We start from the raw sequence: 94,430 nt of genomic DNA, 5'->3' as shown, positions 1-94,430 counted from the left end.
TATTAACGGCGCTCAACCTGATTTCTTTAGGGAATTTTTTGGATTTTTTTGAAAAAAGTTCGTTTGGAAAGGGAATCGTGATGAAGCAGATAAAAAAGTAAAAAAACTTCAATTTTTCGCTAAAGCTTCTTTTCGAGCTGTCGATACAACCTGATTTTGCGTTGAAATTAAGAATCCAAATCGCCTAACCAAGCAAGGTAAGTGCGAGGTTTGGCGCCTGTTTAGCTTGGGCTAAAATAGTGGTACTGACTTGTTGCAAAATCTGCTGCTTCACCATTTGCGTGGTTTCTTTGGCGTAATCAGTATCTTGAATACGACTGTTCGATGCTGCTAAATTTTCGTGGATGTTATCTAGATTATTGATCGCATGATTGAAGCGATTTTGATATGCACCTAACTCGGCACGTTGGCTATCGACAAATTTCATCGCCGTGTCTAGTACAGCGACAGCTTGCTGCGCCCCACCAACGGTTGTGATGTTCAGGTTATTGACCGCATCATAACCTTTCAACGACATCCCAAGCTCACTCGCAAGATCTCCTGAGAATGAAATCGTTCCGGCGGTTTCTTCTCCTGCCATAAAGATCTGTAACTGGCCTTTTTCATTAACAGAAGCCGTCACTTTGTCGGTTTGACCATTAATGTAGGTCGCGAGTTCTTCAATATCATCACCGGCTTTGGCATTGATTTGGATTTTTTCCGTCTCGCCAGAACGGTTGGTGAAAGACATCGTCAGATCATTGGCGTTCTCTTTTACCTGCCAATCATAATCAGCACGCCCTTGAGCGACATAACTAAAGCCCCCCATTTCCAACCCGTCAGTGCGCATCGATTTCAACTCAATCTGTACGGCTTCACCAGAAGCAGCACCGATTTGAAAAGACGATTTGCCGAATGTGCCATTCAACAGTTTGCGTCCACCAAAAGATGTGGTTTCCGCAATGCGGTTCAACTCATCGTTTAACGCAGTGACTTCTTCTTGCAACGCGGTACGCTCGGCTTGACTGTTTGAGCCATTAGCCGACTGAAGCGACAAATCACGCATACGTTGCATGATGTTCGTCACCTCATTCATCGCGCCTTCTGCGGTTTGCATGATGGAGATGCCATCATTAGCGTTACGAACCGCCACATCCAAACCACGCATTTGTGATTGCAGACGATTGGAGATTTGCAGGCCTGCCGCGTCATCTTTTGCGCTGTTAATACGCTTCCCTGAAGACAAACGCTCCATGGATTGATTCAGCATATCCGTTGCACTGGTCAAATGACGTTGTGCGACAAGTGCTGCAACATTGGTATTAACGGTGATAGCCAAGAGACACAGACTCCAAATAAATTAAGGCTTTGGATACTTATCGACCAAGAAACAGAAAGATTTAGTGTTTTTTGAAAAGAGATTGGAATGAGAGAATAGAAAACAAAAAACCCTCCGAATGGAGGGCTTTGGAAACTTTTAACTATTCATTACTTAATGGCCAGTTCTGCTAGCATTTCTTGTGAAGGAGCGAAGAAGTACGCACCTGTTACCGCTTTAGTGAAGCGAAGCAGTTGGTCTGTTTTACCGTCGGTTACGCCGTACATGCTCTCTAGCATCACTTTGATATTGTGAAGGGTATTGCAGTAAGAGATGAACAACAGACCGTGCGCGCCAGTCACTGTGCCGTATGGCAAGCTATGACGAACAATCTTCAAACCTTTGCCTTCTTCTTTAATATCAACTCGACCAACGTGAGATGCTGCCGGTACGTCTTCTAGCTCGACTGAATCTGGTTTGGTGCGACCAATAACTTTCTCTTGAGCTTTGATATTTAGGCGATTCCAAGCTGGCAAGTTGTGCTCAAAACGTTGAACCATAACATAGCTACCACCAGCATATGGGCCATCTTTTACCAATGCTACGTCAGCGCGAGCGTCCCCTTTCGGGTTTTCTGTACCGTCGATAAAGTCCGTCATGTCACGTGCATCTAGGTAGCGGTAGCCGTACGTTTCATCCACGACCGTCACATCTTCTGCAATATCGGTTAGGAATTTGCGCAATACGTAAAAGTGCAAATCGTGGCGAGTAGAATGGCAGTGAATAAGCACATCAACATCTGTTGTTGGCGCAATAATGTCGCCTTCACCAAGTTGCGGGAAATCAATCAGCTCTTCTGGTGCGTCAATATTTAGGTGCTGCCAGAATGATTTGGTGAATGCGATGGAAATCGTCAGATTAGCGCCCGGTTGACTGTTGTTTAAGTCTTTAACCAGCTCAGGAAGTGCTTTCAGTTTCGCCAATACGTTTTCACGGTTTTGGTTCACTTTTAGTTGAGTGTACAGTGCAAATGGCCCTGCTTCTGGCACGATCGCCGTTTGAGCTTGTGACATTGAGGTATCCTCTATACTTTGCCCCATTGCGGGAAATTATTGTTTTTAATTTTTTGAAGGCTGTTTCGCATCGTGCTCAATCTGTGGCACGTTAAAACAGTCTTTTACCCATCTTCCGTTGAGAAGATAGATCATAAACCAAGTTAATAAGGTGATGGTTAGAGCATTTGCCCAATTGAATACACCATGTTCTAGGTACACATGATACATGGTCTGAGCGAGTTGAATACCGCACAAGATCAAAGTCATCTCACGGCCATATCGCGTTATTTGATTTACCCAACCACGATCTGGGTGACGCAATCCCATCAGCCACATCAATAACAGGCTTGGAATACCAATCGACAAACCTAAATACAACGTGCTGGAATCAGGATAGACAATGGACAAAAGCTTGCTGCCGCTTTCTCGGCTGACACCCGCCATTGCAAAAACCACCCAAGAGCGAGCCAGAAACATCCATCCTAGCCAAACAAGAATAGGCGCTTTCAAAAATCCATGAGCGTCATATTGGTCAAATGAGTAGCGCACAATATCGTCTTCTTAGTTTCATAAAAACGCCACTTTAACCGATCGATTCAGAGTTGCAAGCAAGCAAAGATGAGAACTAAAGTTCATTTCATCATCTTACGCAGGTAAACTAAACGCAGATTTACAGTGACGTCGATGAGAAACATGAAAAAAAGAACCCCTGCAACCCCAGTTCCTTCTCTAGAAACTCAAACCGAAGCCATGAAGATCGCAAAAGCGACACAGAAACCGGGTCAAACGAAAGAACAAACCAAACTGATTGCTCAAGGTATCGAAAAAGGCATCGCTCAATACAAAAAACAGCAAAAAGAGCGAAATCGTCAAGCAGATAAAGCAAAGAAAAAACAGCAGCGTGAAAAACTGCGCCAGCATGAAGAAGATGTTATCGAGTCAGACAACATCACAGATGATACGCCAAACCACTTCTCAAGTAAGCTGCCTTGGGCGCTACTTGCGTTAAGTTGGATTGGCTTTGCGGCCTACATTATGTTGGGTAGATAACGGATGAAACAGGTATTACTTGGATTTTTTGCCGTACTTCTCTCTGGTTGTACGATGCCTTCTCACGTGACTCATGCTCAAAGCCAAGATGTTCATATTCGCATTGACGGTCAGTTCAACCCTGAGCGATGCGAATACAAAGGTGAAGTCACTGGAAGTGAGGGCCATTGGTATAACTACATTTTCATGACCAATGACGCGATGATGCAAGGGGCGATGAACGATTTAAAAAACAATACTGCGGCCATTGGCGCGGACACAGTGTTCATGGTTTCTCCGCAAGATTTCATCACCTCATTTAGCGTGCTGGGTTCTGCTTACCTCTGCAATGAGTGACGCCTAGATATGAAAAAAGCCAGCGATTGCTGGCTTATGCACGAAATCCAAGACTGCTAGCGATATCTCTCTCCCGATCTAAAACCCATTGGCTATCAAAAGGTCCCCAATCCGAAAGTTGGTAATAGCCGTCATTATGACGTCGGCCATCTTGAACGAATATGAGTTCAATGCCGATCCCCGGTAATGCCTTTAGTACATCTTGAATTGTACGACGAGGCCACCCCGTTTTTTCGATCAACTTTGGCACATTCGGCCTTTCTAGGTTTTCCACCAACAAGGCCAAATATAGCCGCCTTGCAAAAACAGGACTCAATTCCATTGACACCTCCTAAAATTGTGCTGAATCATTATTTCGTTTTTGCCAAGTAAGATGTTGCGTTTGATCAATAACTCGACTTTTCCACTTGATTTAGGCGTTTTTTTATCCGCTTTATGCCAAATTAAGTTCTGTTTTGGCATGTGAGACCAGTTATCCACTTCTATATGAAAATTATTCTCCACAGCGTTTTGTCAGTTTGATTGCTTCTTGATAGGATGCTGAATCAGCCAAGAAATACCTCCCCAAAGCGCGTTGCGCTCTAGAGAGTAAAAACAGAATAAAAAAGGGAAACATTATGACAATTACCATGTTCGGCATTCCAAACTGCGACACCATCAAAAAAGCAAAGAAATGGTTGGAAGCTGAAAACATTGCGTTTGATTTTCACGACTACCGCAAACAAGGTATTGATGCTCAAATGGTGACTGAATTTTGTCAGGCGCTAGGCTGGGAACAAGTTCTCAACAAACGTGGCACCACGTTCCGCCAACTGACTCAAGAACAAAAAGACACGCTTAACGAAGAAAATGCTATTGCGCTGTTGGTTGACAACCCAGCGATGATTAAGCGCCCAATTCTGAACGTAGACGGCCAACTCCATATCGGTTTCAAAGCAGACCAATACGCTACGATTTTTAATTCATAAATGTAAGGAAGACTCAAGGATGACAGACAGTCCAGTACTGGCACTTGCAAAAGACCTGATCAGCCGCCAGTCCGTAACACCTGAAGATGCAGGTTGTCAGGACCTAATGATCGAGCGTTTAAAAGCGCTCGGTTTTGAAATTGAAGTCATGGTGTTTGAAGACACCACCAACTTTTGGGCGCGTCGCGGTAACGAAGCGCCATTGTTTGCTTTTGCAGGTCACACAGACGTTGTACCCGCAGGCAAGCTAGAACAATGGGATACACCACCGTTCGAGCCAACCATCATTGATGGTTACCTTCATGGTCGTGGTGCAGCCGATATGAAAGGCTCTTTGGCGGCGATGGTCGTGGCCGTTGAACGCTTCATTGCCGAGCACCCAAATCACAAAGGCTCTATTGGCTTTTTGATCACTTCTGATGAAGAAGGCCCTTTCATTAACGGTACCGTTCGCGTCGTAGAAGCGCTGATGGAGCGTGGTGAGAACATCGACATGTGCATCGTTGGCGAGCCTTCTAGCACAGAAATTGTGGGCGATGTTGTGAAAAATGGCCGCCGTGGTTCAATTACCGGCGACCTAACCGTAAAAGGCACACAAGGCCATGTAGCCTACCCTCACCTAGCCAATAACCCTGTTCACGCATCGCTACTTGCCATCCACGAACTGGCAACAACAGAGTGGGATAAAGGCAATGATTACTTCCCACCAACAAGCTTCCAGATTCCCAATGTTTCTGCGGGTACAGGGGCTTCCAACGTGATTCCTGGCGAGTTCAACGTTCAATTCAACCTACGTTTTAGCACCGAACTGAACAATGACACTATCGTCCAGCGCGTAACAGAAACACTGGATAAGCATGATCTCAACTACGATCTACATTGGACATTCAACGGCGACCCATTCTTAACGGACACGGGTGCCCTACTTGATGCTGTGGTCGCTGCCGTAGCGGAAGTGAACAACACTAAACCAGCTCTGCTCACAACGGGGGGTACATCAGACGGACGTTTCATTGCTCGCATGGGCGGTCAAGTTGTTGAGCTTGGACCTGTCAATGCCACGATTCACAAAGTGAACGAGTGCGTAAAAGTGGACGATCTTGAGAAGTTGACTGACATGTACGAAAACACCTTAAAACACCTACTCGCGAAGTAGTCGCACGTAGTTAACCCATTGATGAGCATACCATGACTCCTGCGCAACTCACCGGAACAACCGATTCTCACCTTCAATCAACCATGGTTGGTCAGAAGGCTTTTTTAATGCATCCCGATGTCGCGAACGATCTGCTCAATATGATCGAAGCAGCGAAAAAAGCGGGATTTAAAATGGAAATTGCCAGTGGCTTTCGAGACTTTTCTCGCCAGCGAGCAATTTGGAATGGGAAGTTCGAAGGTGAGTTGCCGATTTTAGATTCTAACTCGCAGCCTTTAAATAAGGCTGCGTTAAGTGACGAAGAAAAACTAAAGGCCATTCTTCGCTGGTCGGCATTACCAGGAGGAAGTCGTCATCATTGGGGGTGTGATTTCGATGTGTATGCTCGCAACTTACTTCCACCAGACACCAAGTTGCAATTGGAACCTTGGGAATATCTAGAAGGTCATCAGCTGGCGTTTTATTGTTGGTTAAAAGATCACATTGATGAGTTCGGCTTTTTCTTCCCTTATCTGCAAGATTTAGGTGGCGTCGCCATTGAACCTTGGCACATCAGCCACAAAACCATCGGTCAACAATGTGCTGCTCAACTGAACGCCGAAATGCTAAAAGATGAGCTGGTTCGACAAAATCAACAACACAACATTGCAGGGCTAGAATCGATACTGAATAATTTAGATAGCATCTTATCTACCTATATTCGCAATATCACCCCACCACCGGAGGCGTTATGATCGAATTTCTTACCAACCCTTGGGTGATCATCATTGTGGTCTTGAGTGTGATCATCGGGAACATTGCCGCTCTGAAGTACACCGCCAAAATGAAGTTCAACCAGATGGATAAAGGTCGCAAGAACGATTTGGATCGTCTAAATGAGCTAGATAAAGAACGTTACGGCGACGATGAAAGTAACAAGCACGAACAAAAATAAGCGGCTTTTTAGTCGCTCTTGCTAATTGAGTTAAGCATCAGAATGCTGTGATTTGGACTGTGCTCCGAGCAACGAAAAACGATCAAAAAAGGGACCGAATGGTCCCTTTTTAATTCAACTATCTAACTTACTCTTTCACCACCGCACCAAGGACTGGCACCAGTGATTTCAAGAACTCTTCTTCAACAGGTTTGCCTGATGAATCGGTAATGTTGATAGAAGTGCGGTTGCCCAAGTCCCCTAGCAAGAAGGTGTATTTACCTGCTTTTAGGTCGACTGGCTTCACGCCAATTTCATTCCAGAATTCATCATCTGGAGATGCATACTTCGCTGTTACCGTACCTTGTGACTGGCTGCGCTCTTCAATCGTGAAGCCCATCTTAGGCAGAATGTTCGGTAAACGCTGCCACAATACATTGTATTGCGCACGAGCGATGATAACTGGCAGACCACTGCGGTCTTTGCCCATCGTGACAGGAATCTGTTTCACCAACTCTTGAGCTTTACGCTGCGCTTCTTCACGAACTTCTTGATCGTAACGAGCCGTTACTAAGTTAGTCATGAACACGTTGTAACGCTCGCGGTTAGTCGCAGTCACTTCCTTAACTTGATCGCCTTCACGCCAGTCAATTAAGCTCACTTTGAAACCGTGTCGGCCATTTGCTTCTGCACGAGAGATCTCGTATCGGCTACCAATTTCTAGCTCTTCGTCAGGAGAGTTCCACGTTACCCAACCTGTCTCGATTCGAGAATCAGTTTGACTTTCCACTGGAATTTTTCTTGCTTCAACCATGCCTTGCACAGTTTGCCAAACTTTATCTAGCTCATCTTTGCGCAATAGCCAAAGTGTCACTTCACCGTTACTACTGCGATCTAGGCGCGCACCAGGAATCAACTCAAGTACTTGCTGAGGTGGACGGATATCAACCGACTTCCCTAAGCCACCCGCATAATTGCCCTGAGGGATGTCATAGTTTGGGTAGAACTGAGGTTGAGCTCCTTGCGGAACGTTCCATGCCTCTAGAGCTGGTGTGTTCAAATACTCGAAATCGTCTTTTGCTTGACGACGTTGGTTGGCACCACCTGAACAGGCAGTCAATACGAATACAGCTAATGAACTTAACACTAACTGGCTTGAAAGCTTCATCTATACTCCTAAAACACTGAGGGCTTAATCGCCCCCAGTATGAACTTCAATCCTAGTAAATACCTGCGTCTGTCAACGCCTGTTCCACGATCGGCTGCGATTTTTCAGAAAGTGCGGTTAAAGGAAGACGCAAGCCACCTTCTTCAATCAAACCCAGCTTATGCGCTGCCCATTTTACTGGGATCGGGCTTGATTCAACGAATAGGTTTTTATGCAGAGTCATCAAACGTTGGTTAATGATTTCTGCCTCTTCGAATTTACCTTCACTTGCCAAATGGAACATGTCTGCCATGTCTTTCGCTGCAATATTGTTCGTTACCGAGATAACACCATTGCCGCCCAGTTTCACGAATTCCAAGCCCGTCGCATCATCACCACTTAGTAAGATAAAATCTTCGCCACAAAGTTCACGGTGAAGTGCAATTCGGCTCAAATCGCCCGTCGCGTCTTTTAGAGCAACGATATTATCAAGCTTTGACAAGCGTGCCACTGTCTCAGGTTGCAGATCTACGGCAGTACGACCCGGTACATTGTACAAAATTAGAGGTACGTCACTCGCTTCTGCGATCGCTTTGTAATGCTGGAACAAACCTTCTTGTGTTGGTTTGTTGTAATAAGGCGTCACACTCAAGAAACCTGCGATACCAGAATCCGCGAGTAATTTGCTAAATGTCACGGCTTCGTGGGTTGCATTTGCACCCGTGCCGGCAATCACAGGGATGCGACCGTTGGCAAACTCAACAGTTTTATTAACGACCTTTACATGCTCTTCAATGGTCAGTGTCGCTGACTCACCTGTCGTGCCTACTGCCACAATACCGTCTGTACCCGCTTCGATGTGGTACTCTACTAGCTTTTGTAGACCGTCGAAATCTACTTCACCATCTGCTTTGAATGGTGTAATCAGCGCTACGATACTTCCTGAAAACATGTTTATCTCCCTCATTTAACTCTTTCTGCATGGTACTGTAATGCGATTGAAAAACACAAGAGCGTAAACTCGCTTACAAAGTACAAATGAATGAATAATTATCAGTTGTTAGAGGTCTAGCAACTTAATTGCGCAATTTGGTCTTATTCCCAGCAATTTTGATAATCGTCTTGGTTATCTGGTTCTGTGCCTTAGCAGCCTGAAAAGGCTTGTTTTAGCGAGAATGACTTGGATATGTGCCCTTTAATTATCTAGGCGACAGGCCACGGGTAACTTCACCAAAGAATTTTTGCGGCCTATTGTTACGCTCAGAAATATACGCTTTAGCGACATTTATCAAGTCAGGTTTTAGTGAATAAAAAGGCTAGTTTAGCGCCAAATAAACCACTGATAGCGGCTCGCCAAGTTTTCACTGCTCATATTGTGCTTATTTTCAGCATTTTCCCTGCTCGATGGCCTTCTGTGTCCCAGTCTACCCCATACTCACTGCTTAGCACTTCACCTTTTTTAATCTCAATTATCCTGCGAACTAAAAAAAGAACTCGCTCGATATTTCTCTTCGATATCTGTGCTAACATCTCTCTATTGAAGAAAGGACAAGAAGCTTATTTATGAAGCAACATCTGGTACTTACAGCAGTTGGAACGGATCGTCCGGGCATTTGTAACCAAGTGGTTAAGCTCGTGACTCAAGCTGGTTGTAACATCGTTGATAGCCGCATCGCTATCTTTGGCAATGAATTTACTCTGATCATGCTACTGACTGGAAATGCCAGTCACATCACTCGTGTTGAAACACAACTGCCACTATTAGGGCAAGAGCATGACCTAATCACCATCATGAAGCGAACGTCTGCGCACGAACTGCTCGACAACAGTTACACGATGGAAGTCTTCATCGAATCTGAAGATCGTCCAGGACTGACAGAGAAATTTACTCAGTTCTTCGCAGACCAACACATTGGCTTAGATTCGCTCAGTGCACAAACCATTAGCAAATCCAAACTGCAGCTTGATGCTGACCAATTTCATATTGCGATCACTGCATCGGTCAGTGCCGATTGCAACCTGATGCAATTACAAGAAGATTTTGATGAACTTTGTAAGTCGCTCAACGTACAAGGTTCTCTGAATTTCATTAAAAACACACTATAAAGTAAAGGAAATTATAATGAATACGCTGACAGCAGGCTCGCCAGCGCCAGCCTTCTCTTTGCTCGACCAAGACGGCAATACTGTTACTCTTGATGACTTTAAAGGCAAGAAAGTCCTTTTCTATTTCTACCCAAAAGCCATGACTCCAGGCTGTACCACGCAAGCAAAGGGCCTGCGTGATGTAAAAGCAGAACTAGATGCGCACAACGTGGTTGTTCTGGGTGTCAGTATCGACCCAGTTAAGCGCCTAGGTAAGTTCATTGAACGTGATGAGCTAAACTTCACGCTACTGTCTGACGAAGACCACGCTGTTGCTGAACAATTCGGTGTGTGGGGCGAAAAGAAATTTATGGGCAAAGTTTACGATGGCCTTCACCGCATCAGCTTCTTAATTAATGAAGAAGGCGTGATTGAGCACGTATTCAACAAGTTCAAAACGAAAGATCACCACGAAGTGGTTCTGAACTACCTAAACGAAAACGCCTAATGCGAGCTCGTTTAGAGTCATACGTTAAGAGTTAACGTTCTAAGAATCGAAAAAGCCCAGCATTGATTGCTGGGCTTTTTATTCAATCGAATAATTACTAAGCTTTGCTCAATGTCGAACGCGTTACTCTTGGACGGGTTCGCTCTCTTCGGTGCTTGGTAGCGCATTCCAAACGGCTTTCACTAACGTCGCTAATGGGATCGCAAAGAAGACTCCCCAGAATCCCCATAAACCGCCAAACACCAATACCGCAACAATAATCGCAACCGGGTGAAGGTTAACCGCTTCTGAAAATAGAACTGGCACAAGCACATTACCATCTAGCGCTTGGATGATGCCGTAAGCCAGCAACAACCAGTAGAATTGTGGCGTCATGCCCCATTGGAACAAACCAACAATCGCAACCGGTACGGTTACCGCAGCTGCACCAATATATGGAATCAATACCGACAAGCCTACAGCAACGGCCAATAGCGCGGAGTAACGTAGGTCTAGAATCGCGAATGTTACGTAGCTCACGCCACCAACAATCAAGATTTCCAGCACTTTCCCGCGAATGTAGTTCGAGATTTGCTCGTTCATCTCGTGCCAAACTTTGTTCGCCAGCTTACGGTTTTTCGGCAAAATGCCGCTCGCCATTCTAAGCATTTCTTCTTTGTCTTTAAGTAGGAAGAAAATCAGCAGCGGCACCAAAATCAAGTACACCGCCAATGTGGCAATACTGACTAACGATGCAAGTGAGCCTTTTACCACGCTTTCACCCAAACCTAGTGCTTGGTTTTTCGCGTTGGTCACGACGGTTTCTACAATTTGTAGGTTCGCCAGTTCCGGATGGCGCTCAGGCAACGTCATGATGAACTTTTGCAGCCCGTTATACATGTTCGGAATATCGTTGATTAAGTTGCCAACCTGAGTCCAGATCGTCGGAACCAAGCCAAATAAGGCGATCAACATGATGCTGATAAAAATCAAGAGAACAATAATCACTGATAAGGTGCGAGGCACACCCATACGAGACAATTTAACCACTGGCCATTCTAGGAGATATGCCAATACGATCGCCACCAGCAATGGCGCAATCAAATGCCCAAAGAAGTAAATGGTGATAAAACCAAACAGCAAAATGGCGACAAGGCTTACTGCGTGGGGATCTGAGAAGCGGCGTTGATACCAACGACTTACCATTTCGAACATCTTATGCGGATTCCTTATTGAAAACAGTCAATGTGTAGTGCTCTGGTGTAGATTGGCAATCAACCACGTACCCTTGAGTACGAAGGTAATTCACAATGTCTCGTTTAGAGCTGTTATCCACCACTTGAATGACAAGGTGATGATACTGCGATTCTTCATCCTGAAAGACCTCAGCAGCGTGACGCTTGGCAAGTAACAGCGCCATTGGGCAGCGTTGCTCGCGCAAATCAAGTAACATGGATTCCATTGTATTGCTCTGCACTTATGATAGGGTTGTATTGTAACGGCTTTTTGAGCTGGTGCTAGCACTTCTGACATGATTTAACCGCATGCTGAAATGACTCGGATATAAAACAATTTACGAAACCAATTCATTTATTTTTGGTCTTAGTGCTAGCCTATTCATCCTAGGGGATGACCATAAAGTATAGTGGTGATGTTGTGAGGTACTCGACCTCCAACCACGTACTTAGGTATTTTGGAGAATCTTTAAACCGTATGTTAAAACGCACTCGCTCGCTCGTTTGTTTGTGCCTTGCTGCTGCAATCAGTTCACCAACGACTTACGCCAATAGCATCGACTTGCCTGATATTGGTACAGCAGCTGGCGGCACGCTTTCTATAGACCAAGAGTTGATTTATGGCGACGCGTACATGCGCATGCTCAGAGCCAGTAAGCCTATCGTCAACGATCCGGTCATCAACGAATATATCGATTCCCTCGGACACCGCCTCGTGGCCAACGCGAACGATGTAAAAACGCCGTTCCACTTCTTCATGATTCGTGATCGTAATATCAACGCCTTTGCCTTTTTTGGCGGTTACGTTGCATTGCACTCAGGGCTATTTCTTCATGCTCGTAGCGAAAGTGAACTCGCATCCGTTGTCGCGCACGAAATTGCACACGTAACACAGCGCCACCTAGCACGCAGTATGGAAGACCAAGCAAGACGCTCTCCAGCGACTTTAGCTGCGCTTGCTGGTGCATTATTACTTTCGATTGCTTCACCAGAAGCAGGCATGGCAGCGATTACCGCCGCAACAGCAGGCAACATGCAAAGCCAAATCAACTACACTCGCTCAAACGAGAAAGAAGCCGACCGCTTCGGTATCGCAACCTTGGCGAAAGCAGGATTTGATGTGCAAGCAATGCCGCGTTTTTTTGGCCGTTTAGCCGATGAGTACCGCTACGCGAGTAAGCCACCACCAATGCTACTGACTCACCCTTTACCAGAAGACCGTGTAGCAGATAGCCGTCAACGAGCACAAGCTTATCCCCCAATGCGCATTGCACCCTCTATCGATTACCATTTGGCGCGCGCACGCATTGTCGCGCGATATGCCGGTATCGACGGACAAGCCGCACTAGGTTGGTTTGAGCGTACTCAAAAGAAAGCTTCAGCGGACATCATGCCGTCATTTGATTACGGCCGAGCGCTGGTTCATCTGGACAACAAACGCTTATCACAAGCAGAACCGATTTTGAAAAAACTGTTAGCGCAAGATCCGGGCAACCCATTCTATTTAGATGCAATGACCGATCTATACATCGAGAAAAAACAGCCACAAAAAGCTGTTGAGTTGCTAAATAGCGCGCTAAAGCGTAATCCTCAAAACAAAGTATTAACCATTAACTACGCCAACGCGTTGCTTGAAGCAAACCAAAATGATCAAGCGGTGCGTACGCTTCAGCGTTATACACACGATAACCCAGAAGATAGCAATGGCTGGCAGCTATTATCGAAAGGCTATCATGCCCTTGGACGTAGTGATGAAGAGCTTGCAGCTCGCGCGGAAATTCTGGCACTAAGAGCAAACTGGAATAAAGCGATTCAATATTACAGTGAAGCAAGTAAAATGGCCGAATTGGGTAGCTTAGAACAAGCGCGATACGATGCTCGTATCGACCAACTCATGATCCAACGAGATCGATTCATGGCATTACAATAACGAAATGGAGAAAACCATGTCAGTCGTGATTTATCACAACCCACGTTGCTCAAAGAGCCGTCAAACTCTTGAGTTACTTGAGCAAAATGGTGTTACACCGGAAGTCGTAAAATACCTAGACACACCACTAAATGTGGATGAACTAAAAGCGCTATACGCTCAACTCGGTTTCTCATCAGTACGTGAAATGATGCGTACAAAAGAAGACGTTTACAAAGAACTTGGTTTAGGCGAAGCATCAGTAAGTGACGAACAATTGTTCGAAGCGATGGCGCAAAACCCAAAATTGTTCGAACGTCCAGTTGTTGTAGCAAACGGCAAAGCTAAAATTGGTCGCCCACCAGAGCAAGTATTGGATATTCTATAAATGGATTGCCAGATCCTTATTTTATACTTCAGCCGTCATGGCTCAACAAAACAACTGGCAAGACAGATAGCAAGAGGAGTCGAATCGACTCCTCAATGCCAAGCAATTTTGCGTACAGTTGAAGAATTGTCACCTCACTCACATACCCCTTCCGATCCAATTGTTACTCTAGAGGAACTGAAAAAGTGCGACGGTCTAGCGTTCGGTAGTCCCGTTTGGTTTGGCAATATGGCAGCGCCTTTAAAGCACTTTTGGGATCAAACCACCCCTTTGTGGGTCAGCGGTGACTTAATCGATAAGCCAGCTTGTGTATTTACCTCATCATCTTCGATGCATGGCGGTCAGGAGACCACACTTCAAAGCATGATGACGCCACTACTGCATCACGGGATGATGGTACTTGGTATTCCTTACGCTGAACCAGAGCTGCATTCGACCCAATCTGGTGGCACGCCCTACGGTGCCAGCAGTGTAGGACACGAACCAAGTCTCACAGCGGAGGAGACTCGCCTGGCACAACAATTAGGTAAACGACTAGCAACAGCAGCGTTAAAGCTCAAAGCTTGTCACTAATACCAGTATTAATAATTAGTAGAATTGGTATCAATTCAAGGATAGAGAATCGATGTCTGACTCTTTCGAAGAACAACCACCTCTTGGTGCTCAAGCAAAAACGTATCGCTACCTCGCTTTGTTCGGCAACTTAGCTTTATTAGCATGGGTCGCGATTTGGCAACTCGCTTTATCTCCTCACCCTCATCTGAGTAGCACAACACTCGCGATTGCATGGTGTATTCCGTTATTGCTACCGTTACCTGGCATCTTAGCGGGCAAACCTTACACGCATGCATGGGCGAACTTTGTCTTGATGCTGTATTTCTTGCACGCACTCACTATCTTGTACGTGGACGGTGGTGAACGGTGGTTGGCAGCGGTTGAGCTGGTGCTTACCTCTCTTGGTTTTGCTGGCAATATTTTATTTGCTCGTGCTCGAGGAAAAGAGCTAGGCCTTAAACTCAAACGCTTGTCACAAGTAGAAAAAGAAGAAAAAGCGAAGTTCAATAAATAACTTCTCTGATTCAAAAACAAAAAGAGTCGCAATTGCGACTCTTTCTTTATTCTATGCTCAAACGCAGATTAACTTTGCGAAGTAGAATTCCACTCATAAATCAGATCGTATTGATCTTGCACTTGAGGAATCACAACAGGCTGTTGTACTTGCACTGCTGGCACAGTTTCCTCAACGGCTTGAACCACCGTTTTTGGTTGCCCTTCTATAGCTTGAGCCTCTGAAGGTAGAGTTTCTACCGATTGCTCTTCCGATGGCGTCACTTCTTCAACGTCACCGAGTGGATCTTCAAATTCCATCAATTGTGAGATAGACGAAGCCTCTTGCTCAAATGCTTGTTGTGAAGCAAGCAAATGAATAGTCAGCGTTAACTCACTGCCTTGTACACGCTTGATTTCTGTGCCCGCCACTGAATTCAATTTGGTAAGTGCATTTTCTAAACGGAAGAAATCAGCAGCAGACGTTACATTTAACACTTTCACGTTCACAGCTTTAGAAGACTTGCCTGAGACAACAACGGCGTTTTTACTTGCGTAGTAATCAGCAATACCATCCACCATTGCGGAAATAGCGTCTGCACCTGTTGCCGACCCGCTGCGTGGAGAAGTTTGCGCATCAATAATCTTTGCAGGCGCTTGGTCATACAAAGTCCAACGAATCTGCTCGCCTTGCGCACGAATAATTAATACCGCGTCCGCTGGGTAACGCTGGCTGGCTTGGCTAATCGGTTCAATGAAACCGCCCCAAAGATCAGACGTGTTTACGCCCGTGACATCGTCAAAATCCCCAACAGGAATCGTAATTGGAAGGCCACGAGCTTCCGTTGCTTTTTTCAACGCAGCAACGTTGACAGAATCAGAATGTTCCCATGCAATTGCGCGGTCGTAATCTTGCTCTTCCACCAGCCAAACCAAAATATTGGCACGATTCGGTGACCATGAAGGCAACTGAGCTTGAGTCAAAAGCGATTGAATTTGCCCACTGTTAAACAACATTTTAAGACTTGCTTTGCCATCAACTTGGCTTTTCCCAAGCTGAGAAATATAGTGAGAGCTAGAACTCAGCGCCTTTTGGATAACAGGGTTGCTTAGAGAAGATTGAGAACCAGTCGCTCGAACAATCACATCTTTCATACCTTGTTCACGAGCCGCAGACTCACCGTCGTTCTGCTCACTGTCGATAACCACTTCGGCACGATAGATATCTACCTGAGTTAATGCATACACCGGCAGGGACAACCAACCGATCAGTAAGAGAGCTAAATAGCGCATAGTTTTCATAATCCTCTAAACAAGAACCCGCATAATAAGCAACTATCAAATCTTGAGCAAGGCGCGTACTGAGTGAATTGTTTGTAGTTTGACCAAGTTAATGCCGTTTTTTGCATCACTAGGTGATTAATTAACGTTACCCCATCAACATGAACTCATATCGATGCATATTGAAAGACATAAAACCTGATATTCATTGCTCTTGAAGCTTCATTTTCAAGAGCGCTTATTAGATCACAGCACATCGATATTCTTTGAATGGCTTAATTTGGACTCGTAAAATCGTCCATTTTGCAAGCAACCAACTCTCAAAACATTCGTTTGGATGATAAATTCATTCGAAAGTTTGATCTAAGCAACGTTGCAAACGATTGCAGGATGATAGAATTCGTCGGATTTGTCTGCGTATCTTTGAAATAGGGAATTATTATGAAAAATGCGTTACAAGGCGCTCAAATGCTCTTTGTCGCTTTTGGTGCTCTCGTGCTCGTGCCGCTTCTGACTGGTCTCGATCCAAACGTAGCCCTCTTTGGTGCCGGTGTCGGTACTCTCCTCTTCCAATTAATCACTAAACGTTCTGTCCCAATCTTCCTTGCCTCTTCTTTTGCGTTTATTGCTCCTATTATGTTCGGTATCCAAACTTGGGGTATTGGTGCAACTATGGGCGGCTTGATGGCGGCAGGTTTGGTTTACGTTGCGCTTGGCGCGATGATCAAAGTGCGTGGTGTAGGGTTTATCCATAAGATTTTGCCACCGGTTGTAGTTGGCCCAGTGATCATGGTTATCGGCCTTGGCCTTGCGCCAACGGCAGTCAACATGGCGGTAGGTAAAACGGGCGACGGTGCGGTTCAGTTAGTAAATGGCGATGCTGCGGTCATTATCTCTGCTGTTTCACTACTAACGACAATTGCACTTAGCGTGTTCGCAAAAGGGTTCCTAAAACTGGTTCCTATCGTGGGTGGTATTTTGGCGGGCTATTCAGTATCCCTATTCTACGGTGTGGTTGACTTTACACCTGTGGCTCAAGCAGCTTGGCTTGCAATGCCCAACTTCACCATGCCTGAGTTCAACATCAACGCGATTCTATTCATGATCCCAGTTGCAATCGCTCCTGCGGTGGAGCACGTGGGTGACATGTTGGCTATCTCAAATGTAACGGGTAAAAACTACCTGAAGAAACCAGGCCTACACCGCACTATCGCGGGTGACGGAATCGCGACAATTGCAGCATCAATGGTTGGTGCGCCGCCAAACACTACTTACAGTGAAGTAACAGGCGCGGTAATGCTGACCAAAGCTTTCAACCCTGTAATCATGACTTGGGCTGCCATTACCGCTATTGTTCTTGCGCTGGTAGGTAAGCTAGGTGCGATTCTGCAAACCATTCCTGTGCCAGTAATGGGCGGCATCATGATTCTTCTGTTCGGTTCTATCGCAACCGTCGGTTTGAATACGCTGATTAAGAACAACGTTGATCTACACAAATCTCGTAACCTGGTGATCGTTGCAGTAACACTGGTATTTGGTATCGGTGGTATGGCTTTCGGTATCGGCGAGTTCAGCCTACAAGGTGTAAGCCTATGTGGTATCGTGGCAATCCTTCTTAACCTAGTGCTGCCACACGACCTTGGTGAAAACCACGTGGTTGATAACGCTCAAATGGAAGAAGAAAGCGCGAAGTAATTCGACTGCGCGACTTTTAAGTGGCGCACTTTAACCTTTCTAAATAAATAAACAGCAACAAAAAAGGCTTGGTGAAAACCAAGCCTTTGTTTTATTCGGAGTAACTAATTACTTAGTACCGAAAATCTTATCACCTGCATCACCAAGACCAGGAACGATGTAGCCTTTGTCGTTTAGCTTCTCATCGATTGCCGCAGTGTAAAGCTCAACGTCTGGGTGCGCTTTTTCTAGTGCTTCAATACCTTCTGGAGCAGCAACTAGAACAAGAACTTTAATTGACTGACAGCCTTTCTCTTTTAGTAGGTCGATAGTTGCGATCATAGAACCGCCAGTTGCTAGCATTGGGTCAACAACTAGAGCAATACGCTCATCAATGTTAGACGCAAGCTTGTTGAAGTAAGGTACTGGCTCAAGTGTTTCTTCATCACGGTAAATACCAACAACACTGATACGAGCGCTTGGCATGTGCTCAAGAACGCCATCCATCATGCCTAGACCTGCACGTAGGATTGGCACTACTGTTACTTTTTTACCTTTGATTTGGTCAACTTCTACCGGACCGTTCCAACCTTCAATGGTTACTTTCTCTGTTTCAAAGTCTGCTGTCGCTTCGTAAGTAAGTAGGCTACCGACTTCTGTCGCTAACTCACGAAAACGCTTTGTGCTGATGTCACCTTCTCTCATTAGACCAATTTTGTGTTTTACAAGAGGGTGCTTTACTTCAACAACTTTCATGTCCATCTCCGGCTATAGTTGGCAATATTTAAACAAACCTTCAGATTATACATGATTTTCACAAGGATTTCAGGATATATCACTAAAGAAAAAAACCGACGCAAACGTTTGCTATCTGTATTTAACCACTGGTAGAATAGCGCCGTTTTCATATCCAACTTAAATACCGAGGACTTCCCTGTGAGTGGTAACAACTCTTCTCTTAGCTATAAAGACGCTGGTGTCGATATTGATGCAGGCAATGCGCTTGTAGATCGTATTAAGGGTGCGGTGAAACGTACTCGTCGCCCTGAAGTGATGGGTGGTATCGGTGGTTTTGGCGCTTTATGCGAATTGCCAACCAAATACAAACAACCTGTACTGGTTTCTGGTACTGACGGTGTAGGCACAAAACTTCGCCTAGCACTGGATATGAACAAGCACGACACTATCGGCATCGACCTAGTGGCAATGTGCGTAAACGACCTAATCGTTCAAGGTGCTGAGCCTCTGTTTTTCCTAGACTACTACGCTACAGGCAAACTAGACGTAGACACAGCAGCAGACGTGGTTTCTGGTATTGCTGATGGCTGTGTTCAAGCTGGTTGTGCACTTATCGGTGGTGAAACGGCTGAAATGCCAGGCATGTACGAAGGCGAAGACTACGACGTTGCGGGTTTCTGTGTAGGCGTAGTGGAAAAAGAAGACGTGATTGACGGCACTAAAGTAGCAGCAGGCGACGCACTTATCGCTGTCGGCTCAAGCGGTCCACACTCAAACGGTTACTCACTGATCCGTAAGATTCTAGAAGTTTCTGGCGCAGATAAAAACGAAGAGCTAGCAGGTCGCACTATCGGTGATCACCTACTAGAACCAACGAAGATTTACATCAAGTCTGCACTTAAGATGATTGAGAAACACGATATCCACGCGATTTCTCACATTACGGGTGGTGGTTTCTGGGAAAACATCCCTCGCGTACTGCCTGAAGGCACAAAAGCCGTTATCGACGGTAACAGCTGGGAATGGCCAATCATTTTCAAATGGCTGCAAGAGAAAGGCAACGTTGAAACGCACGAAATGTACCGTACATTCAACTGTGGTGTTGGTCTAGTCGTTGCACTACCAAAAGACCAAGCAGACACGGCGGTTGCACTTCTTAAAGAAGAAGGCGAAAACGCATGGGTGATTGGTGAAATTGCTCAAGCAGAAGCAAATGAAGAGCAAGTTGAAATCAACTAACTTGTGAATCACGCTAAAAAATAAAATGAATGAGGACGCCACGTCCTCATTCTGCTATCTGGAACATCGAAAACCATTCTAATAGTAGGTAATTTATAGAACCTACAATATCAAGGCAGTCCCAACATCATGAAAAACATCGTGGTCCTAATTTCAGGTAACGGCAGTAACTTACAAGCCATTTTAGAAGCTTGTGAAAACAGCATGCCTAACGCACACGTTGCAGCAGTATTTTCTAATAAATCTGACGCATACGGCCTAGAACGTGCAAAACAGTTTAATGTTGATGGCCACTTTGTTGACCCAAAAGCGTTCGAGTCACGCGAGGCATTCGATGCCGAGTTGATGCAACAAATTGACAAGTATCAGCCCAATGTTGTCGTTCTTGCAGGGTACATGCGCATTCTTAGCGGTGCATTTGTTTCGCACTATCTCGGTAAGATGATCAACATTCACCCTTCTCTTCTACCTAAATACCCGGGGTTACACACCCACCAGCGCGCGATTGACGCCAAAGACAAAGAGCACGGCACAAGTGTTCACTTTGTCACAGAAGAGTTAGACGGCGGTCCCGTAGTTCTTCAAGCAAAAGTGCCAGTATTTGAAGATGATGATGCAGCAGTACTCGCTGCGCGTGTACAAACTCAAGAGCACACCATTTACCCTATCGTGACTAAATGGCTCGTTGAAGAGCGTTTAATCATGCAAGATGGCAGAGCTTGGTTAGATGGCAAAGAACTCGGCCCTCATGGCTACGCAGCCGCTGAAGAAGAATAAGTACTTTTTAACGCAAAAAAGCCTGGCAATGCCAGGCTTTTTATTTTACGAGTCAGAAATTACCAACCAGTTACTTCACGTAGACCTTGACCGATGTCTGCTAGAGACTTAACTGTCTTAACGCCTGCCGCTTCTAGTGCAGCGAATTTATCTTCAGCAGTACCTTTACCACCAGAGATAATCGCACCAGCGTGGCCCATACGCTTACCCGGAGGAGCAGTTACACCAGCGATGTAAGAAACAACTGGCTTAGTTACATTCTCTTTAATGAACGCCGCCGCTTCTTCTTCTGCTGTGCCACCGATTTCACCGATCATTACGATCGCTTCAGTTTCTGGGTCTTCTTGGAACAGTTTTAGAATATCAATGAAGTTTGAACCTGGGATTGGGTCACCACCGATACCTACACAAGTAGACTGGCCGAAACCTTCGTCAGTTGTCTGTTTAACTGCTTCGTACGTTAGTGTACCTGAGCGTGAAACGATACCCACTTTACCTTTCTTGTGGATATGGCCTGGCATGATACCAATCTTACACTCATCAGGAGTGATAACGCCTGGACAGTTAGGACCAATCATGCGAACGCCAGTTTCTTCTAGCTTCACTTTCACGTCGATCATATCTGTTGTAGGAATACCTTCAGTGATGGTTACGATTAGCTCGATACCCGCATCAATCGCTTCTAGGATTGCATCTTTACAGAAAGGTGCTGGAACGTAGATTACTGTTGCAGTTGCACCAGTCGCTTCTACTGCTTCGCGTACTGTGTTGAATACAGGTAGACCTAGGTGAGTTTGGCCACCTTTACCTGGAGACACACCACCAACCATTTGCGTACCGTATGCGATAGCTTGCTCTGAGTGGAAAGTACCTTGACCACCAGTGAAACCCTGACAGATTACTTTAGTGTCTTTGTTAATTAATACAGACATTATTTAGCCTCCGCAGCAGCAACAACTTTCTGAGCAGCATCTGTTAGCGACTCAGCAGCAATGATATCAACATCAGAATTAGCAAGAACTTCGCGACCTAGGTCAGCGTTAGTACCTTCTAGACGAACAACAACAGGAACCGTTACGCCAACTTCTTTAACCGCACCGATAATACCTTCTGCGATCATGTCACAACGAACGATACCACCGAAGATGTTTACAAGTACCGCTTTCACATTGTCATCAGATAGGATGATCTTGAATGCTTCAGCAACGCGTTCTTTAGTTGCACCGCCACCTACGTCTAAGAAGTTCGCTGGTTTGCCGCCATGTAGGTTTACGATATCCATCGTACCCATTGCTAGGCCTGCACCGTTAACCATACAGCCAACGTTGCCGTCTAGTGCTACGTAGTTCAGTTCCCACTGAGCTGCGTGCGCTTCACGCTCATCTTCTTGTGATGGATCGTGCATTTCACGCAGCTTAGGCTGACGGTAAAGTGCGTTTGAGTCGATGTTGATCTTACCGTCAAGACATAGCAGGTTGCCTTCAGCAGTAATCACAAGCGGGTTGATCTCTAGTAGAGCAAGGTCGTACTGAGAGAACATAGTGCCAAGACCCATAAAGATCTTAACGAATTGTTTGATTTGGTCACCTTCAAGACCAAGTTTGAACGCAAGCTCACGACCTTGGTAAGCTTGAGGGCCTACTAGTGGATCGATGGCTGCTTTGTGGATTAGCTCCGGCGTTTCTTCCGCAACTTTTTCGATTTCCACACCGCCTTCTGTAGAAGCCATGAAAACGATCTTACGGCTAGCACGGTCAACTACCGCACCTAAGTAAAGTTCGTTGGCAATGTTTGACGCTTCTTCAACAAGGATTTTTGTAACTGGCTGACCATTTGCATCTGTTTGGTAAGTTACTAGATTTTTACCTAGCCACTTTTGCGCAAACTCTTTTACACCTTCTTTAGTGTCGTGAAGCTCTACGCCACCCGCTTTACCGCGGCCACCAGCGTGAACCTGACACTTGACTACTTTCTTTGCTGTGCTGATACGGCCTGCTGCTTCAAACGCTTCTTGTGGTGTATCACATGCGTAGCCTTCTGGCACAGGCAAACCGAATTCTGCAAACAGCTGTTTGGCTTGGTATTCATGCAAATTCATTTCGATATTCCGTTTGTTTTTCCCTTGAGGGATTTATTATTTCCATAACGCTGCAGTCTTGGCTGCTTGTACGTCTGTAGGGTCTTCTCAAGTAAATCACTGAGTGATTCAAATGAAGGCCAGACGTTGAGCTAGTCTAGCCATTGAAATTTTCAACGTCTAGCCACCCAAGGTAACTAGACGTTTTAGCGATATTAAACGTCTAATAGGAGACGCGCTGGATCTTCTAGTAGCTCTTTAATCGTTACTAGGAAGCCAACTGACTCACGGCCATCGATCAAACGGTGGTCGTAAGATAGCGCTAGGTACATCATCGGTAGGATTTCAACTTTACCGTTTACAGCCATCGGGCGTTCTTGGATTTTATGCATACCAAGGATTGCCGATTGCGGTGGGTTGATGATAGGCGTAGACATTAGAGAACCGAACACACCACCGTTAGTGATAGTGAAGTTACCCCCCATCAACTCATCTACTGTTAACTTGCCATCACGACCTTTGATCGCTAGCTCTTTGATGCCTTTTTCAACATCTGCAAAACCAAGCTTGTCACAGTCTTTTAGCACTGGAGTTACTAGACCACGTGGCGTTGATACCGCCATGCTAATGTCAAAGTAATTGTGGTAAACGATATCATCACCATCGATTGATGCATTTACTTCTGGGTAACGTTTTAGTGCTTCTGTCACTGCTTTCACATAGAAAGACATGAAGCCAAGACGAATACCGTGACGCTCTTCGAACTGGTCTTTGTATTGCTTACGAAGATCCATGATTGGCTTCATGTTCACTTCGTTAAACGTCGTTAGCATTGCGGTGCTGTTTTTCGCTTCCAGCAGGCGGTTTGCAACCGTCTTACGTAGGCGAGTCATTGGCACACGCTTCTCACTACGAGCGGTTGCTGGTGCTTCAACTGCTGGAGCATCAGCTTTTGGAGCCGCTTTAGCGTTTGCTAGATGCGCTTCGATATCTTCACGAGTAATACGACCGCCAACACCAGTACCTTTAACTTGGTGTGCTTCTAGACCATGTTCCGCAAGTAGACGACGAACGGCAGGGCTAAGTGCATCATTGCTTTCTTCAGTCAGTGTCGCTTTGTGACGCTTATCTGGGGAAGCTTCTGTTGCTTCTGTTTTGTCTGCGGTTGGCTCGCCCGCAACAGCGCCGGCTTTCAATTTAGCAAGAAGTTGCTTTGAAAGTACTGTTGCACCTTCTACTTCAAGAATGGCTTCTAAAACGCCGGCTTCTGGAGCTGGCACTTCTAGTACAACTTTGTCAGTTTCAATATCAACCAGAACTTCATCACGCTCTACGGTGTCGCCTGGTTGTTTGTGCCATGTCGCCACGGTTGCATCAGCAACTGATTCAGGTAAATCTGGAACCAGAATTTCAATTGTCATATCTGTTTCTTCCTTTAACTTCTAGTTCTTAGTCCGAAGTTTTTGAGTTCACGTTCAGAGCGTCTTCAACCAACGCTTTTTGTTGTTTCAAGTGCACCGACATGTAGCCAACTGCTGGCGAAGCAGAAGCTGGGCGACCTGCGTATTTAAGATCTGCACCTGCAGGAATAGCGGCACGGAAGTTATGGTGACTACAGTACCAAGCACCTTGGTTCTGAGGCTCTTCCTGACACCACACGAAGTCTTCAACGTTAGTGTATTGAGCAATAGCCGCTTGTACTTCTTCCATCGGGAATGGGTAAAGCTGCTCAATACGCACGATTGCTACGTCTTCTTGCTCGTTGTTGCGACGCTGCTCAAGAAGGTCGAAATACACCTTACCCGAACAGAACACGACGCGTTTCACTTTGCTTGGCTCCAAGTTATCCACTTCAGGGATCGCTGCTTGGAACGTACCTTCTGCAAGGTCTTCTAGAGTCGAAGTACAAAGAGGATGACGAAGCAATGATTTAGGAGACATTACAATCAATGGTCGACGCATTGGGCGTACTACTTGACGACGAATCATGTGGTACACCTGAGCTGGCGTTGATGGTACAACGACCTGCATGTTTTGCTCAGCACACAATTGAAGGTAACGCTCTAGACGAGCAGATGAGTGCTCCGGACCTTGGCCTTCGTAACCATGAGGCAGAAGCATCGTCAGGCCGCACAAACGTCCCCACTTTTGCTCACCAGACGAAATGAATTGGTCAATAACCACTTGTGCGCCGTTAGCGAAGTCACCAAACTGCGCTTCCCAAATGGTCAAACCGCCAGGTTCAGCTGTTGCATAACCGTACTCAAATGCAAGAACAGCTTCTTCCGACAACACAGAGTCAAAAACTTGGAAAGGCCCCTGCTTGTCATGGATATTCGCCAACGGGATGTAAGTGCTTGCATCTGATTGGTTGTGAAGAACTGAGTGACGATGGAAGAAAGTACCACGACCTGAGTCCTGACCAGAAATACGGATACGCTTACCATCGTCTACCAATGTCGCGTAAGCCAATGTTTCAGCCATACCCCAGTCAATAGCCTTCTCACCTGTCATCATTGCTAAGCGATCGTTGTACAGCTTGTTTACTCGGCTTTGCAGCTTGTGGCTTTCCGGGTACTGACATAAACGATTACCTAGCTCGACAAGGCGTTGCTTATCGTAGGTCGACTCCCATTGCATATCCCATTCGTGTCCCAAGTAAGGAGACCAGTCTACAGAATGCAATGCCATCGGACGCCACTCTTTCACCACGACTTCACCGCGGTCAAGTGCATCACGATACTCGTTCACCAACTGCGTTGCAGTTTCAATATCCGACTCATTCTTATCAATCAGAACATCGGCGTACAGTTTACGAGGAGTTGGGTGCTTTTTGATTTTTTGGTACATCAACGGTTGAGTCGCGTTCGGTTCATCCGCTTCGTTGTGACCATGACGACGGTAACAAACCAAATCAATCACGACATCACGTTTGAACTCGTTGCGGTAATCCAGTGCAATGCGAGTAACAAAAGCAACCGCTTCTGGATCATCGGCGTTAACGTGGAAAATCGGTGCCTGAACCATCTTAGCGATGTCAGTACAATACATGGTTGATCGAGTGTCACGCGGGTTAGACGTTGTAAAACCAACCTGGTTGTTTACAACAATACGAACCGTACCGCCAACGCAGAAACCACGAGCAAGTGACATGTTGAACGTTTCAGCCACTACACCTTGGCCAGCAATCGCAGAGTCACCATGAATAGTGATAGGAAGAACTTTGCTGCCGTGGTTGTCACCCAAACGGTCTTGACGTGCACGCACTGAACCGATAACCACTGGGTTTACGATTTCTAAGTGAGATGGGTTAAACGCAAGCGCTAAGTGAACATCGCCACCAGGAGTTGCGAAGTCTGCAGAGAAACCTTGGTGGTATTTAACGTCACCGGTACCCCACGTTTCATCGTGCTTACCCGCGAATTCATCAAATAGATCTTGTGGTTTCTTACCCAGTACGTTCACCAGCATGTTCAAACGACCACGGTGAGCCATACCAATAACCACTTCACGCATGCCACTCTTACCCGCATGACGAATCAGTTCTTTCGTCATTGGGATAAGCGCATCACCACCTTCTAGAGAGAATCGCTTCGCACCAGGGAATTTTGCGCCTAAATAACGCTCAAGGCCTTCCGCTGCAGTCAACTCTTCAAGGAACGTGCGTTTTTCATCTTGGTTGAATGATGGCTGGCCTACGACAGACTCAAGACGTTGTTGGATCCAACGCTTTTGCTCTGTGTCAGTCATGTGCATGTATTCAGCACCGATGGAACCGCAGTAAGTTTTCTTGAGGGCTGCGTAGATGTCTTTCAACTTCATGGTTTCTTGCCCAACAGCAAAAGAACCTACGTTGAAAGTTTCTTCGAAGTCGTCTTCGGTAAGATTATGAAATGCTGGGTCTAGCTCCGCCACAGGTGGACGTTGCCACAGACCTAGTGGATCCAATTCTGCAGCCTCGTGTCCGCGGAAGCGGTATGCGTTGATAAGCTGTAGAACTTTTACTTGTTTTGCATCGACATCTGGATCACTAACTTGGACATTGTAATGCTTTGTTTCTCTAGCGAGTCGTCGGAAGTAGTCACGGACACGTGAATGCGGCTGTTCTGCCACTTCTTCTGATGGCTTAGGCAAGCCCTCAAAAACACGTTTCCACTCCTCACTTACCAGATCGGGATCACTTAGATACAGTTCGTAGAGGTCCTCTACATACGTTGCATTGGCGCCAGCCAAGTGTGAAGACTCGAGCCATGCCTTCATCACGCCGTTGTGCATATTTTCCCTTAACCAGTAGTTTTCACGTTTGCTTCGGTCTTACGCCGAGCTAATAAAAGCCGACCGAAATAGCCGGCAATTTTAGTATCCTTTTACTCGTGCTTGAAGGCTGCAGCAAAGTCAGTACGTTGCGTGCTCACTTTACTGCAACTTTATGGCTTGCGAGTAATTAAACCGAGCGATTCACCAGCATCGACTTAATGTGACCGATGGCTTTCGTCGGATTTAGTCCCTTAGGACAAACACTTACACAATTCATGATGCCATGGCAACGAAAAACGCTAAATGCATCATCAAGATCAGACAAACGTTCATCTGTTGCCGTATCTCGGCTATCAATCAACCAGCGGTAAGCCGCAAGTAGGCCTGCAGGGCCAATAAACTTATCTGGGTTCCACCAGAATGACGGACAAGAAGTTGTACAACATGCACACATGATACATTCGTACAATCCATCTAAATGCGCACGCTCATCTGGAGATTGCAGGTTCTCGCGTGATGGCGGTAGAGCACCGTCATCAATTAAGAAAGGCTTAACTTTCGCATAGTTATCATAGAACTGCGTCATGTCAACGATAAGATCGCGCACTACAGGTAGACCCGGTAGAGGACGAATGACGATCTTGTCACCTTGTAGAGCCGATAATGGAGTGATACATGCCAGACCATTTTTGCCGTTCATGTTCAAACCATCAGAACCACACACACCTTCACGACAAGAACGACGGAATGCGATGCTTGGATCTTGCTCTTTTAGCAGAATCAATGCATCAAGCACCATCATGTCTGAGCCTTCGTCTACCTCAAGTGTGTACTCTTTCATGTAAGGCTTAGTATCTACGTCCGGGTTGTAACGGTACAAAGAGAAGTTCAGTTTCATATTCATATCCTCCCTTAGTATGTACGTACTTTCGGTGGGAACGCGTCACGGTGTACTGGCGTCATGTTTACATCACGCTTTGTCATCGCTTCGGTTTCCGGGTTGTAGATAGAGTGGCATAGCCAATTCTCATCATCACGCTCAGGGAAGTCGAAGCGAGCATGAGCACCACGGCTTTCTGTACGGTAGTTTGCTGCAACTGCTGTTGAGAACGCGGTTTCCATCAGGTTATCTAGTTCTAGACACTCAATACGTTGCGTGTTGAACTCAGAAGATTTGTCGGCTAAATGAGCATCTTTCAGACGTTCACGAATTACCTTCAACTCTTCTAGGCCCGTCGCCATTGCATCACCTTCGCGGAATACCGAGAAGCTGTTTTGCATACAGCGTTGTAGGTCTTTACGGATTTGTACTGGATCTTCGCCACCAGTGCTATTTTCCCAACGCATAGTGCGCGCTAGAGAAGCTTCGATGTCTGATTCAGTTGCAGGGCGAGCTTCAACTTGAGCAGCAAGAGTCTCACCTAGGTGTAGGCCTGTTGCACGACCAAATACCACCAAGTCTAGTAGTGAGTTACCACCTAGACGGTTTGCACCGTGTACAGATACAGAAGCAATTTCACCACAAGCGTATAGACCTTGAACTTCCGCTTCGCTGCCATCCGCAAGTTGCTTAATCGCTTGACCAGAAACTTGAGTCGGAACACCACCCATCATGTAGTGACAAGTTGGAATTACTGGAATTGGTTCTTTCACTGGATCAACGTGTGCGAATGTACGGGACAGTTCACAGATACCTGGCAGACGTGATTCAAGTACTTCTTTGCCAAGGTGATCAAGTTTCAACTTGATATGTGGACCCCAAGGGCCATCACAACCGCGGCCTTCACGGATTTCAATCATCATAGAGCGAGCAACAACGTCGCGACCAGCGAGGTCTTTCGCGTTTGGAGCGTAACGTTCCATAAAACGTTCGCCGTCTTTGTTTAGAAGGTAACCACCTTCACCACGACAGCCTTCTGTCACAAGAACACCCGCGCCAGCAATACCCGTTGGGTGGAACTGCCACATTTCCATGTCTTGCATTGGAACGCCTGCACGAAGTGCCATACCAACGCCATCACCCGTGTTGATGTGCGCGTTAGTTGTCGATGCGTAAATACGACCTGCACCACCAGTAGCTAGAATTGTTGCTTTCGATTTGAAGTAACAGATTTCACCCGTTTCCATACAGATCGCAGTACAACCCATGATTGCGCCATCTTGGTTTTTCACAAGATCCAAAGCGTACCATTCAGAAAAGATGGTTGTCTTATGTTTGACGTTTTGTTGGTAAAGCGTATGAAGAAGAGCGTGACCTGTACGGTCTGCTGCAGCTGCTGTGCGCGCCGCCTGCTCACCACCAAACTCTTTTGACTGACCGCCGAATGGACGTTGGTAGATGGTACCGTTATCAAAACGAGAGAATGGAAGACCCATTTTTTCTAGCTCGATAACTGACTCAGGACCATTTTTACACATGTATTCAATCGCGTTCTGGTCACCAATGTAATCAGAACCTTTTACTGTGTCGTACATGTGCCATTGCCAATCGTCCTTATGCGAGTTACCAAGCGCAACTGTGATACCGCCTTGAGCAGATACAGTATGAGAACGGGTTGGGAATACTTTAGACAACAAAGCACAAGAAAGGCCTTGTTCCGAAATTTGTAGTGCAGCGCGCATACCTGCACCACCAGCGCCGATTACTACGGCATCAAACTCACGAACTGGAATAGACACTTACGCACCCCACAGAATAAATAGACCAGAGAAGACATAACCGAATAAAACGGCAATCACACCAAGTTGAAGTGCACCACGAAGTTTCGCGCACTTAATGTAGTCGGTGAACACTTGCCACATACCGATCCATGCATGAATCAGAACAGATGCAAGCGCCAACATGGTGAAGACTTTGGTGAAAGTACCACCAAAGAATTGGGTCCATGATGCGTAAGAGATATCTGAAAATGCACAGAAGCTAACCAGATAAATCGTGTATAACGTCATAATGATGGCTGTTGCACGAATCAGTAGGAAATCGTGTACACCATTACGACCAAATGAAGATACGTGTTTTACCATACCAAGATCCCCGCCAATAGTGATAATACTGCAGTTGCACCAAAGGCAACTTTCGCGCTCATCGCGCCTGAATCTAGTTCTTCAAAATGACCTAGATCCATCAGCAAATGACGAATACCACCAGCGATGTGGTAGGCAAGTGCAGTCAGGATACCCCACAGGATGAATTTTACGAAGAAGCCATCAACGATATCTGCGGCTTCCATAAAACCCATAGGGGATGACAGAGAAATGGACAGTAACCAAAGTAATATACCCACCGCAACAAACGTAATTACCCCAGACACACGGTGCAGGATCGATGCGATTGCTGTGATAGGAAAGCGAATGGTCTGTAAATCTAAATTAACAGGTCTTGACTTTCTTTCTTTCACGGGCTTGCTCACTCAGCTCCATTGAGCATTTATTGTTATAACCAATTTCAGCTTCCAAACGTACAAAAATTAACATTTGATTAACAAATTATCGCAATAAACTCAGAGATAATTGTAAACACTTTGTTAACAATCGGAGTCCACAAACAAACCTCACTTTTGTTTCTAGCCCCGAATTTATAAGGATTTAACTAAAATTTTCTTTGCCAATATACGGCGAGCAACATTCTAATACAATTGGTGTAACAAATTATGCTACATAGAACAGATTTTTAACGATTTTCATGAGAAAAATCATAACAAGTGCACACAAAGATGGAGAAAAATTGACTTTAAGCTTTAACAACAGTACAAAAATGGCACATAAACATCCTGGACGGATTAAATAATAAACAAAGGAGATTGTTATGGCGGATAAGAAAGCGACCCTTCATGTTGAAGGTCAAGCGCCAATCGAACTGCCAATTATGGACGGTACGCTAGGTACACCTGTAATTGACGTTCGTAAACTGGGAGCCAATGGTTACTTTACTTTTGACCCAGGTTTTCTTGCCACTGCATCTTGTGAATCATCAATCACTTACATCGATGGCGGCAAAGGTATTCTTTTGCACCGCGGTTACCCGATTGATCAATTAGCCAATAACGCAGATTACCTAGAAGTATGTTACATCCTTCTTTACGGTGAAGCCCCTACCCGAGAACAATACGAGCAATTCAAAACGACTGTTACTCGTCACACAATGGTACACGAGCAAATCGCAAGCTTCTTCCACGGCTTCCGTCGTGATGCTCACCCAATGGCAGTAATGTGTGGTGTGGTTGGTGCTCTTGCAGCCTTCTACCACGATTCACTTGATATCAATAACGACGAGCACCGTGAAATTGCGGCTTATCGTCTGCTATCTAAAATGCCAACTCTGGCTGCAATGTGTTTCAAATACTCTGTTGGTCAGCCATTTATCTACCCACGCAACGATTTGAGCTACGCGGAAAACTTCCTACACATGATGTTTGCTAACCCATGTGAAGAGTATGAAGTGAACCCTGTTGTTGCTCGTGCGATGGATAAAATCTTCACACTTCACGCAGATCACGAGCAAAACGCGTCGACATCAACAGTCCGTTTAGCAGGTTCTTCTGGTGCAAACCCATTCGCATGTATTGCCGCTGGTATCGCATCACTTTGGGGCCCAGCTCACGGTGGCGCAAACGAAGCATGTCTGAAGATGCTAGAAGAAATCGGCAGCGTGGATAACATTCCAGAGTACGTGGAACGTGCGAAAGACAAAGATGACCCATTCCGTTTGATGGGCTTCGGTCACCGTGTTTACAAGAACTACGATCCACGTGCGACCGTAATGCGCGAAACATGTCACGAAGTTCTAAAAGAGCTGAACATTAAAGATCCTCTGCTGGACGTAGCAATGGAACTTGAGCGTATCGCTCTTTCTGACGAATACTTTGTTTCTAAGAAACTGTACCCGAACGTAGATTTCTATTCAGGTATCATTCTGAAAGCGATCGGTATTCCTGTATCAATGTTTACGGTTATCTTCGCGATTTCTCGTACTATTGGTTGGATTGCCCACTGGAACGAGATGCACAGCGACCCACTAAACCGTATCGGTCGCCCACGTCAGCTTTACAAAGGCGAGACGCAACGTGAATTTTCGCCGCTTCATGAGCGCGAATAATCGTTACTAGAGTTATCAGATAAACAAAAGGGTTGAGATGTAAGTCTCAACCCTTTTTTAGTTTTAACGATAAAAATACACGCTACACTGGATTATCAATATCCACAAACTCGACATCTAAACCGTATTCATCGGCTAACCACTTACCAAGTGCTTTGATGCCATAACGCTCTGTTGCATGGTGACCCGCAGCAAAATAGTGGATGTCCATCTCACGAGCGGTGTAAGTTGTTCGCTCCGAAATTTCACCAGAAATGAATGCATCTAATCCATGCTGAACCGCAAGTTCAATGAAATCTTGTCCACCGCCAGTACACCAACCAACGGTTTCGATCATTTTCTCCGCATTATCTGGAGCGATATGCAGAGGCTCTCGATTAAGTGCTTGGTTGATATTGCTCGCAAATTGAGAACCAGTCATCGGTTTTTTCAAGCGTCCAAATAGGGCGACAGACTGCGGATGACCTTCTAGCCCACCATCGATTTCAATATCAAGAAGACGAGCAAGCTCTGCGTTGTTGCCAAGTTCAGGATGAATGTCGAGCGGTAGATGGTAGCCGTACAGATTAATGTCACTTTTAATTAGGCTACGAATGCGCTTACCTTTCATACCGCGAATGGGTTCTGGCTCCCCTTTCCAAAAATAACCATGGTGGACCAATAACGCATCGGCTCTGAGTTCAATCGCTTTATCAATTAATGCTTGAGAAGCAGTTACTCCAGTAACTACGCGCTTGATCTGTGGACAGCCTTCAACCTGTAAGCCATTTGGCGCGTAATCTTTAATTAACTCGGGCGAGAGTTTGCTGTTGAGAATCTTTTCTAACTGTAAATTATTCATTATCACTTCCAATTTCGAGCGAGTACCTCAAAGTGTATATCGAACTATGACACTGATGCTAGCTACCCTATTCTACTAACCAAATTTAGTTACAATAACGAGGCTCGCTGCTTTATCAACATCACTAAGGAATCAGGATGAATCAACTGCAACGTCTTTATCAATGGATCACCTCTTCTCCTCCTCTTTTTCAGTTGCTCCCTCCTTTTGCTACATTGGAAGACTTATCGATTAAACCTCTGGGTGAATCTGAAGAGTACCAAGGGAACCCGAGACTGGGTTTTTTGTATCAGCATTTATGTACCGCTGCACTTGCGAATTCAGAACAATATGAAATTGTTGCAGAAGAAATTCAACTCAACGATAGCGACGGAAAAACCATCGGTGCGATAGATCTCATACTTAAAAATAGAACATTGGACCAACTAGAACATTGGGAAGTAGCGATTAAGTTTTATCTTTTACATGAAGGTGTTTGGTATGGCCCAAACGCGCACGATCAATTGCATACAAAACTGGATAGAATGCTCTCCCACCAATTGAAAATGAGCGAAAGGCCTGAATTTAGGCAAATGCTTCCTCTAGATCAGTCTCCAAAGGAACGCTTGTTGATGCAAGGGCGACTTTACATCAATCCATTTTCTAATGAAGTACCACCGAAAGAGTGCTTAGGCTTTGCTCTCAATCCAAGCCAAATCAGTGGATATTGGTGTTATCAAAGCCAATGGAGTTTGATCAATAAACCGCTTTACCACTTAAGCAAACCCAACTGGGCTATTGGTACGGATGATTTTTCTCAGCCGATTGAAAAACCAATGGAGCGATTTGAGCATGCACAAACAGCAGATGGCGAGTTCTGGTTTATCGTGCCAGATAATTGGCCACAAAATCCAAAGGCTCATAAATAGAGAGTTAACGACGAGTTGTAAAAAAGGCGACCATCTGGTCGCCTTTTTGTCAGAGTAGGTTTAATTACAAACCTGCGGCTGCAAATACTTGATTCACAATCTCTTGTGCTTCAGCTTCAATTTGTTTTAGGTGTTCTTCACCCTTGAAGCTTTCACAATAGATTTTGTAGATGTCTTCCGTACCCGATGGACGAGCAGCAAACCAACCATTTTCAGTCGTCACTTTCAATCCGCCAATCGCCGCACCGTTACCAGGAGCGTGTGTTAGACGCGCCGTAATCGGATCACCTGCCAGTGTTTCTGCTGCAACCATTTCTGGCGACAGTTTCTTCAACACGTCTTTTTGAGGTCCATTCGCTACCGCTTGAATACGATTGTACTTAGACTCACCATGTTTAGCGGCAAGCTCTTCGTAGTACTCTTGTGGGTTTTTACCCGTTACCGCAGTAATCTCTGCCGCTAACAAACATAGTAAGATGCCGTCTTTGTCTGTTGACCATGGTGTTCCATCTTTACGTAGGAAAGAGGCACCAGCGCTCTCTTCACCACCAAAACCAAACTTGCCAGTGTAAAGGCCATCGACAAACCACTTGAAGCCGACAGGCACTTCACACAGTTCACGACCCAAATCGGCTACTACTCGGTCAATAAGTGCACTTGAAACCAGCGTCTTACCAACAGCAACATCTTTACCCCACGCCTCACGATGACGGTATAGGTAGTCGATACAAACCGCTAAGAAATGGTTCGGGTTCATCAAACCTTTCGGCGTCACGATACCATGACGGTCATAGTCTGGGTCGTTACCAAACGCAAGATCGTATTCATCTTTCAGAGCTAGCAGACCAGCCATTGCGTATGGAGAAGAACAGTCCATACGAACCACGCCGTCCTTATCAAGCGACATGAACTGGAATGATGGATCAATCGCTTCGCTGACCAAGGTCAGATCTAAGTTGTATGCTTGGCCGATTTGACGCCAGTAATCAATGCCGCTGCCACCAAGTGGATCAACACCAATTTTCAACTTCGATTTCTGAATCGCTTCCATGTCGATAACATTAACTAAGTCATCGATGTAAGGTTTCACCAAATCCATTTCAACGAATAGCTCAGATGCTTTCGCTTCTGCTAGCGCTAGACGCTTCACATCTTTTAGGCCACCAGCAATGATCTCGTTCGCACGATCTTCAATCGCTTGAGTCAATTCTGCTTCTGCTGGACCGCCATGTGTTGGATTGTACTTAATACCGCCATCTTGTGGTGGATTATGAGATGGTGTGATAACGATGCCATCCGCTTTCTCATCATGCTTTAGATTGTAAGTTAAGATAGCGTGAGAAACGCCTGGTGTTGGTGTGTAGCCATTATCCTGCTGTACGATGACTTTTACACCATTCGCAATCAAAACTTCGATTACGCTTGAAAACGCAGGTTCTGACAACGCGTGGGTATCTTTGCCCACAAACAACGGCCCTGTAGTCCCCTGCTTGGCACGTACTTCTGCAACTGCTTGTGCGATAGCAAGAATGTGGTTTTCATTAAAAGTTTGCTTGTCTGCTGTGCCACGGTGACCAGAAGTACCGAATTGAACCTTATGTTCCGCATTATTAGCATCAGGCTGAAGTAAGAAGTAGTTAGCAACTAACGCTGGAATATTATGGAGATCTTCCTGCTGCGCTTTTTGCCCAGCACGAGGGTGCATAGCCATGTTTGACATCCTTTCTTTTAAAAATAATAAAATTACAAAAAAGCCTCATAATATCTGCTAACTTCGACGCATTATGAGGCTTCTATCAGGTTTCTTAGATTGAACCTGTTACTTTTTCTATCAAGTCAGGTTGGAACTCCATGTGCGTCATCACTTGTTCAACCATTTGTCTCTTACGACTGGTATTGTTGTTTGTGATAACCCAAAACGGCGTACCTGGAATGGCTTTAGGCTTAGTGGTGTTACCATTGGCCAGTAAGGTTTCTTCATTGTCTGCAAAGTAAACGCGTTTGCGTCCCTTTACGTTTGTCGCTTGTGCGAAGCCTTCTGGATTTAACTTATGTAAGGTCGATAGTACTAACATAAAGCGATCAATCGCTTTCTTTAGACCGGCAAACTCATCAGAAATTAGCAGCGAACGCATCTCTTTCACTACATCAATAGATTCTGCTTTGCCCGCATCTTTACTTACTACAATCCCTTGTGGCTTCTCTACTGCTGGTGCCGATTCTGCTACCTGCAACTGACCATCAAGGTTTAAAAGGCGTCGCAAAATATCCGAGGCGCTTTCACCGATATGCTTAGTTTGGCTAGCAATGTAACGGTATAGATCCTCATCAACCTCAATTGTTTTCATTCGCTTTTCACATTCTCAATGTTTAAACTCTGGGGGATTATAACGAGATCCTTTCGGATACTCCACGTTAAACCCATCACGAATAAGATAAAATGTCAGCATTACTCAACTATAAGCAGGAAGGCCAAGGCCAAACAGTTGTTTTGATTCACGGATTGTTTGGTAGTTTAAGTAATCTGGGCCTATTGGCTCGTGATCTTGTTGAAGATCACTCAGTGATCAGTATCGACCTACGCAATCACGGTCTCTCTTTCCACTCTGATACTCATAACTACACTGACATGGCACAAGATGTCGCGACGCTTCTTCAGCACTTAAACGTTGAGCCATCGATAATCGTCGGCCATTCAATGGGCGGTAAAGTCGCGATGAAACTCGCTGATATAGCACCAAATCTTGTGAAACAGTTGGTCGTATTGGACATGGCACCAGTAGCTTACCAGACCAATCGTCACGACAACGTATTTGATGGTTTGCTGGCCGTTATCAAAGAAAAACCTGCGAACCGTCAACAAACGTTAGAAATATTAGCTCAACACATTGAGATGGATGGCGTTAGGCAATTTCTCTCAAAATCGCTGTTTAAAAACGAAGACCATATGGCTTGGCGATTTAACGTCAACAGTTTATTAAGTAACTATGCTGAGATCATTGGCTGGCAAGATATTGCTCCTACCGAGATCCCGACACTCTTCATTAAAGGCGGAGATTCGGACTACTTAATGCCAGAGCACCAACCGTCAGTACAACGACAATTCAAACAAGCTAAAGCACACATTATTGCCAACACAGGCCATTGGTTACACGCAGAAAAACCTGCTGAAGTGATGCGAGTGATCCGGAAATACATTTCGAGTTAACAAATTCGAAAAGCAACAATAGATTATTGAAATAACCCTCCTTGTAGTGCATTAACAATGCTGTGTAACAGTGGTATAGTGCGCCCAAGATTTTTCGGCATGAAGGACTAAAATGCTTTACGACTATATGGATATGCTCGAGTCTATTGGGCTCGATCTTCTTTTTGCTGCTATCTTCTTTTTCATCGGGATGGCAATAAAAGATGTGCTAAAGCAAGGCAATGTACCTGTTTTTGGTCGTCGTATTGTATGGTTAGTCCTTTTCCTAGGCTGTGCTGGCTTTATTGCAAAAGGTATTATTCAGCTCACTTGGGAAGGCTCGGGGTTAGGTTAAACCCTCAGTACTATTGCCCATAACAAACAATGTAAAGGTATAGACTCTATGGCAAGTGTAGGTATCTTCTTCGGTAGCGACACAGGTAATACTGAAGCCGTTGCAAAGATGATTCAAAAGCAACTAGGCAAACATCTAGTTCATGTTCAAGACATCGCGAAAAGCAGCAAAGAAGACATTGATAACTTTGATCTTCTTCTTCTAGGTATCCCTACTTGGTACTACGGCGAAGCACAATGTGATTGGGATGATTTCTTCCCTGAACTTGAGCAGATCGATTTCTCTACTAAGCTAGTGGCTATCTTCGGCTGTGGCGACCAAGAAGACTACGCAGAATACTTCTGCGATGCGATGGGTACAGTGCGTGACATCGTTGAGTCTAAAGGCGGCACAATTCTTGGTCATACTTCAACTGAAGGCTACGAGTTTGAAGCTTCAAAAGCACTTGTTGAAGGCGACGACAGCCAATTCGTAGGTCTATGTATTGATGAAGACCGTCAACCTGAGTTGACTGACCAACGCGTCGAAAACTGGGTTAAGCAGATTTACGAAGAAATGTGCCTAGCTGAGCTAGAAGGCTAAGTAAGTATTAAAAAAGACCTCCGATTAGAGGTCTTTTTTATAGCATTAAATTAAGGCGCTTCCGTTACCGCCTCTTCTTCTCGATATTGAGGCTTCTTTCTCACATATAACTTGCGCTGAACTTCAGATACCACATTCCCTTGTTTGTCTTTTACATGCGTAATGAATTCAGGAAAGCACTTTTCGCCGTTTCGAGTCATCTGATAGATCTCGTCTAGCATGCCATCCGTGATCTTAAACTCAGCAAACAAATCGCTTTGTCCTGGCTTGATAAAGTTGATGCTCGCCTCTTTATCCCACACGTAATACTCTTCACGTAGAATACCCATCAACATAAGAGAGTAAATGGGATCTGTTAAGGAAAAAATACTGCCTCCATACTGCGTACGATTGGCATTTTTGTTCCACCAGCGAAGTTTCAAACGAACTTTAACCGTTCGGAAGTCTTCAGAAATATGTAAGATTTTAATTCCGGCCCCCCAAAATGGTGGCCATACATTCAACGCAAATTTCACAATCCCTGGTTTATAAATCTTCGCGAGTCGCTTATTCATTGCAGTCCGTGCCCTCCCCAAGCTCATGTTACAAAATTGTAACTGGTCAGATCTGTAATATAATCGACCCATTTCCAATTTACAAAAAGATTCTATTAACCCTTTGAAGTTCGTGGTTTAATGTTTTTAGCGCTTCGCCTATAATGGTAGGAATATTGAATTCTGTTAAATCGCTGCAGATGATCCAACGGGAAAGTATATGTCAGATAATAATCAGGCGCTGAAGGATGCGGGTCTAAAAGTTACCCTTCCAAGGCTAAAAATTCTAGAAGTACTTCAGCAGCCAGACTGCCAGCACATCAGTGCTGAAGATTTGTACAAAAAGCTGATTGATCTAGGTGAAGAGATAGGTCTAGCAACTGTTTATCGCGTTCTAAACCAATTCGACGATGCAGGTATTGTTACTCGTCACCACTTTGAAGGTGGCAAGTCAGTCTTCGAATTGTCAACTCAACATCACCACGACCACCTAGTGTGTCTAGACTGTGGTGAGGTAATTGAGTTTTCTGACGACATCATTGAAGAGCGCCAACGCGAAATCGCAGCTAAGTACAATGTGACGCTAACAAACCACAGCTTATACCTATACGGTAAATGCAGTGACGGTGATTGCAAAGAAAACCCAGATGCGCACAAACCTGCAAAATAATTTGCTTGTAGATTAAAAATAAACGCCAGTTAAAGCTGGCGTTTTTTGTATCTGTACTTTTTGTTTTGCTTAATCCAAAAACAAAAATGCCAGCAATTTGCTGGCATTTTTCTATAGGTAACGATTGAGATTATTGGTTCTCAATTTTCGCCCATGTATCACGTAGGCCAACCGTGCGGTTGAACACTAGGTTATTTGCAGTTGAATCTTTAGAATCCGCACAGAAGTAACCCATACGCTCGAACTGGTAGCCTTGCTCTGCTTCTGCAGATGCCAGGCTTGGCTCAACGAAACCGTTGATCACAACGAGTGAATCAGGGTTAATGGTTGAAGCGAAGTCTTCTGCTGCTGCAGGATTTGGAACAGTGAACAAACGATCGTATAGGCGAATTTCTGCTGGTAGCGCTTTATCCGCAGATACCCAGTGAATTACGCCTTTAACTTTACGACCATCTGCTGGGTTTTTGCCTAGCGTTTCAGGATCGTAAGTACAGTAAATCGTTGTGATGTTGCCTTCCGCGTCTTTTTCAACACGCTCAGCTTTGATCACGTAAGCACCACGTAAACGAACTTCTTTACCAAGAACTAGACGCTTGTACTTTTTATTCGCTTCTTCACGGAAGTCTTCACGCTCGATCCAAACTTCACGAGTAAACGGTACTTCACGCTCACCCATTTCAGGTTTATTTGGATGGTTAGCCAGCGTTAGATTTTCTACAGCGCCCTCTTCAAAGTTCTCAATAACAACTTTAACAGGGTCCAACACAGCCATCGCACGAGGTGCATTTTCGTTTAGGTCGTCACGAATACAAGATTCAAGCGAGCTAAACTCGATCATGTTTTCTTGCTTCGTCACGCCGATACGCTTACAGAATTCGCGGATTGACGCAGGTGTGAAACCACGACGACGTAAACCAGATACTGTTGGCATACGAGGATCATCCCAACCGTTAACCAATTTTTCGGTTACTAGTTGGTTTAGCTTACGCTTAGACATCACTGTGTATTCTAGGTTTAGACGGCTGAACTCGTATTGATGAGGACGACAATCAATTGTGATGTTGTCTAATACCCAGTCGTACAAACGACGGTTGTCCATGAACTCTAGCGTACAGATAGAGTGCGTAATGCCTTCTAGCGCATCAGAGATACAGTGTGTGAAGTCGTACATTGGGTAAATGCACCACTTATCACCCGTTTGATGGTGAGTAGCAAAACGTACACGGTATAGCACTGGATCACGCATAACCATGAATGACGAACCCATATCGATCTTCGCACGAAGACACGCTTTACCTTCTTCAAATTCACCTGCGCGCATTTTTTCAAATAGCGCTAAGTTTTCTTCAACAGAACGGTCGCGGTATGGGCTTGGCTTACCTGGCTCTTTTAGCGTGCCACGGTACTCACGAATCTGCTCTGGACTTAGCTCATCTACGTACGCTAAGCCTTTGTTAATCAATTCAATTGCATATTCGTAAAGCTTGTCGAAGTAGTTTGATGAGTAACATACTTCACCATCCCACTCGAAGCCTAACCAGTTTACATCTTTCTTGATAGACTCAACGTATTCGATGTCTTCTTTTTCAGGGTTTGTATCGTCGAAACGTAAGTTACATTGACCCTGATAGTCCTGAGCAATACCGAAGTTCAAACAGATAGACTTAGCATGACCGATGTGCAGGTAGCCATTTGGCTCCGGCGGGAATCGAGTATGCACGCTAGTGTGTTTGCCATCCGCTAGATCCTTATCAATGATCTGGCGAATAAAGTTTGATGGACGAGCATCAGCTTCACTCATCTATAGCACCTCAAAAATATAAGTATTGTCAGAGAAAACGGAACTCTGTATCCGATATGGTTTTACAGAGTACATTGTTTCTAATGATCCACAATTCTAAGCCATTAGACAACAAGAACTCGCGCTAAAACGGCAATATTTATCGAGTTCGCGTGAATGCACAGCAGATTCAAAGCACTGAAACAAAAAAAGACCTCCCGAAGGAGGTCTCTAATCAAATATCAGTTCGATGTAATTATGGTAGTTTTACATTCGATAGGTCTTCGTTTGCGCCGATTGCTTTCATTTCGCCAGCAACGATTTCTGCTAGAGGACCAAGGATAACTTGAAGGTTGTTTTCACCTAGTTTAACAACACCTTTCGCACCTAGTTTCTTCAACACTTCTTCATCAGCTACTGAACGATCTTTCAGAGTTAGACGTAGACGAGTGATACATGCGTCAATTGAAGTTAGGTTGTCATGACCACCTAGCGCTTTTAGGTATTGACGAGCTAGGTCACCACTTTTTGCTTCACCTGCTGGTGCTGCTGCTTGGCTATCATCATCTTCACGGCCTGGCGATTTTAGGTTAAACGCGCGGATTGCGAAGCTGAATGTGAAGAAGTAAAGAGCACCGAAGCCAAGACCAACTGCACCTAGTAGTAGAGGTTTAGTTGCTAGACCGTAATTCAACAAGTAGTCAATTAGACCAGCAGAGAATGTGAAGCCGTGTAGCGTACCAAGCATGTTAGCAACAACTAGCGATAGCCCAGTGAACACTGCGTGAATCGCGTATAGAGCAGGAGCTAGGAATACGAACATGAACTCTAGAGGCTCTGTGATACCAGTTAGGAATGAACAGAATGCAACAGAGAACAATGCACCCCCAACTTGGCTACGTTTCTCAACAGGAGCCGCTAGGTACATAGCAAGTGCTGCACCCGGTAGGCCGAACATCATTACTGGGAAGAAACCGTTCATGAATACACCAGCGCTCTTATCGCCGCCGAAGAAACGGTGTAGGTCACCAGATTTAACTGTTTCAGTTACTTCTTTAACAGTTGCTGTAATTTCTGGAGTTACTGAGTTAGCGAATTCAAATGTGTGAGTTTGACCAGCAACAAGAGTCTTAGCTAGAGCTGGGTCAACACAAAGTTGTTGTAGTGCAGGAAGAGCTTGACCAGCAGCTGTTGCGCCAGAAACTAGCACTTCTTGACAAGAACCCATACCAAACCAGAAGAAAGAGTTCAGTACGTGGTGTAGACCTACAGGAATTAGAGCACGGTTAAGCGTACCGTATACAAACTGACCGATTGCGCCAGAAGTAGAGATACCGTGAGCAAGTGCATCTAGACCACCTTGGATTGTTGGCCATACAATGCCTGAAACAGCACCAGCAACTAGGGCGAACAAACCAGCCATAATTGGCACTAGGCGCTTACCAGAGAAGAATGCTAGCCACTCAGGAAGACGTGTAGCATGGAAAGCGTTGTAAGAATGGCCAGCAATGATACCTGCGATAATACCACCGAAGAATGACATGTTAACTGACGCATCGATTGTTGACGCTGTCGCAGTAAGTACGAAGTACGCAACCGCACCAGCAAGACCTGCAGCACCTTGACCGTCTTTTGATAAGCCGATCGCGATACCTAGACCAAATAACAATGGAAGGTTAGAGAAGATTGAGTTACCGGCTTGTGCCATAAACGCGATGTCAAATACATCAGGTTGGCCCAAGCGCAGTAACAAGCCTGCGATTGGCAAAGTCGCGATAGGAAGCATAAGAGCTTTACCTAACTTCTGCGCGTATCCGAGAATATTCACCTTAAGTTCCCCCTATAGGATTCGATGTTATGTTGAATGACTTATTTCAGTCGTTCAATTTAGTCATCGTCAGTTTATGACATTAATTTTGCTCCGCAAATTAAAAGCTCATTGTTTGTGATCATAATCACCACAATTTGCCCTTTCGAAAGGTTTTTGCTAGCGAGATCATAAAACTTATTTTATTATACGAAAAAATGGCGTTTTAAAGATAATATTCTCGCACTTTATGCAAGGCAGAATCAGTGTTATTTTGGTATCTCGGCGGGTAATTCTTAGTAACTTTGCTCTGAAAAAGAATCATAAAAAACAATTCATTTATTATTTTTCAGTTAGTTACTCTGACAATGACATCGATAAAACGCAACTTGCTGTATGTGACTCGTTATCTAATTCAGTGATACAAACTAAGTACCCACATGACTCATTCAGTCGCCGATTAGATAACGATACAGAAATTGAATTCTCATCTATAAGGACTAGCTGACTATGTACGCGCTAAGTAACTGTAAAATCTATACCGGTAGTGATGTTCTTACCGATCATGCGGTCATCGTTGAAAACGATCTAATTCAATCCATTGTGCCCGTTGCTGAACTACCGAAAGGCATTGAAGTAAAAGATCTTAATGGAGCTAACTTAAGTCCTGGTTTTATCGACCTGCAACTGAACGGTTGTGGCGGCGTCATGTTGAACGATGCTATCACAGCAGAAACGATGCAAATCATGCACGAAGCAAACCTAAAGTCGGGTTGTACCAGCTTCCTTCCTACGCTGATCACTTCTTCTGATGAAGATATGCGCGCGGCAATCTCCGCAGCTCGCGAATATCACAAAAAATACCAAAACCAATCGCTTGGCTTACATCTTGAAGGCCCATACCTTAACGTCGCGAAAAAAGGTATTCATAGCGTTGACTTCATCCGTCCATCCGATGACGGCATGATTGACCTTATTTGCTCAAATGCAGACATCATTGCCAAAGTAACTCTTGCGCCAGAGCAGAACGACCCTGAACATATCGCACGCCTAAAAACTGCAGGCATTGTGGTATCAATCGGTCACACAAACGCGACCTATGCTGAAGCACGCAAAGGTTTTGAGGCCGGTATTACTTTTGCAACTCACCTATTCAATGCGATGACTCCTATGGTTGGTCGTGAGCCAGGAGTGGTTGGTGCTATTTACGATACACCAGAGATCTACGCAGGCATCATTGCTGACGGCTTCCACGTAGACTACGCAAACATTCGAATTGCTCATAAAATCAAAGGTGAAAAGCTTGTTTTGGTGACCGATGCCACAGCTCCGGCAGGTGCTAACATTGATCACTTTATTTTTGTCGGTAAGAAAGTATATTACCGAGATGGTAAGTGTGTTGATGAAAACGGCACACTAGGCGGCTCAGCTCTGACTATGATTGAAGCAGTTCAGAACACAGTTGAGCACGCAGGTATCGCTTTAGAAGAAGCTCTACGAATGGCTACACTGTACCCAGCGACAGCAATTGGCGTTGAGGACCGTCTCGGCCGTATTCGAAAAGGCATGGTTGCAAACCTGACTATTTTCGATCGTGACTTCAACGTTAAAGCGACGGTTGTTAACGGACAATACGAGCAAAATTAAGCATGAATGGCGGACAGATTGGTAATGTAGATTTAGTAAAACAGCTTAACAGCGCTGCGGTATACAGGCTGATTGATCAGCAAGGTCCTATCTCCCGAATTCAAGTCGCGGATGTTAGCCAGCTCGCTCCAGCGAGTGTTACCAAAATCACCCGTCAACTATTGGAACGCGGCCTCATTAAAGAGGTCGCCCAACAAGCTTCAACAGGTGGTCGTCGAGCAATCTCATTGACCACTGAAGTGAAGCCTTTTCACTCTATCGCCGTTCGTTTGGGTCGAGACTACGTTCAATTCTGTCTCTATGACTTAGGCGGCACTGCACTGGCAGAAGATCAACACGAACTTCACTACACCAACCAAGCCGATTTGATTGCAGGTCTTATTGATTTATTAAAAGACTTCGTAAGTCGTTGCCAAGATAAAATTGACCAGTTGATTGCTATCGGTATTACGTTACCAGGCCTAGTTAACCCTACGACAGGCGTCGTTGAGTACATGCCAAATACGGATATTGATAACCTTGCGCTTGGTGAAATTATCCGAGAGAAGTTCAATACGGCTTGTTTTGTCGGTAATGACGTCCGTGGTATGGCACTTGCAGAACATTATTTTGGTGCTAGCCAAGATTGCCAAGACTCTATCTTAGTCAGTGTACACCGCGGTACTGGCGCAGGCATCATTGTTAACGGCCAAGTGTTTCTAGGTTTTAACCGTAACGTAGGTGAAATTGGCCACATTCAAATTGACCCTCTTGGTGAGCAATGCCAATGTGGCAACTTTGGCTGTCTTGAAACGGTTGCTGCTAACCCAGCGATCATCCAACGCGTTAAACAGCTCATAGCACAAGGCTATGAGTCTAGCTTAACGCAATTGGAGCACATTACGATTGAAGATGTATGCACTCATGCTATGAACGGTGATGAGCTCGCGAAACAGAGCTTAGTACGTGTTGGTAACCAGTTGGGTAAAGCCATCGCTATCACCATCAACTTGTTTAACCCACAAAAAATCGTGATTGCAGGTGACATCACCGCTGCACAAGACATTGTTTTCCCTGCAATTCAAAGAAATGTAGAAAACCAGTCACTGAAAACCTTCCATAACGATCTTCCAATTGTGGCTTCTCACATTGATAAGCAGCCAACAATGGGCGCTTTTGCCATGATAAAACGAGCGATGTTAAATGGCGTTTTGTTACAAAAGTTACTAGAAGACTAAGTTTATACAACTAATTGAGTTACAATCTCGGGCTGTGTTTTCACAGCCCGTTTTCGTATATCAGGAATCTAGCTCAACAGTATGGAAATTATTCTAATTACAACGGCTTTTTTAGCAGGCTTCATCGCGCTCAAATGCAGCCTTCCCCCTCTAGTTGGTTTTCTACTAGCAGGTTTTGGCTTACATGCCTTTGGCTATCAAAGTAATGACGTTATTGTCACTCTGGCTGATCTCGGCGTTACTCTTTTGCTTTTTACTATTGGCTTAAAGCTCGATGTAAAAACATTGCTTTCCAAAGAAATTTGGGGCGGTGCAACAGCGCACAATATTCTTTCAACCGCTTTTTTTGCCCTTGCGTTGTCAGGACTAAAACTGCTTGGATTAACGTCCCTTGCAAGTATGGAAAGCGGGCAGATATTGCTCCTAGCCTTTGCACTTTCCTTCTCTAGCACTGTTTTCGCGGTAAAAACACTGCAGGAAAAAGGTGAACTCAACGCGACATACGCCACACTGGCCATCGGTATTTTGGTTATGCAAGATATCTTCGCGGTCGTGTTTCTGACTGTTTCAACAGGCAAAGTGCCAGAATGGTACGCCATAGGTCTATTTGCTCTTCCTCTCCTGCGCCCGCTGTTTTACAAGTTATTGGATAAAGTAGGCCACGGCGAGATGTTAGTGCTGTTCGGCATTTTCTTCGCGCTTGTTGTGGGTGCCGGACTGTTTGAGTTAGTTGGAATGAAACCAGACCTTGGCGCCTTGATTCTTGGCATGATGCTCGCTGGTCACCGTAAAGCGTCAGAGTTGTCTAAATCGCTATTTAATATGAAAGAGCTCTTTCTCGTCTGCTTCTTCTTAAATATCGGCTTATCCGCATCTTTGAGTCTAACGGGTATCGCACTAGCACTATTATTCATTGTCCTTCTGCCTATTAAAGGATTGCTATACTTCCTGACCATCAACCACTTTAAGTTTCGCGTGCGTACTTCCCTACTCGCTTCTTTATCACTGTTTAACTACAGCGAGTTCGGGCTCATTGTCGGTGGCCTGGCGTACAAAATGGGGTGGATGCCGAGTGACATGCTCGCAGCCATTGCTGTAGCGGTTTCACTATCCTTTATTATCTCAGCACCTCTAAATCGCTTGGGCCATAAAATTTATCAGCATTCCGGTAAATGGTTACAAGAAACGGCTGCAGAGAAACTCAACCAACGTGACCAGTTGATCAACCCGGGACATGCTCAAGTACTTATTCTAGGCATGGGGCGAATTGGTACTGGTGCATATGACGAGCTACGCGCACGTTACGGCAAGATTTCTCTGGGGATTGAGATCCGTGAAGAAGCAGCACAACAACACCGTTCAGAAGGACGTAATGTCATTTCAGGGGATGCTACCGACCCAGATTTTTGGGAACGAATCCTAGATACTGGTCACGTAAAGTTAGTTTTATTGGCAATGCCACACCATCAAGGTAATCAAACGGCACTAGAACAACTTCAGCGTAGAAACTACAAAGGGCAAATTGCCGCTATTGCAGAATATCCAGACCAACTAGAAGGTTTGTTGGAAAGTGGTGTGGACGCTGCCTTTAATATATACAGCGAAGCAGGTAGTGGTTTTGCGCGACACGTGTGCAAACAACTAGAACCTCAGTTCACTTCAATAAAATAACCCTAAAAATACGCAACAACGCTACTACCAATTAAAAGCCTTTCTATCAATAGAGAGGCTTTTTTGTTTAATTTTCATACCAAACCTTAATTCCATTCATTAAAACAACAAATAAGTTAAATGTTATTTAATCAACAAGGCTTTTTATCATTTTTTTAATCACAAAACGTTGCTTTTTTTACTCAGAATGGCAAATTGAATCCATACCGATTAGAAATTGTTTAGTTTAGAAAGGATGTTGTATGTGTTCAGTATTTGGGATTTTAGACATTAAAAGTGATGCAGCGGCACTGCGTCCTATCGCGTTAGAAATGTCGAAAAAGCTTCGTCACCGTGGCCCTGACTGGTCTGGTATCTACTCTTCAGAAAGAGCAATCCTAGCTCACGAGCGCTTGGCTATCGTTGGTCTAAATAGCGGTGCTCAACCACTATACAGCCCTGATAAAAAACTAATCCTTGCCGTTAACGGTGAGATCTACAACCACAAAGAGATTCGCGCTCGCTACGAAGGCAAGTACGAATTCCAAACAGACTCTGACTGTGAAGTTATTTTAGCGCTGTATCAAGACATGGGTGCTGATCTTCTTGAAGAGCTAAACGGCATTTTTGCTTTCGTACTGTACGATGAAGAAAAAGATGAGTACCTAGTAGGTCGTGACCATATCGGTATCATTCCACTTTACCAAGGTTACGATGAACACGGTAACTACTACGTCGCTTCCGAAATGAAAGCACTCGTACCCGTTTGTAAAACAGTCAGCGAATTCCCTCCAGGTTCGCACTACAGCTCAAAAGATACAGAACCTCAGCGTTACTACATCCGTGACTGGAACGAATATGCCGCTGTTCAAGGTAACAGCACGAGTAAAGAAGAACTAACAGAAGCACTGGAAGCAGCGGTGAAACGTCAACTAATGACTGACGTACCATACGGCGTACTACTATCTGGTGGTCTGGATTCATCCATCACATCTGCGGTAGCAAAACGCTATGCTGCGATGCGTATCGAAGACGATGAAAAATCAGAAGCATGGTGGCCTCAACTTCACTCTTTTGCGGTTGGTCTTGAAGGCGCTCCAGACTTAAAAGCAGCACGTGAAGTGGCAGAAAAAATTGGTACCGTTCACCACGAAATGACATACACCATTCAAGAAGGTTTGGATGCTATTCGTGACGTGATTTACCACATCGAGACTTATGACGTAACAACGATTCGTGCCTCAACGCCGATGTTCCTTATGGGCCGTAAAATCAAGGCAATGGGCATCAAAATGGTGCTTTCTGGTGAAGGCGCTGATGAAATCTTCGGTGGTTACTTGTACTTCCACAAAGCGCCAAACGCAAAAGAGTTCCACGAAGAAACGGTTCGTAAACTGCTGGCTCTAAACATGTTTGACTGTGCCCGTGCGAACAAATCGTTGGCGGCATGGGGCGTTGAAGGCCGTGTACCATTCTTGGATAAAGAGTTTATTGACGTCGCAATGCGCTTAAACCCTGCAGACAAAATGTGTGGCAACGGTAAGATGGAAAAACACATTCTTCGCGAATGTTTTGAGCATTACTTACCAGACTCAATCGCTTGGCGTCAAAAAGAGCAGTTTTCTGATGGCGTAGGTTACAGCTGGATTGACACTTTGAAGGCCGTAGCAGAAGAGAAAGTGACCGATCAACAGATGGAAACGGCTCAGTACCGCTTCCCATACAACACACCAACAACTAAAGAAGGTTACGTATACCGCGAAATTTTTGAGGAGTTGTTCCCATTACCATCAGCTGCAGAATGTGTACCAGGTGGTCCTTCTGTAGCGTGTTCATCAGCGAAAGCGATTGAGTGGGATGAGTCATTCAAGAACTGTGTTGACCCTTCAGGCCGTGCAGTGCAAACCGTTCACAACGACGCTTACTAAGTAGAATTGGGCTGGAGCAGCAATCCAGCCCAATTATTTAACTTGTTGACGTTAAGATCAAAAAGAGGTGCGTGCGCACCTCTTTTTTGTGTTGGTTGTTATGAGTATTAAGCGACTACTTTAAGTCTAAATCGGTGTTATCAATGCTAACTGGCACTCGCTTCGAGATCATTTGCACCAACATGATTGAACGCTTCTCTCCGTCTTGTTCTTGGAAAATGGCATCAATACCTGCAAATTGTCCGCTCTTAACACGAACCTGATCACCTGGTTTAGGCATGCATTCGGATATGTTTTTTTCTGTGCAGCATTTCTCTAGCTGCTTCAACTCAAACACAAGATCGCCTTGAACTTCTTTTGGTTGGGCACCAAATCGAACAAAGTCGACAACACCGCGCGTCGACCGAACCGACGTAAAGTTCGGGCCTTGTTCATAATCAAAACGTGCAAATACATAACAAGGAAACAACGGTTCTTCGACCTTTTGTCGCTTACCGCGCAAGATTTTTTCGACTTCTACAGTTGGGTAGAAGCACTCAACACCTTGATTTTCAAGATGCTGCTTAGCCCTTATTTGTTCTCCACGCTTACAATAAAGTAAATACCAACGTTTCATTTTATTACTAGCCAATTATATTTTTGTTTCATCCTAGCATTAAGCTAAAGGTGAGTCATGAATATTCAAATTATCCATAAGAAGAACATTATACATTGTTCGCATAACTTACACTTTTTCAAAAGGTTAAGAAAATAAGTCCATAGGCAAAAATGAAAATTAAGTTTGTAATACACATCAACCACCAACAAAAGCTCCACAAAATCAAAAATAAACAGTGACTTAACAATGTTATTTAGTCGTAAGGCAAAATTTTATTGTTTGTAAGCAGTTAAATTGCAATGTATACGTAGGTGTCGTTAAAAAATGTAATAACTACTATTAGAAGAGCTTATGTCAAACCAACATCAATATTTCGGTCACCCTCGTGGCTTGTTCTTATTGTTCGGCACAGAACTCTGGGAACGCTTTTCCTACTACGCAATGCGTGCCATTCTAGTACTCTACTTAACTGATACCACAATGAATGGTGGTTTGGGCTGGTCAACGAAAGACGCGCTCGACCTTTATGGCATTTACACCGGCCTTGTTTACATTACCCCATTGATTGGTGGTTACCTTGCCGATAACTACCTTGGCCAACGCCGCTCAATTTTGCTTGGTGGTGCATTAATGGCTATCGGCCAGTTCACACTGGCACTTCCGGCTGACGCACTAGGCTTCGGAGCACTTCACACTTTCTATTTAGGTCTTGCTCTGCTTATTTGTGGTAACGGTCTATTCAAGCCAAATATCTCTACCATGGTTGGTGACCTTTACAATGAAGGTGATAACCGTCGTGATGGCGCTTTCACTATCTTCTACATGGGTATCAACCTTGGTGCTCTGCTAGCCGGCGTGGTTTCTGGATCTGTAACGAACTCATTTGGTTGGAAAGCAGGTTTCGTAGCAGCGGGCGTGGGTATGATAATCAGCCTTGTCATGCAAATGTCACTTTCACAGTCTTGGCTTGGTGATATTGGCCGTGAGCCAGCCGCGAAACGCGACCTAAACAATAAGAACGCCAAAACAAAACAGCCTCTTACCAAAGAAGAAGTAGATCGCATTAAAGTTATCTTGGTGATGAGCCTGTTTACTATCGTATTCTGGGCTGGTTTCGAGCAAGCTGGCGGTCTGATGAACATTTACACTCAGCAGTACACCGATCGTATGATTGGCGGTTTTGAAGTACCTGCAGCTTGGTTCCAGTCACTAAACCCATTCTTTATCATTACGCTTGCGCCTGTCCTTGCGGTTCTATGGGTGAAACTAGGTAAACGTGAACCAAACTCACCAGCGAAATTTGCTTTAGCTATGTTCTTCTTGGCACTAGGCTTCCTATGCATGGTTGGTGCAGTAATGGAACAAGGTGGTGATACTAACGTGAAAACATCCATGCTATGGCTAGTTGGCGCGTTCTTCTTCCATACTTTGGGCGAACTGTGCCTATCCCCTATTGGTCTGTCTCTTGTAACCAAACTGGCTCCGCTACGTCTTGCATCGTTGATGATGGGTGCATGGTTTGGTTGTAACGCTATTGCGAACTATGTCGCTGGTTACGTGGGTTCTCATGTGGGTGAACTTGGTGCAATGGCTATCTTTAGTGGCATCGCAGTAACCGCATTGATCAGTGGTGTGATTCTAATGTTATTCTCGAACACGCTTGTTCGTTGGATGCACGGTGCAGAAAACACTCACAGCACTGCAGAACAAATTGAAGAGCAACAAACACAAGTTGCTTAACATGGTTTCAAAGTTACTAAAAAGGGTCGCAATCGCGACCCTTTTCTGTATTCATTCAGTACAGAAAACCAAAGCTCTACAGCTTGCTGCGTACTAGTTCTGCCATCATATCGATATGCATGTCATCGTCGTTAAGGCATGGAATATAGTGGAACTGCTCACCACCCGCTTCCATAAAGATCTCTTTGTTCTCTCCAGCTATTTCTTCCAACGTTTCTAAACAATCAGATGAAAATGCAGGAGTCATGATATCAATTTTCTTCACGCCTTTACTGGTGATGGTTTCCAATGTTTTATCAGTGTAAGGCTGTAGCCACTCTTCTCGGCCAAAACGAGACTGATAAGACATACCAATCTGATCCGATGATAAACCAAGCGCCTCACCGAGCAAGCGAGTGGTCGCTTCACAATGCTGAGGATAAATGTCGCCATTGTCTGCATAACGTTTAGGAATACCGTGATATGAACACAGCAAGTAATCCCCTTTGCCATACTCTTCCCAGTATTGTCGAACCGAGTGTGCAAGCGCTTCGATGTACACTGGATGATCGTGATAATCGCGAATAAAGCTGAATGCTGGCATCACTGGCAGTTGCTTAAACGCTTTTGTGATTCCATCAGACACGGCTGCGGTGGTTGTCCCAGAATATTGTGGGTACAACGGTAGCACAATAACCTCTTCCACACCTTGAGCGATAAGAGCTTCAAAACCAGATTGAAGGCTTGGGTTGCCATAAGTCATGCCGAGTTCCACAGGCATATCGAGATGCTGAGCAAGTTTCTTTGCCTGGCGTTTGGAATACACCATTAAAGGTGAGCCCTCTTCCATCCATACCGATTCATACAACTTAGCGACCTTTGGCGAGCGTATTGGAAGAATCACACCATGTAAAATTGGACACCAAAGCCATCGTGCCATATCGACTACACGATGATCATGAAGAAACTGACTTAAGAAGCGCTTAACCGCTGGAGCGGTAGGTTCATCAGGTGTTCCTAGGTTAACCAGTAACACACCTTGTTTATTTTTAGTTTGCATTGCGTCCCTTTGTTTTCCCAGCATATAAAATGTATAAAAAAAGCGACCTTACGGCCGCTTCACTATAACAAAATTATTAAAAATTTTGATAATAGGTATTACCTATTATGCTAATGCCTTCTCGATATCAGCACTTACTTCAGCTACTTGCTTAGTACCGTCAAATTTTAGGTACTTAGTTTTGCCTGCTGCAGCTTCTTTACCGTAGTAATCGATAAGTGGTGCAGTTTGCTCGTGGTAAACACCTAGACGTGCACGTACTGTTTCTTCTTTGTCGTCATCGCGAACAACAAGATCTTCACCCGTTACGTCGTCTTTACCTTCCACTTTAGGTGGGTTGTAAACAACGTGGTAAGTACGACCTGAAGGAAGGTGAGCACGACGACCAGCCATACGCTCAACGATCACATCGTCAGCTACGTCGAATTCGATAACGTAATCTACTTCAACGCCCATTTCTTTTAGGCCATCAGCCTGAGGAATAGTGCGTGGGAAACCATCTAGTAGGAAACCTTTCTCACAATCGTCTTGAGCGATACGCTCTTTGATAAGACCAAGGATGATTTCATCAGAAACTAGCTGACCAGCGTCGATAACAGCTTTAGCTTGTTTGCCAAGTTCTGTACCTGCTTTGATAGCAGCACGAAGCATATCACCAGTAGAGATTTGTGGAATACCGTATTTATCCATGATGAAGTTTGCTTGTGTGCCTTTACCTGCACCTGGAGCACCTAGAAGAATGATGCGCATGATTTATCCTCTTTTATATTTAAGATTTATACCGAAGCTCACAATAGCTGTGCTTCGCAGGCATAAACCCTAGAAGCGCTCGCAACGATAAGTTTCGGTATAAGGTATATAGGCGGGCAAAAATACACGCCTTATTACTCACATTCAAGTCACAGATTCTATCACAGGTTCACAGAGCAAAGAGTGAATTAAGACTAAAGAATGTTAACAACACCCTCTTTCTGCAGCTATTGATTATTAACTCAACACCTGTAATGCGAAATTTTGCGACAACAAACAAAAAGCTCGCATTATGCGAGCTTTTCGATATTGATGACTTATTAAACCTTAGTCAAAAGCTTGTTGATAGCACCCAAGAACTGCGTTGGATCTTCCATCGAGCCGCGCTCTGCTAACATGGCTTGACCAAGTAGCACTTCGACCCAGCGGCCAAACGCTTCTTCATCCGCTTCATCCGCCATGCGCTTAACAAGTGCGTGCTCTGGGTTGATTTCAAAGATGTATTTCACTTCTGGCACAGCTTGACCTGCGGCAGCAAGCAGCTTCGCCATCTGAGTCCCCATCTCGTAATCATCCGTCACAACGACTGCGGGTGTAGATGCAAGTTTAAAGGTCGTACGCACGTCTTTCACGCGGTCACCCAAGTAAGACTTGGTACGCTCAACAACCGATTTGAACTCTTCTTCGGTTTCTTTTTGCTTTTCTCTATCGGCTTCGTCTTCAAACTTACTCAAGTCAAGGCCAGCTTTTGTAATCGATTGGAACTGCTTACCATCAAACTCAGTTAGGTAGTTCATCAACCATTCGTCAATTCGGTCGAACATCAGAATGACTTCAATGCCTTTCGCTTTAAACTGCTCTAAGTGAGGGCTATTCTTCGCCGCCGCGTAGCTGTCTGCAGTTAAGTAGTAGATCTTATCTTGGCCTTCTTTCATGCGCTCAACGTAGGACGCAAGACCAACGGTTTGTTCCGCTGAATCAACTTCTGTTGAAGCAAAACGCAATAGACCTGCAATTTTCTCTTTGTTCGCAAAGTCTTCCGCTGGGCCTTCTTTCAACACTAGGCCAAACTCTTTCCAGAATGATTGGTATTTTTCTTCATCATTCTTCGCCATGCGCTCAAGCATAGTCAGTACACGTTTCGTGCATGCATTGCGTAGCGACTGAGTCACTTTGTTGTCTTGTAGAATTTCACGCGATACGTTTAGCGGCAGATCGTTTGAATCAATCAAGCCACGTACGAAACGCAGGTAAGACGGCATAAACTGTTCAGCATCATCCATAATGAACACACGTTGCACGTACAGTTTCAGACCTGACTTATGATCACGATTCATCATATCCCATGGCGCTTTCGATGGGATGTAAAGTAGGCTAGTGTAGTCGTTTTTACCTTCTACGCGGTTGTGGCTCCACACCAATGGATCAGCGAAATCGTGTGAAACGTGTTTGTAGAATTCTTGGTATTCTTCATCTGAGATATCTGCTTTATTACGCGTCCACAACGCTTGAGCTTTGTTGATTTGCTCCCACTTCTTCTCATCTGTCTCTTTACCGTCTTCATCACGCACTACAGTTTGGATAGAAACAGGAATGCCGATGTGATCCGAGTACTTGCTGATGACATCGCGCAGACGCCATTCATTTAAGAACTCTTTACCTTCGTCACGCATGTGAAGAATGATGTCAGTACCACGAGATTCTTTAGTGATGTTTTCAATGGTGTACTCACCCTCGCCCGCAGAATGCCATTGCACAGCTTCATCTGCTGGCAAACCTGCTGCACGAGTGCGCACGGTCACCGCATCAGCAACGATAAATGCAGAGTAGAAACCAACACCAAATTGACCGATCAATTGCGAGTCTTTGCTTTGCTCTTCTGAAAGCTTTGAGAAGAATTCCGCGGTGCCTGATTTTGCGATGGTGCCTAAATGTTCGATAACGTCATTGCGGCTCATACCGATACCGTTATCAGAAATCGTTAGGGTATTTGCACTTTCATCAAATGACAGCTTAACGCCAAGATCTGCGTTACCTTCATATAAATCAGGATTCGAAAGTGCCTGAAAACGCAATTTGTCTGATGCATCTGATGCGTTAGAAATCAGCTCGCGCAAAAAGATCTCTTTATTGGAATAAAGAGAATGGATCATTAAATGAAGTAGTTGTTTTACTTCTGATTGAAAACCACGAGTTTCTTTATTTTGAGATACGGTTTCGCTCATGTGTGCTCCATAACATCTAAACTAACAGGCTTTTTCAGGGACGACTTTGTGATTTAGCCCCATGAAATCACCACACTAAGATGTCATTTAACATGTGGCTGACAAATGTAAATTCAAGGTCAATATTGCTAAAAACGGTGTTTTTTTAGAAAAATTTAATTATCCTACCCCCCTAAAAGCATCTAAAACGTCGCGTATCTCCCATGCGCAAACGTAATTTTGTGATATAAATCACCATAATTACAACATCATCCATCTAAGAAGAACTAAATGACTAACATCGGCACCAAATTTCTACTTGCTCAAAGGTTTACCTTTGATCCAAATAGTAATTCGCTCGCTGACCAACAAAGCGGCAACGAAGTTGTACGATTAGGAAGCAACGAAAGCCGTATACTCCTGATGTTGGCGGAGAGACCAAACGAAGTTTTAACCCGTAACGAGCTTCACGAGTTTGTTTGGCGTGAGCAAGGTTTTGAGGTGGATGACTCAAGCCTGACTCAAGCGATTTCTACTCTGCGTAAGATGTTGAAGGATTCAACCAAATCTCCAGAGTTTGTTAAAACCGTTCCAAAACGAGGCTATCAACTCATTTGTACTGTTGAACGCCTAAGCCCACTTTCTTCAGACTCAAGCTCAATTGAAGTTGAAGAGCCAGCTTCTGATAACAATGACGCCTCTGCTAATGAGGTAGAAACGATCGTAGAGCCGTCTTTAGCGACGCCTTCTGACGCAATCGTTGAACCAGAAGCGCCAGTAGTACCTGAAAAAGCACCCGTGGCTTCTGCTGTGAATCCTTGGATTCCACGCGTTATTTTATTTTTGGCACTATTACTACCGATTTGCGTACTGCTGTTTACAAACCCTGCGGAATCTCAGTTCCGTCAGATTGGTGAGTATCAGAACGTACCAGTGATGACACCTGTAAATCACCCGCAAATCAACAACTGGTTGCCTTCTATTGAGCAGTGCATTGAACGCTACGTTAAGCACCATGCAGAAGACTCCTTACCAGTGGAAGTGATTGCCACTGGCGGACAAAATAACCAGCTGATTTTGAACTACATTCATGACAGCAACCACTCGTATGAGAACGTGACATTGCGTATTTTCGCAGGTCAAAACGATCCAACAGACATCTGCAAATAAAGGAGGCCAGCATGAAGATTAAAGTAGCATCTGCGGTTTTGGCCGTATCTATCCTTTTCAGTGGTTGGTTGTACTGGGGCAGTGACCTTAAAGTTGAGCAAGTGCTTACATCAAATGAATGGCAGTCAACCATGGTGACTGTGATTACTGATAACTTGCCAGACGATACCGTAGGCCCGTTACGTCGAGTGAATGTGGAGTCGAACGTTAAGTACCTGCCGAATGGCGATTACATTCGCGTGGCAAACATCAAACTGTTCGCACAAGGCTCGACGGCTGAATCGACAATTAATATTTCAGAGAAAGGTCGCTGGGAAGTGAGTGATAACTATCTGCTTGTTTCTCCTTCTGAGTTCAAAGATATTTCTTCTTCTCAATCCAAGGATTTTTCTGAAGCGCAACTACGTTTGATTACTCAAATCTTTAAGCTAGATGCAGAACAAAGCCGCCGAATTGACGTGGTTAATGAGAAAACTCTGCTATTAACTAGCCTAAATCACGGTTCTACGGTACTGTTTAGAAACTGAATTTAATTAGTGATAAGGGGGCAAGATGCCCCCTTAATTTTTTCTCATGGATTGGTTAGACACTTTCACTCTCTTTTTCGGCTCGCTCGTTGCAAATACGTTGGCATCTCTTTCTGGTGGCGGCGCCGGTTTGCTACAGTTTCCTCTACTTATTTTTCTTGGCTTACCGTTCTCCGTTGCACTAGGCACTCATAAAGTGGCTTCTGTTGCTTTAGGCTTGGGCGCTGCAAGCACTCACCTCAAAGCCGGCACCATTAAATTGCCCATCGCCCTTTATCTGATTTTTGTTGGCAGTATAGGTGTTGTGATTGGCGCAAACCTCATCGTTCATATCCCTGATGGTATTGCGGAAAAGATGCTAGGCAGTATGATTCTGGCACTCGGTATTTATTCCCGCTTGAAAAAGCAACTGGGGCAAACCGAAATCATTAAGCGTCGCAATCAATTGGGTTGGATTCTTGGTGGTATTGGCATCATGTTGATAGGCATCGTCAACGGGTCTTTAACCGCTGGTTCTGGGTTGCTTGTCACTCTCTTTCTTGTGCGTTGGTTTGGGTTCGATTACAAACAAGCGGTCGCCTACACCATGATTTGTGTCGGCCTGTTTTGGAATGGTATTGGTGGCGTCGCGGTTGTACAAGCAGGAGCACCTATTCACTGGGCTTGGTTACCAGTATTGTTGTTGAGCTCTTTTCTTGGGGGCAGTTTAGGCGCGTGGGCCGCAACTCGCTATAGCAACCGAGTGATTAAAATTGCGTTCGAAATTCTCACGTTTGCCGTGGGCATCAAATTGCTGGTTTAACCCAGTTAAAAGGAAATTTTCATGGATAAAGCAATCATTGATATTTATTACTGCCGCCAGTGCAACTGGATGTTGCGTTCGACTTGGTTATCGCAAGAGTTGCTGCATACTTTTAGCGAAGAAATCGACACCATCAGTTTGCATCCAGACACAGGTGGTCGATTCGAGATTTTCTGCAATGGCCAGCAAATTTGGGAACGTAAGAAGGACGGCGGTTTTCCTGAGGCAAAAGTACTAAAACAGCGCGTAAGAGACATTATCGACCCAGAGCGCGATCTCGGTCATTCCGATACAAAATAAGGGAACACTCGGTTCCCTTATTTAAATCATTTTCGTAGCGACTAACCTTAGTTGGTCGTTAAATCGTCGTCTGCGCCAGCACTTCACCTTCTGGCGTTTGAACACTGAGCGTATTCCCATCCAGTAATCCAAAACTTCTTGGTAAACCGTTACGCGGGAAGGTCATTGAACCGGGGTTAAAGATCACCACACCCTCTTTAATTTCGGCTACGGGAACATGCGTATGACCATGAGCGATGATGTCACCCTCTCGCAAAGGTGGTCTTTTATCGCTGTTGTACAAATGGCCATGCGTCAGAAAGATTCGCTTACCAGACTCTAGCAATACCCATGCGTAATCCATCATCATTGGGAAGTTCAGCAGCATTTGATCTACTTCGCTGTCACAGTTACCGCGTACGGAAATGATTTGCTGACTGTATTGGTTGAGAAGCTCCGCCACTTGGGGCGGGTTATACCCTTCCGGAATCGGGTTGCGTGGTCCGTGGTTCAACGTGTCACCCAACAGCACCAAATGCTTTGCACCTGATGCTAGGAATAACTTGATGGTTTCTTCGGTTGCTGGCAAAGAGCCATGCAGGTCTGAGGCAAAAAATAGTTTCACGACGTTGTCTCCTCAAAATGTATGAGGCTATTCTACGGCATTCTGACGTATGCTCAACCGACTTCCCGATTACTGATGACGCACAGTCTCAATCAGCATTGGTAGCAAATGGAACCAAGCAAAATATCCGGCACCGACTAAAACTAATGTCCAAAAAACCATCGAAATGAACTTCGACTTCGCTAAATGGTGTAACGGGTCCGGTTCCCCACACCCTGGACATGTGTGAGCACGTTTCGATATTTGTTTCTCACACACAGGGCAAGAGACTAAAGGCATGATTTAAATTCCTCAACTATATGCTTAGGGCACAAAGAATAGCGCCTGTGAAAATATATGCAACATCACTAATAATCAATATCTTAGAGATTGACGCATGTCGCTGACTTGAGAAAAATATTACGCATGTTACTTACACAGTTTAGCCATCCTCTCTGACCATACCATTAATCACGATATTGTTGTAACTCACCATGCCGATCACTTCCCCATCTTCAATCACGGGCGCGCGGCTGATCCCAAATCGCTCAAACAGACGAGCACAGTATTTGACGTTCATATCTGGATCGACACACAAAGCAGGCTTAGTCATGATTTCGTAGATATTGGTGCGCTGAGGGGCACGGTTATTTGCCAACACTTTCTTCGCAATATCATTCATTAGCACAATGCCGTATTCGTCGTTGTCATCGCGCTTTTTGACCACCAGCGCTTTCACTTGATATTTCTTTGCCAGAGTAATGCCTTCGTATACGGTCATCAGTCCATCTACCATAACGTAAGTAGCAGCCATGACATCCCTTACTCGTACTATCGTTTGATTACTCATAGTTCATCCTCAACCACCTTGGTCAACGTTTCGACTTGATGCGCAACACCTACGGCATCCTCGATATCAATTTGAATCGCAATCCCCTGCCCCGACTCTCGGTCGAACTCTCCCACTTCATTAATGGTCTCAAGTATGTGCCGAGAAAGGTGCTCTTCCACCACAAAAAGCAGAACATCCTTTTGTACTTCTAGGGTTAATCCAAAAAACGTCCGCTTCTGATTTAAACCTTGACCACGAGCATTATTGATCACGGTCGCCCCCGTTGCTCCTGCATCACGAGCCGCATCGAGCACCTTGTCTGTTTTGCTGTCTTCAACAAACGCGAGTATCAATTTAAAGCGCATTTTCTTCGTCCTCCGAGGTGTCTTTATTAAGCCACTGAGTAATTTGCGCATACCCCATTACGGATATCATTGGAAACAAACTGGCGAAAGCAATAAGCCCAAAGCCATCAATCATCGGATTCCTGCCTGGCACAGTTGACGCTAGTCCCAGCCCAAGCGCCGTCACTAAAGGCACTGTCACGGTAGAGGTGGTGACACCACCTGAATCGTAGGCAAGTGGAATGATCAACTTAGGCGCATAAAAGGTTTGAATCACCACGACGATATACCCCGCAATGATGTAGTAATGAATCGGGTCGCCCACCACAATACGATAGCTGCCAAGCGCGATACCTATCGCTACGCCTAAAGCAACCGCAACTCGTAAGCCATTTACACTAATACTGCCACCAGACACTTGATTGGCTTTGATGGCCACTGCAATCAAAGATGGCTCAGCAATGGTCGTACTAAAGCCGATAAAAAAAGCAAAGGTGTACACCCAATAATAGTCGACCCACTCTAACGCCTGCCCAATAGAGACTTTAAACTCTCGGACGAATTCAGGAGCGGTCAACTGCACCGCCATTGTTTCGCCCAACGGAAACAATGCCATCTCCAAACCGAGTAAAAACAACGATAATCCAACAATGACATACGCAAAACCGAGCAACACTTTTTTGAGGTTATTCACTGGGCGGCGCAGCACAGCCAATTGAAAGCCAAAAATAATCGCCGCAATCGGGATCACATCACGAATGGTGGACAGCAACGTATCTAAGAAATGTTCGAATGAAATCATGTAACGGCCATCCCATAAATCATGACAAACATCATTGGCAGTAAAGAGGCAAACGCAATCAACCCAAAACCATCCACCATAGGGTTACGCCCTTTAATGGCCGAAGCTAACCCTACTCCTAATGCCGTCACCAAAGGGACGGTAATCGTTGACGTGGTCACGCCACCCGAGTCGTAAGCAACGCCGATGATCGACTCTGGCGCAAACCAAGTGAGAGTCACAACGCCAACATAACCACCGATGATCATGTAATGAATTGGCCACCCTTTTAAGATGCGCAGCACCCCAATCACAATCGCAATCCCAACAGAAAAAGCCACCGTTATCCGCAGGCCAACGCCATACTCCGTCATGGATTGTTCGGAATTGGGGATCATCCCGCCTTCAGCCGCCACCTCTGAGGCCTCTTCTGCAACAGCAGTCAATGCTGGCTCTGCGATAGTGGTTCCAAACCCCAAGCAAAACGCAAAAATCAATAACCAAAACACACTGCCCTTTCGAGCAAAGGCTTGTGCCATATTTTCGCCAATGGGGAACAAGCCGAGTTCTAGCCCGAAAATAAAAAACGTCAGGCCTAAAATGACCAACAACAAACCAAAAAGAATCGAGACCAAGTTAGGTAAAGGCTCTTGCAGAACCACCAATTGGAAGAAGGTAATAACAATTACAATAGGAAGAAGATCGCGGGCACTGTTAAACAGAGCGCGGAACAAAGCAGTGAGTGCTTCCATGCAAATCCTCCCTTTGACGAACAAGTTATTGGCTCTGAAGGCGAGACCTGTCCGGTGATATCCTTATCATCTACTCTCAGTGTGGCATAAATTTCTACTCACAAACGTGAACAACCTTATGTCACCACTAACATTTGGTTACATTTTCCTAATATGTGAACTGGATGAGCCACCACGAAAATTTATCTGAAAGATGGGAGAACACATGATAAGCAGCGCGGAACTGATCAAGCGAGGCGCAAAACGACTATAATGTTCTAATATATTGACATTCAAAGAGATGCTATGAAGATATTACTTACAGGTGGAACTGGGTTTATAGGGTCTGAGTTACTCAAACTGCTCACCACTCATCAGATAGTGTTACTGACCCGATCGCCAGACCAAGCCAAACAGCACTTGCAGTACGCTGATTTAGGTAATATCGAGTACCTTGCTTCTCTTGATGAACTCGCCGATCTCAACAACATAGATGCCGTCATCAACCTCGCAGGAGAACCAATCGCAGACAAACGTTGGACGGAGCAGCAAAAAGAGAAAATTTGCGACAGTCGCTGGAAAATTACCGAGCAAATTGTTGAGCTGATTCACGCCAGTACCGAACCGCCTTCTGTGTTTCTTAGTGGATCTGCAGTGGGTTATTACGGCGACCAGCAGGATCATCCGTTCGATGAGTGTCTTCATGTGAATAACGACGATTTCCCGCATATGGTTTGCGCTAAGTGGGAACAAATCGCCAAACGAGCTGAGTCCGAACAAACCCGCGTTTGCTTTCTCCGGACAGGCGTCGTACTCGGGCTTAATGGCGGAGCACTCGCGAAAATGCTCTTGCCTTACAAATTGGGGTTAGGCGGACCGCTTGGCAATGGCAATCAATACATGCCTTGGATTCATATCCTCGATATGGTTCGTGCCATTATGTACCTGCTTGAAACCCCTCACGCGCATGGTGCCTTCAACATGTGCGCCCCTCACCCTGTGACTAACCGGATATTTAGCCGCACGTTAGCGAAAACACTCAAACGTCCTCATATTCTATTCACACCTAAATGGGTCATGGCATTGGCGATGGGAGAATCGGCATGTTTGCTGTTTGACAGTATGCGAGCCAAACCTAAGAAACTCACCGAGCTTGGCTTTAAATTTAGTTACTCAAGAATAGAACCAGCACTGAAGCACTTGCTTCAAGATAGAAGCTGTTGAATGATAAAGCTTATCTGTCTCTCGCATTAAGCTAACACATGAATAAATTCATCCTCATTACGGGTTGCTCAACGGGCATCGGGTACGTTTGTGCTCATGCACTCTATAAACAAGGCTTTAACGTCATCGCCTCTTGTAGAAAGCTTGATGACGTTCAACGACTCCAATCAGAAGGGTTAACCTGTATCCAGCTCGACCTCGACGACCCAATAAGCATCACTAGTGGCGCAAAACAAGCGATTGAATTGGCTCAAGGCCAGCTTTATGCCCTGTTCAATAACGGCGCATATGGTCAGCCCGGTGCATTAGAAGATCTGCCTACCGAAGCATTGAAAGCGCAATTTCAAACCAACTTTTTTGGTTGGCACCAACTGGTTCAAGAGGTACTACCCACTATGCGTGCTCAGGGTGAAGGACGCATTATTCAAAACAGTTCCGTCTTGGGTTTTGCCGCAATGAAGTATCGTGGGGCGTACAACGCCTCAAAGTTTGCCCTAGAAGGGTGGACAGATACATTACGGCTCGAACTTGCTGATACCGACATCAAAGTGGCGTTGATAGAGCCCGGCCCCATTGAAACGCAATTTAGACACAACGCTCTGCACGCTTTTGAGCAATGGATTGACGTAGATTCAAGCCCTCACCGTATCGCGTATGAAGGACAGAAAAAGCGTTTAGATAACGATAAATCGAATAATCGATTCGTGCTGCCCGCAGAAGCTTGTATCGAACCCGTTCTTCACGCACTAACCAGCAATAAACCTAAAATTCGCTATCGCATTACGACACCAACCAAGTTGTTTGCGATTTTGAAACGATTATTACCCACTCGTGTCCTCGATAAAATTTTGCGACAAGCTGCATAGAAATATTTTGTCGTAATGTAATTTCATCGTAACAATGTGATGTCATTATGAGCACGTAGGTTAAAAAAACCTCACGCGCTCGAATCAATTTCTTGTTAAGTTTATCAATTAAGACTTCCTCTTAAGATTTTGAACTTAAAAAGATTTGGTATCGCCACCCAGTATGTTTTGTACGAATGCGAGGCAACAATGACATTAAATCAGCTGAACTGGCTTAGTGTGGGTGTAGTGTTGACGATGTTCATCCTATTTTGATACCACACCTTGCACGATGCCATGCTCTGCTATCTAACGTGCGAGAACCTCCAATTTAATTGCACTTTCGCTTGCAAATAGGATAACGCTGCTTCGGCAGCGTTTTTCCTAATATGCTCGACCCGCTTGATTTTCCATTCAATTAGCTCCATATCTACAGACATCGACCTGAATTAAAAGCAAGGACACTCAGATGCAATCCCCATTTATCGTTGAGTTAACAGAACAGAATTTTAGAGAAGTGCTTGAAGGATCAATGAACACGCCCGTTCTGATTCATTTTTGGGCCAACGCTCAACCAGAAAGCGCACAAGTGCTACCTGAGTTGCAAGCTCTCACTCAACAGTACAATGGTGCTTTTACATTGGCTCTGCTGAACTGTGAAGATCAACCAGCGCTTGCTTCCCAATTTGGTGTGCAAGTACTGCCAACAATCGCGTTGTTTGTTAATGGACAAGCGGTCGATGGCTTAGGCGGGCCTCAACCAATCGAAGCGATTGGCGCAATGCTACAAAAACATTTGCCAAGCCCTGACGAGCAACTATTGAAGCAAGTAAGCGAACTGCTTCAACAAGGCGAACATGCACAAGCTCTGAACGTCATTCAAACGCTGTCAGATGAACTGCAATCACGCGGTGATGTAAAACTAGCAAAAGCCGATTGTTTGCTAGAAACCAAACAATTCGAATTAGCACAAGAGTTGTTAGCAACCATCCCACTTGAGTATCAAGACAACTCTTACAAAAGCTTAATCGCGAAACTGGAACTGCATCAGCAAGCGGCTGAAAGTCCAGAATTAAAGCGCTTGGAACAAGAGTTGGCAGCTAACCCAGACAATTTCGAATTGGCATGTGAGCTAGCAGTACAATACAACCAAGTGGGTCGTGATGAAGAAGCGCTAGAGCTACTTTGGAACATTTTAAAAGTAAACCTAGGCGCGCAAGATGGCGAAGTGAAGAAGACCTTTATGGATATCCTAAGCGCCTTAGGACAAGGCAACGCTATTGCAAGTAAATATCGTCGCCAGCTGTACTCCATCTTGTACTAAACCCAGAGTTCTTCTAAAAATAAGACAATAAAGGCCGGAAATCCGGCCTTTGTTTTTTATTAGAAGTCGCTATACAGCATTGGGGCTGCTGGTGGATATTCTATTGGTTGCCAACGATCATTAAAGGTGTATTTGGCATAAAGCATAAAATGGTTTGGAGTATAAAACTCAGAACGCTGCACATCGACTAATGCACCAAGGTACCAACGTTTACTGACTCGCTTTTCCACCGCTGCTTGCAACGATGTACCAAAACTACCACCTTTGTCTGACGTCGCTATTGTCGATAAGTATGGTGCGTCTTCCTTAGTCCAAGAGTTGGAGACGGACGCACTCAACTGATATGACCAAGAGCTGCTGTATCGACCATAAAAATTGATAGGTAAAGACACCGAGAAGTAACTTTGCGGGCTGTAGTAGCCACCGTGACCTAGCGTGTACTCACCCAAATTTTTGTCGTAATCAAGGTACATTAAGTTCGTACCAATACTTAAACGCTGGTCATCCGTTGCAATTAACTTATAGTACGCCCCACCTAACACGCCTAAACGAGTGTTGTCTTCAACCTTTTCACCAGTCAAACTATGATACTGCAAGCTACTCCAAAAACCGTAAGGCCCACCAGTGTCCCAGCTTGAGTTCAACTTCACACCAGTACGGATAACCCCACCCCATTTAGTCCCTTGAGGGTCAGTCGTGCCGCTAGGGACAGACATTCCAGCATAAGAAAGCGTGCTGCTAGTCTCTGGGCGACGCGAAGCTTCTGCAGTCCAACCTAACTCACCTAGATCCCCATTGATGCGCACACCACCAACCCATGTGGTATGGTCGAAACCAATTGGTGTCGTGCCGACATCGACCAACCAATCTTCAGCTTGCCAGCCCACTCCAAATGCCATACCTGATGCGTCATTTTGGAACGAAGTGCTGTCAGAATCGGTGGTTTTTTCATAGTAGTCCAACTGACCTGAATCGATAGAAACATAATCGGCTTTTAGCAACAGATGCCCATCCCAGCTCTCAATCGGGATTCGTGCTTCTATGGGCACTTGATTCGAAGTATTACGACCATCTCGTGCACTGTAATCCCAGCCAATCATGACATGACCATCACTCCTATCATGCAGTTTATCGATGTCCGATTTGACGTTACGAGTCAACCAGTAGTCGTCAGCAGTATCATATAGCTCACGTAAGCTTGGGAGCTCTTTTGTCGCTTCTTCAGGTTCACGATTTTTATCCATTCGGTCAAGATTTAAGGCTTGATAGGCGCGTGTTTCAGCTAACGCCCACTGTTGATTTTCCATTGCTATAGACATGCTATTGCGAAACGCTAATGCGTCGGCATCAGGCATCGCATCCAACAACTGATTTAGCGCATTAGCGTCATTTCGATAGCCTTGTTGATTAAACACCGCGGCCACTGTCATCAACTGTGCCGCAGTTAAGCTATCGCGCTTTTTATTCAAAATGAGGTGCATATCGTGATACGTCGCTTCATCTCCAGTCAAAGCACTGGCTTGCAACATGCCAATTTCTGCTTGAGTTTTAAATGGCTCAGGCTTTAAAGAAACTTGTTCATACAAATCCAACGCAAGCTTAGGCTGTTGATTAACAAGCATCAGATCCGCTTGACTCAACAGTCGACGGGTTTTGAGTTCATCAAACTGTAATGCTTCCGAAGCACTTAAATCTTGTGTTGCGGAATTTAATGCTAAGCTCGCATACCAACTATCAAAATCTTCAAAGTGATTCAAGCTTACCATCATGCTGCCGTAAGCCAGTTTGTCATCGGTTGACCAATCTTCTGCAAACGAAATGCTTTGGAAAACCCTCTCAGCTTCCTTAACTTCATCAATGTCTAACCACGCACTCACTAGACGAGCGAGCGGTTGAATTTGACCTTGATAATCCGACTCTAGTGCACGTAATGTCGCCGTTGCTGATTCAGGAGAAGCTAAGTAACGCGTTTGGATGTCTCTCAACTGAGCATCAAGCTTCAAGCGGGTTAAATTGCGCTGCATTGCGTCTGTCATGTCATGTTGTGCGATGCTCTCTAGCTCAGCGATGGCCTCATTCACTTTGAAGTCCTGCGCGAGATAAAGCGCGTAAGCAAATTTCATTTCAGGGTCATTACTAGATGTAGCCCAATTGGACATCAGCGTATCCGCGTGTACTTTGTCGCCCATGGAATGAATAACGTCAGCAATATCAAGCCTTAACCATGGGGAGGTTGGCTGTAGCGCTATCAATTCCTCTACGGACGCTTTCATCGTTGCCTGATCATTTTGAGCGATTGCGATCCGCAGACGAGTCAAAATAACTTCCGACTTGATGCTCGCTATTTTTTCAGCGACCACTTTCTGCTGTGGGGCAGAGTAACTGCGCGCGAGTGCTTCCGCGCCAGACCAATCTTGCTGCTGAATACGAACATCTAAACGACCACGCAATGCAGAGCTATTGCTACTGTCCAGTTGCAAAGCTTGTTTGAAAGCCTTCTCTGCCGCAGCATAATTTTCTCGAACAAGATACAAAGAGCCTAATGATGAATAAGCATAAGGTTGGGATTTATCTACTTGAATCGCTTTGTGATAAACGCTTTCTGCTTGCTTAAACTGGCCTTTTTCGACCAAGGCATCACCTTGATCAAGATACGCCCAATATTGAGACGTCTCGATTAACGCTGCCCATTTTGAGGCCGAGTCAGGATTATGATCTAAGCGCTGAGCCTGTTTAAAGTATTCGAGCGCTTTTTGCTGCTGCCCTCTACGTAGATAAACCTTGCCCATAGCACCGAGCAATTCAGGATCTCGCGGACGAGTCGTCAACGCATAACGCAGCTGAGCTTCTGCTTGGTCGGTTTTATCTTCCTCGAGCAACGTTAACCCTTTGAGCTTAGCGAGATAGGTGGGGTCTTTTCGTAGTTCCTTTTCCTTTTTCCAGCGATCTTTCGCGCTTTGATTCGCTCTTTGAATCTCCATGTCAGACGGGTAGTAGCTAGCTAAAATGGCATATTGCTGAACAACTTGATCTGAAATAGGCAATTGATCCAATGCACGCAACCACGACGTTGCCGCATTTGTTCCAACCGAAGGAGCAAGCGCTAACTTTTTATAGGTATCGAGAATCCATGGATCGGCAGGATTCTCTTTGCGAATGTGGTTGGCTAACGCGAGTTGAAAAGACGGGACACTAGGATAATTTGCATTTAAACGTTCCAGTCCCTGTTTTACCGAGCTCCAACTGCCAGGCAAATTACTTTGCAACTGTAGGAATTCAAGTTGTAACGCTGGTGATGGCATTCCATTTGGGAAAAGGGCTTTGTAAGCTTGAATCGCTTCATCGTAACGACCAGATTTTGCAAGCAACTGAGCGCGCTGATAATCCGCTCTTTTCTTTCCCTGAATGGCCATAATCGATGACAAGTTTTTTGCTTGAGGCGAATGAGGCGCCTGCCTGATTAAGCGCTCAAATACGGGTTTTGCTAATTCGGGCTGCTTACGTTTCAGATACATATTTGCTTGATAGAAAAGCCCCGTTGGATTGCTTTCTTCAATCGCGAACAGCCTCTCCAGAGTACTCTCGACAATATCATCTCGGCCAATCGCATCTGCTAGTTTTAGCTGCTCAACTAACCATTCAACCGAGTCAACTCGTGCTAATGATGTGGAAAATTGAACCAGCTCGATAGGTTTGTAGACCTGTGCGAGCTGCGACTTTGTCAGAGGTTTTGAACTAAAGCTTTCTGCATGCACAGTGCCGACGCCACCAGTCGCCAAAGCAACCAGTGGAATCCACCATAACGCGCGTCCTGTTACTGACATCTCTCGCTCCATGCAGGAAGCAATTCACCTTGCACACCAAAACGGTAACGTTCTGCATGCCAACCAAGCCCAAATAGACTTAATACGTTGTCGTAATAATGATCGTTTTTGTCCATCACAAGTTCATTTTGAGCACGACTGAACTGCGCCTCCAACAGCGCAGATTCACCAGAAGCCGCGAGCAACGGAAGAGCCGCAGCAGAAAAACCTGCACTTCCTGATTGGGTATATTTACCCGTTTCAGTATTTACTTCTCTCGCGGGCGCACCAAGGGCTTTGGTTGCCGCCACAAACGGCTGCATTTTTTGCACTAATACTGCTTTTTCTGAAACTTGGTCATTTAACATGCCCACCCAAAGATAAGTGCGGATCGCGTTGTAACTGCCTATCGGCCCAGTGACCCCATCTGAGCTATAACGACCATTTCTCAATGTTGCCCAGTCTGGGCTAAAGCCAGCTGGCATCGTTTTCTCTAGCATGTGAACACTTGCCTTATACATTGAATCCCAGTTGTATTGCGGGTACAGAGACTGCATACGAGCAATCAGTTGTAACGGAACATAACTCGGATTCACACGGTACTGGCTGTCGGCATCAAAGCCAGTTGGAGCTGGCAACAATACCGTTCCAACTCCCGTTATGTTGACGGTTTCTTCACGTAAAATACGACTCGCGACCAGATGTCCAAGGGTCTGATAGTAGTAGTTATTCCATAATCTTCCCGCCTCAACGAGGGAGTACGCTATCCACAAATCAGAATCTGATGCTGGATTAGAATCCAACACTCCGAACTGACCGTTTTCTTTTATTCCCCACAACCAAGCAGGAAGCCTTGCCGTCAAATCCCCACCAGCCAAATGTGATTGAGTCCATTTTAAAACCTGATCGAAGGTTTTAGGGTCATTGGCAACCAAGGCAAAGAACAATGCGTAAGATTGACCTTCCGAGGTCGTAATCATACGCTCGTCACTGCCATCAACGACTCTGCCTTGCTCCATGTATACCGACTTAAATGTTTCCCATTGTGGCCACTCGCAGGTGTTAGCCCACAAGTAAGGAGACACCAACAACATAAGGAACGAGATGAGTTTTTTCATTATTCCTCTTCCTCAGTTTTTTCTAAACGTCTAGACGCGACTTGACGTAATACGCGCCAAAGCACAATGGTTACGATCACCACTAGCAAGGCGGCAAAGCACGCAACGATGACTGGGTGATTAGAGAAGTGATACCAAACGAGCTGCCACACAGGAAGCTTACCGACATAGTAGTGCGAACCCACGTTGTAGCTTGCTACTTCGTTATTTCTCAACGTCACCACCGAGCCAAACATGTGCTCCACTTTGCCGGAGTCAGCCAACGCGCGATCAACCGACGCAAAATCTGACGGGTGAGCCGCCATAATAGAAATGACGCTGCGTTTTTTCGTAAATGGCGATTCTGCACCATAAATAGCAGCAAAAGAGCCCTCAGCCTCAACAGAAACATAATCCGCGGCCACTTGACGAGCATCACTTGGACTCATCCAGTTCATTCCGAGCTGCTTTTCATTTTTGCTTGGTAGGCGAATTTGTCTCTGACCCTCTTTAACCACTAAGTTAACTTGGTCAGGATTATTAGCGGCTTCTTCTAGTGCATCCACAACACCGATCGTCAGGATGTCTTTATTTTTTAGTTGCTCAGCATTCCATTTGTCTGTCAAAAGCACCTGAATACCTGGGTACCCAGAATCACGTCCTAACGACCCCATGACGTTTAAGAAGGTCTGCAACACTTCTTTTGGAGCTCTCTCTGGAACAACAATCGCAGTTTCTGACAAATCGGCCATGCGAGTGTAAGGGAAACCAGAAGTAGCAAAAGCGCGCATATTTGGCATTTCGATGTAGTGAGGGAAACCACTAAAATCAACCGTAGAGTCACCATCAATGACCGCGTATTGCTTACTTGGTTGCGTCACCTGACATTGCCCATCGGTCACCGACGCAAAGCCAAACTCAAACTCGATTTGGTTTTTACTGCCAACTTTAAAGGCCGGAATACGAACAAGCGCATCACCACTCAGAATACTGTCATCTAATAGAGGAACACGCACACGGTTAGACTCACCACCTTGGCCTTTTGTGGTTAAGTTAAACGCCTCAATGAACTGGTCATTGATGCTCAAAGTCAGGCGAGAACCAGAATGATCCGCAGCAGGTGGCGAATACCGATAGTTAAGATCCATCGGTATACCACGGCTCTGCCAAGTAAAGAGATCGGGTGGTAAGCGCAAACTCACGTTGATTGGAGGAGGCGTTCGACCTTCCACTTGCAACATGCTTTTTTGTTCGACTAATTCAGATAATGCAACGGGACGAGCCGTACTCACCCAGTTTGGCGCATCGTACGGGACTCGTGGTTTGATTTGTTTGACTTCATTAATCTTCGCGATTGGCCCAGTAAGAAGTTGGTTTCCCAACGCCAAACCTTGCACCGCAACGTTAAGATCCTTACTGTCACGGCCTATCACTAGAAGAAGCTTCACGTATGGGTCAGTTGGGTGAGTGATAACTTGAAGACGAGGGCCATCCGTGTCCGGAAAATCTCTCAGAAACTCAGGTTTGTTGTCATTGGTAACAAAGACAATGGCGTTGCGCTTAGGTAACGTGTCGACACTAAAAGGGAATTGAGCACCACGCCAACCTGCAAGAGCACCAAAGTAAGAGCTCAAGACACCAGCTGCTTTGACATCATCCAGATCATATTTGCCACCCATAACGACGGGCAGATTTAACTGGCTAAAATCACGGACATCAAAAAACGGCGCTGGCAACAAGCTCAAGTCGCTTTCCAGTATTGTCTTTTGGGCAAACATTTCAATTCGACTGCTTTGGCTGATCTCAGCCCAAATGCTCGAGTCATTTGGGTTGGCACAGTCTTTCTGAGTATTCCCAATCAACTCAAAGCGAATTTGGTTGTAGTTGCTGAAGTAACGAGTATCCAGCGGCATCGATAAGCTCAACTTTTTACCTTGCTGACCATCGACGATTGACGCCACTCCCATAAGCTCATTGTTCAAATACACTTTGACGTGAGAAACCAAAGAGAGCAACGCTGGTGAAGGTGTGATGTCAAAGTACAACGTGGCTTTAGACACCACCTCATCGAGTCGCGAACCGAAACCAATATAAGCACTGGCCTCACTGCCTTGAATAGCAATTGAACCACTGTAACCCAATTGACTAAATGGAATGACACGCTTAAATACGGTCGAATTTTCAGCATCTTGCTGTGCCAAAGGCGTTGGTTGTTGCTGACTTACTTCTTGTGCCGCGAGACTGCCCGACATACACATGAGAGTGATAGCCGTCGTCAACGCCGTTAGTTTTTTATTATTTAGCATGACTTGAGGTCCTGATTGGGACATAACGAGGTCTTAGTGACCAAATAAATTCGATACAAAATAAAAGTGCATCCACACTGGCCTGAACAAACTTAGGACAATGTTGCAGCAAGCGTTTGTATCCATTAAAGCCGACTTGCAGTACAGCCTGCATACTCGATAGAGGCTTATCTGATTGATAGCCTTGTTGCCATTTCGCCCACGTATCTGCACGTGCAAATGTACATTGGACGTATTGGATTTGTTGTTGATGAGACAATTCGTTGAGTTGTAAACCAAATATCCCCTTATGAGCATAGGCAACCGTCATCGGGAACACGAATTCTTGACCACCGCGATTGAGGATCACTTCTAAGGTTTGGCCAAGTAGGTACGCACAGGTTGGTTCATCGACTCCGTCTATTTCAATGCGCACGCCACCCAAAGAGAAATCCTTCATCTGCGCTTGAATCAAGTGCCCCGAGTGAAGCCTTACCGCGACAGGAATCGCCACCTCTACTCGGTGATCTTTTCGCACTTGTTTGGCTTCTACCGCAACGGCGACAGCAGCACCTAAAATCAACAAGTTGTACATCGTCCAAACGAGGTTCACGATAACCGTACCGATTTCGTCTTGAGGCCCCCACCCCATTCGATAAATCCCTACAGCAAAGCCCAGAATGTTGAGTGCAACCAAAACCAAATATGGTCGGGAGATCACCCAATCGTAGTGAGATTTTTCAACCAAACCGCCTTTTGCCGTTACGTTGAATGTCCCTTTATGGGGTGCAAACAAAGCCACCGTTGTTGGCCTTGCGATATACCAAGCAAGCACGGTTTCGTATACCTCACCCCAGAACGAATAACGGTAGTCACCCTGCATACGAGAGTTGGTCATGCTCGCGTGGATCATATGGGGCAATACGTACAAAATGATCGCCAGCGCTGGCGCATAAATCACGTAGGAATGCAGCAACAAATAAGCCAATGGTGCGATCAGGAATACAATCCTTGGGATACCAGATAGAAAGTGCAGCATGGCATTGACGTAACAAAGCCGTTGAGAGAGCTTAAGACCCTTTCCAGTCAATGGATTATCTACCCTAAATATCTGCGCCATCCCGCGAGCCCAACGAATGCGTTGCCCAACGTGTGCAGACAATGTCTCTGTCGCCAAACCAGCAGAAATCGGCTGCTTCAGATATGCAGAACGATAGCCTAAACGGTGCATGCGCAAAGAAGTGTGCGCATCTTCCGTCACGGTTTCGACTGCAATACCACCGACTTCCTCTAAAGGCTCTCGACGTAAAATAGCGCACGAGCCACAGAAGAAAGTTGCATCCCATAAGTCGTTACCATCTTGAATCAAGCCGTAAAACAAGTTGCCTTCGTTTGGCACGTTACGAAAGTTCGATAAGTTACGCTCAAACGGATCCGGAGAGAAGAAATGGTGCGGAGTCTGAATAAGCGCCAACTTTGGATCTTTCAGGAACATCCCCATTGTGAGCTGAAAGAATGCTCGTGTAGGAATATGGTCACAGTCAAAAATCGCAACAAACTCACCGCTGGTCTGCTTCAACGCATAGTTAATGTTACCGGCTTTCGCATGTTCATTCGTTGGGCGGCGGATGTAGTTCACCCCTACACTTTTGGCGAAATCTCGGAAGCTATCACGCTTGCCGTCATCCAGAATGTGGATGTTGAGTTTGTCTTTCGGCCAATCGACACCTAACGAGGCATAAACCGTCGCTTTCACGACATCAAGATCTTCGTTGTAAGTAGGGATCATCAAGTCAATAGTTGGCCAAGTTGACTGATCCGGTGGCATCGATACTGGTTTGCGATTCAATGGCCAGATATTTTGGAAATAGCCAAGCATCAGCACAATCCAAGAATACGTCTCAGCTAGAAGTAAAACGCCCCCTAGAAACAAAGCAACAGGATCGTCCCAGTTCAGGGTAGACGAATAACGCCACCACAAGTATCGACATGAGGCCGTAACCGACAAGATGATCAAAAGCATGGTAGGAAAACGACCCGGCATGCGACGAACCATCATCGCTAATGCCCAGAGTAACAACACAAAGACAGTCTGAGCCTGATAACCAAATGGCACCGTAAAACACAGCAAAGCGATTAACACCACGAAAAACAGCAAGGTGTAGTTCAACGCCATCGCTGACTTACTTGCTTTAATACGCTCTCGAACTTGTGGATCTTTGATGTTGTTCGCTGTCTGTTCTAACCAGCGGACGCTTTTTGCAACCAATTCAAATGGCAAGTAGAACGCATTGCGAATTTGTTCGGCTAAAGTCATCGCTAAGCTGCTGGTTTTTTTGGACCATGCTGTACTTACGTTTTGCTTGAAGCAAAGTAACCACACGCTTTGGATAACAAAACGCACAGGATCAAACCATCTCGGCGCAGCAAAATTAACGTTTGGATAGTAAACCAAAGGCAGTTGCCATGAAGGAACACCCGAAATAACCGGCTTTAAAAATACAAAACTCAATGAAAACCAAAAAGACAAAGCACACTCACCAACCCAGTTTGTTTTGCAATTCCAGGCTTGCTCGTAAGCTTTCTTCTGTAGTCTGAATTGGTCCACTACCCAGCGTTGGAAAATCAGATTAAGACTTCGCATAAATTAGCTTTGGTCCTGAGCGCTTGATAACGCTGATACACACCAAAAAGCAAAAGACTGAAAATCTTTTGCGGCTTGGCTCGATGGCGAATAGTGTTGAACGGTCGTCAGGTTTGCCACACATTCAAGCAATGCCGTATCTCGATGAATCGAAACAGGAATCAACGATTCGCTAAGTTCCTTTTTCAGCACCAACATGAAATCACGACCAATTTCGGTTTCTGGCTGATACTTATTCACCAAAAAACGTAATTTGTCAGAGCGAAGCAATCTCGATAGCTCTTCATGTTGTAGCCAAGATTGAAGAGTGAGATAACTCAGGGCATCTGCCGTTACCACCACCACAATCATGTCCATTGAGTCGACAAAAGATCGCACTTCAGGATCAGTAAGCTCTGCTAAGTCGGCGTGAAAAAGCAGCCACTGCTCACCACGGTTTTCGCTCACTTGCAACGTCATTTCACCTAGCATTGATAGGTAGTGAGAACGCTCGTTAAAGAACGCTTTTAACTGCTCAGAATTCAGATGGCCAAACGGTAAAAAAAGTGCACCTTGTGGGCTTTCATAACCAGCCTGGGTCCAAGGTTTATCTGAAAGAAGTTGTTTCGCCCAGCCATCTTTCTCTTCCTGCGGCAAGCCAAGATGAGTTTGCAGTAAACTGTTAGGCACCACCTCAATGGCCAGAACCTGTTTGTTTATCTTAACTAATGCTTGTGCCAAGTTCGCAGCGACGGTCGTTGAGCCACAACCACCTTTTAAACTAACAAAAAGAAGGCGTTTCATATCGCTTCCGTTTCTAAACCTTTCTGCTTATTACGCACTTGAGGCAGAGCATTACGAGCACTGTTGGCTTGAAAGACCAACCACTTATTTTTAGCTTGCACGTAAGACTCGTTTTCTGTTGTTTCAATATACTTATGTTGAGTTAAGTTATAAGAAGAGTAGATCGAATTAATATCTTTTGCAGACTCAGTCATAACATTTTTTCACAATATAACGGTGTTTAAACTGCGGTAATGGCAATCCCGCCAGTTACTCTTTGCAGTATAAATTCCATTGTTGAAAAATTGACGCATCGACCTATGCGTCTCATATTTACAGAACGCTAATGAATGTGAACAGGGTTATTTATAGTTCACATAATTAATAAATCCCTAAATGATGTTTGACTTCAGAAACAGGGGTTATGAAGATGAATTGTAATTATCCATTTACGACATATAAGCACAAAGAATAATTTACTAGTAAATCATAGACTTGCAAATTATTGAGTTTAAACTTATAAACATCATATGAAGCAATGCTATAACTATTTTAATTTTTGATCAATTTCGTTTAATATCTCGGCGTCATTTTCTTGTCGCCAAGAAAAGTAACATTGTAACGATTAGCATACAGCGGATTGTAAGCCACAACGCACAACAACAGTAAACCATTGATTATAAGGCCTTTTGATGTCAGCAATCTCCGGGTTATCCGCAATTACTTCTGAACGAGAGATAAATTCTGTTTATGTAAACTTATTTACACATAAGCAAATGGTTATTGATTATTTGTTCAGTACGCTACCAGCAAATAACAACACTTCACTTACAAGCTTTACAGACAAGGAAACTTTTTTGTCTGCATTGAATGATGAGGCCTTATGCAAATTCAATGACTTATCTAAAAATCATCTTGAACAGTGTTTTTTTCTTAGCCACAAATTCACAAATAAAGCGCCAAACGCTATAAAGCTTGCAAAAGATATTCATCAAACAAATATAAAGAAACTCTCTACATATATATTAGTAGTTCCAGATTCACTGGTATCATCAAGTGACGATTATTTTGTAAGTATTTTCCTACAAAACTTAAATGAACTGGCAAATAATAAAAAACTCACTATTAGTGTTTGTATATATGGGTATCTGACGACTTCACTATTAAAGCCCATTCTGATTTCTCATAATAGATACATTGCAGGTTTGGCGACCATGACATCATTAGATGATGCTCGCTACTGCTATCTTGTGGATTTTTGGTCCAATAAACACGGTGTAATTTCCCAAGACGAGTACCTTCTCTCTAGCACTAAAGATAAGAAGCTAAAAGCAACGCCTTACGAAACGCATCAATCTCGTGTCATACCGGAAGACAAATCGGATAGTGATAGAATATATATTAGTAGAAGAGCCTTCAGAGAAAACGAGAAAGCCCCAAAAGGGATGCGTATGGCCGAGAGTAATCAAGAACTCATAGCGATGTTAAACAACCCTCGCTCTTCAACTATTGTTTTCAGCTGTGATAACCAAAGCGAAGTTCAACAGATCGCGTTAGATTGCTACCGTTTAAGGTCCGCATATGGTCGTCAGCTAAAGATTATTGTCAGGGAGACCCAACAATGTCTGAGATATGCAGATGAAAAGTTCTTACTCCGCGCGGGGGCGAACTTCATTTCACATGCGCAGATCCCCCATATGCGCTTTATGACTCAGGTTGAAGCAATTCAAGGCCAAATGCTTACACGCCCAATTCCTGACAGTTTAGAGGCGCTCTTAAAGCATGACTTTAAGTTTGGTAGCAAAGGCTACTTACAAAACCAGGACTTTAACCAATACTGTATTGACGTCATTTCCCACTCAACACACTCAAGTGTGAACTTTGCGCTCATCAAGCTGAACTTATTGCCAGGCATGACGGCAGAGGAATGTTTACGTCTTTGCCATATTCGAAGAGATGGCGACGTTGTGACAGCCTGCAAAAAAGCTCTATATGTCTTGTTCAGTGCTATTCGACAAAGCGATATTGATATTGCACTAAACAATATATTTGAGTTTCCAGTGAGAGACTTGTTTCACTCAACTCACACGTTTGATACTCAATTAGATATCGAAACAGAGCTAAAATTCATCGTTCAAGATGAAGCCGTCATATCCGATGACGTTTCAACCTTGACGACAGAGAGGGAAATATTCCATACCACCACCAATTCCATGGTTGATGTTCCCCCTTTGTTTGCTGTCAAAAAGGCCATTGAGCTTAAGGAACGTTCATGAATATTAACGACTTTTTACTGACCGCGAGTATCAGCTTAGGTATTGGCCTACTCCTAGGATACTTTCTTCGTGACCTAGTAAACGCAACCACACGCTTTTACCAAAAGCACTTAAAACGCTCGCGCTATTTTGAGCTAGATACATCAGCCACTAACACCAAGAAGCTTAAGTAATGACATCGCATTCTCATGACTCTACCCCCTTCACTATAGGATTGGGCTGGTGGAACATTTACTTTATCGCAAAAATAGCGCTCTATTTTCAGGGAATCATCGATTTCCATCCAATGGAAAACTTTGCGCTGTTGATCTTCATCCTGCTGCCAATCTCGATGAAAAGCCTAAATACGGTGCGTCATATCGTTGTATTTGTCGCCGCAGCGTGGCTCTTGCATTACGATTCTTATCTCCCTCCGCTAGACCGTCTTTGGGCTCAAGCGGGACAATTAATGCAGTTTGAATTGAGTTATCTGGTCGAACTTTTGGGACGATTTTTATCATTCCAAGCAATTCTCGGATTGCTCGCTTTGTGTGGTGCGTACTTTATTTTGAGCAAGTTCGTTAGAGTTTCAGTCTTTGTGGTTATTGCTATGATCTATATAAGTATGCCAGTGACGACTGAACCTCCGACAACAGTGGCTGCAGAAGTAACTCAACAACAGCCGCCAACCGAGGTTACTGCTAGCAAACAACCTCAAATAACGGAAATTAACGATGCAAGTCTCAACACGTTAACTGCAGATTTTTTTTCTAAAGAAGCTTCTCGACGTGTGACATTCGATACTAGCAGCGCAACAGATACTCCTTTTGATTTGTTGTTCTTGAGTATTTGTTCGGTCGCGTGGGATGACATCGAAATTGCAGGACTGGCCGATCATCCTCTGTTCAAAGAGTTTGACATCATGTTCGACAATTTTAGTTCCGCTACATCATACAGCGGGCCTGCGGTCATTCGTCTGCTACGAGCCAATTGCGGTCAACAGGAACACAGTCAACTGTTCCAACCAGCACCTTCAAAACAGTGCTACTTGTTCGAAAGTTTGAAAGAGCTAGGCTTCAAAGAAAATTTACTGATGAACCACAATGGTGTCTTCGATAGCTTCCTTGAATTGATCAAGAAAGACGGCGACTTACAAGCGGCTCTTATGTCTCAAGAAGGTTTAGCTCCTTACCAAAAATCTTTTGATGGCTCTTCGATCTTCCGCGATAAGCAAGTATTGGATAACTGGTGGCAGCAAAGACTTAACAGTAGTGACGACAAAGTCGTGGCACTCTACAACTCAATTTCACTACACGATGGCAACCGGATCATCAATACGAATTCAAGCACATCCATTGCTAGCTACAAAATGCGCCTTAAGAATTTGCTTGATGATCTCTACGCGTTCTTTAAAACCTTAGAGTCCTCAAAGCGCAACATTGTTGTGGCCTTGGTACCAGAACATGGTGGTGGTATGCGAGGAGACCGAATGCAGATTTCAGGTATGCGAGAAATTCCTGCGCCAACGATCGTTCACACCCCGGTAGGAATTAAAATCTTCGGAGAAGGAATTCAACGTCAGGGCAACACAGAACACGTCAATGCGCCCTCTAGCTATCTGGCGTTGTCACAGCTCGTGTCGAATATTCTGGATAAAAACATTTATCAAAGTAAGACGTTTAGCCCTTCAATATTGACGGAGAACCTACCAGAAACACGCATTGTCGCGCAGAACTCCGGTTCTACTGTGATTGAAGTACAAGGAAAGTATTATGTTTCTCTTGATGGTTCTAGTTGGATTGAATACCCAACAAAGTAGTTCCAACTAAACCATACGATGCTGCCTAAGGCCGGAACTTCCGGCCTTTGTTTTGCCTAAAATCGCCCCGCTATCGTTTCTTCTCAACATCTTCGATTGTCTACAACCCAAAAATGCGTGAAAATGAATCAGTTATTATGCACTCAAGGGAATAAATCATGCCTATCGATTCACTGATCACTATCGGTATTTTCGTCGTCCTCGCTGTCGTTATCTTGTCTTCAGCCATCAAAACGGTTCCACAAGGAAACAACTGGACAGTTGAGCGCTTTGGACGCTACACCCACACATTAAAGCCGGGTTTAAACTTGATCATTCCATTCGTTGATAAAATTGGTCAAAAAGTAAATATGATGGAACGTGTGCTTGATATTCCAGCACAAGAGGTCATTTCAAAAGATAACGCAAACGTAGTGATCGATGCGGTTGGTTTCGTTCAAGTTATCGATGCGGCTAAGGCGGCTTACGAAGTAAACGATTTAGAACACGCGATTCGTAATCTAACGCTAACGAATATTCGTACCGTACTTGGCTCGATGGAACTCGATGAAATGCTGAGCCAACGTGACATGATCAATACCAAGCTGCTAGCGATCGTGGACCAAGCAACAAACCCTTGGGGTGTAAAAGTCACGCGTATTGAAATAAAAGATGTTCAGCCACCAGCCGATCTAACTGCTGCAATGAACGCTCAGATGAAAGCAGAGCGTAATAAACGTGCTGAAATTCTCGAGGCTGAAGGTGTCCGTCAGGCAGAAATCCTCAAAGCAGAAGGTCACAAACAATCGCAGATTTTAAAAGCAGAAGGTGAAAAACAGTCTGCTATCCTCCATGCTGAAGCGCGTGAGCGTGCTGCTCAAGCGGAAGCAAAAGCGACTTACATGGTTTCCGAAGCCATCGCAAAAGGCGATATGCAAGCCGTTAATTACTTCATCGCGCAAGGCTACACAGAAGCTCTCAAGAGTATTGGTCAAGCTGAAAACGGAAAAATCATTATGCTACCTTTGGAAGCAACCGGACTCATGGGCTCTGTTGCGGGCATCGCAGAAATGTTTAAACAACAAAATAAAGATTAGGACCCAGTTATGGACTTGTTCAACCTGCTTGATGGCATAACATTTTGGCACTGGCTTGCATTCGGCTTTGTGCTGCTTGCCGTTGAGCTACTTGGTACAGCGGGTTACTTTCTGTGGTTGGGGTTATCGGCGTTATTAGTGGGAGCGTTATTGGCAGTGCTCCCTTTCGGCTGGCAACTTCAATGGTTATCTTTCGCGACTTTCAGTTTGCTGACAACTTGGTTATGGTGGCGACGCCAGTGGTCAAGAGACAAACAAGATGATCAAACAAGAGATCTCAACCAAAAGTACAAGCAGTTGATTGGCCGCAGCGTGATACTTGAGGAAGATTTTTCAATTGGGTTAAACAGAATTCGCATCGCCGATACCACCTGGTCTGCACAGTGTGAGCAAAATATCCCAGCTGGTACTCGTGTAAAAATCGTCGCGATCGATGGAATAATCCTCATTGTGGAGCCTATTTCTGAGTAATTTATGTCAAAGTAATGAAGTAAAGACTGCTTCATTACTTTCTTTTCTCTCAACTCTTTTTATTTCATCGTGTTATTCAATTTGTCCTTAAAAAATAAGTAATATAAATATTATTAAATTCCATCTTGTAAATCCTATTGATATTCATCAACTAAGAATTAATCAAAAAGATAGTTCACTGCTTCCAGTTATTTTCAATCTAATTTCAATATAAAAAATAAAACAGTGTTGAATTAATTTTTGATCTTTCCAACTCCCTATACATACTTAATCCATAAGCATAAAGGTAAATGCTTATATTTTAGGTAAGTAGAAAAGTCTTTTCTACCGTTTTATTGATAACTGAGTTGGTCCTCACCACGCCAAAGGCAGAGCTTGTTTCAGCGCGGTTGGACACACAATGGGTGACACCATTTACTGTGGTATGTGTGAGCGGTATTAAGGTAAAGAGACATGTTTTTGTTTGAGTACTTAGCACGCCAAATACACAAATTTTGGGTAACAGGCGTAATAAAGTCTTAAACGTAGAGGGTGATCGTTATGAAATTATTAGCCGGAATACTATTAATATGTTCAGCTACAATTCCATTTACTATTCAAGCAAATGGCGCTTCAGGAGGAAGAACATTAGCACCTGAAGTGAAATGTGAATTACCAAATGGTAATGTCCACATGCTGCCACCGTTATATTGCAAAATGTATGACGGCAGAGAAGTAAAATAGAAAAAGGAGCCATTAGGCTCCTTTTTGATTATTCACTAATTGATTAGTGGAAGCTGTAAGGGATAAGAACTTGTAGACGTAGGTCTGTCTCGTCCGCGTCGCCAGCACCAGCGTACTCGTCACGCTCTAGGATTGTACCGTGTAGACGGATTGTAGAGCCTTTAAGCGCACCACTCTGTAGAGAGTAAGATACTGTTGCGTTGAATGCGTACTCGCTTTCGTAATCCCAGTCACCAGATGCACCGCTTGCAGCTGAGTCGGCACCAGAACCGTAACCAAAGCCTAGGTAGTAGTTCCAGCCGTTACCTTGGTTGTAAGATAGACGGTTGTACCATGCTAGCTCGCCCGCTTTGTTCCAGTCAGATAGAGCATCCCACCACTGAGACCAAGTACCGTTGTTCATACCGTAAGTATGGATAGTACGTGGAACGAAGTCAGAACGGTTGTCTGTGTCTGTGTAACGTAGTTCAGACATCCATGCTAGCTTGCCGAAAGACTGGTTCAAAGATAGACCAGTGTGGAAACCTAGACCATCGTATTTCACATCGTCATCAACACCGTAGAAGTCAAATGCAAGAGTTGTACGGTCACTTACTGTGTACTTCAAGTAAGCTTTGTAAGATGTGTTGTCAGTTTCGTTGTGGTAGCTAGTCACTTGACCTGCGCCCCAGTCGATACCATTTGCGTATTTAACGCCAGTCGCTTGACCAAGACCAACTTGGAAGAACAAGCTGTCAGTTAGGTTACCGTTTAGACCTAGAGAGTGTAGGTAGCTCCATGAAGTGTCAGACCAAAGCGCTGGTGCGTAGTCATCTTCGTGAAGTAGCCAAGGTGCTGTGAATTGGTCTGCACCGAAGTAGCTTAGGTTGAAGTCGCCTAGCTTAGCGTTTAGTTCGAAGCCACGGTAAGTACCAGGTACAAAGCTCCATACGTTACCAATAGTACCGTTACCACCAGCTTGTAGCATACCTACACGAGCGTTAAAGTTTTCGTTTGCTTTGAATTTAAGCGCAGCTTTGTAAACTTTAAGTTGTTGGCCGTCACCTGCACCCCAATCTAGGTTGTTACAGGTTGAGATTTCGTTACATAGGTAGCCTTCGTTTGAGTTGTAAAGGCTGTCGTTGTAAAGATCACCAGAGTAGTAAGCCGCAACATCTGCACCAACCCAACCATCGTGGTAGCCAGAAGTGAAGTCTAGGATAGCGTTGTAAGAAGAGTAGTTTAGACGGCTCCAACGGTCACCGTTCTCACCACCAGGTTTACCTGTAGTACGTGTACGTGAACGAGTGTCAACTAAGAACATTGCATTAAGACTAGAGTCATGCATAAATTCGTTCACTTTCTCTACGTATTCACCACCCGCTGCACTCTCAGTCGATGCAGTAGCTGGAGCAACAGCAACAACACCAAACATTGCTGCAGTTAACGCTGAAACCTTAAAAAATTTGTCCATGGAAAAACTCCTAAAAATGGATATAGCTGTATTTTTCTATCTCACCTTTAGTTGGCCGCCGAAGGAGAGAAGTAAATTCCTGATTAAACCTCATTATTTCTAATTTGGTTTTTTTTAGTTCCTGCATACACACCGTGTATCCACGCCATTAAGACTAACTTCGCACCTAAAAACATCCAAACGGAACTTATTTTTTTTCTAAAAAAATATGAGCCACGCCAAAGTTCCATATAAGTTATTGATCCAGATCTTATTTTTAACACCAACACCGCAACATTGAATATATACATTTAAATTCAAACACTTAAATCACCACGCAAACATTCAACATGAAGTGCATCGCAGACTTGAATACAAATAGATTCGGATATTCGAAGGGGAGATCCTGATCACTGAAACGCAGAAAACACAAAACCAAGACATACAAACACACTTAATATGCGTAAAGAAAAAGCCCCACAAGCTTTGCCTGTGGGGCTTTTAGTTATTTTTTATCTTTTTTGATAGTGCTTAATTTATCAATTCAAGCAAGTCTTGCTCAGTTTTTATCTCGATACCCAATTCTTGCGCCTTAGCGAGCTTAGAACCTGCATTTTCACCAGCAAATAAAATATCGGTTTTCTTGGAAACACTGCCAGTGACTTTTGCACCCAAAGATTGCAACGCCTCTTTTGCTTCAGTTCGTCCAAGTTGAGATAGTGTACCCGTTAGCACGACAGTTTTACCTTCTAGTGGCAGTTCTGCGCCTTGCTCAGGTGCACTAACTTCTGGCCAGTGGATACCTTGCACAAGGAGATCTTGAACAACGGCTTGGTTTTGCTCTTCTTCAAAGAAAGTCGTAATGTGCTTCGCAACTACCACACCAATATCTTGAACAGCAATAAGTTGTTCTTCCGTTGCAGCTTGAATCGCTTCCAGTGATTTAAAGTGTTGAGCTAGGTTTGCCGCCGTTGCCTCGCCCACTTCTCGAATACCTAACGAGTATAAGAAACGTGGCAAGGTTGTTAACTTCGATTTTTCTAACGCATTAACAATGTTTTGAGCAGATTTTGGCCCCATGCGCTCCAATACGGTTAATACGCCAGCCGAAAGCTTGAATAGATCGGCAGGTGTTTCTACCATTTCACGATCGACCAATTGCTCGATAACTTTGTCACCTAAACCATCAACATCCAACGCTTTACGTGAGACGAAGTGCTTGAGCGCTTGCTTACGTTGAGCTTGACAGACCAAACCGCCAGTACATCGAGTCACCGCCTCCCCTTCGATACGCTCTACGTGCGAACCACAAACAGGACACTGAGTTGGGAAAATAATATCTCGCGCCGTTTCTGGTCGACGCTCTTTGATGACAGAAACCACTTGAGGAATCACATCGCCAGCACGACGAATCACGACCTGATCACCAATCTTTACTTGAAGGCGCTCAATTTCATCCGCATTATGCAGCGTTGCGTTACTCACCGTCACGCCACCAACAAACACGGGCTCTAACTTAGCAACAGGAGTGATCGCTCCCGTTCGGCCAACTTGGAACTCAACTTCATTCAATGTGGTGATTTCTTCTTGAGCCGGGAATTTGTATGCGATCGCCCAACGTGGAGCGCGAGCAACAAAACCCAGGCGCTCTTGGACGGCAATATCGTCAATTTTGATCACGACTCCGTCAATTTCGTAAGGTAATGCATCACGACGCTGCAGAATGTCTTGATAATAAGTTTTTACGTCTGCCAAACTGTCGACTCGCTTGGTCTCTGGACACATTGGCAGCCCCCAAGATTTTATCTGTAGAAAACGCTCATAGTGACTGGCTGCCAAATCAGCCCCTTGCACAACTCCAACACTGTATGCGTAGAAGCTAAGTGGACGCGAAGCCGTAATACGCGAATCTAATTGACGTAAACTGCCTGCTGCTGCATTGCGAGGGTTCACAAATACTTTTTCGCCCTTCTGACGCGCAAGCTCATTCAACTTTTCAAAGCCCGCTTTCGGCATAAATACTTCACCACGAACCTCAAGACGAGCTGGCCAGTCATCACCCCTCAGCTTCAGAGGAATGGCATTAATGGTGCGCACGTTTTCAGTGATGTTTTCACCCGTAGTACCATCACCACGCGTTGCCGCTTGAACTAAAATACCGTTTTCATACAGCAGACTCACGGCTAAGCCATCTAGCTTTGGTTCACAACAATACTGCTTAATGCTTTCTCCACCGATTCGGTCTTGAGCACGTTTATGGAAGCTGTCGAGTTCACTGTCGTCGAATGCATTATCTAATGACAACATTGGGACTTCGTGTGTCACCTGACTAAATTCAGAAAGCGGCTTACCACCCACTCGCTGACTTGGCGAATCAACCGTAACTAAATCAGGATGTTGAGCTTCAATTTCTAGCAGTTCACGCATTAGGCGGTCGTATTCTGCATCTGGAATCTCTGGATTATCTTCCACGTAGTAGCGAACGGCGTGGTAGTGCAACGACTCTTTGAGTTCTTCTAGCCGTTGATGTACTGATTCAGACATAGTAAAGCCCCGTATATTGTCAATCGATGAGGTTGGGAATCCATGAAAAAGGGCTCCAATCGGAGCCCTTTTATAATTGGGTAGTAAGATTATGCGTTAGCCGCATTAAACTCAACTATTTGGCGTCGATAAGCAGCTAAACGGTCAGGAGTCATTAAGTTTCTCTTGTCATCGAGAACATTTCCTCCCATATCATCCGCAATCTGCTGCGCAGTTCTCAACATCAAGTTGAAGTTTTGCTCAGCTTCGCCATAGCAAGGCAACGTCATAAAGAAGGAAATGCCTTTCGTCGAAAACTCTGCGGGATCACCATGCTCAAGTGTGCCCGGATGCATCATGTTAGCCACACTGAACAGCACTTTACCGTTACCAGATAAATCAACATGACGATGGAAGATATGCATCTCGCCATAGATAAGACCATTTTGCTGCATACTGTCAAAAAGTTCAGTGCCAATAAATGGTTCTTCGCCCGCACAATGAACATTCAACACGATCACTTGCATTTCCGGCTCTGGCTTTGGCTCTTCTGGTTGTTCAACAACGGCAGGAGCCACTTCTTCAACCATTTCCATCTCTTGTTTAGGCGCATCAAATGCAGAAGGCATAATCTCTTCTTCAATCACCTCTTGCATTGGCTCTTCGACTTCAGACGGCTGAATTGCTACATCTTCAACATCGTTTTTCATCGCGACAAAAGAAGGGATTTCCTCGGCTTCTTCTTTTACAGAAGGCTTTTCTTCTGTCACACCACCAAGCAAGGGATCTGCCTCAAACTTACTATCAAACGTATTTTCCATCCCAAAGTCTGGTTCTTTGCGATCTTTACGGATGATTTCGAAATCGTCTTCAGGGGCAGGAGCGAAACTGCGCTCTTGCTCAACCGAATCTTTATCTCCTTGGTCAACATCCAGCTTACCAAGTGGCTTGTTGCCAAATTTTGCTTTGCCTTCTTTCTTACTGCTCCACAAACCATGAAACAGCAATGCCGCGATGGCTAATGCGCCAACAACAATGAGTACGAATCGCAATTCCTGCATTATTTACTCTCAATATACCTGTTTTTACTACTCGCAATTCCTTGAGCAGCAACCCAAGTGCAATAAATCTGAATGATACGTTTACTTTACCAAAACTATATGTAGGTTTAGAACAACTTAATGCAAGAAGTTCCGTTTTTTGTTGTGATTCTTGCCACGATTCCACTTTGCAAGACCCTAATTGTTAGGGCATTGAAAGAAAATCATCGACAGGTACAATGAGTTCTCACTCACACGAAAATATTGGATATGAAGATTAACAATCAGCAACGAACCGGATTCGGTTACTTCCTATACGGAATTCAATTGGCGCTCTCCCCAGAGATAAGACGTTTTGTCGTGTTACCACTTTTAGCAAATATTATTCTCGTGGGTGGGGCTATCTTCTATCTATTCTCCCACTTGAACATGTGGATTGAAGGTTGGATTGGACAGTTACCAGAGTTTCTCTCTTGGCTCACGTATATCTTGTGGCCCCTACTTGCTCTAACGATACTGGCCACCTTCTCTTATTTCTTTAGCACGTTAGCCAACTTTATTGCCGCTCCCTTCAACGGGCTGTTAGCAGAAAAAGTTGAAGAGACGCTAACCGGAAAAAAAATTAATGACGACGGCTTTACGGCTGTTCTAAAAGATGTGCCTCGCGTACTTGCTCGCGAATGGAGAAAACTGCTTTATATACTGCCTAAAGCAATTGGCTTGTTTTTGCTCTTACTTATCCCGGCACTAGGGCAAACTGTTGGCCCGGTTTTATGGTTTATCTTTACCGCGTGGATGCTCGCGATTCAATATTGTGATTACCCGTTCGATAACCACAAAATTCCGTTCAACGACATGCGTTACAAATTGAAACAAAAGCAAGGTAAAGCCTATGGCTTTGGTGTGTTGGTTTCAGTATTCACAACGATTCCAATTTTGAACCTTATCGTCATGCCTGTTGCAATATGCGGTGCGACCGCCATGTGGGTGGCAGAGTTTAAACATCAGCGCTAGGTCAAATTTAGTGAAAGGGAAGGCTGTTCGATGCGCTTCCCTTTCTTTTTACTAAATTCTCGGCCAACCTAATAAGATATAACTTTTTAATCCTTTTCCCTTTTTTTTATACCGCATATTCTTCTATCCATATTCACACAACGTGTAATGAAGGAACATCACTATGAGCAAAATCTACGAAGATAACTCTCTTACCATTGGTAATACGCCCCTAGTTCGCCTAAACAAAGTGAGCAAAGGTAACGTTCTAGCGAAAATTGAAGCACGCAACCCAAGCTTCAGTGTTAAGTGCCGTATCGGTGCAAACATGATTTGGGAAGCAGAAAAAGCTGGCACTTTAAAGCCAGGCGTAGAACTAGTAGAACCAACCAGTGGTAACACAGGTATCGCATTAGCGTTCGTAGCAGCCGCTCGCGGTTACAAATTGACTCTAACTATGCCTGAATCAATGAGCCTTGAGCGCCGCAAGCTACTTAAAGCACTAGGTGCAAACCTTGAGCTAACCGAAGCAGCGAAAGGCATGAAAGGCGCAATTGCTAAAGCAGAAGAGATCGTAGCAAGCAATCCTGAAAAATACCTTCTTCTACAACAGTTCAACAACCCTGCTAACCCGCAAATTCACGAGAAAACCACTGGCCCTGAAATCTGGGATGCGACAGACGGTGAAATCGATGTGCTAGTAGCAGGCGTTGGTACGGGTGGCACTATCACTGGTACAAGCCGTTACATTAAAGGTGAGAAAGGTAAAGCGATCACTTCTGTTGCTGTAGAACCTGCAGAATCACCAGTAATCGCGCAAGCGCTAGCAGGCGAAGAAATTCAACCAGCACCACATAAAATCCAAGGTATCGGTGCAGGTTTCATTCCTGGAAACCTAGATTTGGACATTATCGACCGAGTTGAGCCAGTGACTTCTGAAGAAGCAATTGAGATGGCTCGTCGACTAATGGAAGAAGAAGGCATCCTTGCGGGCATCTCTTCAGGCGCAGCTGTTGTTGCTGCGAACCGAATTGCAGAACTACCTGAATTTGAAGGAAAAACCATCGTGACAATTCTGCCAAGTTCAGGTGAACGTTACCTAAGTACGGCGCTATTTGCTGGTATCTTTACCGAAAAAGAGAACCAACAATAATATGTGGTCAAATCAATTTTTCGTCTAAAAAAGCCCCGTTCAGGGGCTTTTTTGTTGATCCCTGCCCTACCTTTGGTAATATCAGGGTGTTTTATTTCTAGCTTCAAAATAAAGAAGCAGAACACAAAAAGGTTTCAAAGTAATTGCGCACGCAAACAGTTGCGTAGTTACCAAACTTTTGACTAGTATCAGAACTGACACGCTTTGAACTCTCCCGTGCTAGCGCACAAGATATAAAGCAGTTAAGCTAAATCTAGTCACAAACTAACAAAAAAATACATTTATTGGGGTATATCACATGTACGAGAAGCAAGTAGAAATCACAGCAGAAAACGGTCTTCACACTCGTCCAGCTGCACAGTTCGTTAAAGAAGCTAAAGCATTCGACGCGGACATCACTGTGACTTCTAACGGTAAAAGCGCTAGCGCTAAGAGCCTATTCAAACTACAAACACTAGGCCTAGTAAAAGGTACTCTTGTTACTATTTCTGCTGAAGGCCCACAAGCTCAGCAAGCTGTAGACCACCTAGTTGCTCTAATGGACCAACTACACTAATCCGGTCTCCTACTCCAGAAGCCATTTTGTGAAAGCAAAATGGCTTCGTTGGAAATAGGCTCAAAACTAAGCTAAAACTATTCGTTAGCGCACCCATTATTCTCCCGTTTTATAAAGTTGACCAAACTTAAGGTAAGGCTATGATTTCAGGCATCCTAGCATCTCCTGGTATTGCAATCGGTAAAGCACTACTACTTCAAGAAGATGAAATTGTCCTAAACACAAACACTATTTCTGATGATCAAGTAGAAGCAGAAGTTGCACGTTTCTTTGACGCTCGTAACAAATCTGCAGCTCAGCTAGAAACTATCAAGCAAAAAGCGCTTGAAACTTTCGGCGAAGAAAAAGAAGCGATCTTTGAAGGTCATATAATGCTTCTTGAAGACGAAGAGCTAGAAGAGGAAATCCTAGCACTTATCAAAAACGACAAGATGACTGCTGATCACGCTATCCACTCAGTGATCGAAGAACAAGCATGTGCTCTTGAGTCTCTAGACGACGAATACCTAAAAGAACGTGCAACTGACATCCGTGATATCGGTTCTCGTTTCGTGAAGAACGCACTAGGCATCAACATCGTTTCGCTAAGCGACATCAATGAAGAAGTTATCCTAGTTGCTTACGACCTAACGCCATCTGAAACAGCGCAAATCAACCTAGACTACGTGCTGGGTTTTGCTTGTGACATCGGTGGTCGTACTTCACACACTTCTATCATGGCTCGCTCTCTTGAGCTTCCTGCTATCGTTGGTACTAACGACATCACTAAGAAAGTTAAGAATGGCGACATGCTGATTCTTGACGCGATGAACAACAAGATCGTTGTTAATCCATCAGAAGCTGAAGTAGAAGAAGCGAAAGCGGTTAAAGCTGCATTCCTAGCTGAGAAAGAAGAGCTAGCAAAACTTAAAGACCTACACGCAGAAACAACAGATGGTCACCGCGTAGAAGTTTGCGGCAACATCGGTACAGTGAAAGACTGTGACGGTATCATCCGTAACGGTGGTGAAGGCGTTGGTCTGTACCGTACTGAATTCCTATTTATGGACCGTACTGCGCTACCAACTGAAGAAGAACAGTACCAAGCGTACAAAGAAGTTGCAGAAGCAATGAACGGTCAAGCTGTGATCATCCGTACTATGGATATCGGCGGCGATAAAGATCTACCATACATGGATCTACCTCAAGAGATGAACCCGTTCCTAGGTTGGCGTGCAGTACGTATCAGCTTGGATCGTCGTGAAATCCTTCGTGATCAACTACGTGGCATCTTACGTGCGTCTGCACACGGTAAGCTACGTATCATGTTCCCAATGATCATCTCTGTTGAAGAAATCCGCGAGCTTAAGAACGCAATCGAAGAGTACAAAGCAGAGCTACGTGCTGAAGGTCTTGCATTCGACGAAAACATCGAAATCGGTGTAATGGTTGAAACACCTGCAGCAGCAGCGATCGCACACCACCTAGCGAAGGAAGTATCTTTCTTCTCTATCGGTACAAACGACCTTACTCAGTACACTCTAGCGGTTGACCGTGGTAACGAGATGATCTCTCATCTTTACAACCCTCTATCACCAGCTGTACTAACCGTGATCAAGCAAGTTATCGACGCTTCTCACGCTGAAGGTAAGTGGACTGGTATGTGTGGTGAGCTTGCAGGCGATGAGCGTGCAACACTTCTACTTCTAGGTATGGGTCTGGATGAGTTCTCAATGAGCGGTATCTCTATCCCTAAAGTGAAGAAAGTTATCCGTAACTCTAACTTCGCAGAAGTGAAAGCAATGGCTGAAGAAGCACTTTCTCTACCTACTGCAGCAGAAATTGAAGCAGTAGTTGAAAAGTTCATTGCTGAGAAAACTCAATAATCAGTAGTACCAAGTTATTCAATACTTAATGGCCATTAGACGGCGAAAAAAGTCGTCTAATGGGCTATATTGGTATACTATAATTCGACAGAATAAAACCAAACCTTAGGAGCATGACACAATGGGTCTGTTTGACAAACTTAAGAAGCTTGTATCTGATGACAGCGCTGACGCTGGTGCAATCGAAATCATCGCGCCACTATCTGGTGAAATCGTAAACATTGAAGATGTGCCAGATGTTGTTTTCGCTGAGAAAATCGTTGGTGACGGTATTGCTATCAAGCCAGCAGGCAACAAAATGGTAGCTCCTGTAAACGGTACTATCGGTAAGATCTTCGAAACTAACCACGCATTCTCTATCGAGTCTGACGACGGTGTTGAGCTTTTCGTTCACTTCGGTATCGATACAGTTGAACTTAAAGGCGAAGGCTTCACGCGTATCGCTGAAGAAGGTCAAACTGTTAAAGCTGGCGACACTGTAATTGAATTCGATCTAGCTCTTCTAGAAGAGAAAGCGAAGTCAACACTAACTCCAGTTGTTATCTCTAACATGGACGAAATCAAAGAGCTGAACAAGCTTTCTGGTTCTGTAACTGTTGGTGAAACTCCAGTTCTACGTGTAACTAAGTAATTTTTACTTATCCGAACACGAAAAAACGCTGCCAATGGCAGCGTTTTTTATTATCTGAATTTTTTCTGGCCGATGCGCATCGCTGAAACACGTTCAACTGAGCAAGCCTAGTGCAGAGCTCGGCCTTTGCTTCGCTTGAGCAAGTAATGCAGTTGTCGCATCCTGCAGAACCTGAGAGCGCACCATTACTGTCGACTCCCGAGCAAAGTCTGTATCTCGAATTCGCCCTTTTGATTCCGAAACACTCCGGTTAATGGTGTTTAAATTATCGATCGTGCCACTCACACGATTCTGAAATCCACCGATTTCACTGCGATGAGAATCAACATACTTTATCGCCGCATCCACCACACCAATAGCAAGCTGAGCGCCTCCTACTGTCGACATATCGAGATCATCAACGGTCACCAACTCACCGGAACCTATATCCATCTCATCGACAAAATTGCCTTTCCATGTGACGCCTTCTGGCGCATTCAGTGTCGAGGTAAAAAACTGCAATTGATGCTCTTGCGTTACGGAAGCATCGACTACCGATTGCTGGGCATTAATGTAGGTTGCCACTTCTTCAAGGCCATCGCCTACTTTGAGTGTTAATGCTTTAGATTGCGTTTGGCCTTCATTGTCTTGATATTCAAACGCGAACTGTTGGTTATCTCTCGTTACCCGCCAGTCTTTGTCTAAACTGTCACCCAGATAATGTTGTCCGCCCATTTCAGGTATGTGCGTACGCATGTTTCTGAGCGTCAATGATATAGAGTTCGCATTGGCGCCAATATGAAAACTCTGAGAACCATAAGAGCCATTGAAGAGGTTTTTATCCGCGAATGTCATCGTGATTGCCACACGATCCAATTCATCTTGTAGTGCAATAACTTCTTGTTGAAGACTTGTACGATCATCCTGTTCATGGCTGCCATTTGCGGCCTGAAGCCCGAGAGAGCGTAACCGTTGCAGAATATCACTGCTCTCATGCAACGCGCCTTCTGCGGTTTGAGCGACAGAATAGGCATCGTGAGCATTCCTTAAGGCGACATCAATCCCTCTCGTTTGAACATGGAGAGTATTCGATATTTGTAGGCCTGCAGCATCGTCGCTTGCTGAGTTAATCCGATATCCCGAAGACAGGTTTCTCTGTGACGCAACGTTTTGATCGGCTGCTTGGCTAAGATGTCGCTGCGTTATCATTGCGGCAACATTGGTATTTAAAGAGACCATCTAATCGATATGAATGCCTTGTCGAACATCCTGTTAGGACGCATCTAAATCGGTATAGCCGATAAGCAAAAAGCCAGGGATGAGCCTGGCTTTTGTATCTTGTCGTGTTAGGTAGATTAACCTAGAAGACTTAGCGCTGAGTTTGGCGCTTGTTTCGCTTGCGCAAGGATTGAGCTAGACGCTTGCGATAGAATTTGTGACTTGGTCATTGCCGTCGTTTCTTTCGCGAAGTCGGTATCTTTGATACGGCTCTTCGACGCGTTCACGTTCTCGTTAATGTTGTCCAAGTTGCTGATTGCATGGTTGAAACGGTTCTGGAATGCACCCAGCTCTGCACGGTGGCTGTCTACGTATTTCAGTGCCGCATCAATGATTGCTACTGATTCTTGTGCGCCGCCAACTGAAGTTACGTCGATAGTATCAACCGTAACGTTTTTCTTGTCGTCGCCTAAGCCTAGTTCACCAGACAGACCGCCAGAGAATGACACTTCGCCTTCTACTTTGTTGTTACCAGCAAAGATTTGCAGTTTGCCATCTTGGTCTACTGACGCTTTCACTAGGTCTGTTTGACCGTTGATGTACGTTGCTAGCTCTTCGATGTCATCGCCCGCTTTCGCGTTGATGTTGATTTCTTGCTCTTGACCAAAGCTGTCTGTTAGGCTGATTTTTAGGTCGTTTTTGCCTTGTGCAACGTTCCAGTCTTTGCCTTTACCGCTTTCAGCCTGGTAGCTCACACCACCCATCATTTTGTTGTCTGAGCGCATGTCTTTAAGCTCAAGCATTACTGCTTCACCGTTATCAGCACCGATTTGGAACGATTTCGCACCATGTGTGCCGTTTAGTAGCTTGTTACCACCAAAAGAGGTGGTTTCTGCGATACGGTTTAGTTCGTCGTTTAGTGCTGTCACTTCTTCTTGAATCGCAACGCGCTCTGCTTTCGAGTTTGAGCCGTTTGCTGATTGTAGAGACAGGTC

The 94,430-nt window shown here is 44.8% G+C and carries 89 protein-coding genes; 44 read left to right on the top strand and 45 right to left on the bottom strand.

The features are described from left to right. Nucleotides 1-184: 184 nt before the first annotated feature. The 3 genes from ACF8CV_RS11610 to ACF8CV_RS11600 all read right to left on the bottom strand — a co-directional run bounded on the left by ACF8CV_RS11610 (nt 185) and on the right by ACF8CV_RS11600 (nt 2,901). A complete protein-coding gene (locus tag ACF8CV_RS11610) occupies nt 185-1,318 on the bottom strand; it encodes a flagellin (RefSeq protein WP_138938583.1) in 1,134 nt (377 codons plus the stop codon). Between the two features lie 149 nt (nt 1,319-1,467). Next, complete coding sequence (locus tag ACF8CV_RS11605) at nt 1,468-2,370, bottom strand: Dyp-type peroxidase (protein ID WP_005457759.1); 903 nt, start codon at nt 2,368-2,370, stop codon at nt 1,468-1,470. Between the two features lie 45 nt (nt 2,371-2,415). Beyond that, complete coding sequence (locus tag ACF8CV_RS11600) at nt 2,416-2,901, bottom strand: DUF2919 domain-containing protein (protein WP_023585949.1); 486 nt, start codon at nt 2,899-2,901, stop codon at nt 2,416-2,418. Nucleotides 2,902-3,045: 144 nt separating this feature from the next. Here ACF8CV_RS11600 and ACF8CV_RS11595 point away from each other — a divergent pair, with 144 nt between their 5' ends. Then, entirely contained in the window at nt 3,046-3,402 is a 357-nt protein-coding gene (locus ACF8CV_RS11595) for a DUF2956 domain-containing protein (RefSeq protein WP_021822162.1), read from the top strand. Between the two features lie 3 nt (nt 3,403-3,405). Further along, nucleotides 3,406-3,738 carry a DUF4156 domain-containing protein gene (locus ACF8CV_RS11590; protein WP_023624348.1) on the top strand — a complete coding sequence of 111 codons (333 nt, stop codon included), beginning with the start codon at nt 3,406-3,408 and terminating at the stop codon, nt 3,736-3,738. 34 nt (nt 3,739-3,772) lie between these two features. Here the strand turns inward: ACF8CV_RS11590 and ACF8CV_RS11585 are convergent, their stop codons facing one another. Then, nucleotides 3,773-4,060: a helix-turn-helix domain-containing protein gene (locus ACF8CV_RS11585; protein WP_005494336.1), complete on the bottom strand. Its 288-nt coding sequence runs from the start codon at nt 4,058-4,060 to the stop codon at nt 3,773-3,775. Between the two features lie 295 nt (nt 4,061-4,355). Here ACF8CV_RS11585 and ACF8CV_RS11580 point away from each other — a divergent pair, with 295 nt between their 5' ends. The 4 genes from ACF8CV_RS11580 to ACF8CV_RS11565 are packed head-to-tail and all read left to right on the top strand — an operon-like array spanning nt 4,356 to nt 6,796. Further along, the gene (locus ACF8CV_RS11580) at nt 4,356-4,706 is read left to right on the top strand and encodes an ArsC family reductase (protein ID WP_005484501.1); all 351 of its coding nucleotides are present in this window, start codon (nt 4,356-4,358) and stop codon (nt 4,704-4,706) included. A gap of 19 nt (nt 4,707-4,725) precedes the next feature. After that, nucleotides 4,726-5,862 (top strand): succinyl-diaminopimelate desuccinylase, encoded by a 1,137-nt coding sequence (gene dapE / locus ACF8CV_RS11575; RefSeq protein WP_138938584.1) that lies wholly within the window; start codon nt 4,726-4,728, stop codon nt 5,860-5,862. 32 nt (nt 5,863-5,894) lie between these two features. Next, nucleotides 5,895-6,596 carry a M15 family metallopeptidase gene (locus ACF8CV_RS11570; protein ID WP_138938585.1) on the top strand — a complete coding sequence of 234 codons (702 nt, stop codon included), beginning with the start codon at nt 5,895-5,897 and terminating at the stop codon, nt 6,594-6,596. Then, entirely contained in the window at nt 6,593-6,796 is a 204-nt protein-coding gene (locus tag ACF8CV_RS11565) for a DUF2897 family protein (protein WP_005494327.1), read from the top strand. Before ACF8CV_RS11570 ends, ACF8CV_RS11565 begins: the two co-directional genes overlap by 4 nt. A gap of 127 nt (nt 6,797-6,923) precedes the next feature. On the opposite strand, the gene bamC is transcribed toward ACF8CV_RS11565, so the two are convergent. Both bamC and dapA read right to left on the bottom strand, forming a co-directional pair. After that, a complete protein-coding gene (bamC, locus tag ACF8CV_RS11560) occupies nt 6,924-7,943 on the bottom strand; it encodes an outer membrane protein assembly factor BamC (protein ID WP_005494324.1) in 1,020 nt (339 codons plus the stop codon). 52 nt (nt 7,944-7,995) lie between these two features. Next, the gene (dapA, locus tag ACF8CV_RS11555; RefSeq protein ID WP_005457716.1) at nt 7,996-8,874 is read right to left on the bottom strand and encodes a 4-hydroxy-tetrahydrodipicolinate synthase; all 879 of its coding nucleotides are present in this window, start codon (nt 8,872-8,874) and stop codon (nt 7,996-7,998) included. A gap of 611 nt (nt 8,875-9,485) precedes the next feature. Between dapA and ACF8CV_RS11550 the strand changes: the two genes are divergently transcribed. Both ACF8CV_RS11550 and bcp read left to right on the top strand, forming a co-directional pair. Then, nucleotides 9,486-10,028 (top strand): glycine cleavage system protein R, encoded by a 543-nt coding sequence (locus ACF8CV_RS11550; protein ID WP_020838650.1) that lies wholly within the window; start codon nt 9,486-9,488, stop codon nt 10,026-10,028. 16 nt (nt 10,029-10,044) lie between these two features. Next, nucleotides 10,045-10,515 carry a thioredoxin-dependent thiol peroxidase gene (gene bcp, locus ACF8CV_RS11545; protein WP_005481097.1) on the top strand — a complete coding sequence of 157 codons (471 nt, stop codon included), beginning with the start codon at nt 10,045-10,047 and terminating at the stop codon, nt 10,513-10,515. A 123-nt stretch (nt 10,516-10,638) separates the two neighbouring features. Here the strand turns inward: bcp and ACF8CV_RS11540 are convergent, their stop codons facing one another. After that, the gene (locus ACF8CV_RS11540; protein ID WP_005457764.1) at nt 10,639-11,709 is read right to left on the bottom strand and encodes an AI-2E family transporter; all 1,071 of its coding nucleotides are present in this window, start codon (nt 11,707-11,709) and stop codon (nt 10,639-10,641) included. Nucleotide 11,710: 1 nt separating this feature from the next. Beyond that, complete coding sequence (locus ACF8CV_RS11535) at nt 11,711-11,947, bottom strand: sulfurtransferase TusA family protein (protein WP_023624344.1); 237 nt, start codon at nt 11,945-11,947, stop codon at nt 11,711-11,713. A gap of 260 nt (nt 11,948-12,207) precedes the next feature. Between ACF8CV_RS11535 and ACF8CV_RS11530 the strand changes: the two genes are divergently transcribed. The 4 genes from ACF8CV_RS11530 to ACF8CV_RS11515 are packed head-to-tail and all read left to right on the top strand — an operon-like array spanning nt 12,208 to nt 15,095. Beyond that, entirely contained in the window at nt 12,208-13,659 is a 1,452-nt protein-coding gene (locus ACF8CV_RS11530) for a M48 family metallopeptidase (protein WP_005457720.1), read from the top strand. 16 nt (nt 13,660-13,675) lie between these two features. Continuing rightward, on the top strand, nt 13,676-14,026 hold the full coding sequence (arsC, locus tag ACF8CV_RS11525; protein WP_005457719.1) for an arsenate reductase (glutaredoxin): 351 nt from the start codon (nt 13,676-13,678) through the stop codon (nt 14,024-14,026). Continuing rightward, complete coding sequence (gene wrbA, locus ACF8CV_RS11520; protein WP_005457725.1) at nt 14,027-14,599, top strand: NAD(P)H:quinone oxidoreductase; 573 nt, start codon at nt 14,027-14,029, stop codon at nt 14,597-14,599. A 52-nt stretch (nt 14,600-14,651) separates the two neighbouring features. Next, nucleotides 14,652-15,095, top strand: coding sequence for a DUF2069 domain-containing protein (locus ACF8CV_RS11515; protein ID WP_005457718.1), 444 nt, complete (start codon nt 14,652-14,654; stop codon nt 15,093-15,095). Between the two features lie 68 nt (nt 15,096-15,163). Here the strand turns inward: ACF8CV_RS11515 and ACF8CV_RS11510 are convergent, their stop codons facing one another. After that, nucleotides 15,164-16,366, bottom strand: coding sequence for a DUF2066 domain-containing protein (locus ACF8CV_RS11510; protein ID WP_053305273.1), 1,203 nt, complete (start codon nt 16,364-16,366; stop codon nt 15,164-15,166). 429 nt (nt 16,367-16,795) lie between these two features. Between ACF8CV_RS11510 and ACF8CV_RS11505 the strand changes: the two genes are divergently transcribed. Then, nucleotides 16,796-18,049 (top strand): uracil-xanthine permease family protein, encoded by a 1,254-nt coding sequence (locus ACF8CV_RS11505; protein WP_005457676.1) that lies wholly within the window; start codon nt 16,796-16,798, stop codon nt 18,047-18,049. Between the two features lie 108 nt (nt 18,050-18,157). On the opposite strand, the gene upp is transcribed toward ACF8CV_RS11505, so the two are convergent. Continuing rightward, nucleotides 18,158-18,784 (bottom strand): uracil phosphoribosyltransferase, encoded by a 627-nt coding sequence (upp, locus tag ACF8CV_RS11500; protein WP_005457783.1) that lies wholly within the window; start codon nt 18,782-18,784, stop codon nt 18,158-18,160. Nucleotides 18,785-18,964: 180 nt separating this feature from the next. Between upp and purM the strand changes: the two genes are divergently transcribed. Both purM and purN read left to right on the top strand, forming a co-directional pair. After that, nucleotides 18,965-20,005 carry a phosphoribosylformylglycinamidine cyclo-ligase gene (purM, locus tag ACF8CV_RS11495; protein WP_138938588.1) on the top strand — a complete coding sequence of 347 codons (1,041 nt, stop codon included), beginning with the start codon at nt 18,965-18,967 and terminating at the stop codon, nt 20,003-20,005. Between the two features lie 129 nt (nt 20,006-20,134). After that, on the top strand, nt 20,135-20,782 hold the full coding sequence (purN, locus tag ACF8CV_RS11490) for a phosphoribosylglycinamide formyltransferase (protein ID WP_138938589.1): 648 nt from the start codon (nt 20,135-20,137) through the stop codon (nt 20,780-20,782). Between the two features lie 59 nt (nt 20,783-20,841). Here purN and sucD read toward each other — a convergent pair whose 3' ends face one another. The 8 genes from sucD to sdhC all read right to left on the bottom strand — a co-directional run bounded on the left by sucD (nt 20,842) and on the right by sdhC (nt 30,526). After that, nucleotides 20,842-21,714 carry a succinate--CoA ligase subunit alpha gene (gene sucD, locus ACF8CV_RS11485; RefSeq protein ID WP_005486020.1) on the bottom strand — a complete coding sequence of 291 codons (873 nt, stop codon included), beginning with the start codon at nt 21,712-21,714 and terminating at the stop codon, nt 20,842-20,844. Further along, nucleotides 21,714-22,880, bottom strand: coding sequence for an ADP-forming succinate--CoA ligase subunit beta (sucC, locus tag ACF8CV_RS11480; RefSeq protein ID WP_025504177.1), 1,167 nt, complete (start codon nt 22,878-22,880; stop codon nt 21,714-21,716). The genes sucD and sucC overlap by 1 nt, the downstream gene beginning before the upstream one ends. Nucleotides 22,881-23,074: 194 nt before the next feature. Continuing rightward, entirely contained in the window at nt 23,075-24,280 is a 1,206-nt protein-coding gene (gene odhB / locus ACF8CV_RS11475; protein ID WP_005455502.1) for a 2-oxoglutarate dehydrogenase complex dihydrolipoyllysine-residue succinyltransferase, read from the bottom strand. 28 nt (nt 24,281-24,308) lie between these two features. Further along, nucleotides 24,309-27,134: a 2-oxoglutarate dehydrogenase E1 component gene (gene sucA, locus ACF8CV_RS11470; protein ID WP_138938590.1), complete on the bottom strand. Its 2,826-nt coding sequence runs from the start codon at nt 27,132-27,134 to the stop codon at nt 24,309-24,311. A 169-nt stretch (nt 27,135-27,303) separates the two neighbouring features. Next, entirely contained in the window at nt 27,304-28,014 is a 711-nt protein-coding gene (locus tag ACF8CV_RS11465; RefSeq protein WP_005455467.1) for a succinate dehydrogenase iron-sulfur subunit, read from the bottom strand. Nucleotides 28,015-28,028: 14 nt separating this feature from the next. Beyond that, a complete protein-coding gene (gene sdhA / locus ACF8CV_RS11460) occupies nt 28,029-29,795 on the bottom strand; it encodes a succinate dehydrogenase flavoprotein subunit (RefSeq protein WP_005455465.1) in 1,767 nt (588 codons plus the stop codon). Then, complete coding sequence (gene sdhD / locus ACF8CV_RS11455; protein ID WP_005455480.1) at nt 29,796-30,140, bottom strand: succinate dehydrogenase, hydrophobic membrane anchor protein; 345 nt, start codon at nt 30,138-30,140, stop codon at nt 29,796-29,798. Beyond that, nucleotides 30,134-30,526, bottom strand: coding sequence for a succinate dehydrogenase cytochrome b556 subunit (gene sdhC, locus ACF8CV_RS11450; RefSeq protein WP_005496079.1), 393 nt, complete (start codon nt 30,524-30,526; stop codon nt 30,134-30,136). Before sdhC ends, sdhD begins: the two co-directional genes overlap by 7 nt. 395 nt (nt 30,527-30,921) lie before the next feature. Here sdhC and ACF8CV_RS11445 point away from each other — a divergent pair, with 395 nt between their 5' ends. Continuing rightward, nucleotides 30,922-32,211, top strand: a complete 1,290-nt coding sequence (locus tag ACF8CV_RS11445) for a citrate synthase (RefSeq protein ID WP_005455487.1) — start codon at nt 30,922-30,924, stop codon at nt 32,209-32,211. Between the two features lie 82 nt (nt 32,212-32,293). Here ACF8CV_RS11445 and ACF8CV_RS11440 read toward each other — a convergent pair whose 3' ends face one another. Further along, on the bottom strand, nt 32,294-33,052 hold the full coding sequence (locus tag ACF8CV_RS11440) for a Nif3-like dinuclear metal center hexameric protein (protein ID WP_005496082.1): 759 nt from the start codon (nt 33,050-33,052) through the stop codon (nt 32,294-32,296). A 137-nt stretch (nt 33,053-33,189) separates the two neighbouring features. Here ACF8CV_RS11440 and ACF8CV_RS11435 point away from each other — a divergent pair, with 137 nt between their 5' ends. Next, nucleotides 33,190-33,960, top strand: coding sequence for a DUF1853 family protein (locus ACF8CV_RS11435; RefSeq protein WP_025630912.1), 771 nt, complete (start codon nt 33,190-33,192; stop codon nt 33,958-33,960). A gap of 64 nt (nt 33,961-34,024) precedes the next feature. On the opposite strand, the gene pgm is transcribed toward ACF8CV_RS11435, so the two are convergent. Together pgm and seqA are read right to left on the bottom strand one after the other, a co-directional pair. Beyond that, nucleotides 34,025-35,671 carry a phosphoglucomutase (alpha-D-glucose-1,6-bisphosphate-dependent) gene (gene pgm, locus ACF8CV_RS11430; protein WP_005455478.1) on the bottom strand — a complete coding sequence of 549 codons (1,647 nt, stop codon included), beginning with the start codon at nt 35,669-35,671 and terminating at the stop codon, nt 34,025-34,027. 94 nt (nt 35,672-35,765) lie between these two features. Further along, the gene (gene seqA / locus ACF8CV_RS11425; RefSeq protein WP_005489857.1) at nt 35,766-36,308 is read right to left on the bottom strand and encodes a replication initiation negative regulator SeqA; all 543 of its coding nucleotides are present in this window, start codon (nt 36,306-36,308) and stop codon (nt 35,766-35,768) included. 92 nt (nt 36,309-36,400) lie between these two features. On the opposite strand from seqA, the gene ACF8CV_RS11420 reads away from it, so the two are divergent. The 3 genes from ACF8CV_RS11420 to fldA all read left to right on the top strand — a co-directional run bounded on the left by ACF8CV_RS11420 (nt 36,401) and on the right by fldA (nt 38,084). Next, nucleotides 36,401-37,168 carry an alpha/beta fold hydrolase gene (locus tag ACF8CV_RS11420; RefSeq protein WP_024702835.1) on the top strand — a complete coding sequence of 256 codons (768 nt, stop codon included), beginning with the start codon at nt 36,401-36,403 and terminating at the stop codon, nt 37,166-37,168. 112 nt (nt 37,169-37,280) lie between these two features. Continuing rightward, nucleotides 37,281-37,502, top strand: coding sequence for a DUF2788 domain-containing protein (locus tag ACF8CV_RS11415; RefSeq protein ID WP_005461613.1), 222 nt, complete (start codon nt 37,281-37,283; stop codon nt 37,500-37,502). Between the two features lie 48 nt (nt 37,503-37,550). After that, nucleotides 37,551-38,084, top strand: coding sequence for a flavodoxin FldA (gene fldA / locus ACF8CV_RS11410; RefSeq protein ID WP_005489824.1), 534 nt, complete (start codon nt 37,551-37,553; stop codon nt 38,082-38,084). Between the two features lie 50 nt (nt 38,085-38,134). Here the strand turns inward: fldA and ACF8CV_RS11405 are convergent, their stop codons facing one another. Then, on the bottom strand, nt 38,135-38,638 hold the full coding sequence (locus ACF8CV_RS11405; protein ID WP_025525211.1) for a DUF4442 domain-containing protein: 504 nt from the start codon (nt 38,636-38,638) through the stop codon (nt 38,135-38,137). A gap of 199 nt (nt 38,639-38,837) precedes the next feature. Between ACF8CV_RS11405 and fcrX the strand changes: the two genes are divergently transcribed. Continuing rightward, nucleotides 38,838-39,287, top strand: coding sequence for a ferric iron uptake transcriptional regulator FcrX (gene fcrX, locus ACF8CV_RS11400; RefSeq protein WP_138938591.1), 450 nt, complete (start codon nt 38,838-38,840; stop codon nt 39,285-39,287). Nucleotides 39,288-39,417: 130 nt separating this feature from the next. Here the strand turns inward: fcrX and glnS are convergent, their stop codons facing one another. Beyond that, nucleotides 39,418-41,088: a glutamine--tRNA ligase gene (gene glnS, locus ACF8CV_RS11395; protein ID WP_017448750.1), complete on the bottom strand. Its 1,671-nt coding sequence runs from the start codon at nt 41,086-41,088 to the stop codon at nt 39,418-39,420. Between the two features lie 235 nt (nt 41,089-41,323). Continuing rightward, nucleotides 41,324-42,895, bottom strand: coding sequence for an N-acetylglucosamine-specific PTS transporter subunit IIBC (gene nagE / locus ACF8CV_RS11390; protein ID WP_005454584.1), 1,572 nt, complete (start codon nt 42,893-42,895; stop codon nt 41,324-41,326). Between the two features lie 489 nt (nt 42,896-43,384). On the opposite strand from nagE, the gene nagA reads away from it, so the two are divergent. From nagA to asnB, 4 genes are all read left to right on the top strand, one after another. Continuing rightward, nucleotides 43,385-44,521: an N-acetylglucosamine-6-phosphate deacetylase gene (gene nagA / locus ACF8CV_RS11385; RefSeq protein WP_005478503.1), complete on the top strand. Its 1,137-nt coding sequence runs from the start codon at nt 43,385-43,387 to the stop codon at nt 44,519-44,521. A gap of 2 nt (nt 44,522-44,523) precedes the next feature. Continuing rightward, nucleotides 44,524-45,738: an ROK family protein gene (locus tag ACF8CV_RS11380; RefSeq protein WP_005454586.1), complete on the top strand. Its 1,215-nt coding sequence runs from the start codon at nt 44,524-44,526 to the stop codon at nt 45,736-45,738. Between the two features lie 81 nt (nt 45,739-45,819). Further along, on the top strand, nt 45,820-47,409 hold the full coding sequence (locus ACF8CV_RS11375) for a cation:proton antiporter family protein (protein ID WP_005454558.1): 1,590 nt from the start codon (nt 45,820-45,822) through the stop codon (nt 47,407-47,409). Between the two features lie 242 nt (nt 47,410-47,651). After that, complete coding sequence (gene asnB / locus ACF8CV_RS11370) at nt 47,652-49,316, top strand: asparagine synthase B (protein WP_023585938.1); 1,665 nt, start codon at nt 47,652-47,654, stop codon at nt 49,314-49,316. Nucleotides 49,317-49,431: 115 nt separating this feature from the next. Here asnB and rfaH read toward each other — a convergent pair whose 3' ends face one another. Then, nucleotides 49,432-49,932: a transcription/translation regulatory transformer protein RfaH gene (gene rfaH, locus ACF8CV_RS11365; protein WP_005454588.1), complete on the bottom strand. Its 501-nt coding sequence runs from the start codon at nt 49,930-49,932 to the stop codon at nt 49,432-49,434. Nucleotides 49,933-50,265: 333 nt separating this feature from the next. On the opposite strand from rfaH, the gene ACF8CV_RS11360 reads away from it, so the two are divergent. After that, entirely contained in the window at nt 50,266-51,654 is a 1,389-nt protein-coding gene (locus ACF8CV_RS11360) for a peptide MFS transporter (RefSeq protein ID WP_005454549.1), read from the top strand. Nucleotides 51,655-51,730: 76 nt separating this feature from the next. On the opposite strand, the gene hemH is transcribed toward ACF8CV_RS11360, so the two are convergent. The 3 genes from hemH to htpG form a co-directional block, all read right to left on the bottom strand. Continuing rightward, nucleotides 51,731-52,693 (bottom strand): ferrochelatase, encoded by a 963-nt coding sequence (gene hemH / locus ACF8CV_RS11355; RefSeq protein ID WP_077281326.1) that lies wholly within the window; start codon nt 52,691-52,693, stop codon nt 51,731-51,733. Between the two features lie 105 nt (nt 52,694-52,798). Next, nucleotides 52,799-53,443, bottom strand: a complete 645-nt coding sequence (gene adk, locus ACF8CV_RS11350) for an adenylate kinase (RefSeq protein ID WP_005454556.1) — start codon at nt 53,441-53,443, stop codon at nt 52,799-52,801. Between the two features lie 320 nt (nt 53,444-53,763). Beyond that, nucleotides 53,764-55,668, bottom strand: a complete 1,905-nt coding sequence (gene htpG, locus ACF8CV_RS11345) for a molecular chaperone HtpG (RefSeq protein ID WP_138938592.1) — start codon at nt 55,666-55,668, stop codon at nt 53,764-53,766. 270 nt (nt 55,669-55,938) lie between these two features. Here htpG and toxR point away from each other — a divergent pair, with 270 nt between their 5' ends. Genes toxR through ACF8CV_RS11325 form a run of 4 tightly spaced genes read left to right on the top strand, consistent with a single transcriptional unit; the run spans nt 55,939 to nt 58,446 of the window. Next, a complete protein-coding gene (gene toxR / locus ACF8CV_RS11340; protein ID WP_017448752.1) occupies nt 55,939-56,817 on the top strand; it encodes a transcriptional regulator ToxR in 879 nt (292 codons plus the stop codon). Nucleotides 56,818-56,828: 11 nt separating this feature from the next. Beyond that, nucleotides 56,829-57,344, top strand: a complete 516-nt coding sequence (gene toxS, locus ACF8CV_RS11335; RefSeq protein ID WP_005454545.1) for a transmembrane regulator ToxS — start codon at nt 56,829-56,831, stop codon at nt 57,342-57,344. Between the two features lie 46 nt (nt 57,345-57,390). Next, a complete protein-coding gene (locus tag ACF8CV_RS11330) occupies nt 57,391-58,146 on the top strand; it encodes a sulfite exporter TauE/SafE family protein (protein WP_031851707.1) in 756 nt (251 codons plus the stop codon). Nucleotides 58,147-58,167: 21 nt separating this feature from the next. Next, on the top strand, nt 58,168-58,446 hold the full coding sequence (locus ACF8CV_RS11325; protein WP_005454560.1) for a SelT/SelW/SelH family protein: 279 nt from the start codon (nt 58,168-58,170) through the stop codon (nt 58,444-58,446). 58 nt (nt 58,447-58,504) lie between these two features. On the opposite strand, the gene yfcE is transcribed toward ACF8CV_RS11325, so the two are convergent. From yfcE to ACF8CV_RS11295, 6 genes are all read right to left on the bottom strand, one after another. After that, a complete protein-coding gene (gene yfcE / locus ACF8CV_RS11320) occupies nt 58,505-59,050 on the bottom strand; it encodes a phosphodiesterase (RefSeq protein ID WP_025504561.1) in 546 nt (181 codons plus the stop codon). 69 nt (nt 59,051-59,119) lie between these two features. Next, nucleotides 59,120-59,329: a hypothetical protein gene (locus ACF8CV_RS11315; RefSeq protein WP_011105727.1), complete on the bottom strand. Its 210-nt coding sequence runs from the start codon at nt 59,327-59,329 to the stop codon at nt 59,120-59,122. 142 nt (nt 59,330-59,471) lie between these two features. After that, nucleotides 59,472-59,879 carry a CBS domain-containing protein gene (locus ACF8CV_RS11310; protein ID WP_005454537.1) on the bottom strand — a complete coding sequence of 136 codons (408 nt, stop codon included), beginning with the start codon at nt 59,877-59,879 and terminating at the stop codon, nt 59,472-59,474. After that, nucleotides 59,876-60,226, bottom strand: coding sequence for a P-II family nitrogen regulator (locus ACF8CV_RS11305; protein WP_005382084.1), 351 nt, complete (start codon nt 60,224-60,226; stop codon nt 59,876-59,878). The genes ACF8CV_RS11310 and ACF8CV_RS11305 overlap by 4 nt, the downstream gene beginning before the upstream one ends. Beyond that, nucleotides 60,216-61,007 (bottom strand): DUF1538 domain-containing protein, encoded by a 792-nt coding sequence (locus ACF8CV_RS11300; protein ID WP_005454529.1) that lies wholly within the window; start codon nt 61,005-61,007, stop codon nt 60,216-60,218. Before ACF8CV_RS11300 ends, ACF8CV_RS11305 begins: the two co-directional genes overlap by 11 nt. Beyond that, entirely contained in the window at nt 61,004-61,738 is a 735-nt protein-coding gene (locus ACF8CV_RS11295) for a DUF1538 domain-containing protein (RefSeq protein WP_005478515.1), read from the bottom strand. Before ACF8CV_RS11295 ends, ACF8CV_RS11300 begins: the two co-directional genes overlap by 4 nt. A 285-nt stretch (nt 61,739-62,023) precedes the next feature. Between ACF8CV_RS11295 and ACF8CV_RS11290 the strand changes: the two genes are divergently transcribed. The 3 genes from ACF8CV_RS11290 to ACF8CV_RS11280 all read left to right on the top strand — a co-directional run bounded on the left by ACF8CV_RS11290 (nt 62,024) and on the right by ACF8CV_RS11280 (nt 65,110). Then, the gene (locus ACF8CV_RS11290; protein WP_020840238.1) at nt 62,024-62,941 is read left to right on the top strand and encodes a TIGR01777 family oxidoreductase; all 918 of its coding nucleotides are present in this window, start codon (nt 62,024-62,026) and stop codon (nt 62,939-62,941) included. Nucleotides 62,942-62,979: 38 nt separating this feature from the next. Beyond that, nucleotides 62,980-63,807, top strand: coding sequence for an SDR family oxidoreductase (locus ACF8CV_RS11285; RefSeq protein ID WP_138938595.1), 828 nt, complete (start codon nt 62,980-62,982; stop codon nt 63,805-63,807). A 448-nt stretch (nt 63,808-64,255) separates the two neighbouring features. Further along, nucleotides 64,256-65,110, top strand: a complete 855-nt coding sequence (locus ACF8CV_RS11280) for a co-chaperone YbbN (protein WP_005454528.1) — start codon at nt 64,256-64,258, stop codon at nt 65,108-65,110. Between the two features lie 59 nt (nt 65,111-65,169). On the opposite strand, the gene ACF8CV_RS11275 is transcribed toward ACF8CV_RS11280, so the two are convergent. The 6 genes from ACF8CV_RS11275 to ACF8CV_RS11250 are packed head-to-tail and all read right to left on the bottom strand — an operon-like array spanning nt 65,170 to nt 75,916. Continuing rightward, entirely contained in the window at nt 65,170-68,934 is a 3,765-nt protein-coding gene (locus ACF8CV_RS11275; RefSeq protein WP_138938596.1) for a cellulose synthase subunit BcsC-related outer membrane protein, read from the bottom strand. Then, the gene (gene bcsZ / locus ACF8CV_RS11270; protein WP_138938597.1) at nt 68,925-70,031 is read right to left on the bottom strand and encodes a cellulose synthase complex periplasmic endoglucanase BcsZ; all 1,107 of its coding nucleotides are present in this window, start codon (nt 70,029-70,031) and stop codon (nt 68,925-68,927) included. The genes ACF8CV_RS11275 and bcsZ overlap by 10 nt, the downstream gene beginning before the upstream one ends. Next, nucleotides 70,031-72,316, bottom strand: coding sequence for a cellulose biosynthesis cyclic di-GMP-binding regulatory protein BcsB (bcsB, locus tag ACF8CV_RS11265; RefSeq protein ID WP_138938598.1), 2,286 nt, complete (start codon nt 72,314-72,316; stop codon nt 70,031-70,033). The genes bcsZ and bcsB overlap by 1 nt, the downstream gene beginning before the upstream one ends. Further along, nucleotides 72,306-74,939, bottom strand: a complete 2,634-nt coding sequence (gene bcsA, locus ACF8CV_RS11260; protein WP_138938599.1) for a UDP-forming cellulose synthase catalytic subunit — start codon at nt 74,937-74,939, stop codon at nt 72,306-72,308. The genes bcsB and bcsA overlap by 11 nt, the downstream gene beginning before the upstream one ends. A 3-nt stretch (nt 74,940-74,942) precedes the next feature. Further along, the gene (bcsQ, locus tag ACF8CV_RS11255) at nt 74,943-75,722 is read right to left on the bottom strand and encodes a cellulose biosynthesis protein BcsQ (RefSeq protein ID WP_021484815.1); all 780 of its coding nucleotides are present in this window, start codon (nt 75,720-75,722) and stop codon (nt 74,943-74,945) included. Then, complete coding sequence (locus ACF8CV_RS11250; RefSeq protein ID WP_020840230.1) at nt 75,719-75,916, bottom strand: hypothetical protein; 198 nt, start codon at nt 75,914-75,916, stop codon at nt 75,719-75,721. Before ACF8CV_RS11250 ends, bcsQ begins: the two co-directional genes overlap by 4 nt. Nucleotides 75,917-76,393: 477 nt before the next feature. Here ACF8CV_RS11250 and bcsE point away from each other — a divergent pair, with 477 nt between their 5' ends. From bcsE to ACF8CV_RS11220, 6 genes are all read left to right on the top strand, one after another. After that, nucleotides 76,394-77,977, top strand: a complete 1,584-nt coding sequence (bcsE, locus tag ACF8CV_RS11245; RefSeq protein ID WP_138938600.1) for a cellulose biosynthesis protein BcsE — start codon at nt 76,394-76,396, stop codon at nt 77,975-77,977. Then, nucleotides 77,974-78,150, top strand: coding sequence for a hypothetical protein (locus ACF8CV_RS11240; RefSeq protein WP_021449654.1), 177 nt, complete (start codon nt 77,974-77,976; stop codon nt 78,148-78,150). Before bcsE ends, ACF8CV_RS11240 begins: the two co-directional genes overlap by 4 nt. Further along, entirely contained in the window at nt 78,150-79,775 is a 1,626-nt protein-coding gene (gene bcsG / locus ACF8CV_RS11235; protein ID WP_025555975.1) for a cellulose biosynthesis protein BcsG, read from the top strand. The genes ACF8CV_RS11240 and bcsG overlap by 1 nt, the downstream gene beginning before the upstream one ends. 158 nt (nt 79,776-79,933) lie before the next feature. After that, on the top strand, nt 79,934-80,851 hold the full coding sequence (locus ACF8CV_RS11230) for an SPFH domain-containing protein (RefSeq protein WP_005454552.1): 918 nt from the start codon (nt 79,934-79,936) through the stop codon (nt 80,849-80,851). A gap of 9 nt (nt 80,852-80,860) precedes the next feature. Beyond that, complete coding sequence (locus ACF8CV_RS11225; protein ID WP_023624139.1) at nt 80,861-81,322, top strand: NfeD family protein; 462 nt, start codon at nt 80,861-80,863, stop codon at nt 81,320-81,322. A gap of 540 nt (nt 81,323-81,862) precedes the next feature. Next, a complete protein-coding gene (locus ACF8CV_RS11220; RefSeq protein WP_071651861.1) occupies nt 81,863-82,045 on the top strand; it encodes a hypothetical protein in 183 nt (60 codons plus the stop codon). A gap of 43 nt (nt 82,046-82,088) precedes the next feature. Here the strand turns inward: ACF8CV_RS11220 and ACF8CV_RS11215 are convergent, their stop codons facing one another. From ACF8CV_RS11215 to zipA, 3 genes are all read right to left on the bottom strand, one after another. After that, entirely contained in the window at nt 82,089-83,498 is a 1,410-nt protein-coding gene (locus ACF8CV_RS11215; protein ID WP_005454568.1) for a porin, read from the bottom strand. A gap of 510 nt (nt 83,499-84,008) precedes the next feature. Further along, nucleotides 84,009-86,021 (bottom strand): NAD-dependent DNA ligase LigA, encoded by a 2,013-nt coding sequence (gene ligA / locus ACF8CV_RS11210; protein ID WP_025611976.1) that lies wholly within the window; start codon nt 86,019-86,021, stop codon nt 84,009-84,011. Nucleotides 86,022-86,110: 89 nt separating this feature from the next. Continuing rightward, a complete protein-coding gene (gene zipA, locus ACF8CV_RS11205; protein WP_005454582.1) occupies nt 86,111-87,061 on the bottom strand; it encodes a cell division protein ZipA in 951 nt (316 codons plus the stop codon). A gap of 249 nt (nt 87,062-87,310) precedes the next feature. Here zipA and cysZ point away from each other — a divergent pair, with 249 nt between their 5' ends. The 5 genes from cysZ (at nt 87,311) to crr (ending at nt 92,238) form a co-directional block, all read left to right on the top strand. Next, nucleotides 87,311-88,054: a sulfate transporter CysZ gene (gene cysZ, locus ACF8CV_RS11200; RefSeq protein WP_005489850.1), complete on the top strand. Its 744-nt coding sequence runs from the start codon at nt 87,311-87,313 to the stop codon at nt 88,052-88,054. Between the two features lie 163 nt (nt 88,055-88,217). Continuing rightward, nucleotides 88,218-89,186 carry a cysteine synthase A gene (gene cysK / locus ACF8CV_RS11195; protein ID WP_005489833.1) on the top strand — a complete coding sequence of 323 codons (969 nt, stop codon included), beginning with the start codon at nt 88,218-88,220 and terminating at the stop codon, nt 89,184-89,186. A gap of 298 nt (nt 89,187-89,484) precedes the next feature. Further along, entirely contained in the window at nt 89,485-89,742 is a 258-nt protein-coding gene (locus ACF8CV_RS11190) for an HPr family phosphocarrier protein (RefSeq protein ID WP_005436894.1), read from the top strand. 140 nt (nt 89,743-89,882) lie between these two features. Further along, nucleotides 89,883-91,607 (top strand): phosphoenolpyruvate-protein phosphotransferase PtsI, encoded by a 1,725-nt coding sequence (ptsI, locus tag ACF8CV_RS11185; protein WP_005489822.1) that lies wholly within the window; start codon nt 89,883-89,885, stop codon nt 91,605-91,607. 121 nt (nt 91,608-91,728) lie between these two features. After that, entirely contained in the window at nt 91,729-92,238 is a 510-nt protein-coding gene (crr, locus tag ACF8CV_RS11180; protein WP_005382041.1) for a PTS glucose transporter subunit IIA, read from the top strand. Between the two features lie 93 nt (nt 92,239-92,331). Here the strand turns inward: crr and ACF8CV_RS11175 are convergent, their stop codons facing one another. Then, nucleotides 92,332-93,456 (bottom strand): flagellin, encoded by a 1,125-nt coding sequence (locus ACF8CV_RS11175; protein WP_138938601.1) that lies wholly within the window; start codon nt 93,454-93,456, stop codon nt 92,332-92,334. Nucleotides 93,457-93,572: 116 nt separating this feature from the next. After that, nucleotides 93,573-94,430 (bottom strand): flagellin (locus ACF8CV_RS11170; RefSeq protein ID WP_273977096.1); only part of this gene is annotated, 858 nt, incomplete at its 5' end.

It is taken from the genome of Vibrio sp. zbq_1 (assembly GCF_043102935.1).
GTDB lineage: Bacteria > Pseudomonadota > Gammaproteobacteria > Enterobacterales > Vibrionaceae > Vibrio > Vibrio parahaemolyticus.
The sequence above is the reverse complement of the archived record's forward strand: the minus strand, read 5'-3'. Positions and strand labels throughout refer to the sequence as shown.

What these genes read in the sequence shown, in the direction of transcription:
- ACF8CV_RS11605 (WP_005457759.1), bottom strand. Translation starts at nt 2,370, where the DNA reads ATGTCACAAGCTCAAACGGCGATCGTGCCAGAAGCAGGGCCATTTGCA.
- ACF8CV_RS11595 (WP_021822162.1), top strand. Translation starts at nt 3,046, where the DNA reads ATGAAAAAAAGAACCCCTGCAACCCCAGTTCCTTCTCTAGAAACTCAA.
- ACF8CV_RS11590 (WP_023624348.1), top strand. Translation starts at nt 3,406, where the DNA reads ATGAAACAGGTATTACTTGGATTTTTTGCCGTACTTCTCTCTGGTTGT.
- ACF8CV_RS11585 (WP_005494336.1), bottom strand. Translation starts at nt 4,060, where the DNA reads ATGGAATTGAGTCCTGTTTTTGCAAGGCGGCTATATTTGGCCTTGTTG.
- ACF8CV_RS11580 (WP_005484501.1), top strand. Translation starts at nt 4,356, where the DNA reads ATGACAATTACCATGTTCGGCATTCCAAACTGCGACACCATCAAAAAA.
- dapE (WP_138938584.1), top strand. Translation starts at nt 4,726, where the DNA reads ATGACAGACAGTCCAGTACTGGCACTTGCAAAAGACCTGATCAGCCGC.
- ACF8CV_RS11570 (WP_138938585.1), top strand. Translation starts at nt 5,895, where the DNA reads ATGACTCCTGCGCAACTCACCGGAACAACCGATTCTCACCTTCAATCA.
- ACF8CV_RS11565 (WP_005494327.1), top strand. Translation starts at nt 6,593, where the DNA reads ATGATCGAATTTCTTACCAACCCTTGGGTGATCATCATTGTGGTCTTG.
- bamC (WP_005494324.1), bottom strand. Translation starts at nt 7,943, where the DNA reads ATGAAGCTTTCAAGCCAGTTAGTGTTAAGTTCATTAGCTGTATTCGTA.
- dapA (WP_005457716.1), bottom strand. Translation starts at nt 8,874, where the DNA reads ATGTTTTCAGGAAGTATCGTAGCGCTGATTACACCATTCAAAGCAGAT.
- ACF8CV_RS11550 (WP_020838650.1), top strand. Translation starts at nt 9,486, where the DNA reads ATGAAGCAACATCTGGTACTTACAGCAGTTGGAACGGATCGTCCGGGC.
- bcp (WP_005481097.1), top strand. Translation starts at nt 10,045, where the DNA reads ATGAATACGCTGACAGCAGGCTCGCCAGCGCCAGCCTTCTCTTTGCTC.
- ACF8CV_RS11540 (WP_005457764.1), bottom strand. Translation starts at nt 11,709, where the DNA reads ATGTTCGAAATGGTAAGTCGTTGGTATCAACGCCGCTTCTCAGATCCC.
- ACF8CV_RS11535 (WP_023624344.1), bottom strand. Translation starts at nt 11,947, where the DNA reads ATGTTACTTGATTTGCGCGAGCAACGCTGCCCAATGGCGCTGTTACTT.
- ACF8CV_RS11530 (WP_005457720.1), top strand. Translation starts at nt 12,208, where the DNA reads ATGTTAAAACGCACTCGCTCGCTCGTTTGTTTGTGCCTTGCTGCTGCA.
- arsC (WP_005457719.1), top strand. Translation starts at nt 13,676, where the DNA reads ATGTCAGTCGTGATTTATCACAACCCACGTTGCTCAAAGAGCCGTCAA.
- wrbA (WP_005457725.1), top strand. Translation starts at nt 14,027, where the DNA reads ATGGATTGCCAGATCCTTATTTTATACTTCAGCCGTCATGGCTCAACA.
- ACF8CV_RS11515 (WP_005457718.1), top strand. Translation starts at nt 14,652, where the DNA reads ATGTCTGACTCTTTCGAAGAACAACCACCTCTTGGTGCTCAAGCAAAA.
- ACF8CV_RS11510 (WP_053305273.1), bottom strand. Translation starts at nt 16,366, where the DNA reads ATGCGCTATTTAGCTCTCTTACTGATCGGTTGGTTGTCCCTGCCGGTG.
- ACF8CV_RS11505 (WP_005457676.1), top strand. Translation starts at nt 16,796, where the DNA reads ATGAAAAATGCGTTACAAGGCGCTCAAATGCTCTTTGTCGCTTTTGGT.
- upp (WP_005457783.1), bottom strand. Translation starts at nt 18,784, where the DNA reads ATGAAAGTTGTTGAAGTAAAGCACCCTCTTGTAAAACACAAAATTGGT.
- purN (WP_138938589.1), top strand. Translation starts at nt 20,135, where the DNA reads ATGAAAAACATCGTGGTCCTAATTTCAGGTAACGGCAGTAACTTACAA.
- sucD (WP_005486020.1), bottom strand. Translation starts at nt 21,714, where the DNA reads ATGTCTGTATTAATTAACAAAGACACTAAAGTAATCTGTCAGGGTTTC.
- sucC (WP_025504177.1), bottom strand. Translation starts at nt 22,880, where the DNA reads ATGAATTTGCATGAATACCAAGCCAAACAGCTGTTTGCAGAATTCGGT.
- odhB (WP_005455502.1), bottom strand. Translation starts at nt 24,280, where the DNA reads ATGACAATTGAAATTCTGGTTCCAGATTTACCTGAATCAGTTGCTGAT.
- sucA (WP_138938590.1), bottom strand. Translation starts at nt 27,134, where the DNA reads ATGCACAACGGCGTGATGAAGGCATGGCTCGAGTCTTCACACTTGGCT.
- ACF8CV_RS11465 (WP_005455467.1), bottom strand. Translation starts at nt 28,014, where the DNA reads ATGAAACTGAACTTCTCTTTGTACCGTTACAACCCGGACGTAGATACT.
- sdhD (WP_005455480.1), bottom strand. Translation starts at nt 30,140, where the DNA reads ATGGTAAAACACGTATCTTCATTTGGTCGTAATGGTGTACACGATTTC.
- ACF8CV_RS11445 (WP_005455487.1), top strand. Translation starts at nt 30,922, where the DNA reads ATGGCGGATAAGAAAGCGACCCTTCATGTTGAAGGTCAAGCGCCAATC.
- ACF8CV_RS11440 (WP_005496082.1), bottom strand. Translation starts at nt 33,052, where the DNA reads ATGAATAATTTACAGTTAGAAAAGATTCTCAACAGCAAACTCTCGCCC.
- ACF8CV_RS11435 (WP_025630912.1), top strand. Translation starts at nt 33,190, where the DNA reads ATGAATCAACTGCAACGTCTTTATCAATGGATCACCTCTTCTCCTCCT.
- pgm (WP_005455478.1), bottom strand. Translation starts at nt 35,671, where the DNA reads ATGGCTATGCACCCTCGTGCTGGGCAAAAAGCGCAGCAGGAAGATCTC.
- seqA (WP_005489857.1), bottom strand. Translation starts at nt 36,308, where the DNA reads ATGAAAACAATTGAGGTTGATGAGGATCTATACCGTTACATTGCTAGC.
- ACF8CV_RS11420 (WP_024702835.1), top strand. Translation starts at nt 36,401, where the DNA reads ATGTCAGCATTACTCAACTATAAGCAGGAAGGCCAAGGCCAAACAGTT.
- ACF8CV_RS11415 (WP_005461613.1), top strand. Translation starts at nt 37,281, where the DNA reads ATGCTTTACGACTATATGGATATGCTCGAGTCTATTGGGCTCGATCTT.
- fldA (WP_005489824.1), top strand. Translation starts at nt 37,551, where the DNA reads ATGGCAAGTGTAGGTATCTTCTTCGGTAGCGACACAGGTAATACTGAA.
- ACF8CV_RS11405 (WP_025525211.1), bottom strand. Translation starts at nt 38,638, where the DNA reads ATGAATAAGCGACTCGCGAAGATTTATAAACCAGGGATTGTGAAATTT.
- fcrX (WP_138938591.1), top strand. Translation starts at nt 38,838, where the DNA reads ATGTCAGATAATAATCAGGCGCTGAAGGATGCGGGTCTAAAAGTTACC.
- glnS (WP_017448750.1), bottom strand. Translation starts at nt 41,088, where the DNA reads ATGAGTGAAGCTGATGCTCGTCCATCAAACTTTATTCGCCAGATCATT.
- nagA (WP_005478503.1), top strand. Translation starts at nt 43,385, where the DNA reads ATGTACGCGCTAAGTAACTGTAAAATCTATACCGGTAGTGATGTTCTT.
- ACF8CV_RS11380 (WP_005454586.1), top strand. Translation starts at nt 44,524, where the DNA reads ATGAATGGCGGACAGATTGGTAATGTAGATTTAGTAAAACAGCTTAAC.
- ACF8CV_RS11375 (WP_005454558.1), top strand. Translation starts at nt 45,820, where the DNA reads ATGGAAATTATTCTAATTACAACGGCTTTTTTAGCAGGCTTCATCGCG.
- asnB (WP_023585938.1), top strand. Translation starts at nt 47,652, where the DNA reads ATGTGTTCAGTATTTGGGATTTTAGACATTAAAAGTGATGCAGCGGCA.
- rfaH (WP_005454588.1), bottom strand. Translation starts at nt 49,932, where the DNA reads ATGAAACGTTGGTATTTACTTTATTGTAAGCGTGGAGAACAAATAAGG.
- ACF8CV_RS11360 (WP_005454549.1), top strand. Translation starts at nt 50,266, where the DNA reads ATGTCAAACCAACATCAATATTTCGGTCACCCTCGTGGCTTGTTCTTA.
- hemH (WP_077281326.1), bottom strand. Translation starts at nt 52,693, where the DNA reads ATGCAAACTAAAAATAAACAAGGTGTGTTACTGGTTAACCTAGGAACA.
- adk (WP_005454556.1), bottom strand. Translation starts at nt 53,443, where the DNA reads ATGCGCATCATTCTTCTAGGTGCTCCAGGTGCAGGTAAAGGCACACAA.
- htpG (WP_138938592.1), bottom strand. Translation starts at nt 55,668, where the DNA reads ATGAGCGAAACCGTATCTCAAAATAAAGAAACTCGTGGTTTTCAATCA.
- toxR (WP_017448752.1), top strand. Translation starts at nt 55,939, where the DNA reads ATGACTAACATCGGCACCAAATTTCTACTTGCTCAAAGGTTTACCTTT.
- toxS (WP_005454545.1), top strand. Translation starts at nt 56,829, where the DNA reads ATGAAGATTAAAGTAGCATCTGCGGTTTTGGCCGTATCTATCCTTTTC.
- ACF8CV_RS11330 (WP_031851707.1), top strand. Translation starts at nt 57,391, where the DNA reads ATGGATTGGTTAGACACTTTCACTCTCTTTTTCGGCTCGCTCGTTGCA.
- ACF8CV_RS11325 (WP_005454560.1), top strand. Translation starts at nt 58,168, where the DNA reads ATGGATAAAGCAATCATTGATATTTATTACTGCCGCCAGTGCAACTGG.
- ACF8CV_RS11315 (WP_011105727.1), bottom strand. Translation starts at nt 59,329, where the DNA reads ATGCCTTTAGTCTCTTGCCCTGTGTGTGAGAAACAAATATCGAAACGT.
- ACF8CV_RS11310 (WP_005454537.1), bottom strand. Translation starts at nt 59,879, where the DNA reads ATGAGTAATCAAACGATAGTACGAGTAAGGGATGTCATGGCTGCTACT.
- ACF8CV_RS11305 (WP_005382084.1), bottom strand. Translation starts at nt 60,226, where the DNA reads ATGCGCTTTAAATTGATACTCGCGTTTGTTGAAGACAGCAAAACAGAC.
- ACF8CV_RS11300 (WP_005454529.1), bottom strand. Translation starts at nt 61,007, where the DNA reads ATGATTTCATTCGAACATTTCTTAGATACGTTGCTGTCCACCATTCGT.
- ACF8CV_RS11295 (WP_005478515.1), bottom strand. Translation starts at nt 61,738, where the DNA reads ATGGAAGCACTCACTGCTTTGTTCCGCGCTCTGTTTAACAGTGCCCGC.
- ACF8CV_RS11290 (WP_020840238.1), top strand. Translation starts at nt 62,024, where the DNA reads ATGAAGATATTACTTACAGGTGGAACTGGGTTTATAGGGTCTGAGTTA.
- ACF8CV_RS11285 (WP_138938595.1), top strand. Translation starts at nt 62,980, where the DNA reads ATGAATAAATTCATCCTCATTACGGGTTGCTCAACGGGCATCGGGTAC.
- ACF8CV_RS11280 (WP_005454528.1), top strand. Translation starts at nt 64,256, where the DNA reads ATGCAATCCCCATTTATCGTTGAGTTAACAGAACAGAATTTTAGAGAA.
- ACF8CV_RS11275 (WP_138938596.1), bottom strand. Translation starts at nt 68,934, where the DNA reads ATGTCAGTAACAGGACGCGCGTTATGGTGGATTCCACTGGTTGCTTTG.
- bcsZ (WP_138938597.1), bottom strand. Translation starts at nt 70,031, where the DNA reads ATGAAAAAACTCATCTCGTTCCTTATGTTGTTGGTGTCTCCTTACTTG.
- bcsB (WP_138938598.1), bottom strand. Translation starts at nt 72,316, where the DNA reads ATGCTAAATAATAAAAAACTAACGGCGTTGACGACGGCTATCACTCTC.
- bcsA (WP_138938599.1), bottom strand. Translation starts at nt 74,939, where the DNA reads ATGCGAAGTCTTAATCTGATTTTCCAACGCTGGGTAGTGGACCAATTC.
- bcsQ (WP_021484815.1), bottom strand. Translation starts at nt 75,722, where the DNA reads ATGAAACGCCTTCTTTTTGTTAGTTTAAAAGGTGGTTGTGGCTCAACG.
- ACF8CV_RS11250 (WP_020840230.1), bottom strand. Translation starts at nt 75,916, where the DNA reads ATGACTGAGTCTGCAAAAGATATTAATTCGATCTACTCTTCTTATAAC.
- bcsE (WP_138938600.1), top strand. Translation starts at nt 76,394, where the DNA reads ATGTCAGCAATCTCCGGGTTATCCGCAATTACTTCTGAACGAGAGATA.
- ACF8CV_RS11240 (WP_021449654.1), top strand. Translation starts at nt 77,974, where the DNA reads ATGAATATTAACGACTTTTTACTGACCGCGAGTATCAGCTTAGGTATT.
- bcsG (WP_025555975.1), top strand. Translation starts at nt 78,150, where the DNA reads ATGACATCGCATTCTCATGACTCTACCCCCTTCACTATAGGATTGGGC.
- ACF8CV_RS11230 (WP_005454552.1), top strand. Translation starts at nt 79,934, where the DNA reads ATGCCTATCGATTCACTGATCACTATCGGTATTTTCGTCGTCCTCGCT.
- ACF8CV_RS11225 (WP_023624139.1), top strand. Translation starts at nt 80,861, where the DNA reads ATGGACTTGTTCAACCTGCTTGATGGCATAACATTTTGGCACTGGCTT.
- ACF8CV_RS11220 (WP_071651861.1), top strand. Translation starts at nt 81,863, where the DNA reads ATGAAATTATTAGCCGGAATACTATTAATATGTTCAGCTACAATTCCA.
- ACF8CV_RS11215 (WP_005454568.1), bottom strand. Translation starts at nt 83,498, where the DNA reads ATGGACAAATTTTTTAAGGTTTCAGCGTTAACTGCAGCAATGTTTGGT.
- ligA (WP_025611976.1), bottom strand. Translation starts at nt 86,021, where the DNA reads ATGTCTGAATCAGTACATCAACGGCTAGAAGAACTCAAAGAGTCGTTG.
- zipA (WP_005454582.1), bottom strand. Translation starts at nt 87,061, where the DNA reads ATGCAGGAATTGCGATTCGTACTCATTGTTGTTGGCGCATTAGCCATC.
- cysZ (WP_005489850.1), top strand. Translation starts at nt 87,311, where the DNA reads ATGAAGATTAACAATCAGCAACGAACCGGATTCGGTTACTTCCTATAC.
- cysK (WP_005489833.1), top strand. Translation starts at nt 88,218, where the DNA reads ATGAGCAAAATCTACGAAGATAACTCTCTTACCATTGGTAATACGCCC.
- ACF8CV_RS11190 (WP_005436894.1), top strand. Translation starts at nt 89,485, where the DNA reads ATGTACGAGAAGCAAGTAGAAATCACAGCAGAAAACGGTCTTCACACT.
- ptsI (WP_005489822.1), top strand. Translation starts at nt 89,883, where the DNA reads ATGATTTCAGGCATCCTAGCATCTCCTGGTATTGCAATCGGTAAAGCA.
- crr (WP_005382041.1), top strand. Translation starts at nt 91,729, where the DNA reads ATGGGTCTGTTTGACAAACTTAAGAAGCTTGTATCTGATGACAGCGCT.
- ACF8CV_RS11175 (WP_138938601.1), bottom strand. Translation starts at nt 93,456, where the DNA reads ATGGTCTCTTTAAATACCAATGTTGCCGCAATGATAACGCAGCGACAT.